General features: G+C 41.1%; 119 protein-coding genes, 2 pseudogenes and 1 CRISPR repeat array (1 of these 122 only partly in view). Of the genes and pseudogenes, 65 read left to right on the forward strand and 56 right to left on the reverse strand.

The window, feature by feature from the left end:
• Positions 1-1063: a CRISPR direct-repeat array (repeat unit 37 nt; unit sequence GTTGCAACACCACATAATCCCTATTAGGGATTGAAAC) (it extends 1441 nt beyond the left edge of the window).
• An 89-nt stretch (positions 1064-1152) separates the two neighbouring features.
• The gene (locus tag GSQ19_RS25265; RefSeq protein WP_041456325.1) at positions 1153-2064 is read right to left on the reverse strand and encodes an AraC family transcriptional regulator; all 912 of its coding nucleotides are present in this window, start codon (positions 2062-2064) and stop codon (positions 1153-1155) included.
• A 179-nt stretch (positions 2065-2243) separates the two neighbouring features.
• Between GSQ19_RS25265 and GSQ19_RS25270 the strand changes: the two genes are divergently transcribed.
• The gene (locus GSQ19_RS25270; RefSeq protein ID WP_011320565.1) at positions 2244-2657 is read left to right on the forward strand and encodes a thiol-disulfide oxidoreductase DCC family protein; all 414 of its coding nucleotides are present in this window, start codon (positions 2244-2246) and stop codon (positions 2655-2657) included.
• Between the two features lie 137 nt (positions 2658-2794).
• On the opposite strand, the gene GSQ19_RS25275 is transcribed toward GSQ19_RS25270, so the two are convergent.
• Both GSQ19_RS25275 and cobU read right to left on the reverse strand, forming a co-directional pair.
• A complete protein-coding gene (locus GSQ19_RS25275; protein ID WP_011320566.1) occupies positions 2795-3226 on the reverse strand; it encodes a hypothetical protein in 432 nt (143 codons plus the stop codon).
• A gap of 129 nt (positions 3227-3355) precedes the next feature.
• Entirely contained in the window at positions 3356-3910 is a 555-nt protein-coding gene (gene cobU, locus GSQ19_RS25280) for a bifunctional adenosylcobinamide kinase/adenosylcobinamide-phosphate guanylyltransferase (protein ID WP_011320567.1), read from the reverse strand.
• A gap of 210 nt (positions 3911-4120) precedes the next feature.
• On the opposite strand from cobU, the gene GSQ19_RS25285 reads away from it, so the two are divergent.
• From GSQ19_RS25285 to hpsU, 4 genes are all read left to right on the forward strand, one after another.
• Complete coding sequence (locus tag GSQ19_RS25285; RefSeq protein WP_011320568.1) at positions 4121-4918, forward strand: hypothetical protein; 798 nt, start codon at positions 4121-4123, stop codon at positions 4916-4918.
• A gap of 149 nt (positions 4919-5067) precedes the next feature.
• Complete coding sequence (locus GSQ19_RS25290) at positions 5068-6009, forward strand: glycosyltransferase family 2 protein (protein WP_011320569.1); 942 nt, start codon at positions 5068-5070, stop codon at positions 6007-6009.
• Between the two features lie 20 nt (positions 6010-6029).
• Positions 6030-6971 (forward strand): glycosyltransferase family 2 protein, encoded by a 942-nt coding sequence (locus tag GSQ19_RS25295; RefSeq protein ID WP_011320570.1) that lies wholly within the window; start codon positions 6030-6032, stop codon positions 6969-6971.
• 34 nt (positions 6972-7005) lie between these two features.
• Positions 7006-7569 (forward strand): hormogonium polysaccharide biosynthesis acetyltransferase HpsU, encoded by a 564-nt coding sequence (hpsU, locus tag GSQ19_RS25300; RefSeq protein WP_011320571.1) that lies wholly within the window; start codon positions 7006-7008, stop codon positions 7567-7569.
• Positions 7570-7733: 164 nt separating this feature from the next.
• Here hpsU and GSQ19_RS25305 read toward each other — a convergent pair whose 3' ends face one another.
• The 3 genes from GSQ19_RS25305 to GSQ19_RS25315 form a co-directional block, all read right to left on the reverse strand.
• Positions 7734-8537, reverse strand: a complete 804-nt coding sequence (locus GSQ19_RS25305; RefSeq protein ID WP_011320572.1) for a DUF928 domain-containing protein — start codon at positions 8535-8537, stop codon at positions 7734-7736.
• Positions 8538-8641: 104 nt separating this feature from the next.
• Positions 8642-10990 carry a CHASE2 domain-containing protein gene (locus GSQ19_RS25310; RefSeq protein WP_011320573.1) on the reverse strand — a complete coding sequence of 783 codons (2349 nt, stop codon included), beginning with the start codon at positions 10988-10990 and terminating at the stop codon, positions 8642-8644.
• A gap of 164 nt (positions 10991-11154) precedes the next feature.
• Positions 11155-12123: a DUF1822 family protein gene (locus tag GSQ19_RS25315; RefSeq protein ID WP_011320574.1), complete on the reverse strand. Its 969-nt coding sequence runs from the start codon at positions 12121-12123 to the stop codon at positions 11155-11157.
• A 242-nt stretch (positions 12124-12365) separates the two neighbouring features.
• Between GSQ19_RS25315 and rsmG the strand changes: the two genes are divergently transcribed.
• Both rsmG and GSQ19_RS25325 read left to right on the forward strand, forming a co-directional pair.
• Complete coding sequence (gene rsmG / locus GSQ19_RS25320; RefSeq protein ID WP_011320575.1) at positions 12366-13103, forward strand: 16S rRNA (guanine(527)-N(7))-methyltransferase RsmG; 738 nt, start codon at positions 12366-12368, stop codon at positions 13101-13103.
• A gap of 88 nt (positions 13104-13191) precedes the next feature.
• Complete coding sequence (locus tag GSQ19_RS25325) at positions 13192-13653, forward strand: peroxiredoxin (protein ID WP_011320576.1); 462 nt, start codon at positions 13192-13194, stop codon at positions 13651-13653.
• 109 nt (positions 13654-13762) lie between these two features.
• On the opposite strand, the gene hpf is transcribed toward GSQ19_RS25325, so the two are convergent.
• The gene (gene hpf / locus GSQ19_RS25330; RefSeq protein WP_011320577.1) at positions 13763-14404 is read right to left on the reverse strand and encodes a ribosome hibernation-promoting factor, HPF/YfiA family; all 642 of its coding nucleotides are present in this window, start codon (positions 14402-14404) and stop codon (positions 13763-13765) included.
• A gap of 586 nt (positions 14405-14990) precedes the next feature.
• Here hpf and lipB point away from each other — a divergent pair.
• The gene (gene lipB / locus GSQ19_RS25335) at positions 14991-15656 is read left to right on the forward strand and encodes a lipoyl(octanoyl) transferase LipB (RefSeq protein WP_041456326.1); all 666 of its coding nucleotides are present in this window, start codon (positions 14991-14993) and stop codon (positions 15654-15656) included.
• 147 nt (positions 15657-15803) lie between these two features.
• Positions 15804-16004, forward strand: coding sequence for a hypothetical protein (locus tag GSQ19_RS25340; RefSeq protein WP_041456940.1), 201 nt, complete (start codon positions 15804-15806; stop codon positions 16002-16004).
• On the opposite strand, the gene GSQ19_RS25345 is transcribed toward GSQ19_RS25340, so the two are convergent.
• Positions 16001-16480 carry a hypothetical protein gene (locus GSQ19_RS25345; RefSeq protein WP_224312109.1) on the reverse strand — a complete coding sequence of 160 codons (480 nt, stop codon included), beginning with the start codon at positions 16478-16480 and terminating at the stop codon, positions 16001-16003. The genes GSQ19_RS25340 and GSQ19_RS25345 overlap by 4 nt on opposite strands.
• Before the next feature lie 52 nt (positions 16481-16532).
• On the opposite strand from GSQ19_RS25345, the gene GSQ19_RS25350 reads away from it, so the two are divergent.
• The 3 genes from GSQ19_RS25350 to crtW all read left to right on the forward strand — a co-directional run bounded on the left by GSQ19_RS25350 (position 16533) and on the right by crtW (position 20276).
• Positions 16533-18038, forward strand: a complete 1506-nt coding sequence (locus tag GSQ19_RS25350) for an ABC transporter permease subunit (protein ID WP_011320581.1) — start codon at positions 16533-16535, stop codon at positions 18036-18038.
• A gap of 186 nt (positions 18039-18224) precedes the next feature.
• Positions 18225-19013 carry an ADP-ribosylglycohydrolase family protein gene (locus GSQ19_RS25355; RefSeq protein WP_011320582.1) on the forward strand — a complete coding sequence of 263 codons (789 nt, stop codon included), beginning with the start codon at positions 18225-18227 and terminating at the stop codon, positions 19011-19013.
• Positions 19014-19499: 486 nt separating this feature from the next.
• The gene (gene crtW, locus GSQ19_RS25360) at positions 19500-20276 is read left to right on the forward strand and encodes a beta-carotene ketolase CrtW (RefSeq protein WP_011320583.1); all 777 of its coding nucleotides are present in this window, start codon (positions 19500-19502) and stop codon (positions 20274-20276) included.
• 202 nt (positions 20277-20478) lie between these two features.
• On the opposite strand, the gene GSQ19_RS25365 is transcribed toward crtW, so the two are convergent.
• From GSQ19_RS25365 to GSQ19_RS25385, 5 genes are all read right to left on the reverse strand, one after another.
• The gene (locus tag GSQ19_RS25365) at positions 20479-20631 is read right to left on the reverse strand and encodes a PsaJ asl3190 (RefSeq protein WP_041456327.1); all 153 of its coding nucleotides are present in this window, start codon (positions 20629-20631) and stop codon (positions 20479-20481) included.
• A gap of 290 nt (positions 20632-20921) precedes the next feature.
• Entirely contained in the window at positions 20922-21446 is a 525-nt protein-coding gene (locus GSQ19_RS25370; RefSeq protein ID WP_011320584.1) for a DUF937 domain-containing protein, read from the reverse strand.
• A gap of 321 nt (positions 21447-21767) precedes the next feature.
• A complete protein-coding gene (gatC, locus tag GSQ19_RS25375; RefSeq protein ID WP_011320585.1) occupies positions 21768-22058 on the reverse strand; it encodes an Asp-tRNA(Asn)/Glu-tRNA(Gln) amidotransferase subunit GatC in 291 nt (96 codons plus the stop codon).
• Positions 22059-22275: 217 nt separating this feature from the next.
• Positions 22276-22797, reverse strand: a complete 522-nt coding sequence (locus GSQ19_RS25380) for a photosystem I assembly protein Ycf3 (protein ID WP_041456941.1) — start codon at positions 22795-22797, stop codon at positions 22276-22278.
• A gap of 83 nt (positions 22798-22880) precedes the next feature.
• Positions 22881-23582 carry an SOS response-associated peptidase gene (locus GSQ19_RS25385; protein ID WP_011320587.1) on the reverse strand — a complete coding sequence of 234 codons (702 nt, stop codon included), beginning with the start codon at positions 23580-23582 and terminating at the stop codon, positions 22881-22883.
• Positions 23583-23785: 203 nt separating this feature from the next.
• Here GSQ19_RS25385 and GSQ19_RS25390 point away from each other — a divergent pair, with 203 nt between their 5' ends.
• Positions 23786-24418 carry a glutathione S-transferase family protein gene (locus tag GSQ19_RS25390; RefSeq protein WP_011320588.1) on the forward strand — a complete coding sequence of 211 codons (633 nt, stop codon included), beginning with the start codon at positions 23786-23788 and terminating at the stop codon, positions 24416-24418.
• A gap of 135 nt (positions 24419-24553) precedes the next feature.
• Here the strand turns inward: GSQ19_RS25390 and GSQ19_RS25395 are convergent, their stop codons facing one another.
• The 3 genes from GSQ19_RS25395 to GSQ19_RS25405 form a co-directional block, all read right to left on the reverse strand.
• Complete coding sequence (locus GSQ19_RS25395) at positions 24554-24781, reverse strand: DUF167 domain-containing protein (RefSeq protein WP_011320589.1); 228 nt, start codon at positions 24779-24781, stop codon at positions 24554-24556.
• A gap of 264 nt (positions 24782-25045) precedes the next feature.
• Entirely contained in the window at positions 25046-25606 is a 561-nt protein-coding gene (locus GSQ19_RS25400) for a DUF2231 domain-containing protein (RefSeq protein ID WP_011320590.1), read from the reverse strand.
• Between the two features lie 11 nt (positions 25607-25617).
• The gene (locus tag GSQ19_RS25405; RefSeq protein ID WP_011320591.1) at positions 25618-26364 is read right to left on the reverse strand and encodes an LmeA family phospholipid-binding protein; all 747 of its coding nucleotides are present in this window, start codon (positions 26362-26364) and stop codon (positions 25618-25620) included.
• A 259-nt stretch (positions 26365-26623) separates the two neighbouring features.
• Here GSQ19_RS25405 and GSQ19_RS25410 point away from each other — a divergent pair, with 259 nt between their 5' ends.
• The 6 genes and pseudogenes from GSQ19_RS25410 to GSQ19_RS25435 all read left to right on the forward strand — a co-directional run bounded on the left by GSQ19_RS25410 (position 26624) and on the right by GSQ19_RS25435 (position 30973).
• Positions 26624-27679, forward strand: coding sequence for a hemerythrin domain-containing protein (locus tag GSQ19_RS25410; protein ID WP_011320592.1), 1056 nt, complete (start codon positions 26624-26626; stop codon positions 27677-27679).
• 154 nt (positions 27680-27833) lie between these two features.
• Positions 27834-27986: pseudogene (locus GSQ19_RS25415) on the forward strand (Uma2 family endonuclease); the annotation flags it as partial.
• Between the two features lie 159 nt (positions 27987-28145).
• Positions 28146-28832: a magnesium protoporphyrin IX methyltransferase gene (bchM, locus tag GSQ19_RS25420; RefSeq protein WP_011320594.1), complete on the forward strand. Its 687-nt coding sequence runs from the start codon at positions 28146-28148 to the stop codon at positions 28830-28832.
• A gap of 144 nt (positions 28833-28976) precedes the next feature.
• The gene (locus GSQ19_RS25425; protein WP_011320595.1) at positions 28977-29903 is read left to right on the forward strand and encodes a nucleoside hydrolase; all 927 of its coding nucleotides are present in this window, start codon (positions 28977-28979) and stop codon (positions 29901-29903) included.
• Positions 29904-30092: 189 nt separating this feature from the next.
• Positions 30093-30581: a hypothetical protein gene (locus tag GSQ19_RS25430; RefSeq protein WP_011320596.1), complete on the forward strand. Its 489-nt coding sequence runs from the start codon at positions 30093-30095 to the stop codon at positions 30579-30581.
• Positions 30582-30592: 11 nt separating this feature from the next.
• Positions 30593-30973, forward strand: coding sequence for a DUF423 domain-containing protein (locus GSQ19_RS25435; RefSeq protein ID WP_011320597.1), 381 nt, complete (start codon positions 30593-30595; stop codon positions 30971-30973).
• A gap of 221 nt (positions 30974-31194) precedes the next feature.
• On the opposite strand, the gene GSQ19_RS25440 is transcribed toward GSQ19_RS25435, so the two are convergent.
• From GSQ19_RS25440 to GSQ19_RS25465, 5 genes are all read right to left on the reverse strand, one after another.
• Positions 31195-32439, reverse strand: coding sequence for a RuBisCO small subunit-like domain-containing protein (locus tag GSQ19_RS25440; protein WP_011320598.1), 1245 nt, complete (start codon positions 32437-32439; stop codon positions 31195-31197).
• A 542-nt stretch (positions 32440-32981) separates the two neighbouring features.
• The gene (locus GSQ19_RS25450; protein WP_011320599.1) at positions 32982-33632 is read right to left on the reverse strand and encodes a GDSL-type esterase/lipase family protein; all 651 of its coding nucleotides are present in this window, start codon (positions 33630-33632) and stop codon (positions 32982-32984) included.
• 268 nt (positions 33633-33900) lie between these two features.
• Positions 33901-34230, reverse strand: a complete 330-nt coding sequence (locus GSQ19_RS25455; protein ID WP_011320600.1) for a ribulose bisphosphate carboxylase small subunit — start codon at positions 34228-34230, stop codon at positions 33901-33903.
• Positions 34231-34286: 56 nt separating this feature from the next.
• On the reverse strand, positions 34287-34685 hold the full coding sequence (gene rcbX / locus GSQ19_RS25460) for a RuBisCO chaperone RbcX (RefSeq protein ID WP_010995694.1): 399 nt from the start codon (positions 34683-34685) through the stop codon (positions 34287-34289).
• Between the two features lie 94 nt (positions 34686-34779).
• On the reverse strand, positions 34780-36210 hold the full coding sequence (locus GSQ19_RS25465; RefSeq protein WP_011320601.1) for a form I ribulose bisphosphate carboxylase large subunit: 1431 nt from the start codon (positions 36208-36210) through the stop codon (positions 34780-34782).
• Positions 36211-37043: 833 nt separating this feature from the next.
• Between GSQ19_RS25465 and GSQ19_RS25470 the strand changes: the two genes are divergently transcribed.
• Both GSQ19_RS25470 and panB read left to right on the forward strand, forming a co-directional pair.
• Positions 37044-38204 carry a ligand-binding sensor domain-containing protein gene (locus tag GSQ19_RS25470; RefSeq protein ID WP_011320602.1) on the forward strand — a complete coding sequence of 387 codons (1161 nt, stop codon included), beginning with the start codon at positions 37044-37046 and terminating at the stop codon, positions 38202-38204.
• A gap of 126 nt (positions 38205-38330) precedes the next feature.
• A complete protein-coding gene (gene panB, locus GSQ19_RS25475; protein ID WP_011320603.1) occupies positions 38331-39104 on the forward strand; it encodes a 3-methyl-2-oxobutanoate hydroxymethyltransferase in 774 nt (257 codons plus the stop codon).
• A gap of 276 nt (positions 39105-39380) precedes the next feature.
• Here the strand turns inward: panB and GSQ19_RS25480 are convergent, their stop codons facing one another.
• A complete protein-coding gene (locus tag GSQ19_RS25480; protein WP_011320604.1) occupies positions 39381-40040 on the reverse strand; it encodes a methyltransferase domain-containing protein in 660 nt (219 codons plus the stop codon).
• 26 nt (positions 40041-40066) lie between these two features.
• On the reverse strand, positions 40067-41425 hold the full coding sequence (locus GSQ19_RS25485; RefSeq protein ID WP_011320605.1) for an APC family permease: 1359 nt from the start codon (positions 41423-41425) through the stop codon (positions 40067-40069).
• A 1287-nt stretch (positions 41426-42712) separates the two neighbouring features.
• Here GSQ19_RS25485 and GSQ19_RS25490 point away from each other — a divergent pair.
• From GSQ19_RS25490 to nifD, 7 genes are all read left to right on the forward strand, one after another.
• Complete coding sequence (locus tag GSQ19_RS25490; RefSeq protein ID WP_041456328.1) at positions 42713-43006, forward strand: hypothetical protein; 294 nt, start codon at positions 42713-42715, stop codon at positions 43004-43006.
• Complete coding sequence (gene nifB, locus GSQ19_RS25495) at positions 42972-44399, forward strand: nitrogenase cofactor biosynthesis protein NifB (RefSeq protein ID WP_011320606.1); 1428 nt, start codon at positions 42972-42974, stop codon at positions 44397-44399. The genes GSQ19_RS25490 and nifB overlap by 35 nt, the downstream gene beginning before the upstream one ends.
• A 110-nt stretch (positions 44400-44509) precedes the next feature.
• Complete coding sequence (locus tag GSQ19_RS25500) at positions 44510-44860, forward strand: DUF362 domain-containing protein (RefSeq protein WP_011320607.1); 351 nt, start codon at positions 44510-44512, stop codon at positions 44858-44860.
• Positions 44861-44862: 2 nt separating this feature from the next.
• Positions 44863-46065 (forward strand): cysteine desulfurase NifS, encoded by a 1203-nt coding sequence (nifS, locus tag GSQ19_RS25505; protein WP_011320608.1) that lies wholly within the window; start codon positions 44863-44865, stop codon positions 46063-46065.
• Between the two features lie 119 nt (positions 46066-46184).
• On the forward strand, positions 46185-47087 hold the full coding sequence (gene nifU / locus GSQ19_RS25510) for a Fe-S cluster assembly protein NifU (protein ID WP_011320609.1): 903 nt from the start codon (positions 46185-46187) through the stop codon (positions 47085-47087).
• A gap of 262 nt (positions 47088-47349) precedes the next feature.
• Positions 47350-48237: a nitrogenase iron protein gene (gene nifH, locus GSQ19_RS25515; RefSeq protein ID WP_011320610.1), complete on the forward strand. Its 888-nt coding sequence runs from the start codon at positions 47350-47352 to the stop codon at positions 48235-48237.
• A gap of 138 nt (positions 48238-48375) precedes the next feature.
• Complete coding sequence (gene nifD, locus GSQ19_RS25520; RefSeq protein WP_011320611.1) at positions 48376-49818, forward strand: nitrogenase molybdenum-iron protein alpha chain; 1443 nt, start codon at positions 48376-48378, stop codon at positions 49816-49818.
• 221 nt (positions 49819-50039) lie between these two features.
• On the opposite strand, the gene GSQ19_RS25525 is transcribed toward nifD, so the two are convergent.
• Positions 50040-50687, reverse strand: coding sequence for an EcsC family protein (locus tag GSQ19_RS25525; RefSeq protein ID WP_011320612.1), 648 nt, complete (start codon positions 50685-50687; stop codon positions 50040-50042).
• A gap of 344 nt (positions 50688-51031) precedes the next feature.
• Positions 51032-51220, reverse strand: a complete 189-nt coding sequence (locus tag GSQ19_RS25530; protein WP_011320613.1) for a hypothetical protein — start codon at positions 51218-51220, stop codon at positions 51032-51034.
• A 127-nt stretch (positions 51221-51347) separates the two neighbouring features.
• Here GSQ19_RS25530 and GSQ19_RS25535 point away from each other — a divergent pair, with 127 nt between their 5' ends.
• Positions 51348-51731 carry a hypothetical protein gene (locus GSQ19_RS25535; RefSeq protein WP_011320614.1) on the forward strand — a complete coding sequence of 128 codons (384 nt, stop codon included), beginning with the start codon at positions 51348-51350 and terminating at the stop codon, positions 51729-51731.
• A gap of 97 nt (positions 51732-51828) precedes the next feature.
• Here GSQ19_RS25535 and GSQ19_RS25540 read toward each other — a convergent pair whose 3' ends face one another.
• The 5 genes from GSQ19_RS25540 to GSQ19_RS25560 form a co-directional block, all read right to left on the reverse strand.
• Complete coding sequence (locus tag GSQ19_RS25540; protein WP_041456329.1) at positions 51829-52041, reverse strand: hypothetical protein; 213 nt, start codon at positions 52039-52041, stop codon at positions 51829-51831.
• 111 nt (positions 52042-52152) lie between these two features.
• Positions 52153-53532 (reverse strand): cytochrome P450, encoded by a 1380-nt coding sequence (locus tag GSQ19_RS25545; protein ID WP_011320615.1) that lies wholly within the window; start codon positions 53530-53532, stop codon positions 52153-52155.
• A 28-nt stretch (positions 53533-53560) separates the two neighbouring features.
• On the reverse strand, positions 53561-54139 hold the full coding sequence (locus GSQ19_RS25550; protein ID WP_011320616.1) for a hypothetical protein: 579 nt from the start codon (positions 54137-54139) through the stop codon (positions 53561-53563).
• A 347-nt stretch (positions 54140-54486) separates the two neighbouring features.
• Positions 54487-55641 (reverse strand): alpha/beta hydrolase, encoded by a 1155-nt coding sequence (locus tag GSQ19_RS25555; RefSeq protein WP_011320617.1) that lies wholly within the window; start codon positions 55639-55641, stop codon positions 54487-54489.
• 255 nt (positions 55642-55896) lie between these two features.
• Entirely contained in the window at positions 55897-56562 is a 666-nt protein-coding gene (locus GSQ19_RS25560; protein WP_011320618.1) for a hypothetical protein, read from the reverse strand.
• Positions 56563-56795: 233 nt separating this feature from the next.
• Between GSQ19_RS25560 and GSQ19_RS25565 the strand changes: the two genes are divergently transcribed.
• Positions 56796-57362 (forward strand): Uma2 family endonuclease, encoded by a 567-nt coding sequence (locus GSQ19_RS25565; protein ID WP_011320619.1) that lies wholly within the window; start codon positions 56796-56798, stop codon positions 57360-57362.
• A gap of 20 nt (positions 57363-57382) precedes the next feature.
• Here the strand turns inward: GSQ19_RS25565 and GSQ19_RS25570 are convergent, their stop codons facing one another.
• From GSQ19_RS25570 to GSQ19_RS25580, 3 genes are all read right to left on the reverse strand, one after another.
• Entirely contained in the window at positions 57383-57943 is a 561-nt protein-coding gene (locus GSQ19_RS25570) for a Uma2 family endonuclease (protein ID WP_011320620.1), read from the reverse strand.
• 232 nt (positions 57944-58175) lie between these two features.
• Positions 58176-59198, reverse strand: coding sequence for a hypothetical protein (locus tag GSQ19_RS25575; protein ID WP_011320621.1), 1023 nt, complete (start codon positions 59196-59198; stop codon positions 58176-58178).
• A 66-nt stretch (positions 59199-59264) separates the two neighbouring features.
• Complete coding sequence (locus tag GSQ19_RS25580) at positions 59265-60683, reverse strand: site-specific integrase (RefSeq protein WP_011320622.1); 1419 nt, start codon at positions 60681-60683, stop codon at positions 59265-59267.
• A 110-nt stretch (positions 60684-60793) separates the two neighbouring features.
• Between GSQ19_RS25580 and GSQ19_RS30585 the strand changes: the two are divergent.
• The 13 genes and pseudogenes from GSQ19_RS30585 to GSQ19_RS25640 form a co-directional block, all read left to right on the forward strand.
• Positions 60794-60943, forward strand: a pseudogene (locus tag GSQ19_RS30585) (nitrogenase molybdenum-iron protein subunit alpha); the annotation flags it as partial.
• 199 nt (positions 60944-61142) lie between these two features.
• On the forward strand, positions 61143-62681 hold the full coding sequence (gene nifK, locus GSQ19_RS25585) for a nitrogenase molybdenum-iron protein subunit beta (RefSeq protein WP_011320624.1): 1539 nt from the start codon (positions 61143-61145) through the stop codon (positions 62679-62681).
• A 139-nt stretch (positions 62682-62820) separates the two neighbouring features.
• On the forward strand, positions 62821-63147 hold the full coding sequence (locus GSQ19_RS25590) for a Mo-dependent nitrogenase C-terminal domain-containing protein (RefSeq protein WP_011320625.1): 327 nt from the start codon (positions 62821-62823) through the stop codon (positions 63145-63147).
• A 317-nt stretch (positions 63148-63464) separates the two neighbouring features.
• The gene (gene nifE / locus GSQ19_RS25595) at positions 63465-64907 is read left to right on the forward strand and encodes a nitrogenase iron-molybdenum cofactor biosynthesis protein NifE (RefSeq protein ID WP_011320626.1); all 1443 of its coding nucleotides are present in this window, start codon (positions 63465-63467) and stop codon (positions 64905-64907) included.
• Positions 64907-66241: a nitrogenase iron-molybdenum cofactor biosynthesis protein NifN gene (gene nifN, locus GSQ19_RS25600; protein WP_011320627.1), complete on the forward strand. Its 1335-nt coding sequence runs from the start codon at positions 64907-64909 to the stop codon at positions 66239-66241. Before nifE ends, nifN begins: the two co-directional genes overlap by 1 nt.
• Before the next feature lie 105 nt (positions 66242-66346).
• The gene (gene nifX / locus GSQ19_RS25605) at positions 66347-66760 is read left to right on the forward strand and encodes a nitrogen fixation protein NifX (RefSeq protein ID WP_011320628.1); all 414 of its coding nucleotides are present in this window, start codon (positions 66347-66349) and stop codon (positions 66758-66760) included.
• Positions 66757-67233, forward strand: coding sequence for a NifX-associated nitrogen fixation protein (locus tag GSQ19_RS25610; RefSeq protein WP_011320629.1), 477 nt, complete (start codon positions 66757-66759; stop codon positions 67231-67233). Before nifX ends, GSQ19_RS25610 begins: the two co-directional genes overlap by 4 nt.
• A gap of 238 nt (positions 67234-67471) precedes the next feature.
• Positions 67472-67687, forward strand: coding sequence for a CCE_0567 family metalloprotein (locus tag GSQ19_RS25615; protein WP_011320630.1), 216 nt, complete (start codon positions 67472-67474; stop codon positions 67685-67687).
• Entirely contained in the window at positions 67684-68001 is a 318-nt protein-coding gene (gene nifW / locus GSQ19_RS25620) for a nitrogenase-stabilizing/protective protein NifW (RefSeq protein WP_010995605.1), read from the forward strand. The genes GSQ19_RS25615 and nifW overlap by 4 nt, the downstream gene beginning before the upstream one ends.
• Before the next feature lie 10 nt (positions 68002-68011).
• Positions 68012-68815, forward strand: a complete 804-nt coding sequence (locus tag GSQ19_RS25625) for a HesA/MoeB/ThiF family protein (RefSeq protein WP_011320631.1) — start codon at positions 68012-68014, stop codon at positions 68813-68815.
• Between the two features lie 79 nt (positions 68816-68894).
• The gene (locus tag GSQ19_RS25630; protein ID WP_011320632.1) at positions 68895-69266 is read left to right on the forward strand and encodes a HesB/IscA family protein; all 372 of its coding nucleotides are present in this window, start codon (positions 68895-68897) and stop codon (positions 69264-69266) included.
• Between the two features lie 191 nt (positions 69267-69457).
• A complete protein-coding gene (locus GSQ19_RS25635; protein WP_011320633.1) occupies positions 69458-69757 on the forward strand; it encodes a 2Fe-2S iron-sulfur cluster-binding protein in 300 nt (99 codons plus the stop codon).
• A gap of 115 nt (positions 69758-69872) precedes the next feature.
• Complete coding sequence (locus tag GSQ19_RS25640) at positions 69873-70124, forward strand: FeoA family protein (protein WP_041456952.1); 252 nt, start codon at positions 69873-69875, stop codon at positions 70122-70124.
• A 259-nt stretch (positions 70125-70383) separates the two neighbouring features.
• Here GSQ19_RS25640 and GSQ19_RS25645 read toward each other — a convergent pair whose 3' ends face one another.
• Positions 70384-70593: a TOBE domain-containing protein gene (locus GSQ19_RS25645; protein ID WP_011320635.1), complete on the reverse strand. Its 210-nt coding sequence runs from the start codon at positions 70591-70593 to the stop codon at positions 70384-70386.
• Between the two features lie 717 nt (positions 70594-71310).
• Here GSQ19_RS25645 and GSQ19_RS25650 point away from each other — a divergent pair.
• The 4 genes from GSQ19_RS25650 (at position 71311) to GSQ19_RS25665 (ending at position 74146) form a co-directional block, all read left to right on the forward strand.
• Entirely contained in the window at positions 71311-71904 is a 594-nt protein-coding gene (locus GSQ19_RS25650) for a CBS domain-containing protein (RefSeq protein ID WP_011320636.1), read from the forward strand.
• A 112-nt stretch (positions 71905-72016) separates the two neighbouring features.
• A complete protein-coding gene (locus tag GSQ19_RS25655; protein WP_041456331.1) occupies positions 72017-72481 on the forward strand; it encodes an ankyrin repeat domain-containing protein in 465 nt (154 codons plus the stop codon).
• Entirely contained in the window at positions 72468-73754 is a 1287-nt protein-coding gene (locus GSQ19_RS25660; protein ID WP_011320638.1) for a nitroreductase family protein, read from the forward strand. The genes GSQ19_RS25655 and GSQ19_RS25660 overlap by 14 nt, the downstream gene beginning before the upstream one ends.
• Positions 73755-73771: 17 nt before the next feature.
• Entirely contained in the window at positions 73772-74146 is a 375-nt protein-coding gene (locus GSQ19_RS25665; RefSeq protein ID WP_011320639.1) for a hypothetical protein, read from the forward strand.
• Positions 74147-74221: 75 nt separating this feature from the next.
• Here the strand turns inward: GSQ19_RS25665 and GSQ19_RS25670 are convergent, their stop codons facing one another.
• Positions 74222-74683: a hydrogenase maturation protease gene (locus GSQ19_RS25670; RefSeq protein ID WP_011320640.1), complete on the reverse strand. Its 462-nt coding sequence runs from the start codon at positions 74681-74683 to the stop codon at positions 74222-74224.
• A gap of 527 nt (positions 74684-75210) precedes the next feature.
• Complete coding sequence (locus GSQ19_RS25680) at positions 75211-75765, reverse strand: Uma2 family endonuclease (RefSeq protein WP_041456332.1); 555 nt, start codon at positions 75763-75765, stop codon at positions 75211-75213.
• Positions 75766-76086: 321 nt separating this feature from the next.
• On the opposite strand from GSQ19_RS25680, the gene GSQ19_RS25685 reads away from it, so the two are divergent.
• Positions 76087-77079 carry a metallophosphoesterase gene (locus GSQ19_RS25685; protein WP_011320642.1) on the forward strand — a complete coding sequence of 331 codons (993 nt, stop codon included), beginning with the start codon at positions 76087-76089 and terminating at the stop codon, positions 77077-77079.
• A 62-nt stretch (positions 77080-77141) separates the two neighbouring features.
• Here GSQ19_RS25685 and GSQ19_RS25690 read toward each other — a convergent pair whose 3' ends face one another.
• On the reverse strand, positions 77142-77564 hold the full coding sequence (locus tag GSQ19_RS25690) for a hypothetical protein (protein ID WP_011320643.1): 423 nt from the start codon (positions 77562-77564) through the stop codon (positions 77142-77144).
• Between the two features lie 256 nt (positions 77565-77820).
• Complete coding sequence (locus tag GSQ19_RS25695; protein WP_197992848.1) at positions 77821-78375, reverse strand: DNA topology modulation protein; 555 nt, start codon at positions 78373-78375, stop codon at positions 77821-77823.
• Positions 78376-78602: 227 nt separating this feature from the next.
• Between GSQ19_RS25695 and gatB the strand changes: the two genes are divergently transcribed.
• The 8 genes from gatB (at position 78603) to GSQ19_RS25735 (ending at position 85218) form a co-directional block, all read left to right on the forward strand.
• Positions 78603-80078: an Asp-tRNA(Asn)/Glu-tRNA(Gln) amidotransferase subunit GatB gene (gene gatB / locus GSQ19_RS25700; RefSeq protein ID WP_011320645.1), complete on the forward strand. Its 1476-nt coding sequence runs from the start codon at positions 78603-78605 to the stop codon at positions 80076-80078.
• A gap of 1069 nt (positions 80079-81147) precedes the next feature.
• Entirely contained in the window at positions 81148-81900 is a 753-nt protein-coding gene (gene cysE, locus GSQ19_RS25705) for a serine O-acetyltransferase (RefSeq protein WP_011320646.1), read from the forward strand.
• 2 nt (positions 81901-81902) lie between these two features.
• Positions 81903-82142 (forward strand): Asr1405/Asl0597 family protein, encoded by a 240-nt coding sequence (locus tag GSQ19_RS25710; protein WP_010995577.1) that lies wholly within the window; start codon positions 81903-81905, stop codon positions 82140-82142.
• Positions 82143-82338: 196 nt separating this feature from the next.
• Positions 82339-82542, forward strand: coding sequence for a DUF2949 domain-containing protein (locus tag GSQ19_RS25715; RefSeq protein WP_011320647.1), 204 nt, complete (start codon positions 82339-82341; stop codon positions 82540-82542).
• A 414-nt stretch (positions 82543-82956) separates the two neighbouring features.
• Complete coding sequence (nifV, locus tag GSQ19_RS25720; protein ID WP_011320648.1) at positions 82957-84090, forward strand: homocitrate synthase; 1134 nt, start codon at positions 82957-82959, stop codon at positions 84088-84090.
• On the forward strand, positions 84077-84364 hold the full coding sequence (locus GSQ19_RS25725) for a nitrogen fixation protein NifZ (protein WP_011320649.1): 288 nt from the start codon (positions 84077-84079) through the stop codon (positions 84362-84364). The genes nifV and GSQ19_RS25725 overlap by 14 nt, the downstream gene beginning before the upstream one ends.
• Positions 84339-84542 carry a putative nitrogen fixation protein NifT gene (gene nifT, locus GSQ19_RS25730; protein ID WP_011320650.1) on the forward strand — a complete coding sequence of 68 codons (204 nt, stop codon included), beginning with the start codon at positions 84339-84341 and terminating at the stop codon, positions 84540-84542. Before GSQ19_RS25725 ends, nifT begins: the two co-directional genes overlap by 26 nt.
• Before the next feature lie 109 nt (positions 84543-84651).
• Complete coding sequence (locus tag GSQ19_RS25735) at positions 84652-85218, forward strand: (2Fe-2S) ferredoxin domain-containing protein (protein WP_011320651.1); 567 nt, start codon at positions 84652-84654, stop codon at positions 85216-85218.
• A 38-nt stretch (positions 85219-85256) separates the two neighbouring features.
• Here the strand turns inward: GSQ19_RS25735 and GSQ19_RS25740 are convergent, their stop codons facing one another.
• From GSQ19_RS25740 to GSQ19_RS25750, 3 genes are all read right to left on the reverse strand, one after another.
• On the reverse strand, positions 85257-85628 hold the full coding sequence (locus GSQ19_RS25740) for a hypothetical protein (protein WP_011320652.1): 372 nt from the start codon (positions 85626-85628) through the stop codon (positions 85257-85259).
• A gap of 241 nt (positions 85629-85869) precedes the next feature.
• Entirely contained in the window at positions 85870-86133 is a 264-nt protein-coding gene (locus tag GSQ19_RS25745; protein WP_011320653.1) for a hypothetical protein, read from the reverse strand.
• Positions 86134-86274: 141 nt separating this feature from the next.
• Positions 86275-87891, reverse strand: coding sequence for a mechanosensitive ion channel family protein (locus GSQ19_RS25750; RefSeq protein WP_011320654.1), 1617 nt, complete (start codon positions 87889-87891; stop codon positions 86275-86277).
• Between the two features lie 399 nt (positions 87892-88290).
• Between GSQ19_RS25750 and ahcY the strand changes: the two genes are divergently transcribed.
• A complete protein-coding gene (gene ahcY / locus GSQ19_RS25755; RefSeq protein WP_011320655.1) occupies positions 88291-89568 on the forward strand; it encodes an adenosylhomocysteinase in 1278 nt (425 codons plus the stop codon).
• Positions 89569-89662: 94 nt separating this feature from the next.
• Here ahcY and GSQ19_RS25760 read toward each other — a convergent pair whose 3' ends face one another.
• From GSQ19_RS25760 to GSQ19_RS25780, 5 genes are all read right to left on the reverse strand, one after another.
• On the reverse strand, positions 89663-91825 hold the full coding sequence (locus GSQ19_RS25760) for a hypothetical protein (RefSeq protein ID WP_011320656.1): 2163 nt from the start codon (positions 91823-91825) through the stop codon (positions 89663-89665).
• Positions 91826-92121: 296 nt separating this feature from the next.
• Positions 92122-92367, reverse strand: coding sequence for a hypothetical protein (locus GSQ19_RS29835; RefSeq protein ID WP_488169112.1), 246 nt, complete (start codon positions 92365-92367; stop codon positions 92122-92124).
• A 344-nt stretch (positions 92368-92711) separates the two neighbouring features.
• A complete protein-coding gene (gene leuD / locus GSQ19_RS25770; RefSeq protein WP_011320658.1) occupies positions 92712-93320 on the reverse strand; it encodes a 3-isopropylmalate dehydratase small subunit in 609 nt (202 codons plus the stop codon).
• Positions 93321-93549: 229 nt separating this feature from the next.
• Positions 93550-94953, reverse strand: coding sequence for a 3-isopropylmalate dehydratase large subunit (leuC, locus tag GSQ19_RS25775; protein ID WP_011320659.1), 1404 nt, complete (start codon positions 94951-94953; stop codon positions 93550-93552).
• A 253-nt stretch (positions 94954-95206) separates the two neighbouring features.
• Positions 95207-96016, reverse strand: a complete 810-nt coding sequence (locus tag GSQ19_RS25780) for an SDR family oxidoreductase (RefSeq protein ID WP_011320660.1) — start codon at positions 96014-96016, stop codon at positions 95207-95209.
• Positions 96017-96171: 155 nt separating this feature from the next.
• On the opposite strand from GSQ19_RS25780, the gene GSQ19_RS25785 reads away from it, so the two are divergent.
• On the forward strand, positions 96172-97146 hold the full coding sequence (locus tag GSQ19_RS25785) for a 50S ribosomal protein L11 methyltransferase (RefSeq protein WP_011320661.1): 975 nt from the start codon (positions 96172-96174) through the stop codon (positions 97144-97146).
• Positions 97147-97935: 789 nt separating this feature from the next.
• Here GSQ19_RS25785 and GSQ19_RS25795 read toward each other — a convergent pair.
• Positions 97936-98706, reverse strand: coding sequence for an SDR family NAD(P)-dependent oxidoreductase (locus GSQ19_RS25795; protein ID WP_011320662.1), 771 nt, complete (start codon positions 98704-98706; stop codon positions 97936-97938).
• A gap of 40 nt (positions 98707-98746) precedes the next feature.
• Positions 98747-98959, reverse strand: coding sequence for a helix-turn-helix domain-containing protein (locus GSQ19_RS25800; RefSeq protein ID WP_010995593.1), 213 nt, complete (start codon positions 98957-98959; stop codon positions 98747-98749).
• Between the two features lie 198 nt (positions 98960-99157).
• Between GSQ19_RS25800 and GSQ19_RS25805 the strand changes: the two genes are divergently transcribed.
• A complete protein-coding gene (locus GSQ19_RS25805) occupies positions 99158-99643 on the forward strand; it encodes a hypothetical protein (protein WP_011320663.1) in 486 nt (161 codons plus the stop codon).
• Positions 99644-100130: 487 nt separating this feature from the next.
• On the forward strand, positions 100131-100391 hold the full coding sequence (locus tag GSQ19_RS25810; protein WP_041456333.1) for a CTB family bacteriocin: 261 nt from the start codon (positions 100131-100133) through the stop codon (positions 100389-100391).
• Between the two features lie 271 nt (positions 100392-100662).
• Here GSQ19_RS25810 and GSQ19_RS29840 read toward each other — a convergent pair whose 3' ends face one another.
• The 3 genes from GSQ19_RS29840 to GSQ19_RS25815 all read right to left on the reverse strand — a co-directional run bounded on the left by GSQ19_RS29840 (position 100663) and on the right by GSQ19_RS25815 (position 103839).
• Entirely contained in the window at positions 100663-100827 is a 165-nt protein-coding gene (locus GSQ19_RS29840; protein WP_011320664.1) for a hypothetical protein, read from the reverse strand.
• A gap of 68 nt (positions 100828-100895) precedes the next feature.
• Positions 100896-101027, reverse strand: a complete 132-nt coding sequence (locus GSQ19_RS30335; protein ID WP_255449131.1) for a hypothetical protein — start codon at positions 101025-101027, stop codon at positions 100896-100898.
• A 43-nt stretch (positions 101028-101070) separates the two neighbouring features.
• Positions 101071-103839: a TIGR02921 family PEP-CTERM protein gene (locus tag GSQ19_RS25815; protein ID WP_011320665.1), complete on the reverse strand. Its 2769-nt coding sequence runs from the start codon at positions 103837-103839 to the stop codon at positions 101071-101073.
• A gap of 390 nt (positions 103840-104229) precedes the next feature.
• On the opposite strand from GSQ19_RS25815, the gene GSQ19_RS25820 reads away from it, so the two are divergent.
• The 5 genes from GSQ19_RS25820 to GSQ19_RS25835 all read left to right on the forward strand — a co-directional run bounded on the left by GSQ19_RS25820 (position 104230) and on the right by GSQ19_RS25835 (position 109604).
• Positions 104230-106665: a hybrid sensor histidine kinase/response regulator gene (locus tag GSQ19_RS25820; protein ID WP_011320666.1), complete on the forward strand. Its 2436-nt coding sequence runs from the start codon at positions 104230-104232 to the stop codon at positions 106663-106665.
• Positions 106662-107957 carry a hybrid sensor histidine kinase/response regulator gene (locus GSQ19_RS25825; RefSeq protein ID WP_011320667.1) on the forward strand — a complete coding sequence of 432 codons (1296 nt, stop codon included), beginning with the start codon at positions 106662-106664 and terminating at the stop codon, positions 107955-107957. Before GSQ19_RS25820 ends, GSQ19_RS25825 begins: the two co-directional genes overlap by 4 nt.
• 205 nt (positions 107958-108162) lie before the next feature.
• A complete protein-coding gene (locus tag GSQ19_RS30340; RefSeq protein WP_255449134.1) occupies positions 108163-108297 on the forward strand; it encodes a hypothetical protein in 135 nt (44 codons plus the stop codon).
• A 64-nt stretch (positions 108298-108361) separates the two neighbouring features.
• Complete coding sequence (locus GSQ19_RS25830) at positions 108362-108844, forward strand: hypothetical protein (protein WP_011320668.1); 483 nt, start codon at positions 108362-108364, stop codon at positions 108842-108844.
• A gap of 91 nt (positions 108845-108935) precedes the next feature.
• Positions 108936-109604 carry a hypothetical protein gene (locus GSQ19_RS25835; RefSeq protein WP_011320669.1) on the forward strand — a complete coding sequence of 223 codons (669 nt, stop codon included), beginning with the start codon at positions 108936-108938 and terminating at the stop codon, positions 109602-109604.
• A 66-nt stretch (positions 109605-109670) separates the two neighbouring features.
• Here the strand turns inward: GSQ19_RS25835 and GSQ19_RS25840 are convergent, their stop codons facing one another.
• The 5 genes from GSQ19_RS25840 to GSQ19_RS25860 form a co-directional block, all read right to left on the reverse strand.
• On the reverse strand, positions 109671-110051 hold the full coding sequence (locus GSQ19_RS25840) for a hypothetical protein (RefSeq protein WP_011320670.1): 381 nt from the start codon (positions 110049-110051) through the stop codon (positions 109671-109673).
• Between the two features lie 417 nt (positions 110052-110468).
• Entirely contained in the window at positions 110469-111557 is a 1089-nt protein-coding gene (aroF, locus tag GSQ19_RS25845) for a 3-deoxy-7-phosphoheptulonate synthase (protein WP_104009967.1), read from the reverse strand.
• 509 nt (positions 111558-112066) lie between these two features.
• Positions 112067-113020 carry an SDR family oxidoreductase gene (locus tag GSQ19_RS25850; RefSeq protein WP_011320672.1) on the reverse strand — a complete coding sequence of 318 codons (954 nt, stop codon included), beginning with the start codon at positions 113018-113020 and terminating at the stop codon, positions 112067-112069.
• 61 nt (positions 113021-113081) lie between these two features.
• A complete protein-coding gene (locus GSQ19_RS25855; protein ID WP_041456334.1) occupies positions 113082-113780 on the reverse strand; it encodes a DUF4386 domain-containing protein in 699 nt (232 codons plus the stop codon).
• Positions 113781-113977: 197 nt separating this feature from the next.
• Positions 113978-114958 (reverse strand): hypothetical protein, encoded by a 981-nt coding sequence (locus GSQ19_RS25860; RefSeq protein WP_011320674.1) that lies wholly within the window; start codon positions 114956-114958, stop codon positions 113978-113980.
• Positions 114959-115046 lie beyond the last annotated feature (88 nt).

The following is a 115046-nucleotide window of genomic DNA, read 5'->3' on the forward strand; positions in this document are numbered from 1 at the left end:
TCCCTGGCAGTTGCAACACCACATAATCCCTATTAGGGATTGAAACATCTTGCTTGGTAAATCGATGCGGCGGAAATTTGCCTTGTTGCAACACCACATAATCCCTATTAGGGATTGAAACAGACGGATACATCGAGTGGGAGCTTAAAAATCCAAGTTGCAACACCACATAATCCCTATTAGGGATTGAAACTACCACGGTAACAAGTCAAGCGATCGCTGCTAAGTTGCAACACCACATAATCCCTATTAGGGATTGAAACCTCCAAGGTGTATACTATCAAGTATTTTTAGGTTGCAACACCACATAATCCCTATTAGGGATTGAAACTGTTCCTGGGTTGGTGGGGAATGCCTTAGTATTTTCGTTGCAACACCACATAATCCCTATTAGGGATTGAAACGCATCTTGGGTGGCATTTGCACCAAAAACTTGAGTTAGGTTGCAACACCACATAATCCCTATTAGGGATTGAAACCAGGTATAGAAACACCTGTAGTATAGGTTTTACTAGGTTGCAACACCACATAATCCCTATTAGGGATTGAAACGCCAACCAACTTGCCACACTCAGGGATCGTTCTGCTCAGTTGCAACACCACATAATCCCTATTAGGGATTGAAACACCTAAAGAAGCTTTAAACGAGATTGTGAAAAAATAGTTGCAACACCACATAATCCCTATTAGGGATTGAAACAAAAACTTGCAGAATGGAAAAACCGCCAGCGCGAGTTGCAACACCACATAATCCCTATTAGGGATTGAAACAAGTTTTCCATTTAAGTGCTAAAGCAATAACAAGTTGCAACACCACATAATCCCTATTAGGGATTGAAACTAGTTATACAGAGATTATCAAAAGCCCCTGCATAGTTGCAACACCACATAATCCCTATTAGGGATTGAAACTAACTACTCTAAATAGTGAAGCTGTAAAAACTTCAGGAGTTGCAACACCACATAATCCCTATTAGGGATTGAAACTTAACAAAGATGGAAAGAAAACAAATACTTTCCATGTAAGTTGCAACACCACATAATCCCTATTAGGGATTGAAACAACATGAAATTTCAAACTCTTTATCCTCTCTGCGTCTGTGCGTGATAGAAATCATGCCGCATTGCATTGATGCAACGCCCAAGCCCCGATTAAGTCTTGACTTGTTCCCTGTATACCCTGGGTGTAATACCCATGAGTTTACGAAATACATTTGTGAAGTGGCTTTGGCTTTGAAAGCCGACTTGGGTACATATTTGCTCTATGGTTTTGTTAGTGCTACCCAGTAACTTTTTTGCGCGTTCAATTCGGCAATTCATGACATATTGATGTGGTGCAAAACCAGTTGATTGCTTAAATTGGCGCGAAAAATAATACATACTCATTCCTACTGCTGTGGAAATATCAACCAAAGTCAAATCTTGATCAAGATTTTCATGAATGTAGGAAATTGCTTGTCTGAGTTTCCAATGTGAAAGTCCTTTATGATGATGGTCGTCAAGGATGGTTCCACCTGTTACACAATAGTGTTTGAGTAGGTGAATACAAAGCGTGGTCGTCAGAGATTCAATGTAAATGCTACTTCCTTTATGCTCAGATTCTAGTTCTGTTTGGAGTGCTAGCCCAATTTGTTGAATTAAAGGATCTGGTGCAGCAAAACGAGGTTTTATTTCAATTTTCTGTAAATCTCCAGCTTCTATTACCATACGTGTAAAAAAAGCTGGTTCCATGCTGAGGACGAGAAATTTTGCTTCTGATTGCCAGCGTGATATGTGACGAGTTTGGGCAGGAATGATTGCCACATCGCCCTTAGCTATATTCTCGTACTGCAAACGCCCATCAAGTATGCGCTCTGAACGGACTATTTGCTGCTCTAAACTAACAGTGAGAACGTGTTGCTGTGGGCTGTGTTCTGGAGTTTCATGACCGGGCTGTTGGTGAACATCTAACCGTAGACCTTGCCATTGGGCATGATAACTAGAAACCAGGGGCGATCGCGGTAGAATTTCTGTATAGGCATCTTCTTGAGTAAAATCAACACTTAAGATTTTCTCTTCCGACATCATTCTCACCCCAAGGTTTTTGGGTTTTGGTGTAACAGTATATTCAGTATTTCAGACTGACTAAATGCGCCAAAAATCAAGTTAGTAAAAGCAATTGGCAATTTAACTGAAATTTACTGAATAAATACTATATTAAAATACTTTGTGTACTTAATACTTAAATCAATACAGAAATAGTTATGAGTTCAATAAGTTACTACGTTGTCTATGATGGCAATTGTAATCTCTGCGTTACTTTAGTCAGATTGCTAGAAACCTTAGACCAAGGCAAGATTTTCCATTATATCCCCATGCAGGATGAGCAGGCGATCGCTCAATGGGAGATTACGCCCCAAGGTTGTGAACTAGGAGTAATTTTAATTGATGCTAAGGAGCCGCAACGACGTTGGCAAGGAAGTGATGCAGCCGAAGAAATTGGTCGTTTATTGCCCCTTGGTAGTATTTTTATCGATGCTTATCGAGCTTTACCGGGGGTGAAATGGGTGGGCGATCGCGTTTATGCCCAAGTCCGCGATCACCGTTATACTCTGTGTGGTCAGCGTTCTTGTACTTACCATTCACCATATAAAACTGCTCAAGGGACTTCCAGATAAAAAAATATCCCAAATGTAGGGTGCGTCAGTATGAATATTTTCTTGATACTGCTAGGTTTTCTCCTACTGACGCACCCTACTAACTACTTAAGGGGTAATAGGTAATTGCTTACCCATTACCCATTACCATAATTAATTCATTGCCTAGCAGTAGACAAATTCCCTAAAAGCCGATTCCGAATTACTTTTAATTGCTCTTGGTTACTGATGGGGGATCGTGGTGTGGGTAGTTCAGTATTTGGCCAGCCCGGTAAACTGCCACAGGGACAGGATAAGGGAGGCATACCGAGATTCCGCATCGGTACTGGCATGGCACAACGACCGCAAGCTATCATCTCCCATCCGGGGGTTAGCAGATCGGCAATAGTTTCTTCAGTTCCTTCTAGATAACAGTCACCAGATGAGGGTGAGAGAATCTTTTGCCAACAGTCTTCAAATTCTTGACTATAGCGATCGCCTTGGAATATAGGTTGAGGCAACAAGTGTGTCCCCTCATGACCGACCACTACTTTCTTACCCAACTGAAACCAGTAGGCAAGATATGTTTTTACTTCTTCTTTGGTTGCCATACCACGATCTTACAATCGGTATTAGGGAATTTTGCAGACTAACTACTTAATTTTCTATTAAGAAAGTGTCTGACTTTGCACAGCAAAATAATAATCAAGTTCTCTTAATATTTTTTAATTAATTCTTAATTATTCGTAATCTATTGAGTCTGGTAATCGTGTACCCAAAGCGGTGAGATTGAGTGCATAACCGCCAGTGACTAAGTAAACGCTATCGCACATCCCACCTAATTGGCGGACTAAAGCACCAAGGCGATCGCGGAATTTCCTGCCTAAAGGGTATGCTGGCACTATACCCCAACCAGTTTCTTCCGCCACAAACACCATATCAGCCGCAACTAGCTGTACTGTTACCAAAAATTCGGCTACGGTACTTGCCCAACTGACTTCATCTTGTTCTAAAAGATTCGCTACCCAAGTTCCCAGAGAATCCACCAAAACACAACTGTTAGCCTTGGTATTTGCCAGGGTCGCAGATAATGTAGTTGGAACTTCTAGGGTTACCCAATCTTGAGGACGACGGTTTTGATGCTGTTGAATACGTTCTTGCCATTCTGCATCATCTGGGTTCCTAGTTGCTGTAGCCACGTAAATCACCGTTTTCCCTGACTCTCTTGCCCAAGTCTCCGCCCATTCACTTTTTCCAGACCTAGCAGGCCCCGTAATTAAGATCACTTGTCCCAAAGTTGTTTCCTCAATTGATTTGTCGCCCTACACCCCTACACCCCCAAACCCCTGACATTGAGAAAATTTAGTGTAAATAAATAACTTTTAAGAGATAAAATTATCACCAGCATTATTTATGCCAAAATTGGCACAAGCTAAAAAATCTTAACACCCCCATTTTCAAATATTAAATAGCTTTGGGGAACGTAGATTTGAGGAATTAGGTATATGAAAGCAGGCATAAAACGCATTGAAGCAACTTTACATGATTTAGGGACAAAGGACACTACTGCAACAGAAGTAAGTGATTCTACAAAACGTCCACTATCTTTTAGGATTAGTGTTGCAGGTAAAGACACAGCCGAAAGTGAAGGTAACAGCCCAGAAAAAACACAAAATCTGGACATAGATACTCACGTTGAGTATTCTTCGCCTGAACAAAATTTATTTCCCCACCATAGTTCTGTGCAGACTTTTCCGGCACAGGAGGGGCTAGGCAAAACACCAAGCTTGCCAAAATTTAAGACACCTACCTTCAGTAGTCATCGCCACGGTGCAAACCCAGCGTTGGCGATGAATATGTTGCAAGAAATTCAAGAAATAGTTGCTGGTTGGCAGCAAGAATTACAAAATATACTACAACAAATTCAAGATATTTACTTAGAAGGGCCAATTGTTAATGGTTGGTTAGAATCCAATCCTAGCGAACCTGAAGCTGCTGGTACTGCTACGTTACGCCATGCAGAAGTCGATCGCCTGATGAATTACGTAGAAGAAATTTGTGCTAATGATGGGAAAGTACCTCATCAAGCACCTCGTACTGGTTATCATCTTTGTGGGTTGGATAATTCTGGTAGAGTTTGGTCGCGCCCATGTCCAGCAGATCAGTTGGCTAGCGTGAGTATGGCGATCGCTCGTTACCAAAAATTACGCCAATTTTTGGGACGTAAGCAATATCTGGAAACTCGTCTCAGTCAACTAGCGGAAACCCTCGTAGTTTTACATAGTCACATTCAACAGACATGAAATTCTCACATTATTTCCGCAAAAACGCGGTTGGTAAGGAGGAAAGCTAAGTATAGATTAAGTTTCAGTAGTTAAAGGCAAAACTGACTGACTTCGAGTTAAATTAATTACGAATGACGCAGCGAACGTAAAATCCACCATCAATAACCATGCCAGATCCGCAAATCTCTGCCATTATCTGTACACACAATCGAGATACCTATCTAGGTGCAGCGATTGATAGCTTGTTAGTGCAAGATTTTGCTGGTGAGTTTGAAGTTGTGGTGATAGACAACGGATCTAGCGATCGCACCCGTGAAGTAGTCGAGCAAAGAGCCTGTGATCCTCGTTTAAAATATGTCTTTGAACCCACCATTGGTTTATCTGTAGCCAGAAACACTGGTGCTAAATTTGCTAGTGCCGAAATTCTGGCTTACTTGGATGATGATGCAGTTGCTAGTACTCGCTGGTTACAGGTATTGTACTCTGCCTATCAAGACTATCCTCAACTAGCGATCGCTGGTGGTAAAGTCACTCTCCTATGGCCTCCAGATACCCAACCACCAAGGTGGCTATCTTCTGGGTTAGCAGGAAACTTGGGAGCCTATGACTTAGGAGATAAACTGATTTACATTCAACAACCAGGCTTAACACCAAGGGGATTGAATTACTCTATCCGCCGGACTTTTCTCGAAGAAATTGGAGGTTTTGACCCTCAACTTGGTCGCATCGGCAAAAACCTCCTATCCAATGAGGAACTACAAATGACAGAACTAGCGCTTACAGGGGGTTGGCAAGTTGCTTATCTTCCAGAAGCTTTGGTTGCTCACAACGTTGCCCCAGAACGCCTCAATCGCTCCTGGTTTTTAAATCGGGGTTGGTGGCAAGGAATTAGTGAGTGTTATCGAGAACAACTATCAGGGAAAGCCGGTGTTGGACAGTTATCAAGGGGTTGCGAACGGTTAGCGCGTGGCTTGTATAAAGCATTCCGCTATTTTTCTAATCCAGCAGAACGTTTTGATAACTTGGTATATGCTTATGGTCAAATAGGTTACTTAAATGCTGTCCTTCAAGGTTTGCTGTTTACAGCTAATAATAAAAGTAGTCCATAGTCCCTTAAACTAAATTATATATGTCTGCCAAAGTTCCCGTTTCTGTACTCATTCCCGCCAAAAATGAACAGGCAAATCTGCCAGCCTGTCTTGATAGCCTACAAAGAGCAGATGAGATATTTATTGTAGATTCTCAAAGTACTGATAAGAGCATTGAAATTGCCAAAAACTATGGTGCAAATCTAGTACAGTTCTACTTTAATGGACGCTGGCCGAAAAAGAAGAATTGGTCTTTAGATAACCTGCCATTTCGCAACGAGTGGGTATTAATTGTAGATTGCGATGAGCGTATTCCTAATGAATTGTGGGATGAAATTGCCCAAGTAATCAAAACAGAAGAATATACAGGTTACTATCTCAATCGTCGTGTATTTTTCTTAGGTAAGTGGATTCGCTATGGTGGCAAGTATCCTGATTGGAATCTGCGGTTATTTAAGCATAAATTAGGTCGTTACGAAAATCTGCATACCGAAGATGTAGCAAATACTGGTGATAACGAAGTTCATGAACACGTTGTTATGCAGGGTAAAGTTGGTTATCTCAAAGAAGATATGCTCCATGAAGATTTCCGCGATATTTACCACTGGTTAGAAAGACACAATCGTTATTCCAACTGGGAAGCTCGCGTTTATTACAACCTGATTACAGGTCAAGATGATAGGGATACTATTGGAGCCAATTTATTTGGTGAAGCCGTACAACGCAAGCGCTTTCTCAAGAGAGTCTGGGTACGTCTGCCATTTAAGCCACTCTTAAGGTTTATTTTGTTCTACGTTATTCGCTTAGGTTTTTTAGATGGTCGAGCCGGATATATTTATGGCAGGCTACTCAGTCAATATGAATATCAAATTGGCGTTAAACTCTACGAATTACGCAATTGTGGTGGTACATTAAATACGGCAAATACTTCTAATTCTATCCCGCCATCTCTCACCCAAGAAATCGAGAAATCTACAACTTAGAAGATTTGGAGAGATGACTAATGACTAATGACTAATGACTAACGACAAACCCTTTGTAGATTTACGCCTGTACGACCAATCTTGGTTTGATCGGGGGCGTTCAGCTTGGTATATTTTGTTATGGTGGTTGGTGCAGGCGATCGCCTTTCCTCTGACTCCCCATCCTTCTAGTAACATCCGTTGTTGGCTATTACGTCTGTTTGGTGCGCGGATTGGTAGAGGTGTGGTAGTTCGTCCCACTGCACGTTTTACCTTCCCCTGGAAAGTTACCATCGGGGATTACAGTTGGGTTGGCGATGATGTAGTTCTCTACAGTCTAGATGAAATTCACATCGGGCAACACTGCGTAATTTCACAGAAAAGTTACCTATGTACAGGTAGCCATGATATCCAAGACCCTACATTCAGATTAAAGGTAGCAGGGATTACCATTGGCAACGGCGCTTGGGTTGCTACAGATTGTTTCATCGCACCAGGGGTGGAAATAGGAGCTAACGCCGTGATTGGCGCTCGCAGCAGTGTTTTTACTAATATGCCGGCTGGGCAAGTTTGCTGGGGTAGCCCTTGCCGTCCTCAGCATCCCAGGTTGAAGGAGTGAGGGAGGAGGGGGCAGAGGGAGCAGGGGAGGCAGGAAGAGAAGTCGCAAGGAGGGTTTCCCTCCGGGCGAACTTCGGGGAGGCAGGGGAGGCAGGGGAGGAAGGGGGGAATTGTTGAATTTTGAATTTTGAATTTTGAATTTTGAATTGATTCCTCCCCAGTCCGCTACTGAAGTTTATGGGAAACCATAGGTTTGGTTACAATGTCACCCAAGCTAATGCTGGTGAGTAATCGCCGCCAATTTTCTTGGATGGCTGGGTCTTGAGGATTTGTTTGCAGCATCTGAAACAGTGTGTTGGCTGCCTCGAACCAAATGCCATTTTCCCCATAGATGGCTACTTGTTGTAATGGTGATGCTGTTTCCAGTTGCTTGGCAGTTGCGGGTGTAAGTTGGACTCTTTGAACGACTCCTTCAACATAAATTGGGGGTGCTGGCTTTTGTTGGTCGCACTCTACGGTGAAAAACCAACGATATTGCTTATCTACAGCTAAACCGGCAACATCCGCAGGCAGAGAAACACTAATAATTCCTGGTTTTTCAGGTAGAGCGATCGCCTTTTGGTAAATAATATTTGTATCCTGGTCTTGCAAAACAAATTCTGTCGGATAGCCAGAATCTTTGGCATACGGCACATAAAACAAAAATGTCGGATGCGCCTTTGTTGTCAATCCCCAAACATTGGTGATTGTGGGAGCATCTTGAGTGAATGGTACTAAAGCGGTGAGTTGAGGTTCAACCGATGGGCAAGTACCCCGTTTAGCACCACCACGAACACGCCCACCAGGACGACGTTCTGAATTAGGTAGAGGCGGTTGAACAAAGGTATTTTTTTTGTGAGCAGTACTTATATTGTTATTGTTACGTGGGTTAACAGGTGTCGTTGCTAATAACCCAGAATTTGCGCCTAATAAACTGGTGTAGCCAACAGTTAAGGCTAATAATAGTTGGATCGGTTTTAAAGTGGACATAGTAAGTAAAACCAAATTAGTCAATAGTCAATAGTCAATAGTCAGTTGTCTGTTGTCAGTTGTCTTCCCCTGCTCCCTCTGCTCCCCCTGCCCCCTCTGCCCCCCTACTCCCTACCCCCCTCTTCCTCTAGAAACTTGGAATTTTGAATTGTAACTACCGTAACAGTTGATACCAGAGATAAAGCTGATGGGACAAAGGGAACCCAAAAGCCCCAAACTAGCAGGCTCAGACATAATAAGTACAAAACGCTAGAACTAATACCAACTGCTAATGCTAAATGAGGGAGCAAACGCCATCTCCAAGCTAGGAATCCTCCTAATCCAGCCCAAATTCCAATCCAGATTATTTCTAACCCAGGCAACCAAACCCTCAACAGAGAGCGTCCATCTAAAACAGCACTAATAATCTGGCTAACCATGTGAGCTTGTACCATGACTCCGGGCATTTGCTCATCTAGAAGATGGCCGTATGGTGTAGCCCAATAGTCGGGAAAGTCGCCTTTGGCTACCACGCCAATGAGTATAATCCGGTCTTTAATGGCGTTGGGATTGATAGGACTAGATAAAAGTTGGGTAAGTGTCACCTGTTCGGCGATTTTCTTGGCGGCGCGATAGTTTAGTAAGATTTGACCACCATTGGCATCAATATTTTGATAGGCTCCCATGCGAGACGAAAGGCGATGCAGTACGGTATCACCCAACTTTAAATTTTTGGTGAATTGTCCAGAGGTAAATTTTGCTTGAATGCCTAAGGAGGATAGATAGCGGAATGCCAATTGAGAACTGAAAGCATAGGACGCAGAACATAATGAGGCTGTTTCCTGACTCATAAACAGGAGATGTCGCCGTACTACACCATCATCATCGTGAACAAAGTCACTAAATCCCAGGCGTTCTTGCGGAATTTCTGGTGGTGATTCAATGCCTTTGATATTTTCGCTGGTATCACTTCCTTTGCATATACCAATTAAATTCTCAGTTTGTCGTAGTCGAGAGATTAACTCTGGTTGTTCGGCATGGAAATCACGATAAATATCTAAGCCAATAGCTTTTGGTTGATACTGGGATATTTTTGCTAGGAGTAAATTAAGTGATTTCTCTGATATAGATGTACCTTTTAGGTACTCGTTGTTACGTCGCTGATGAGCTAAATCTTCATCGTCAATGGTGACGATTAATATCCTGGGATCGGGGCCTTCGTCGGGGCGCGATCGCATCATCTGATCAAATGCTTGCAGTTCCCCAGTTTGTAAAGCGCCCAAAAACCTTAATCCATAAACTGCGGCGGTCACTAGCAAACTCGAAAATACAGTCCTTTTTAATCCGCGTTTTTTAGAGACTGGTGGGACATCATTAAATATTGGTTGGGTTGGTGGTTCTGTGAGTTCCTCCCAAGTCAGTGGCTTTTGAGCAGGATTTTGACAAATTACTGGTAGCCAAGTTGCACAGGGAAATCTATCTTCTAATCCTTGCAATCGCTCCCGTGCGTGCCGGACTGCTTGGTATAAAGATTCACCATTAGCAAAGCTGAGGAGAAAATATTTTAAAAACTCTTGGGCTACCTGATCGGGAACAGGTTCGCGCATGACAATGATCTGGGGAATGTTTAAATCAGCTAGTTCTTTCGCCAGTCCCAATCCATCACGAGAGTTGAAAATTGCTAGTTGTAAACCCCTTGCTATCGCTTGTTTCAAGGCATATTTTAATTCACTAATGCTGAGGCTATCAGTCTGGTTGAGGTAGATTCGCCCAATCCCATCATCTCCTTGACTAGAACTGTGTCCAGCGAAAAATAAAATATCCCAGCTTTTTCCCCACAAATGATCTGTTAATTCTTTGCGTTGTGGTTCTACTAAAAAGCTAACGTCCGCATTGGGACAATTTTGCAGCATTGCTTGGTCTGCGTGGGTATCAATGCCCTGACTATTACCGACAATCGCCAAAATATTCACAGTTGGACTGGAAGTTCTGCGTTTATGAATTAGCTCATAGCTTGGTGAAGAGAGGGCGATTTCTGCCTTGGGATAGCGTTCCAGTAAATCCCAGATATGCCAAGGTAATCTTTGTAAGTAGCTATTTTCTGATTGTAAAATTACTCTGATTTCATCGGTGGGCTGTAATTTCTCCAGCCATTTTTCCCGTAAGGGTCGAAATTCTTGTGCTTGTAGCCAAGTATTAAAGCGAGCGCGGACAATTAAAGCTAACTCATGACAATCTTGAGTTACTGACACATTTGTAACTTGGATTTTGTCAGCATCTAGACGATAACCATTACCAAGCTGTAGATAGGTGGACTGCCAACGAGAGTAGTAAAGTAATATTTCGGGACATGGTGGGAGTTTACCTGTGATTTCCGTCGATGGGCGATCGCTTTCTTCACCAATCTGAAGAGTTACGGTAAACCCCTGCTCAAAACTACCATCTCCAAATTTCAGTACTACTAACTTTGCCATGACCGTCGCTTTGCTCCGATTCCCAACCACTGGAGTTCTGATTTACTCAATTTTTGACAAATCAGCAATTCCCGCCCAGTTTACCTGAAGTTCCTACATATCAATAATTTAGTTACTTATTGGTATTTACCTATTACCAACTACATAGTAAAAATCTGGTTGCTTTAAATTACAAAGCTCTCTGTAATACTCATATCATCTAATGCGACCTGAACGCTGAACTGTTCCTGAATTTCCCCACGAAATTGTAGTTGTAGGTAGTTGTCAGCACTCCTGGCTTGAGCTTCTAGAAATACTGCGCCGGAAGTGTCTATTACTGTCAGTTTTACTCCTGTGGGTAGATGTATTTGATTACCTGTGGAGTGTAGTTGCAAACGGACACCGATTTGTCCGTTTGCTTCAGGTGCAATTTCCACAATCAACATTACTGGTTGGTCAACTATTTTGATCCCCAAGTCAATGAGTTTTGCTCGTCTGGTAACGGCTTCTGCTTGACTCAAAGTTGTATCTGGAGTGCTTACAGGGCTACGAAAGCCATAAGCAGGTCTAGCTTCCAGGGAATTCCACAAAGTTTCTACTGTTTGCCAGCCAGATTCAAATTGCCCGACAAACCACTGACTCAAATTCACCAAAGCATCCACAGGAGAAGTTTTGAGTTGTTCTAGGCGATCGATCAATGCTTCTATAGGTTGTAGTTGATTTAGAGGTAATGTTTCTTGATTAACTTTTTTAGTAAAACCTATTAATTTAGCTTCTGTATTAGTTTCATCAACTTGTACAATTACATAACCAATTCTTTCTTCCCAAGTTTCTGGGGGAACAGAACATACTTGCTCATGCAGCTGAACAGGACGGCATTCTAAACGACCAACTGAAGGAACTTCTAGATCAGCTACATCTCCACATAGCTGCATTAATGGGTTCCAACTGTCACTAGCTGTCAAATTAGTTGCAACTTCCATCATTTGCAAATAATCATTCACCACTGACACAGCCAAAGTATTGAGCCTAACTTGCTCGGCTTTTCGGGAATTAGGCTGTCTGTTGGCGAACTGCTGGGCAGCAATACGAGCTGCTTGAGTAATTGGTAGTGTGATGGCGAAATCGTCTAGCTGGTTGGTAGTTTTAGTCATGGTTCAATCCCCACTGAATCAATGCTGCTGTATACATATCGCCCGCATTCACTAAATTTATGCCACAAAATGTAAAAAAATCAGCGAAATTTTCAGGACTGGTGATCAGTTAGTTGGTATTTATTTTCTTGCAGCAGTTGAGGGGACTGGGGACTGGGGACTGGGGACTGGGGGAAAAGAGAAGTGTTGACTATTGACCATTGACCATTGACCATTGACTATTGACCACTGACTAATGACTAATGACTAACTTATTGCCAGAAATGGCTGAAATTTGGCAGCAAACTCTTAATTGGCAACCAACAGACTCTCAACAGGCGCGATTTCAGCAGCTTTATGAGTTAATTCTGGAAGGTAATCGCCAGTTAAATTTAACTCGCATTACTGAACCGCAGGAATTTTGGGAAAAACATCTTTGGGATTCACTGCGAGGAGTTGCACCACAGCAACAATTAATCTCGTTTCTGCCAGTGGGTGCATCTGTCATTGATATTGGTACTGGTGCTGGGTTTCCTGGTGTTCCTGTGGCAATTATCGCCCCTAATTCTACAATGACGCTGGTGGATTCAACGCGCAAAAAGATTGCTTTTATCGAATCAATCTTGAAGGAACTTGGCCTGACTAATGCCAAAACGTTGGTTAGTAGGGCGGAAGAAATTGGTCAACAACCACAGCATCGAGAACAATATGATGTTGCTCTAATTCGTGCGGTTGGCACTGCTTCGGCTTGTGCAGAATATACTTTACCTTTACTAAAGTTAGGTGGTTTGGCTGTAATTTATCGTGGTACTTGGACTGAAGAAGAAACTACATCTTTGGAAAATGCAGTGCGGCAGTTAGGTGGCACAGTTGAATTAATAGACAACTTTACTACCCCCTTAACTAACAGCGTTCGGCACTGTCTTTACTTACGGAAGGTAGCTAAAACACCAGCTAATTTTCCTCGTGCTGTTGGTGTACCGACTCAAAAGCCTATTTAGGAAAGGCGAACTGACAAGTCGGCGCTGGCGCTATCGCTTTCGCAAATAGTCATACAATATAAAGAAATGTATAGTTTATTAATTTTATATGCCAGTTAAAGTTGGAGACTCTGCACCTGATTTTACTTTACCTGCACAAAATGGCTCATCGGTGAGCCTGAGTGATTTTCGCGGTAAAAAGGCTGTGGTGCTGTACTTTTATCCCAAAGATGATACACCAGGATGTACAGCAGAATCTTGTGCTTTCCGCGATCGCTATGAAGTTTTTCAAACTGCTGGGGCGGAAATTATTGGTGTCAGTGGTGACTCTAACGAATCTCACCAAAAATTTGCTTCTAAATACAATTTACCTTTTACTCTGTTGAGCGACAAAGGCGACCAAGTACGCAAACTATACGGCGCAACAGCCGCTTTTGGTTTGTTTCCCGGTCGCGTTACTTACGTCATCGACCAACAGGGAGTTATCAAATACGTTTTTGATTCCATGTTCAACTTCCAAGGACACGTCGAGGAAGCGTTGAAAACTCTGCAACAGTTGGCGAATAAATAGGGGATTGGGTATTGGGGATTGGGTATTGGGTATCGGTGATGAAATTTACCACCTGCTTCCCCTGCTCCCCCTGCTCCCCCTGCTCTCCCAGTCCCCAGTCCCCAGTCCCTTACCTACTATGAGACTTTTCCGCCATCACGACATGATGAGTTTTACCATTTTTTCCGTTGGTGTGTCCGTTATTATTTCGGGGTTGAATCACACCATAGCCGCCGTGGTTGCGTTCATAAATAACGTTAATTTCTCCTGTTTCGGCGTTATGGAACATATAAAAGTCATGCCCCACTAGTTGCAACTGCTCTAAGGCTTCGGTAACGGTCATGGGGGGCATGGAAAAGTATTTGGTGCGGACGACTTCTTCGGGGAGTTCGGGAGTGCGATCGCCTATTAAATCTGCAACTACTGTTTCTGGTACGATGGTTTCGGTAGTTGGTAGAGCTTGTGTTTTCTGGTCTTGTTTTCTTTCTTTATATTTACGCAGTTGTCGGGAAATCTTGTCTGCTACTAAATCAATGCTTGCGTATAAATTTTCGCTGCTTTCCTCCGCGCGGATGACGCTACCATTTGCATAGATGGTAACTTCAGCTGCTTGTCTGGTATTAATTCGGGGATTGCGAGCCACGCTTAAATGGACATCCACTTCATTGGTGATGTTCTGAAAGTGATTAACCGCCTTTTCAATTTTCTGATGCACATATTCTCGAATCGCATCGGTAATTTCTATATTTTTGCCGTGGATGACAAGCTTCATGTAAACTCTCCCGCTCAATAGCACAATATTTGATGTGATGGTGTTTTTGTATGAAAAGAGACTGCGGTAAGTTCTATTTATTGCACCAATACCAAATGTGAACTTTCTTATATACGGCTAGCTTGTTCTAAAGTTTTCTGCATCTTCCACCTGATTTCTGAGTTACCAATTGTTCGCTAGACAATGGCATAAGCAGATATTTTTCTCAAATAAGGTAATATGAGCAATGGCTGTTTTGACTTCCTGCTTCATGGAAACAAACTTTACATAACTTGATAGTAGTTACTTCTGGCTTGTTAAAAGAAGTTTGCTCACTTGATGATGGATTACACAACGACTGTAGATGCAAATAACTCATTTTAGATTCATCAGCCAGTGTATTTGTTCTTTATGAACTTGGCATGATGCTTATTGTAGAGAATTCCTCCCAACACCTGATGTGGTTATATATTCAAACTAGCACTTTGTATTTGCGATGGCTGATTCCCTTGATGTTCCTTTAAAATCCTTTGCAAAGCTTGACAATTGTTGACTCAAAAGCTGTGAGTTGAAATATATTTAGTTGTAAAACCTGTTGATTTTTGGCATGATCCGTAGTAATAAACCCCCAGAGAACAGTTGTTTGTTATATAACAAGGGATTGATGCCATACTTGGAAGCTCACGCATGGCAGCGATCGCTCTTGCACCAACGCATCGATTACCCTAATCTAGAGGATGTACTGATATTGCTGGAACATCCGCCGGTTTACACGTTGGGGCAAGGCAGTAGTCTAGAATTTCTCAAATTTGACCCTAATCAAAGTGAGTTTGAGATACATCGAATTGAACGGGGTGGAGAAGTTACTTACCACTGTCCAGGTCAATTAGTGGGGTATCCGATTTTAAATCTGCGCCGCCATCGCCAAGACTTGCACTGGTATTTGCGACAATTAGAAGAAGTTATCATCCGTGTACTAGCAGTTTACGGCTTAAAAGGCGATCGCCTGCCATCTTTGACTGGGGTTTGGTTAGAAGGGAGGAAAGTTGCAGCCATCGGGATTAAAGTTAGTCGTTGGATTACCATGCACGGTTTTGCTTTAAATGTCTGTCCTGATATGACAGGGTTTGGCCGAATAGTCCCTTGTGGCATTACTGATAAGCCTGTTGGCAGTTTAGCCCAATGGATACCAGGAATTACTTGTGAGGAAGTACGAGTTCATGTTGTCCAGGCTTTTGCAGAAGTGTTTGGTCTAGTATTAGTGGAAAGTTGACAGTTAACTGTTGACTGCTTCATGATGTAATAGGTGCAATCTACTACGAAAATTTGCATATATGAGAATATTCTGGTTCAAGCTAGAATATGAATGCTTACCAGTCTTCAAACCTATTTTTTGCACCCTTCAACTCCGATTTTGTTTGTGAATTATCCAATCAATCCGCAGATTGACGCTCCAGTATTTACTTCTCTGAAGGAACGTGACTGGAAGGCTTTATTAGAAATGTTTGATAGAGATGATATAGATGACGTGGAAGCTGATATCAATGTTAATTTGCAGTTGATGATACCCGAACCTTGCTGGGAAGATGATCCCTTTGATTTCTTGCGCGAATATCTTTAACCAATGATGTACTGCATGAGTTCCACAGAAGTTTTACCTGTTTTAACTGTGATGTAATCATAACCCATACCACCAGCGTATAGGTGCCATTGTGCGATCGCCATATTTGGGTTGTTACACAAATTCAGCAAAAAAGCTGTTTCAATACTGTGGTAAACACTGTCTGGGTAGCCGCCATATCCACATTCAATCTTGATGATATGACCATGAATTTCTATGGAGTGGTAAATCCAGATATTTACCGGGTTTTTCCCTTCTAAGTTCGCCTTAAATGCTTCGGCATGAGATTCATTTACAAACAGGTGATAACAGTCATGGTCATGCACCGGAATATATGTAAATGATGGTAGGGATAATTGAGAAATTACAGCCTCAAGTTGTGGTATGCTTTGCGGGGTCACTTCTACTACACACAGCCAATCAGGGCCGCGTCCTGATGCTGCTAATTCCCAACACCAATTTCTGTTAACTAACATATCTCATCAAAATATCTGATAATCACCATTGTTATAACAGGGGAGAAGTTGGATGAGTAAGCGGGTTTTTGGACGTTGGTGTCTGGTGTTGAGCTTAATTTGTTTGTTACTTACTGGTTGTAGTGGCAATTTAAGTCAAGAAAAAACTCTAAGGATAGCAACAGAACCAGCCTTTCCACCTTTTGAGTTTACAGGGCAAGGGGGAAATTTACAGGGTTTTTCTATAGATTTGATGAATGCCATCGCCTCTGCTGCTAACTTGAGAGTAAGTTTCCAAAGTCTGCCTTTTGACGGGATTATCCCCGCCTTGCAAAGCAGAACTGTAGACGCGGCGATTAGTTCCATCACCATCACCGCCGAACGGGCAAAAACCGTTGCGTTCTCTCGTCCTTATTTTAAAGCAGGGTTAGCGATCGCTATTCGCTCCAGCGATGAAGATATTACAGGTTTTGACAGTCTCAAAAATAAAAAAATCGCCGTGCAGATTGGCACAACCGGCGCAGAAAAAGCCAAAAGTATTCCAGGGGCGCAAATTCGTAGCTTTGATTCTGCACCCCTAGCCCTACAAGAATTACTGAATAGCAATGTAGATGCAGTCATCAATGATGCACCTGTGACTTTATATGCTATTAATACAGGCAATTTACAAGGAATTAAAGTTGTCGAAAAGTTGCTAACAGAAGAATATTATGGTATTGCTACAGCCCAAAACTCACCTTATTTGGCACTAATTAATGATGGATTAAATCGGGTGTTAACAAATGGTACCTATTCCCAAATTTACCAGAAATGGTTCAAAGCAGAACCACCATCTTTACCAGATAAATCACTCTATGAAAATCAAAATAATACTCGTAAATCTAGCTCAATTAAACTGATTTTACAGTTTCTCCCGACTTTATTACAAGGTGCATTAGTCACCATACAACTGACAATTTTGTCTACATTATTGGGGTTAATATGTGGTACTTTAATTGCGTTGATTCGTCTTTCCCAATTTACCCCTGCACGTTTATTAGCCAGAGCTTATGTAGATTTCTTCCGGGGAACACCTCTGCTAGTACAAATTTTTATGATTTACTTTGGAATACCAGCACTTGCTCAACAACTTGGTTTTACATTTAACTTTGACCGTTGGGTAGCGGGAGTTATTGCCTTAAGTGTAAATGCAGCCGCCTACATCGCTGAAATTGTCCGTGCTGGTATTCAATCAATAGAAATTGGACAAACAGAAGCGGCTAAATCATTAGGTTTAAATCCTTGGTTGACAATGCGTCTGGTAATTTTTCCCCAAGCCTTCCGGCGAATGTTACCACCTTTGGGTAATGAGTTCATCAGTTTGTTAAAGGATACGAGTTTAGTTGCCGTGATTGGATTTGAAGAGTTATTCCGCAAAGGGCAATTGATTGTTGCAGACAACTATCGTGCCTTTGAAATTTATGCGGCTGTCGCCATAGTATATTTATGTTTAACACTTTTAGCTTCTCAAGTTCTGAGCCGTTTAGAAATGTGGATGAATCCGACCATGAAAGCTCAACAACGAAAAGCCAAAAGATGAATCAATTCAAAATACCCTACGGGTAGGCTGCGCCAACAAAATTCAAATTCAGTAATTTGTAAGTACATTGGCCTCAAAGAAATGTACTATTTAGAGGAAAGCAAGCGATCGCTTGGAGGTGTACCTGAGCATAATGCAATACTACACCTAGAAAAACCAGCCTAAGATGACTAAGTGAAAGATAATATGTTGGGTGCGATCGCAGGTGACATAATTGGTTCAGTTTATGAGGGAAACAGTATCAAAACGAAAGATTTTCCCTTGTTTAGCAGGCAGAGTCGCTTCACTGATGATACAGTGCTAACTGTGGCAGTGGCAGATGTGATCCTCAACACTGATCAATTTCCGCAAAGCAGTAAATACATTGACCAATTCAAGTGGTACTATCGTCGCTACCTATATGCAGGCTATGGACGTAACTTTAGTAACTGGGCTAAATCTAACAGCACTCAACCATACAATAGTTTTGGTAATGGTGCAGCTATGCGCGTCAGTCCTATTGCCTTTGCCTTCCCAGATTTAAACACTGTCTTACAACAAGCTAAAGGTAGTGCAGAAGTTACTCATAACCACCCAGAAGGGATCAAAGGCGCACAAGCTACAGCATCCGCCATCTTCCTCGCTAGGACAGGCTGGGATAAAGCAGAGATTAAATCCTACATTCAAGATAACTTTGGTTACAACCTAGAGCAAACCCTAGAACAAATCAGACCGACTTACCAATATGATGCTACCTGTCCAGGTTCCGTCCCCCCAGCAATTATTGCCTTTTTAGAATCCTCGGACTTTGAAGATGCAATTCGCAATGCCGTTTCCCTTGGTGGTGATAGCGATACCATCGCCTGTATTACTGGTGCAATCGCTCAAGCATACTATGGAGGTGTACCCAGAGCGATCGCTGAACAAACTTTGTCTCATTTAAATGAACATTTATGTACCACTACGGAAAAATTTATGTATAAATACTGTCTTTAGTCCATCCCTACCCTACAGAACACTACATTTTCAGGTCGAATGGCACTAAGATAAGCGCAAATCTTTAAGATATAAGCCTTTCGGGGTGTAAGGGTGCAGGTGGGTAAGGGAAACATCTAAATAACAATTTGAATGCTTGTAATAGCTGTGGGATGAGTAATGGAAAAATAATTCTCTCTTAGCGATTACCCCCAACTAGAGTAAGCAGATGGAAAACAATTAGCCAAACTTTATATAAGACTCCAGATAGAGAATTTTCCCAGAAAAATTTTCCACCCCCAGAATGTAACAAATTGTTAATATTGTGTAATACTAGGAAATGCAAGATAAATAAATACTTTTTTGGTAACTGTTAATTTTGCCAAAAATTAGGTAAAAACTTGATTTTAAACTTTAAGCTAAACGAAGTTAAAAGTAAAATCATTACCTTTAGTACTTGCAAAATTTCACTGATTAATTCATTAAAAAGTATAACGGGGTAAGAGCATGGTTCAGTGTCAACCATCATCTCTACGTGCAGAAAAACTGGTTTTATTGTCATCGACAATTAGGGATGATAAAAATATTAATAAGGGTATATTTGTTGCCTGTTTTATCTTATTTTTATGGGCAATTAGTTTAATCTTATTACTCTCAATAGATACATCCATAATTAATCAGGGCTTATTAATCATAGCCATGCTTTGGCAGACATTCTTATATACAGGTTTATTTATTACTGCCCATGATGCCATGCACGGCGTAGTTTATCCCAAAAATCCCAAAATAAATAATTTTATAGGTAAGCTCACTCTCATCTTGTATGGACTATTTCCTTATAAAGATTTATTGAAAAAACATTGGTTACACCACGGACATCCTGGTACTGATTTAGACCCTGATTATTACAATGGTCATCCCCAAAACTTCTTTCTTTGGTATCTACATTTTATGAAGTCTTATTGGAGATGGACACAAATTTTCGGATTAGTGATGATTTTTCACGGACTTAAAAGTATTGTACATATACCAGAAAATAATTTAATTATATTTTGGATGATCCCTTCTATTTTAAGTTCAGTACAACTATTTTATTTTGGTACATTTTTACCGCATAAAAAGCTAGAAGGTGGTTATACTAACCCCCATTGTGCGCGCAGTATCCCATTACCTCTTTTTTGGTCTTTCGTCACTTGCTATCACTTCGGTTACCACAAAGAGCATCACGAATATCCTCAACTTCCTTGGTGGAAATTACCGGAAGCTTACAAAATATCTTTATAAGGTGAAGATTGAATGATTGAGAAATTAGGTTACAGGGACAAAAGTGAGAAAAACTAAAATTTATTTTCTCAGATAATAAAATCAATCTCTGCTGAAAGCTGTCATTTTTACGACTATGCAGATTTGAATGCTGATGAGCATCAGAAAACTTTCGGGAAGACATATAAAAGATGTATGAGGGAAGGTCTTTTCCTAAAACACCTTATGGTAGAGGATGGAAAAGAAGATCAGGAAAAATATAGTTAAAAATTGCCCACGTAGAAAAGGCAACCGATATTGCTATAACACCAATAACTGGTGCAAGAGAAAGATATTCGAGAAAATATTTTTTCTCTTTATCTTGTGATTTAGTCATATAATAGATTCTCAATTAACACTTAAAATAGTACTGACTAATTTTTAACGAAAACTCTATCAAAAGAATAGTCAATACTATCAAAAGTAGGAAAATTATATAAAAGACTTTTATTGGTCAGATATGTTTGCTAGGGGTTTTTCAGTTCTCATGAATCGAAAATTAGGTAGAGGGTAGAGAATATGGTTGTATCTTTCCACCCCAAAAACTTTAACAATTATCTCTACATAAAGATGAGCCGGGCTTATTAGTTATCAGGCTTTACTTATTACAAATCACCACTGATGTTACTATCTACCAACATATTGGCTCATTAACTGCATAGCATCAGCGATATCTACATCACCATCTTTGTCTGCATCCAAGAAAGAATTCAAAATAGAATTTCCAGCACCTTGAGGATTTTGAGCATTAGCGCCGGATTGCAAAAAATTCAATACTAAAGGTACGATAACTGGCAATAGTTGCTGAATTGTACCAGCATCTAAACCTGTGTGTTGGGATACTACCTGTGCAACCTGCTGTTGTATGTTAGGAGAAAATAGAGAATTAACTGCCTGAGGATTATAAGAAGTGCCGGCATATTCATTAACTAATGCTTGGGTTGCTTCATTACCCTCTGTGGCTTGCTTTTGTTGTAAAGCGGAACGTACATAGTTACCTACTACACCTATGACAGATTGCATTGTCGAAGGATTTGTGCCAGTTTGATTACTTAGTTGATTTACAGTGTTAATGATGTTTCCTAGTTGACCTAAACTGCCTTGTTGATTGGGATTGCTAACAGCACCGAGAATTTGGTCAAACAGCCCCATAATTATTTTCCTCCCTTACTTCTCATGCCATAAAGGCGAAAGTGTTGTTGTTATTATGAATAAATTAACTCCGCAATACTAGAAACTTAAGGATGAGAAATTTGTAATTCTTTTGGCGAGCAGGGTTATGAATTATTTTGCAGAGATTAAGTAAATTGGGAATCTCCCGAACTTGCAGCCAATAAGTCTGAAATTTCCAGATTATTACCTTGTAGTTTGAGAGTTCCCAAAAAGTGAATTACTACTACTGCTAGTAAGCAAAATAACCCTTACTAGATGCGCTGACTTCTAACTAAAGTAAGAACTTTTTTTAACTGTGGATTACTCGGCATTGAGGATTTTTGGTACTTTAAAAAATTCCCCTTCTTGTTCAGGCGCGCTGCTGAGGATAGCTTCTCTGTCAGCATAGGGTTGCAGGTTATCTTCTCTGGTGATGTTGCTGACATCAATTGCCCGCGCTGTGGGTGGTACATTACTCACATCTAGTTCATTTAGCTGCTCGACGTAATCTAAAATACTTCCTAGCTGAGTGGTAAATTGCTCTTCTTCTTGGGGTGTCAATTCTAAACGGGCAAGTAGAGCTACTTTGCGGACTTGTTCGCGGTCGATCATATTTTGTTAGTTGTTAGTGGTCAGTTGTGAGCCAGTGACGGGTACGTAGGGGGTTTCCCGCATGTTGGCGTAAGCCTTTCCTGCGGAACGCTACCGCGAACCCGCAAGGGTGCAACTGGCGTTAGCGCAGCGTTAGCGTTCGCGCAGCGTCTCGTAGAGAGGAACGAGCGTCACCCAAAGGGTCAGTTGTCAGTTGTCAAGAACTAATGACTAACGACTAAAAGAATACGTCTATTTGCATCCGTCCAGTGGTTTTTAGCCAGTTTTGGGCTTCTATATAGTTATTGGGAGCCATGCGAATGGCACGAATCCAGTAGTCTGCGGCTTGGTCAAACAGTGCTTCACCACCGTCGTGATCTCCATCTTCTTTGGCTTTTTCGCCTTTGTAATGGTAAATTACGGCGATGTTGTTCAAGGCTTGGGGTAGGCGGGGATTAAGTTCGATCGCCTGGTGATATAGTTCTAGAGCTTTATCATGGTCGCCGTTGCTGGCATAAATTAGCCCCATGTTGTAAAGAATATAACCGCGATCGTTGGTGTCTTCTTCCAATGTGAGAGCTTCTTCGTAATATTCTAGTGCTTCGGCATATTCGCCTTCTGCTTGGGCTGACATCCCATCTCGGTAATAAACAAAGGCTTCTTTCGCTTTTTTATTGGTTGGCAGTATCTTGAGAATTATATCCGCCATCACAGTAAAGGATTTGTCAACAAAGTTATCGTTTTTTTGTGTTCTTGGCATATTTTTTTCTATGGTTGTACCGCTATGTGGGGATTCCTGAGTCCGGACTTCTTCCTGTGGTTCCCCCAATTCCCTACCTAAAGCTAATTTAACTGATTTGGGGAACTATTCTGCCCTGGGATGGGGATAATACATTCTGGGTTGTTGTGTTTTGGGCTATTGACTAAGGTACTAACTGGGTAGGCGGTCATTTCTGAGGCTGGATAGGGAGATAATAAGTGTTGTAATGCTTGGGGCCTTTGCTCTTGGGGATCTAACCACAAATCGTAATCTTGGGGAGCGAGGATGACCGGCATTCGGTCATGAATTGGTTGCAGCAGTTCGTTGGCTGCTGTTGTGACGATTGTACAAGAGGTGATTTCTTCACCAGCCGGTGTTTGCCATTTTTCCCATAATCCTGCAAAGCCAAAGGGTTGACTGTCTTGGAGGCGGAAATAAAAGGGTTGTTTTTTACCTTGCTGTCTTTGCCATTCAAAAAAACCATCAGCTACTACTAAACAGCGTCGCTGCTTGAATGCTGAACGAAAAGAGGGTTTTTCGGCAACAGTTTCGGCTCTGGCGTTGATGAGCTTCGAGGCGATCGCTGGATCTTTAGCCCATGAAGGTATCAAACCCCAGCGTAACCGTTGAAATTCACGTTTATTACTTTCAGGGTTGTGTAAAACTGTCACCACGGTTTGCGTAGGTGCAATGTTATATTGAGCCTCTAAATCCAGGAGTGGCTGGATATGAAAAAACTCAGCTAATGCTTCTGCTGACTGGTTTAAAGTAAATCTTCCACACATATTTAAATTTTATCTCACTGCATCAAATAAAACATCTAAATTCAGAATTAATTAATACTATTATTTTTATTTTTTCAGATAATTAATAACTAAATATGTGAAAATTATAAATCAGAGAATCATCCTGTTCTTTGAAAATAATTTTGTAAGATATTGTATTTTAGACCCTGAATTTGCTATATATTCTGCATCCTAATCTCTACATGGAAAACTTACATTTGTACGATTTTTTACCCTCAGGCAACGGCTATAAAGTCAGGCTTCTATTAACACAAATGGGCATACCATTTGAACGAATAGAAGTCAATATTTTAAAGGGAGAGAGTCGCACACCAGAATTTTTAAGTAAAAATCCTAACGGGAGAATACCAGTTTTAGAAGTTGCACCAGGGAAGTATTTAGCAGAATCAAATGCTATATTGCTTTACCTGAGCGAATACACAGAATTTTTACCGTACGATCGCTATTTAAAAGCCCAGGTAATGCAGTGGTTATTTTTTGAACAATATAGCCATGAACCATATATTGCTACATCACGTTTTTGGGTTTCTATTTTAGGTAAAGCGGAAGAATATCGTACAGCTTTAGAAGAAAAACGTGAACCTGGTTATGCAGCTCTCAAGGTGATGGAAAATCATTTGAAATACCATAATTTTTTCGTAGATGAGCGTTACACAATTGCTGATATTTCTTTATTTGCTTATACCCATGTGGCGGATGAAGGTGGTTTTGATTTAACACAATTTCCAGCTATTCAAGCTTGGATAGAAAGAGTCAAAGCCCAGCCTGGATATATTAGTATTACTCATGAGCCGATGTTATGCTACGATTGGTGACCGGCTAAAGTAATTCGTAATTAAGAACACTAGATGTATTTTGGATTGCTGAGTTAGTATTCGTTATCTTATTGGGGAAAATCGATACTAACTCATAACTAAATTCTATATATCTTTTATCTAGACCTATTTACACTAAATATCTGTGTCAATCTCAATCAGTTTTTGTCTGGAAGATAAACCAGATTTAATTGTGATGTGAGATTTCGGCACAGCAAATTTTTCAGCTAGAAGTTTGATTAACTCTTCATTAGCTTTACCATCTACTGGTGGAGATTTTAAGTGTACAGTTAGACTCCCATCATCTTGCTCGGCAATTTTTTGTTGTTTGGAATTAGGTTTAACCTTAACCTTTTTTTGCATAACCTATGTTTTTTAGTACCAATTGTGTCAGTTGTCAGTTGTTTTGGATCTAGTTTAATACCCCATCTTAAGAGTAGGTGTTTTTTAGGTATCTTCTTGAAAAGTTCTTCCTTTTAGGTAGAACCCAAGACGCACTTTTCGCTTTGCTACTGACTATTAACTACTGACCACTGACAAAACTCCATCCCTTTATGGGTGGAGTTTTTATTTTGAATTTTGAATTTTGTACTCCTGCGGAGAACCCGAAGGATATTTTGAATTGATTTACGGATATCTTCTGCTACCTGCACCAACTACGCCAATTTTGTGGCGATAGGAGAGTTCTGCACCAAACCAACCGGAAATGCTTGTTAGAGTACCGACAATTAGGGAAATTAATAAACCCCAAGGAAGGATTCTAGCTTCAGCGTCGCCTAAGCGGAGGATGAAGTTTACTAGTGACAGAACAAGAAGAGAGACGTTGAGGATCAGGTGCGCCCAACCTGCATTGCGTTTGCGAACACGTTCAATTTTCAAGAAATCACTTAAGCCTATGGCGGCGGCGATCGCACCTCCACCTAAACCCAGTCCAATTAACCACACAGAAGCCCTCGCCCAGAAGTAATCGCGGGTTAACCAATAGCCGAAATCGCTACCCAAGGCGGCTGCTAGGAAAGCTATGGGGAAAATCACACTAAGGGGATGTAGGGGGTGTCCGGCGATCGCTACTGTGCTGGGGACACCCGTATCACGATATTCGCGATCGTCCGTTTCAATCACTGGGGGAATATTTGGAAATGGTGAAGAAGCGGAGGAAGCAGAGGAGGTTGTTTCTGTTGTTTCCATAGATAAGTATCCTAGTTTTCAACTGTGGGTATTTGTTCTACATAAGCTTCTGCTTGCAATGTGAGTTTGCCTGTTTCTGCTGCTAATTGCTGCACTCGCAAGCTCATTCCTTCTAAATCGAAGTTGCTTAAGTTTAAAATTTCGCTCGTTTGTTTTACTAAAGCTTGTGTCAACTCTGGTGATATTTCTTCACTGTCACCATAAGTGACATTCTCCAGCGTTACTGTTGTGCCATTAGCGCTAATATGGGGTTCGGCTGTAAAGGCAACTTGCTGCGGTTCGCTATTTTCTTCTAACAATATACTGGCATTTAGTGAAACTTTTCCCTCACCGGGTAGGCGAAAGTCTATTTGTTGAGGTGTGACTGTTTTTAGTTGCCCATTAATATGGATTTTCTGACTTTGAATTTTGGAGATAATAAACTCAGAATTGAAGGCACGGTTGATATCTGATTCTGTTAAAACAACCCGCGCACTACCAACTGTAGGTTTAGTAAGTTCAATCTTACCAAATGCGGCACTTAAAGGATTAATAGCAACACTATTGACCTGCATTTTCATTTCCTCCACGCGGAGGTCTTTCTGCATAACCAAACCTTCACCATTAATCTCGACTGCATCCACCTGTCCTTGAACTAATTTCAGTGGATCAGTTTTGATGCTCACATCTAAGTTATCTACTTCATCTAATTGGCTAGATAACCCAATTTCTGCCGCTTTATTCAGCGCTTGTTCTCCTAATCCGGGGGAATCCGGCATTATTATTTGATCTCCCAAAATTTAAATATCCTTGAGTCAATTTAGACAACTAAAATAAATTTTTTATCTATCTAGAGATGGAATGAATATTGAATTGTTGTCCGCCTAAAAGTAGAAGTGTATTTTTCTGTAAAAAAATATTTGTTTTCTATCTTGAGTTACGTAGCTAATCGTTCAAAAGAAGGAGGAAAGTCTACAAAGAACTATGTCACTCTGAAAGAAGTTAAGAATCCGACTATTTTTCTGAGGAGAACCTAGAATGGTATCAACTTTAGATGATACGAAGCGTAATGCCATTGCTGAGAAATTAGCAGATGCCAAGCTTCTTCAAGAGTTACTAATTGAAAATGAGGAAAGATTTTTAAGAGAATCAACTGATAATGAAATCTCTAATCGCATTCGTGATTTCCTAGAAGATGACCGGAAAAACTTAGGCATTATAGAGACTGTCATTGTTCAATATGGTATACAAAAAGAACCAAGACAAACAGTCCGCGAAATGGTTGACCAAGTTCGCCAATTAATGCAGGGTTCCCAACTAAATTTCTTTGAAAAAGTAGCTCAACATGAGTTGCTGAAACACAAACAAGTTATGAGCGGTTTGCTGGTTCACAAAGCAGCCCAAAGAGTTGGTGCTGATGTGCTGGCTGCTATTGGCCCCTTAAATACAGTTAACTTTGAGAACCGCGCTCACCAAGAACAACTCAAAGGTATTTTAGAAATTTTGGGGGTTCGTGAACTCACCGGACAAGATGCAGATCAAGGTATTTGGGGACGAGTTCAAGATGCGATCGCTGCTTTTAGTGGTGCAGTCGGTAGCGCAGTTACCCAAGGTTCTGATAAGCAAGATATGAATATCCAAGATGTGATCCGTATGGATCACAATAAGGTAAATATCTTGTTCACAGAACTACAACAAAGCAACGATCCTCAAAAAATCCAAGAGTATTTTGGTCAAATCTACAAGGATTTAACTGCTCACGCTGAAGCGGAAGAAGAAGTAGTTTATCCCAGAGTCCGTTCTTTCTACGGTGAAGGTGACACCCAAGAACTGTACGATGAACAAGCCGAAATGAAGCGCCTGTTAGAGCAAATCAAGGCTATCAGCCCCTCTGCTCCTGAATTCAAAGATAGAGTCAGACAGTTGGCTGATATCGTCATGGATCACGTCCGCCAAGAAGAAAGCACCTTGTTTGCTGCTATTCGCAACAACCTCAGTTCTGAACAAACTGAGCAATGGGCTACCGAATTCAAAGCCGCTAAGAGCAAAATTCAACAAAGATTAGGCGGTCAAGCTACCGGCGCAGGTGTTTAGAACTCAGCACTAGCTACCGCTAACATAATTGTTTTTGTTGCCCGCCCACTCCTTGCTTTATGGAGTGGGCGGGCTGTTTTGTTGATCATTGGGGCAGTCGATAGTTGCTTCTAAACTTATAATCAAAACAACATGGTCTCAGGAAATTGACATCATGACTTATATCTCCCCAAAAACACTTACTTGTGAAGATTTTCTCTGTCAATACCGAGACAATTCTCGTTATGAGTTAGCAGATGGAGAATTAATTGATATGGAACCCAATGGCCCCCACGAAACGGTGAGTGGCAAGTTGGCAACTCATGTCTGGACTGCAACTTCGTTTAGATGACATTTTGCCTCGTTAAATGCAATTTTTCCAGTGCGATTCTCGTCAACATTGCAAAAAATCTGTGAAGGCGATCGCTCTTGGCGGTTCCTATGAATGATAATTTTAAGCATTGGGAACCCTTAACAATCGAAGTTTATGAACGCAGCCGACGATAAAACCATTGTTCGTGAGTATTTCAATTCCACGGGGTTTGACCGATGGAAACGCATTTATGGCGATGGCGAAGTCAACAAAGTCCAACTCGACATCCGCAACGGTCATCAGCAAACGGTGGATAGTGTCATCGGCTGGCTAAAAAATGACGGCAATTTAGCGGAGTTATCAATTTGTGACGCTGGCTGTGGCGTGGGTAGTCTCAGCATTCCCCTAGCGACAGAGGGCGCTAAAGTCTACGCCAGCGACATTTCCGAGAAAATGGTAGAAGAAGGCAAGCAACGAGCCTTAGAAACCTTGGGAAATGCTGAAAATCCGACCTTTGCTGTGCAGGATCTAGAATCCTTGAGTGGTAGTTATCACACTGTGATTTGCTTGGATGTACTAATTCACTACCCCCAAGAAAAAGCTGATGAAATGATTTCTCACCTCTGTTCTTTGGCACAGTCTAGAATCATTCTCAGTTTTGCACCCAAAACCTGCGCCTTGACTTTACTTAAGAAAATTGGCAGTTTCTTTCCTGGCCCAAGTAAAACCACCCGCGCCTATCTACACCGTGAAGCCGATGTCATCAAAATTTTAGAAAGCAACGGCTTTGCTATTCAAAGAAAAGAGTTTACTAAAACTCGCTTCTACTTCTCCCGCATATTAGAAGCAACACGCCCTTGAATTAGAGATTGGGGGCAGGGAGCAGGGGAGCAGGGGGCAGGGGAGGCAGGGGAGGCAGGGGGAGAACTTACTCCAAGATTTTCGCCCAAGCCCCAATCCCCAATTCCCAGTCCCCAATCCCCATTACCCAATTCCCAATCCCCAATGCGTAAATTTATCATCGATACAGATACCGCCTCAGATGATGCTGTCGCGCTGATTATGGCGCATCACTGGCCGGATGTGGAAATTGTGGCGGTAACAATTGTCAATGGTAACGTCCCTGTTGAGCAGGGAGTCAAGAACGCTTTATACACAATTGAAGTATGCAGCGCCTCCACACCTGTATATGTCGGCTGTGCCAAGCCGATGCTACGGGAATCTCGTTATGCTGATTGGTTTCACGGCAAAGATGGTATGGGTAATATGTACTACCCAGAAGCAAAAAGCAAGCCAGAATTAGCACACGCTACTGATGCAATTATTGAGATTATCAAACAATACCCTGGTGAAATTACTTTGGTGACGCTGGGGCCGTTGACAAATATTGCTACCGCATTGCTAAAAGCGCCGGATATTGCCCAACTAGTTCAGCGTTGCGTGATTATGGGTGGTGCAGCGAATACAGTGGGTAATGTGACACCTGCGGCCGAATACAACATTTGGGTAGACCCGGAAGCCGCCAAGATTGTCTTTCATAGTGGAATGCCGATGGAGATGGTCGGTTGGGAGTTGAGCCGTCACGATGCGGCGTTGACTTTTGCAGAAGTAGAAACCGTGATGAATTTCGGCACAGACAGGGCGCGTTTAGCGATGGAGTGTAACAAGACAGCTTTGGATGTTGCCATGAAAAGGCAAGGTGCTGTTGGTCTTACCTTAGCTGATCCTGTAGCGATCGCAGTTGCGCTTGATCCAGATATTGTTACACGTCAAGGAAAATACTTTGTAGATGTGGAAATTACGAGCGAACTAACTAGAGGTGCTACAGTCGTTGATGAGCTAGGAGTGCTAAATAAAAAGCCAAATATGAATGTAATTTGGGCAATAAATGTGATGCGATGGAAAGAAATTTTGTATTTTTGTTTACACTAGTCTGAATTGGAGTAGGGAAAGATTACACCAACTCCCTTTAATTTTGTAGTGCTTGCGCTTCCCGTAGGATATTTTGAATTTTGAATTTTGTACTCCTGCGGAGAACCCGAAGGGAATTTTGAATTGTTACTGGAACCTTTGGCAAAGTGAGGTTAAAATCACAAGCAAGGTGTAAATCTGGAGTGGAACATGAAGACTGCTGAAAAGTTAGCTACAGGTTGGCTATTAACACTCGGATTCATGTTTTTGACGGTATCTGTCTCTGCGATAATTCAAAGAAATACGATGCTCAAGCCCATCGCCACGGGTGAAAATGAAGAGTTGGTACAGGAGTACGTGAACAGAGATGCTCTTAATGCCCTGGATAATACTGCTACCCAAGGTGTAATTTTCGGCGTACCCACGATGATTTTGGGGGTATGGTTGGGTGTGGGAATGTATTTACAAAACAAAAACTCTAAAAAGGCTCTTCAACAACAATTAAGCGATCGCCTACAATCGGTTTTTTATCAGATGATTCAAGAAAATCAAGGACGCATCACAGTTTTAGGTTTTGCGATGCAGTCACAACTACCTGCAACCGTTGCTAGAGAATATTTAGACTATAAAGCTAAAGAATTCAACGCTAATTTTAAAGTCAATGAGGAAGGCTCGGTATCATATCATTTTGATGTCTAATTCCCCATCTAATGACGCAGATTTTTGTTAGCATAGCTGCCATTTTAGGCGGTTTGTCCGTTGCCGCCGGGGCTTTCGCTTCCCATGCCCTGCGAGAAAGAATTAGTGAGCGATCGCTAGAAATCTTCGACACTGGCGCTCGCTACCAAATGTATCATGCCCTTGCGCTTTTGTTCGTAGCTGTCCTCATCAGTCGCACCCCAAACCCACCCACCACCTTGTTAGCTAGTGGATGGTTATTCATCATCGGTGTGGCAATTTTTTCTGGCAGCCTGTATGCCCTCAGTTTAACTGGAGTTAAAATCTTAGGGGCAATCACTCCCCTCGGCGGTGTCGCCTTTTTGCTTGGCTGGGGCGCGTTAGCTGTTGCCGCTTTTAGTTTAAAGTTTTAACTGTGCAGTCTCTCAAATTTGAATAGTGCTGAGTAGTTTTAGGGAACAACAAAAAATAAATTATCCGAAATTCATGGTTTAGTAGGGTGCGTCAGTGCCATAGAATCTAACTATACTCAGAAATTATTCATACTGACGCACACTACATTTTGGATATTTTTTTATCTGGAAGTCCCTTACCTCACTCAGGGCTGAGTGAGGTAAGATACCACTTCTACAGCTTAGTTTTTGTCATTTGGTCGTTGAATAATTGTCTCCACAACCCGCCGCTTACCTTTCGGGTCTATCCCTACCAAGCGCACATACTCACCCTCATAATCAACTAAGCAAGCCTCTAGTGTTGAAATAGCATCTGACTCTGCATCAATATGCAGAGTACCGCAACTTTGCCAAGAACCCGTGCGGAAGCGGCGTGCATCTACGTGTTCAAAAGTAATTTTGTGACCTTGAGACAAGATTTGCCGGATTTGTTCTTGGGTTTCTAAACTCAAATGAGTATTAGATGTCTCTCGCTTGTGAGAACTATTATTGACTGGCTGAATCATGGGCGCTTCAGGCGGTGGCGCTGCTTGATAACCCCTCCCGCGATTCAATCGATTATACTCATCCACTAGCTGAGAATTGTCTACCCGTTGTTGTTCACCCAACACCAAGTTACCAGACTCGATCAAATGAGCAAGGCTGAAATCTGGCTTTTTAAATTCTGGCGGCGCTTCTACGCTGTTCACAACACGTAGAGATATACGTTCAAACCCAACTTGATGGATAAAGTCGCGGATTTGTTCGTCGTAAATTCGAGAACGTAAAGCGCTAAAAAAGTCAATCGATTGCTTGGGGAAAGTATCAACTAATTGTTCAATTTCTCGTTTTGAGAGTCCATCCTCAGCAAAAATCCCCCCGACAATTCCCACCTTATCATCGCGGTTGGGTTCCCAATAGAATTTCTCCATCCGTCCATCCCGAATCAATGGTGCGTAGAGAGTAGAAAAATCATTACCTGTCACGATAATGGGGACACGCCGTATCGGGTTGGAATCATAACTACCGGGTAACTGTACATCTGTGGGATTATCGGCAATATTCATCAGTGTGGCATTTACCAACTGAGTATTTACAGTATATTGCGTACCTTCATCAAAGCGTCCTGCACCTGCATCTAAATCGTTAATCATCAGCACGCACATTTTACCCCGCACTTTAATCAGTTCTGCCGTTTCCCGATAGCGCAGCCGAATCAACCGGGCTGGGTCTCCCGCATCGGGACTTTCCAATTCACCGCCGGAGATGAGTGTGACTTCAATACCCATCTTCTCAAAAGCTAACTCACACTGAAAGGTTTTCCCTTCTCCTTTACGTCCATGAATCCCTAAAATTAAGGGAACTCGCACACCAGGAATATTTAAAAAGTTTTTGGTGATGTGAACAGCAAGTTTATCCAGAAAGCGCGGAGCGATATAATAACTCATAAAATTTATGACTGGTGATGCTTCAATAATTAATGCTAAGTTTTTTTGGTATCTATTGTTGATTAATCTTTTGGTAGATATCCATACTCACTACCACAAACGCTGTATAGCTTCAATTACATCAGGTAAGTGTTGAGATGCTTCGGACAAAGTAATTTGTGTCATGATTTTTACCTGTTATCTCTACATAGATGTTAACAAAAACGCTTTGACAGTTGTTGTACAAATATCTCATGTTCTGGAAAGTTTAAGCCTTGTCGTAGCACAGCTAAAACTTGTGTTATTTGGCGTTGCTGAATTGAGGTATGAAAATTAAAAATTCCATTTCTCAAACTCTTACTCTTTGCGCCTCTGCGCCTCTGCGTGAGACAAAAATCATCCCACTAATCAGCAACGCCTGTTATTTCTCCAGTTAATAATGCAGCAGTATCTAACCATAACCCAGGAAAAACAAAACTTTTGATGATACCGTTTGTATCTGAAGCTGTCATGGACACAAGCATCAAAGGAGTGTTACTGCATTTAGTATATATCAAGGATTTTTATCTAAACCAATTTAACCAAGCGTCCCAATTCTCTACAATTCTGGCAAATTCTCCATAACCTCCAGCTTGGGGATGCACACCATCATTAGCCTTAGCTTCATGTAGCCAAACACTTGGTTTTTCTAATAATGGAAAAACATCTAAATAAGGCACATCCAAATCTTGACAAACTAAAGCTAGCTGTTGAGATAAATCAATAGTTCTTCGTCTTCTTCCTGGGTCTTGCTGTTCTATATATGGTGCTGGACTAATCATTAAAACAGGATATAACTTTTTCGCTTGAGTTAAAATTTCTCGTGTATTTTTGATAGATTCAGCAATACTCACACGAGGTTTACCATTTTCTAGAGTTGTATCGTTTAATCCAAAAGAGAATACAACTCTTCCATCATATTCCTTCGGTAATCGTAGCGATACTTCTTGTAACCAACGCTTGGCTATATCACTGCTGGTATCTCGCCTAATACCTAAATTATAGTAGGTAATATCGTAACCTTTTTTATTAGCATTAACGCATACTCTACCTGTCCAACCAAGATACTCAGGGTCACCAGTACCATTAACGAAAGAGTCGCCAACAAAACAAATTCTGATTTGAGGTTTAGATTGTTTCGTCACTATATCTCCTGTGGGTAAACTGTGGTGCATCTGACTTGCACATTCTTTCCTGTTAGCCGTTAACTACTGATACCAATTCTCTATGAAGTTGCGCCGAATAAATGATGTAGAGACGTTGTATGCAACGTCTCTACAGTACAGAATAAAGAGCATCTATGGCTACGCCAGACAAGCTACATCAAGAAACGGTATTACACCCTCACACCCCTATACCCTCACACTAAACCTGTTATAAAAAAAGAGAGGTAAACTCATCTACCTCTCCTTAACGGATAAATTATTTAAACCAAATCAGCTTTTAGTATCTGCTGGGTTTGTGAACGATGAAGCTGAGGACTTGGCACTGCTTGATGTTGTCAAATCCTACAACACGGATGTAGTGACCAGGATATTGAGAACGGCAAGCTTGAACTTCACCCAAAACTTCACGAGATGTTTTAGCGCCGAACAAAGGTAGCTTCCACAGTGTCCAGTAAAATTCGGTAGGTTCAGAAGCTTCGTTGAACTCAACGGCTGGAATGTAGCCTTGGCTCAAAATGTACTGGACTTGCTTTTCGATTTGAACGTCGGTGAGGGGGGGTAAGTAAGAAAGGGTTTCGTAACGACGCTCTTTTGGTAAGGTTTGCATAGCTGGTGATAATTGGTTGCTATTGGAAAATAAGTACTTATGCTGGCCTAACTGGATTAATGATCCCAGTCAGTATCGGAAATTGTCTGCTGTTCTGATTCAGGACTGGGGTTGGATAAACTCAGATGCGTCATGCGTTCTAGATGCTGGCGGCGTTGTTCCATATTTGCTTGCTGAATACCGCTACGAACCATTTCGGGTAAGAATTCGGCTACTTCTTCAGCTATATGTTCTCTCACAGTCATAATCCGCAAGGCTAAATCTGGCTGTTCTCGGAAAAGTTCTTTAACATAAGCTTCTCCGTCCTGAACTTTGCCGACAGAAAAAGTATGCAGCCATAATGCTAACGGTGGATTCGTTTCGCCTAGCTGTGCCAACACAGTCATTAGCGCCTGATAAGTCAGGTAGCTTTGGAGAGTTTTGGCTGTATCTTTCGCTATTTGCTTGAGATTCATGCTTGACCCAGCCCTTTAAAAGGATGAAGTTTAAAGAATGTAAGGATGAAAGGTATTTTTCATTTAACCTTCATCCTTGCACCTTCAGCCTTTATCAGACGGTATCCATTGCCTCAAACTCGAACTTGATTTCTTTCCACAGTTCGCAAGCGACAGCCAATTCAGGAGACCACTTAGCAGCTTCACGGATAACGTCGTTACCTTCACGAGCCAAGTTACGACCTTCGTTACGCGCTTGGACGCAAGCTTCCAAAGCTACACGGTTAGCGGTTGCACCAGGAGCGTTACCCCAGGGGTGTCCGAGTGTACCACCACCAAATTGCAGTACGGAGTCATCACCGAAGATTTCTACCAATGCGGGCATATGCCATACGTGGATACCACCGGAAGCAACTGCCATTACACCAGGTAAAGAAGCCCAGTCTTGGGTAAAGTAGATACCGCGAGACTTGTCTTGTTCAACGTAGTTTTCACGCAATAGGTCAACGAAGCCCATTGTGATACCGCGTTCACCTTCCAATTTACCTACTACGGTACCGGTGTGGATGTGGTCACCACCAGATAGACGTAGGGCTTTAGCTAATACACGGAAGTGGATACCGTGGTTCTTTTGACGGTCGATTACTGCGTGCATCGCGCGGTGGATGTGCAGTAGAACGCCGTTGTCACGACACCAACGAGCCAAGGTGGTGTTAGCGGTGAAACCTGCTGTTAGGTAGTCGTGCATGATGATGGGCTGATTGAGTTCTTTAGCGTACTCAGCCCGCTTCAACATTTCTTCACAGGTAGGAGCTGTCACGTTGAGGTAGTGACCTTTGATTTCGCCTGTTTCTGCTTGTGCTTTGCTGATAGCATCAGACACAAACAGGAAGCGATCGCGCCATCTTTGGAATGGTGCAGAGTTGATGTTTTCGTCGTCTTTGGTGAAGTCCAAACCACCGCGCAAACACTCGTATACAGCGCGTCCGTAGTTCTTAGCAGACAGACCTAATTTTGGTTTGATGGTACAACCCAACAAAGGACGACCATATTTGTTTAATTTGTCACGCTCAACTTGGATACCGTGAGGAGGGCCTTGGAAAGTTTTGATGTAAGCAACAGGAAAGCGAATGTCTTCCAAACGCAATGCGCGTAATGCTTTAAAACCAAATACGTTACCTACAATTGAGGTTAAAACGTTGGTGATGGAGCCTTCTTCAAACAGATCCAAAGGATAAGCGATGTAGGCAATGAATTGGTTGTCTTCGCCAGGTACTGGTTCGATATCGTAGCAACGACCTTTGTAACGATCTAGATCGGTTAACAGGTCTGTCCATACGGTCGTCCAAGTACCAGTAGAAGACTCAGCCGCTACAGCCGCAGCCGCTTCCTCAAAGGGAACTCCGGGCTGGGGTGTAACACGGAACGCCGCCAGAATATCTGTATCTTTAGGTGTGTAATCAGGTGTGTAATAAGTTAGTCTGTAATCTTGAACCCCGGCTTTATACCCAGATTTTGTCTGAGTCTTCGTTTGAGCGTAAGACATATCTATCCTTCCAAGATGTCACTCTTTTTACTTATCAAATCACGTTTTGGTACAATTTAATCTCACAATTGCTCTACCTCCCCATCAGCTAGGAGAAAAACAGGAACAATCTTTTGGTAGAGGTTAGCGATTTTTCTGCAATTAACACTTAGCTTTAGTGGTAATCCTCTTCACCAGTGTCTTACTCATCTAGGAGTGCATAAATTAACGCTTTTATTTTTTCCTCTTGCCATAGTTAAAAAATTCTTTTTTTATCTGTTCTTCTCACCCACTAAATTGCTTTTATCCCTTCACGACCTTCGCGGTTTACGGAAAGTATGAGATGATTCCCCTATATTTCGGGGTATTTAACGAATTGGGTTAGTTTTCACACATTCCCGCTTCTGCGCTCTTGCAGACCTCCTTTATTGACAGGAGACGAGCTAAGAGCCAATTTACTTTAGGGATATTTAGTAGAGTAATCAGCGCAAGATGAAAAAATCGCACACCACGTAATTTGTAACTTGTCTCACAATATATCAAGAAATGGCATAAGTTATTCTTTGAAACTTCTTAACTTACATATTTAAATTTGTTATTACATAAAGTTTTAAACGTTTTGTTAACAATGGGTTACAAAATGTATCAATGACTGTATATGAGTCATTGGTCATTAGTCATTAGTATTCTTCTTTGCTTCCCCTGCTTCTTTGCTTCCCCTGCTCCCCTGCTCCCCTGCTTCTTTGCTTCCCCTGCTCCTCTGCTCCTCTGCCTTTTCCCAATCCCCAGTCCCTATCTGTTTAAAAAATGCTAACTAAGGGAAGACTGAGATTAACCTTTGGTCAGTTTCGCTAATGACTGGAGGTGCTGTCTCTAAAGGAAATGTCATCGTGGGATTATTTCGCAAGCGTATTAGTTTACTGATTACTTCTATATTGTTGGGGTCGATAAGTCTGCCGAGTATGAACGTTGTTGGTATTGGTAGTTTGGCGAGGGCAGAAAAAGCTGCGACTAATGCACCATCACCAACAACTCCTGATATTAAACCATCCGAATTAAAGCCGGCTTATCCTCCATCTGCACCACCCCCACGGGTAGACCCCTTGCCTGATGAACGGGATATACAGGAACGCGCAGTAGAAATTGATTATCGCGTGAGTAACTTATTAGGAGATTTCGCTGGTAATCTCTGGGTGGGTTCTTGGCGGGGATTATCGCGGATTGACCCGAAAACAGGTAAGATTTTAGCCCGTGTTAGTTTACCCAATGTTGCCATTGGTGCTTTAGCACAAGATAAAGTCGGTCGTTTGTGGGTGGGAACTTATGAAGGACTGATGAGAGTAGAACCCCGCACTAATGAAATTTCAGCGCAGAATTTGTTTTTGCCTTCCAAGCGGGTGTTATCACTGTTAACTGATAAGCGGGGTTATCTGTGGGTGGGAACTGACAATGGTTTAGCCTTAGTTAGTCCTGACCAAGGTTTAATTATGACGACCGTCAAAAATTTGCCTGGTGTGAGTGGCAACACCTTAACTTTAGATGCTGATGGTCAACTCTGGGCGGGAACTCTAGATGGAGTTGTGAGGATTAATACAGCCAGTGCTTTGATTATGAAGCGAATCAACGATTTACCTGGTACTACAGTGCAAGCCTTAGCTATTAGTCCAGAAGGTTTAATTTGGGCAGGAATGCCGAATAATTTGCTGGTAATTAACCCGAAAACTGGCATAGTACTGAGGTCTGTGGCTCGCTTGCGGGGTAAAAACGTGACAGCCGTGCGCTTTGCTAAAGATGGTAGTGTTTGGGTAGGTACTCACAATGGTTTGCTACGGTTAAATCCCAATACAGGTGCTGTACTAGATGAAGTTGCCGGACTTCCTTCTAGTCGAGTTTTGTCCCTTGTGCCTGATGTCGCCAACAAATTATGGATTGGTACTAGTGAAGGTCTGGCTTGGTTAATGCCCAAAATGGACAAAGCAACAGCTCATTTGGCTTTTAGTCGCCTTGTGAAATGAGGGATTGGGGAAGGTGGGGTCCCCTCTGGGGATAAGGGGTAATGGGGATTGAGAACCAGAAATTGGTAATGTTAATGTAGCCTCTAAGCTTTAAATTTAGCTTCTACTCCCCACTCCCTAGAAAAAATGCCAGTCACTACCCAGCAATTAATCCAGTGGAAACAACAAGGACGCTCAATTGTGGCGTTGACGGCTTGGGATTATACGATCGCCCAAATTCTCGATGCTGCTGGTGTAGACTTAATTCTCGTGGGTGACTCGATGGCGGTAATGTTGGGTTATAAAACCACGCTGCCAATTACATTAGAGGAGATGTTACACCACGCTAAAGCAGTTTGTCGTGGTGTGCAGCGGGCTTTAGTTGTGGTTGATTTACCATTTTTGACTTATCAAGAAAGTATTCCACAGGCAATCAACTCGGCTGGGCGCATATTAAAGGAAACAGGCGCTCAGGCAGTTAAATTAGAAGGTGGCTATCCGGCAATGGTAGAAACTATTACCCGTTTGGTACAAGCGGGGATACCAGTGATGGGTCATGTAGGTTTGACACCCCAATCAGTTCATCAATTGGGGTTGCGTCAACAAGGTAAGACCCAGGAAACAGCTCAGAGAATTTTAAACGAAGCGATCGCACTTGAACAAGCGGGTGTATTTTCTATAGTGTTAGAGCATATCCCCGCAGATTTGGCAATGCAGATTACACAAAAACTTAGTATTCCCACCATCGGTATCGGTGCGGGTTCCCATTGCGACGGTCAAGTTTTAGTGACTTCTGATGTATTGGGTTTATCGGAAAGACAACCACCCTTTGCTAAGGTTTATACGAATTTGCGCGCAACAATTACTAAAGCTGTACAAGATTACGCTGCGGAAGTACGCGATCGCCAGTTCCCAGAATAGAGAACAGCGATCGCTTCAAGGGTAAGTTCTATAGCTGTCACCAGTAGTATTAGGACATCAATAGATGATACAACCTAGTAGTTCACCAACCCAAAATTGCTGGGCTAGGGGAAGCAGGGGGAGCAGGGGAAGCAGGGGGAGAAAGAGATTTTTTTTGCTGCTATTAACCTTGCAAAGTTCTCTTGGCAGACTACTAGACACAAAAAGAATTTTCACCCAGTCCCCAATCCCCAGTCCCCAATCCCCAGTCCCCAGTCCCCAGTCCCCAGCTATATCTTACTGGCGTAAATTAGCTGGGACTTGTTCTGGAACAACCCAATAGTAGATAGTTCTGCCATCTACTTGTAATGTCTTCTCTGGCTTCCATTCACCCATATCAAAAGCGTGGGAGACAATGCGAGTACCGGGTTTAAGTTGTTTAAGAAGGATAGGACGCAATTTGAGATTGATATCGGGTAGAAGGTAGAGGGTAACTACAGTAGCGTCACTAAAATCAGTCTTGAATAAGTCTTGCTGAACAAATTTTACGCGATCGCTGACTCCTGCTTTCTGAGCATTTTCGTTAGCTTCTTGAATCCGTTCGGGATTAATATCTATACCAGTACCCCGTGTGCCAAATTTTTGGGCGGCTGTATTGACAATGCGTCCATCACCACTACCTAAGTCGTAAAGTACGTCATTTTTACCTACCTGTGCCACTTGCAACATGGCATCTACCACAACCTGTGGTGTCGGCACATAAGGCACATCCGCAGGACGTTCTTGCGGTTGGGTTGTTGGAGCTTGTGCTTGAGTTTCTGTTTGACCTGTTAAAGTAGGTGCATTAGTTTCTGTCTGTGCTTCCAAATCGGTTTGTTGTGGCGTACAGCCAGCTAATCCCAGGCTCACAACACTAACACCTGTAACAACCGATAGTAAAATCTTTTGCAACTTCATAATTTCTCCTAGTTAATTGTGAATTTCTAAGCCTTACCTTGGCGGTAGCGATTCCAGAACAATATGGGGATACCTGCTATCACCACCAAAACACCGACTACAGCACCCACGTTTGTATAAACCACACTGGAATATAGTAGGTAGCCACAAACAGCACAAAAGAGTAGTGGGGTAACAGGATAAAAAGGCACACGGAATGGGCGCAGTATATGTGGTTCCTTCCGGCGCAATATTAGTAGTGATATGCCAGAAAGTAGAAAGAAAAACCAAAACACGGGTGCGGTATAGTCCACCATTGTTTCAAACCCTTTACGGGTGAATGTACCTAATAGCACTAAGGCGAGAGCGATCGCCCCTTGGACTAATAAGGCAGTCCCAGGAGTACTGGGGAGTTGTCGCCAGCTACCCATGAAGCCAAACAGAGTGAAATCTTGTCCTAAGGCATAGTTAGTACGTGCGCCAGTAAAAATAGTGGCGTTGATTGCCCCTAGAGTACAAATGGCAATCAAGACGCTAATAAATAAAGCTCCTGGTGTACCCCAAATAGTACGCATTAAATCTGCCGCGACTGCCGATGAGTCCGCCATGTTAGCTAATCCCAAACCTCGTAGGTAAGCTAGATTGATTAGCAAGTAAATTGCGGTGATAATGCCAATACTCCACACTAGCGATCGCACTATATTCCGTTGTCTATTTTGTATCTCTGCGGAAATATACGCCGCCTCATTCCAACCACCATAGGAAAGTAGCACAAACACCATTGCTAGTCCCCAACTCCCTGGAGGAGTAGATTCTATCGGAGCTACAGAATTGGCAGTGGCACCCAATCCGAATACTACCACTAGCAGCAAACCCAGGACTTTGGCTACCGTTAGTAAGTTTTGCGTCCACTTTCCCTGTTGCAAACCCACTATATTCAAGATTGTTAACAGCACAATCACCACTGTGGCATACACAGATGATGAAAATGTGCCGAGCCGCAAAATTTCCGAGGCGTAATCGCCAAAGACAAATGCAAGCAGGGCAATAGAACCAGTTTGAATCACTGTCAGTCTTGCCCAGGCAAATAGAAAGGCAATTTTTTGTCCAAATGCTCGCTTTAAGTAATAGTAGACTCCACCAACATTAGGGTAAGTCGTCGCCAACTCTGCGTAACACAATGCACCGACGATAGATACTAGGCCACCAGCTAGCCACAATAACAGTACAGCAATATCACTGCCTGCTTGGCTAGCTACCAGCGCAGGGGTTTGAAAAATACCTGCACCAATGACAATCCCGACAATGAGAGCAACCGCGTCTGATAGTGTTAATAATGGCTTGGGTGCAGCTGCACCAGTCGTCTGTATTTGCTCTAGCGAACTGTAATCTGTATGTCTACTCACATTGCTTCCTCATAGTTGTTTGCACTGAATCAAAAGGAAAGTCAGGAGGCAGATGGGTATTAAACTCTTTAATTGGCCATGAATGATATTGGGTAGTTATTTATATGGGCATAATATGGGCATAAAAAAATGACTGCTTTTGAGTCACAGATTCAGATTGTCATCAATAAATGTGAAGAAAAAGTGACAAATATGACGCTAACTCTGATTAATCACATTAAGCGATACCAAATGCTTGATAATTTTTATGTGTTAGCACTATATAAAAACTCCACAAAGCGATGGATATGCAGTTAGGTTTGAGGACTATAAACTGACTAAATTAATATGATTTACTAGTTATTTATTGAAGTAATCTATAGGAATATAATTTGACTATTAAAAATCTCTAAGTATCCGTAGAGCGATGCCCACCTACTTGTATTTCCAAAATCAAATCAAATTCTTATAGTCATATAGGAATCCGAATTGATTTCTCAACAATTCTCAGGATTTGTAGGGTGGGCATTGCCCATCGGCTCATGGTCATGGTAGTCCTATAGATCATGGGTAAGTACTTATTCTCCATAACCAATGACCAATTACCCATTACCACATCCGCAGAATATATTCCCAGAATTAACAATTTTGATGATGAGAGTATTTTAACCTAGAAAAAAAGATAATAAATATTAAATTTATTGAAAACAATCTGCATTAATGATGCCTAAGATAAGAGCTTATATAGCTTATCTGTTAAGCCTTACAACCTTAATTGAATATCATTTCAAATAAAACATTAAAAAAATATGAATTACATTTTTACCTGAAAAAAAATGATATGTTGGATACAGAATTGAATTTCGCACGTATCTGGAGTAGTACAACGTAATCTACTCCAGTTTTTCCCTCCCAAATCCCTTGCAAATAATGACTTTCAGCAAGATTTCAGGAGAGAATGAGTACAAAATTGTATAGTTAACAATTAGCCCAAACAGCCCTTGAATACTTGCTGTAGTTGGGTTACAAATGAGTACAATCAGCTCCTGAACCCCTTTCCATAAATACTCGTACCCCAACTAGAAAATACTAGAACCCCTACCTGGAAAAAATTTTAAAAATTCTCAAAACGTCCTTGAAATCATCATTTGAGATTTTGAGTATAACTGTAATAAATCCAATAAATTCTATTCCAGAGATACAAACTGTAATAGTCGAAGACGACTGCTATAAATCTTATATCGCCAATCACTTAACGCTTCTACATAAAACGCAAGCAAAAAGTGAGTGGAGGGATGAGATAGCACCATGCCATCTGGAATAGAAGTCGCGCGCCAGTTGCTACAAGTCGGGGAACCCGCCCAACGCCCTGGCTTGGCTGTAAACACATTCTACCAAGACACCAAGTTGACACACACCAGCCAAAACCAAGGACTTTATAGCCTGCCCTACTCAGCGAAGCCGCTACAGGCAATGTGGCAGACGCGACTTCAATTCTTCGGGCAAACACAATCAGCAACGGCATCTCCCACAGTGGCAGCTAGTCCACCGACATTTGCGAAATTCAATGACACCACCAGTTACAGGCTCTTCCGTTACTGAATCGACACCTACCAAAGCAAAATCAGGTGGTTGCGGATGCGACACCAGCACCACCGTGGAAATGGACGAAAAGCTCCAAGAACGTATTGCTAAACATCCCTGCTACAGCGAAGAAGCTCACCACCATTACGCGAGAATGCACGTTGCTGTTGCACCTGCTTGCAACATTCAATGCAACTACTGCAACCGAAAATATGACTGCGCTAACGAAAGCCGTCCTGGCGTAGTTAGTGAATTACTCACACCAGAAGAAGCAGCACACAAAGTCTTAGTAATTGCAGGCAAAATTCCCCAAATGACAGTTCTGGGAATTGCTGGCCCTGGCGATCCTCTGGCGAACCCAGAAAAGACTTTCCGCACCTTTGAATTGATTGCAGACAAAGCCCCAGATATTAAGCTGTGTCTATCAACCAATGGTTTGATGCTGCCGGAATATGTCGATCGCATTAAACAACTAAATATCGACCACGTTACTATTACCCTAAATACTATTGATCCAGAAATCGGCGCACAGATTTATTCTTGGGTTCACTACAAACGCAGACGTTATAGAGGTGCGGAAGGCGCGAGAATTCTCTTGGAAAAACAGATGGAAGGCTTACAAGCTCTCAGAGAAGCTGATATCTTGTGTAAAGTCAATTCTGTGATGATTCCCGGCATTAACGACCAACATCTAGTTGAAGTCAACAAGATGATTCGGGAACAAGGTGCATTCTTGCACAACATTATGCCTTTGATTTCTGCACCAGAACACGGTACACACTTTGGCTTAACTGGTCAACGGGGACCTTCACAAAAAGAACTGAAGTCAGTGCAAGACCAATGTTCTGGCAACATGAAAATGATGCGCCATTGCCGCCAGTGTCGTGCTGATGCTGTAGGCTTGTTAGGAGAAGACCGCAGCCAGGAATTTACCAAAGATAAATTCCTCGAAATGGCTCCAGAATATGACTTTGACAAACGTCAAGAAGTCCACGAAGGTATTGAGAAATTTAGAGTAGAACTAAAAGTAGCCAAAGAAAAAGTACTAGCTGGCAAAGAAAAAACAGCTAGCAATCCTAAAATCTTAGTTGCAATAGCCACCAAAGGCGGCGGATTAGTTAACCAACACTTCGGCCATGCCAAGGAATTTCAGGTTTACGAAGTAGACGGTAGTGAAGTTCGCTTCGTCAGTCACCGCAAGGTTGATCATTATTGTCAAGGTGGATACGGCGAAGAAGCCACATTTGACAATATTGTTAAAACTATCGCAGATTGTAAAGCAGTTTTGGTTTCCAAGATTGGCGAATCTCCCAAAGAAAAACTGCTCCAAGCCGGTATACAGACTGTTGAAGCTTACGACGTGATTGAGAAGGTTGCTTTAGAGTTTTACGAGCAATGGAATAAGGGCTAATGAGTAATAGGTAATGGGTAATAGGTAATGGAGAGAAAACAATCATCAATTACCAATTACCAATTACCAATTACCAATCCCCACTCATCCAATCAACAAGGAGAATAATCATGGCTTACACAATTACTAGCCAATGTATTTCCTGCAAGCTCTGTTCGTCTGTATGCCCCACTGGTGCAATTAAGGTCGCCGAAGACGGACAGCACTGGATTGACCAAGCACTGTGTACAAATTGCGTTGATAGCGTTCACACCGTACCTCAATGTAAAGCTGGCTGTCCCACTTGCGATGGTTGCGTTAAAGTACCTAGCGATTATTGGGAAGGCTGGTTTGCTAACTACAACCGAGTTATAGCGAAATTGACAAAAAAACAAGACTATTGGGAACGTTGGTTTAATTGTTATTCTCAGAAATTTTCCGAACAAATTCAAAAGCATCAGGGTGAAATCTTAGGGGTATAAAGATGAGTGTTATTTATCTCGATAATAATGCTACCACTAAGGTAGATCCAGAGGTTGTAGAGGCAATCATGCCTTACCTGACCGATTATTACGGCAATCCTTCCAGTATGCACACCTTTGGTGGACAACTGGGAAAGGCAGTGAGAACAGCGAGAGAACAAGTTGCTGCCCTGTTGGGAGCCGATGAATCAGAAATTGTTTTTACGAGTTGCGGAACCGAGGGTGATAATGCTGCCATTCGTGCCGCATTGTTAGCCCAACCGGAAAAACGCCACATCATTACAACCCAGGTTGAACACCCCGCAGTCTTAAATGTCTGCAAACAATTAGAAACCCAAGGCTACACTGTTACCTATCTTTCGGTAAATGGTCACGGGCAATTGGATCTAGATGAACTAGAAGCCTCGCTGACAGGTAACACCGCCCTGGTGACAATTATGTATGCGAACAACGAAACCGGGACTGTATTCCCAATCGAAGAGATTGGGAAACGAGTTAAGGAACGTGGCGCAATTTTCCATGTGGATGCGGTGCAAGCAGTAGGTAAGATACCTCTGAATATGAAGACCAGCACCATCGATATGTTAACCATATCTGGTCACAAAATCCACGCACCCAAGGGTATTGGCGCTTTGTATGTGCGTCGCGGTGTGAGATTCCGTCCCTTGCTGATTGGTGGACACCAAGAACGTGGTCGCCGTGCAGGGACAGAGAATGTACCCGGAATTGTCGGCTTAGGTAAAGCCGCAGAGTTAGAATTAATTCATATCGAAACAGCGATTAAGAAAGAAACAAGGCTGCGCGATCGCCTAGAACAAACCTTACTCGCTAAAATCCCTGACTGCGAAGTTAACGGTGACGTTACGCAGAGATTGCCCAACACCACCAACATCGGCTTCAAATACATTGAAGGCGAAGCGATTCTGCTCTCCTTAAACAAATATGGCATCTGTGCGTCGTCTGGTTCGGCTTGTACCTCTGGGTCGCTGGAACCATCCCACGTCCTCCGGGCAATGGGTTTACCATACACCACCCTCCACGGTTCGATTCGCTTCAGTCTTTGTCGCTACACTACAGAAGCTCAAATCGATCGCGTCATCGAAGTCATGCCCGAAATTGTCGAACGCCTCCGCGCCCTTTCCCCCTTCAAAAATGATGAAGCGGGTTGGTTGCAAGCCCAAGAACAAACATTGGCGCATCGTTAATTAGGGGCTGGGGACTAGGGACTGGGGACTGGGGACTAGGTAAGAGTTTTCCCAGTACCCAATCCCCAATTCCCAATCCCACGAATCTAAAATCCAAAATCTAAAATCCAAAATAGGCCATGTGGGACTACACAGATAAAGTATTAGAACTGTTTTACGATCCCAAGAATCAGGGAGTCATTGAAGATAACGGCGAACCTGGCGTGAAGGTTGCCACCGGTGAAGTTGGGAGTATTGCTTGCGGTGATGCGCTGAGACTGCACATCAAGGTGGAAGTAGAATCTGATAAGATTGTTGACTCCCGCTTCCAGACCTTTGGCTGCACAAGTGCGATCGCTTCTTCTAGCGCATTAACAGAAATGATTAAGGGTCTGACTTTAGATGAAGCCCTGAAAGTTTCTAATAAAGACATTGCTGATTACCTCGGTGGCTTGCCAGAAGCCAAAATGCACTGCTCTGTGATGGGGCAAGAAGCTCTGGAAGCTGCTATCTATAACTATCGTGGCATTCCTCTCGCTACTCACGATGACGAAGATGAAGGTGCATTAGTTTGTACTTGCTTCGGTGTGAGTGAAAATAAGGTACGTCGCATAGTTATCGAAAATGACCTTACTAGTGCGGAACAGGTAACAAATTACATTAAAGCTGGTGGCGGTTGCGGTTCCTGTTTAGCTAAAATTGATGATATCATTAAAGATGTAAAGGAAAACAAAGCCGCAACAAACCTCAACAATAAAGGCGGAAGTAAACCTACAAATATTCCTAATTCTGGGCAAAAACGACCCCTCACCAACGTGCAGAAGATTGCCCTCATTCAAAAAGTATTAGACGAAGAAGTAAGACCCGTATTGATTGCCGACGGCGGAGATGTAGAACTCTACGATGTAGACGGCGATATTGTCAAAGTAGTACTGCAAGGCGCGTGTGGCTCCTGTTCTAGTAGTACAGCCACCTTGAAAATAGCGATTGAATCCAGATTACGCGATCGCATTAATCCCAGCCTAGTAGTAGAAGCAGTTTAGTCATTAGTCATTAGTCATTAGTCAATGGTCATTAGTCAACAGTGAAAAATCAATGCTATGGACTATGGACTATGGACTCAGCACTCATCACTTAATTACATAACGAACCCATCATGAACAATAATTCTACCGGTTTTTCTGTAGAGCGATCGCCCCCTCTTCGGCGACGTTCTACAAACCCCTCACAGCCATAGCTCAACAGGCGTGAGATCCAAACACAAAGACCGACCAACTAACCAACCAATTGCAGGAAAAGAGAACAATGACTGACGAAAACATTAGACAGATAGCTTTCTACGGTAAAGGCGGTATCGGTAAATCTACCACCTCCCAAAACACCCTTGCAGCTATGGCAGAAATGGGTCAACGCATCATGATCGTAGGTTGCGACCCTAAAGCTGACTCCACCCGTTTGATGCTCCACGCTAAAGCGCAAACCACTGTACTTCACTTGGCTGCTGAACGCGGTGCAGTAGAAGACTTAGAACTACACGAAGTAATGTTGACCGGTTTCCGTGGCGTTCGTTGCGTAGAATCTGGTGGTCCAGAACCCGGTGTAGGTTGCGCCGGTCGTGGTATCATCACCGCCATTAACTTCTTAGAAGAAAACGGTGCTTACCAAGACCTAGACTTCGTATCCTACGACGTATTGGGTGACGTTGTATGTGGTGGTTTCGCTATGCCTATCCGTGAAGGTAAAGCACAAGAAATCTACATCGTTACCTCTGGTGAAATGATGGCGATGTATGCTGCTAACAACATCGCTCGCGGTATTTTGAAATATGCTCACTCCGGTGGTGTACGCTTGGGTGGTTTGATTTGTAACAGCCGTAAAACTGACCGGGAAGCCGAATTGATCGAAAACTTGGCTGAACGTTTGAACACTCAAATGATTCACTTCGTACCTCGTGACAACATCGTTCAACACGCTGAATTGCGTCGGATGACTGTTAACGAGTACGCACCAGACAGCAACCAAGGTCAAGAGTACCGTGCATTAGCCAAGAAAATCATCAACAACGACAAGCTCACCATTCCTACACCAATTGAAATGGATGAACTCGAAGCCCTGTTGATCGAATACGGTATTCTTGATGATGATTCTAAGCACGCAGAAATCATCGGTAAGCCCGCAGAAGCTACCAAATAGATAATGCCGTAATTAGGAGACACGGAGAAAGGAAGATGCGGAAGTAATTTTCCTTCCCACTCTCCCTTCCCCACTTCTCCCTCTCTCCTCCCCCTAATCCTTCTATTTCCCCATTCGTAAGAGTCATCGAGGCAGACTATGACACCTCCAGAAAACAAGAATCTTGTAGATGAAAATAAAGAACTTATTAAAGAAGTTCTGAAAGCTTATCCCGAAAAATCTCGCAAAAAACGCGAAAAGCACCTCAACGTCCACGAAGAAAACAAGTCTGATTGCGGCGTAAAGTCTAACATCAAATCCGTTCCTGGTGTAATGACCGCTCGTGGTTGTGCTTATGCAGGTTCTAAGGGTGTGGTTTGGGGTCCTATTAAGGACATGATTCACATCAGCCACGGGCCTGTAGGTTGCGGTTACTGGTCTTGGTCTGGTCGTCGTAACTACTACGTTGGTGTAACTGGTATCAACTCTTTCGGTACCATGCACTTTACATCAGACTTCCAAGAACGTGACATCGTGTTCGGTGGTGACAAAAAACTCGTTAAACTCATTGAAGAACTTGACGTTCTGTTCCCTCTAAACCGTGGTGTTTCCATTCAATCTGAATGTCCCATCGGTCTAATTGGGGATGACATCGAAGCTGTAGCTAAGAAAACTTCTAAGCAAATTGGTAAGCCTGTTGTACCCTTACGTTGCGAAGGTTTCCGTGGTGTATCTCAGTCTTTAGGACACCACATCGCTAACGACGCTATCCGTGACTGGATTTTCCCAGAATACGACAAGCTGAAGAAAGAAAACAGACTCGACTTCGAGCCAAGCCCCTATGATGTAGCCCTAATCGGTGACTACAACATCGGTGGTGACGCTTGGGCTAGCCGTATGTTGTTGGAAGAAATGGGCTTACGTGTTGTAGCTCAGTGGTCTGGTGATGGTACTCTTAACGAGTTGATCCAAGGCCCTGCTGCTAAGTTAGTCCTCATCCACTGCTACCGTTCTATGAACTACATCTGCCGTAGTTTGGAAGAACAATATGGTATGCCTTGGATGGAGTTCAACTTCTTCGGCCCCACCAAGATTGCTGCTTCCTTACGTGAAATCGCAGCTAAGTTTGATTCCAAGATTCAAGAAAACGCTGAGAAGGTAATTGCTAAGTACACACCAGTAATGAATGCTGTACTTGATAAGTACCGTCCTCGTTTGGAAGGTAACACCGTAATGTTGTACGTAGGTGGTCTACGTCCTCGTCACGTTGTTCCTGCTTTTGAAGATTTGGGTATCAAAGTTATCGGTACAGGTTACGAGTTCGCCCACAACGACGACTACAAACGTACCACCCACTACATCGATAACGCCACCATCATTTATGATGACGTTACCGCCTACGAATTTGAAGAGTTCGTAAAAGCTAAGAAGCCTGATTTAATCGCTTCTGGTATTAAAGAGAAGTATGTCTTCCAAAAGATGGCTCTTCCCTTCCGTCAAATGCACTCTTGGGATTACTCCGAACCTAGCGATGGGGTGCAAATGTCAGATCAGATAAGGTTTTTTGGTGAGGGGAGAAAAATAAGTCTATTTTTAGCCTAAATGCAGGTTGTAGAGTTATCGGAGAACAATATATTTTTGCAGCTTTAGATAATATAACTCTTATCGGGTCTGGTTTTTGGGTTTTGCTTAGATTTTGCTTAAATAAAAACTGTAAAATGAAAGACTATTTTGATTTATATTATTTTAGATTAATTTGGGACGGTTGGGCGATCACACTCGCTTAATGAGATGATGAGGGTGCGATCGCTTTGAATTTTATTTCATTTACCTCCAGCTTTGACAAATACTTTTTTTGCCGTTTTTCCACAACTATTCACAAACACGCCATCAAACGTGCCACCAACAACACCACCCACTAGAGGCAACATTTTCATAATATTAATTACACCTTTTTCCCCAGCTTTTGTGATTAGTCGGAATCCAACTTTTTTATTGATTTCAATGAGAACTTTACCAGGTATCTGTTTGATTAGATTTTGACAAACCTTCGTGCCGATTGTAATGCCTGCGGTTTTCAGAATTTCTTCGCCTGCTTCGCCTATGAGACATAAAAGAACCATTGTTCTAACTTGTTCCGAGTGGATATCATATCCTCTCAGGTGAGCTATTGCAGCAGCAGTGTTTGCTCCAATAGCATAGGATGCGGCTAAACCTGCCGGAATAGTAATAGGCATTGCTGCAATACCCCCTAATCCAGTGATAAAACCTGTACCAGCAGCATAAGTAGTTCTCCATGCAATTATTGATTTAATAGCATCTTCAACACTAGTCGCTTTGCTCAGGTAGTCGGCTGCAACTTTTTTTGCTGGTGGCAAAACTCCTAACCCGTTAATCCCAGCATTAGCTATCCACTCAAGAGTTGCTTTTATGGGATTTTTGTTATCATCACCCGCGTTAGCTAGAACCATAAAATTTAAGTTTTGCAAATAACTTAATCTTTTCTATCTCAAGCTGTTGTAATAGAACTACCGCAATATCTCTATAGCTCTGTAAATTTACAAATAAGTTGTCATAGCAGCAATGCTAAACACTTTGCATACAATTCATGGCGATACCTACGGTAAGCTGCGCTAACGCACTCATGGCTAAAGTTAGCGATCGCCACGGTAAGCTACACTAACGCATAAAAGACACAGAGTAAGCGATCGCCTGATTAATTAACCCTCATACAGTTCTGTAGTTCTGTAGGGTGCGTCAGCATTAACTAATTTTCATGATGAAATAGTTGACCCAAGCTGACGCACCCTACTTGTTATTGTTGGCTAGTTTCGTCTAAAGCTTTCTGTATTGCATCTCTGCAAAACTGTGCGGGGTCATCTTGTGCTTGTACAGCTTGTTTCATTGATTCGGTGACGCGAAAACTGAGATTAGCTGTCATGGGTTCTTCACCTTTCCGTATTCCTGGTTCTAAATTTTCAGGTGTTCCTTTGGGGTTAGGCATTTATATATAAATATTAATATCGGTTGAATTGATTGTATGCAATCGATTAGACTTTTAAATCGGTGGTCTATGTGTCTGGAAAACTGTAAACCACCGATACCACTTTTAAAAAGGGCAATACTATTTTATGGTGTTTTCACGTCAAGAGTTGGAATTGTTAACGATTCCAGAATTAAGCTTGTTGGTTAAACGGTACGGATTACGACCTACGGGAACAGGTGGACAAAAGACAAGTTACCTCACTACCCTGATGGCGTTTCCAGCTTTAGCCCTGCAACAGTTAGAGGAAAGAAGAGGGTTAATCCGTCCTACTTTTGACCAATTACAGATCATGACTGAGATTCTAGATCAAATGGGAACACTCACACCGGAACAGTCAGCCTTGTTAAGGGTGACTTTTGAGGGTAGACGCATGGAATACCCAAAAAGATATGACCAAGAAAAATTACTAAACTTGTACAAGGCTAGAAATCATTTATCTGAAGTGATTGAACTATTGGGGATTATTTAATCTCTCTGAAATGTCTTTTGTTGTCTATTTTTCTTGGTTATCCAAAGAGTGATAGCACAAAAGACACACTATCCGCGATCGCTAATCACATATGCCATTAATGATCTACCTTGGATTGCTTGAGTGCATCCATCAAAATTGCACCAGCCCCAAAGCTATTATATGGAGTTGCCAGGTCATAAGTTTTGAAAGGTTCTAATGGTGAGATATCCTCAGCTACCTCCAAATCTTCTGCTAGAATCCGAATCAATTTGATTTTTTCTGTTGTGGAAAGTCTCCGAACAGCAGGGAGTATCTCAGATAGAGTCATAAGTTGCTTTACCTCTATGCTCAATAATTTAGTATTCTAAGGCTTAATCAATACTAACTTAATTCGCGTCGAAGCTTCTGAATACGCTCAATATTAAATACTGTCAAATCTTCAATTAAAAATCTTGTTACTTTGCTCAAATCTCAATGATTTTTTACCAGTCATTATCATCCTAACTCCACCCTCTGGGGCAAGGGTAAATCCACGTCGTTGCACTTTAATAGGTTTATCTTCGGCTAGAGCAAGTTGATAATTTGATAAAACTGTTGCAATAACCAATTTTATTTCTAATAGAGCTAGAGCATATCCCAAACACCGACGACTTCCACCACCAAAAGGAATATATTCTGAAGGGGAATATTGCCGTTCTATAAAACGTTCTGGTCGAAATTGTTGAGGATGAGGATACAAGTCTTCTCGGTAATGTATGAGGTAGATACTCGCCATTAAGGTTGTGTTGGGTTCTAACTGGTATCCGGCAATATTTATAGATGATTTGGTAATGCGTGGGAAAAGCGTTGGTAAGACTGGATACATCCGCAGGGTTTCTTGACAAACTGCTGTTAAGTAAGGAAGCTGGGCAATTTCCATTGGGTTAGGATTTTCTCCCAAGCTGTCGAGTTCTTGCTGTAATTTTTCCCGCACGTTTACATTGCGGAAAATTTGATAGAAAGCCCAGGCTATTGTTGTTGCAGTAGTTTCATGTCCAGCGAATAAAATGGTTAGCAATTCATCTTTTAGTTCTTCGTCAGTCATGGCTTGCCCATTTTCATCTCGTGCTGCCATCATCAAACTCAGAACATCACCCCGCCTCTCGTTTTCCTTTGTTCTTTTCTCTTCTATTTCTGCTTGGAGTAAATCATAAATACAACGTTGTTGGTATTTCATTTGTCCCCAAGGACTCCTGTTTCCCCAATCTTGTTGGAGGGATTTTAAAAATAGCATACTGGAGCGTAAGGGAGAATCAGTCATATTCAGCCAATCTGTGAATAGAGGCTTGATTTGTTGATAGCGTTCTCCGTTAGCTAAACCAAAGACGATTTGTATAATTACCTCTAGACTCAGTTTCTGCATGGCAGACCTAGCCACAAAAGGTTGCCCAATTTGCCATTGGCTGGCGATTTGGTGGGTAATTAAGCAGATTTGTTGAGCATAAGCTTGTAGCTTTTCTCCATGAAAGGGGGGCATTAATAATTTTCGTTCTCGTCGGTGGCGATCGCCATCCATTAACATAAGAGAGGTTCTTCCAATGAGAGGCTCTGCAAGTTTATTTCCCCGACCGATATCAAATCTAGAATCTTGGGTGAAGATTTCTTGAATAGCTTGAGGCTCGCCTAAAATTACGAAAGAGCCGATTCCAGCCAGCTGCATGGAAAAAATGTCGCCATACTTTTGACTATATTTTTTTTGAAATCCAATCGGATCAGCAATCCAATTGATCAGTTGCCACCATGAAGGGACACTAATAGGATTTGGTAATTGAGTCAACATAATATTTACCCTGATTATTAACTGTGGCTCAGTCGGGGAAAGCCAAGCCAGTGCTTGGGTCACGGATATACAGACCTAGTGTAAGACTACGCATGACTTCATCCCACACAGGTGTTAGTTGCTCTGCTTGATCTGCCCAAAACTCGAATGTAATCAAGCATTGCACATTTGACCCCAAACCAATACAAATCCGTGAAAAAGCTTCCCGTGGTTCTTCTTGGGTGTCGATGAATTTGAGTTCCGTCCAGACAATTTTGGCAGTTTGGCGCTTGAGGCTAATGATTTCGCCTTTCTCAATCACATCACGGCTGTCGTCTTCTACTACTTTTCTCAAGGTGGATTTGAGGGGAAACAGGCTCCAGTCGTTGGGAGGAAGTTGATTAAAAGACACTTCTAACGCGCAATCATCTTTGGGTGGTTTTTTATCACTGAACTTGAAGGATTTTTCTTGTGGCTCAAAAAACCAGTCTTGGGGGACGTTGAAGCGAACAGCACCCCGACCACCAACAAATATTTTGTAGCCATCTGGCGCTTCCCAGCGATGGTCTGGTTTTAATTCGAGAGTTTCTTTAATCCACTGGAGATTGCTTTTCTTGCGCTTTGCCATAGTATTTTTGCAAATCTGCTATTCTGGCGATGGTCTCCGATCAGAGTTTATTGCCTAGTTTGGATTGTAGGCAATTCTCGATTTTTTTAATAGTAGCAAATTGAATCTTTAGGGTTAGCTAAGTTTCTTGACGTGTCTGAAATAGCCAGTAGATGAAGGCGATCGCATAGAATAAATTCAATAAATGATACAACCTAGACACAAAAAGACTTTTCACCCAGTCCCCAGTCCCCAGATATAATTTATGTACGCAGACATGATTAATGATCTCTGATGCGATAGTCCCCAACGACTGAAGGTCATTGCCATGAGCTATTGATCTGACATTAATTTTGTCCTCTCAAATTTTATTCTACTAGAGGGCGATCGCCTGACTCAGAAAAACGCCAGGGAAGCTCAGGAATGCGACTAGTATTTGCTTCAGCGATGATACTGGCAATTTGGTCTATGATGGCGGGAGCATCGAAATAGTCTCCGTGGTCGATTTGTCGATTAGTCAATACAGTTGCATTATGACTGTAGACATTATTAGGGGCTAAAGCTGGTAAGGGGTTGAGGCCAAGGCTACTCTCCCAACGTTTTTGCAAGTCGGGGCCTGCAAATAACTCGAATCCTTTCTGCAATGACTCACGGATTGCGTCTTTTTCAACTACTGAGGCCTTGAGTGCATTATCGTAGCGGGAATAGAATACATGACTTTCTTGAACTAAATGTTCTAGACCAGAGTAAAACGGGCCTGTATATTCAGATCCTCCTAAATCACACTTGGTTACTTCCCGACGTTCCACATCAGGAGCTAACATAAAATAGCGATCGACAAAGAAGGCATTTTCTCCACCTCTATCTTTTCGTTTTAATCTGTTTTTAATCTCCTCATTCAATTCAGTCGGCTCGAAGGCTTGGTTAACTAGCTGTTCCAACATATGGCAAACAAGGTAATTGCCCATGCTATGAGCGATGATATAAATTTTAATTTCCGGTTTTTGGGTGCGAATATAACTGATCAGGTTAGCTAAAGCCGGTGCAGATTGTACACACTCAGTACGATCAGAATTGTAATCTAAAACCTTGCCATTGGAAGGCCAGGAAAATCCGACAAAAGCAATCAGGTTTTGCTTAGCATCATCCAGGTTTACCTTTTCTTCTGGATCAGCAATCAAAGTTAAATTGTGTTTTTTTAAGGCTCCCTTAAGTGTATCTGCCAAAATCGAAAAAGAAGTTAATGCCCCATGAAAAGGAACATTGTAACCATGAGTGCCAATGATAATGTGTTTTACTGCTTCTTTTTTGAGAAACTTGTTAAATACAGTCTCCTCAGAATCTTCGATGATGACTCCCGGTGGCATAGTTGAAGGATCAGTAGTCGCCAAATAGTGAGCCATATATTTTTTCATATCAACCCAGTGATAACCAAGTTTGAGTAATTTAATGCGTGTATCACGATCAACATTGAGACCTAGATTTTGGCGATCGCGGTTGGTAGCAAAGAAGCGTATTTGCATATTGTTAAATAAAAGACGTTTTTATCAGTATAAATGCTTGGTGTGTAGCAAATAATAAATTTTGCAAGTAATTATTACGGTAATTACATAATAATAGCGGTTTGTCTGATACTTATGTAAGAATAAAGATTACCAAAATTCCTAAAGACACGAGTTAGGTAATGACATCTGGTTGGTTGTAGGCGATCGCGCTATGAACCGTACCACTGACAAAACTCCACCCACAAGGAAATAGAGTTTTTACTTTGAATTGATTCATTTCTTAAGTTCTCCAAATTTAATATTCTTAAGATACTCATACCGATTCTGCAATTCCCGAAAGTTACTTTCAATCATGGGAAAAAGCTTGTCAGGAAAAGGCTCATTTAAATCAACTGGATTAATTGTTTGTAGTTCTTTGACAGAACGAATTGTTTTGTATACCGCGACGTGCTTGATATATTTCAATAGTTCATTAATCAAGTCTTTGCTGTTATTGGCATTTTCCGCTAAATGAATTTTCGACTCTATAATTTCCACCATTTCTTGATGATTTTTCAGGATAAATTCTTTTTCTATAGCATCACTCGCCGCTTCTGGTAAAACATTGTGTTCAGGACTTAAAGATTTGATGCGCTTCCACATGACATTATCTTTTTCTAGCCTCAAGAATATAGGCCAGTAAAATTCAGATATTTGTCTTTCTATAAACTCAATCTCTGCGTTATACCGAGCAATAGCAATCTGATTTTCTAGCTCAGAAACTTGTTGCTTCTGTTGATTTTCTAGTTCAGCAATTAGCTGTCTTTGGTAATACTTTTCATTAGTTTCATTTTTAAATATCTCAAACCTTTTATTAAGCCAGTGGCCTGCTACTAAAACAATGCCACCAAGTAAAATTTTATCAAGGACTAATTCAATAATTTTTTCCGTAAGCGCCATTTAATGGTTTTCTCCCTTGTCCAATATGAAAAGATAAATAATCTCACAATTGTAATCAGGAGGACGGAAAACGCACCTACGTAATATCACAGTATTCTTAATATTGAGAGGAATGTAATGGCTATAGCTACTTTCTTTTGTACTGCCACATTTTATTCTCAGCGTAAAATTACAACTCAATTTGTGACAAAATGTTATTGTTGTCCTAAAACCGACGTGATGGGATACGAGCTATGGTTTCTACTAAGCGCCGCTACAGTTTGGATGAATATCGCGCTCTTGAGGAAAAAGCAGAAGGACGCAGCGAATATCGAGATGGAGAAATTGTACCTATGCCTGGAGGAACTCTCAAACATAGCCGTATTGGTCGAAATATTTTGACCTATTTTACCTCTGTGCTGCGTGATACTCAATTCGAGCCAATTAACAGCGATTTGCGACTGTGGATTCCTGAATATAGACGGGGAGTATATCCCGATGTGATGGTTTTTGCAGGCGAACCACAACTGAATGAGGCTCGCCTAGATGAAGTGTTAAATCCTATTTTAATTGTTGAAGTCTTATCTCCATCTACCGCAGATTACGATCGCCAAAGCAAGTTTCGGATGTATCGTACAATTCAGAGTTTTAGGGAATATTTATTAATCGAGCAGGATGAGCCGTTTGTTGAACGTTACAGCAAGCAAACTCAAGGCTGGTTACTGAGTGAATTTGACGGGTTGGAGGGTTCTATTTTTTTAGAATCAGTTGGGAAGGAGTTGGCGATCGCCGAAATTTATCGCGGTGTAGTTTTTGAGTAAAATAGCTTTGGAGAGCGCAGCTAAAGCAACCAACTAAACAAATCTTTAATACTCAGATGAAGTTCACTCGCAAAGGATGGTACAGGTACGAGTGCATCTGGCTCATCAAATACTTCAGTTTCTTGTTGAGGACGGTAAACAAATACAGTTTGCTCATCGGGGTCAATTAACCAACCCATTTGAGTACCATGTTTCAAACAATGAAGGATATTTTTAGTTACTTTCGTCTGACTTTGATCAGGTGATAAAATTTCAATTGTCCAATCGGGAGCAATAAGAAAAATATTAGCAATTTCCCCATTCTCTTCGCGGGGAATCCGACTCCAAATAAAGACGGAAATATCAGGTACAGTTGAATGATCGCCAAATGTACAACGCAGTTCAAGAAAAGCACGAGCGATACGTTGAGGTTTAACTACACTATTAATAACAGATACACATTCACTTTGTATTGCACTGTGCTTTCCTTGCGGCATAGGTTTTTGGATAATTTTACCTTCTATGTATTCACTGGCGGGTTCAGTTTCTGGTAATTTCAGGAACTCGTCCAATGTGATGGGTTTGGATGGGGTCTGTACCATGAAGACTGCCTCACAAAAGGGAATACAGGCTTTGTGTATATTATGTTTTATTGTACTTTATGTTGTTGCGATCGCCTGTACATATATCTGCAATTTTACCCTTATCATGTATAACTATGACAAGCTATTCTAACGCTCTTTTCCCAAAAACTATCCCGTAGGGTGCGTCAGCATTAATTGATATTCATGATGAAATAGCATACCCAAGATGACACGCCCTAATGGCTAATTACTACCTGTAGGGAACTTGATATTCAGAGGAAACACCATCTAATTGTATCTCACAGTAAATCATGACTTCCCCATCCCAAGTCATACAACGAGATCCGGGAGTCTCCAGCGTCAGGGTTGCACTGCTGCTACCACGGTAAAACTTAATATCTGGAGTTGTCTTAGAAAACTCGTTTTGAAAGAACAGAAGTGGCAGCTTACTAATTTGTTCAGCAATTGACTCTATGTCATATTGACCAGTGGGAGAAGTAACAGCGACTGGGCGAGGCAATTTTATTCCGTGAAAATGACGGACAGTTCTAGCAATCGCATTCCTCAAATGATGGCCAACCCTATACATATTTGCAAAGTGATAACGTAAGTCACAATTAAAGGAAATAGCACTTTTACCATCAGGATGAATTTCATAATCAGGCCCTATGCGCCCATTAGGTTGCATTCCTTCAAGAAAATATCCAACGATACGAGCATTGTGAGGAAATAATTGAATATTTTCCTCTACAGTACGTGCAACCACACCACGTCCTCTTGAATACATCATTATAGAACGTAATTGACCACCATTGTGTTTGATTTTATTAACTATCGGAGCAAATGATTCCCTGTAACCGTTAACTGCATTCCGAAATTCCTTATATGCAGGGTGATTGGCCTTTTCTAGCCAACTTTCTACATATTTTTCCTGAACTTGAATAGATGGATGAATAACTTTCAGAATTCGGTAGCAATCATCAATATGAGATTGTAGGGCGTGTAGTAATTCTTTTTGTAGATCGGGTAACTTATTCAATTGATAGTCTAGATGCCCAGTAGCCTTAAACAAGGCTGTATAAGCCAGTTCAACTTCATCTAAGATTGCCTTGAAAGCCAGCATTACTCTCTGTATTGAAAGACTATAGATTGAGAACGGATGCCGCTCTGTATAATATTTGTGATAGGTAACGCTGTCAGGAAGAAGTTTTAAACAATTAAATGCTTCAGGGTGTAAGTTACCATCTTTGTAGGTTTTACGTTCCAGTTTCATAAAAATGTAAGTTAGCAAAATTCATACTACAATGTAGTTTAACAAACACAAATTTGATTTGCAAATTTAGCTATACTTATAAACCAACTCCATCTTTAACTTCTCAATCTCCAGCTTCAGTTTCTCATTCTCCATCCTCAACTTTACATTCTCCTCTCTAATCACCTCAATATCATTTCTCTTAGTCAAAGCCTGATTAATGGCTAACTTCCGCATATCTAGCGAAAACCAGCGCTGATAGGTTTGGGTGTGAACCTGCATACTATGCCCTAAATTATCCGCCGCCGCTTTGATTGGTATGCCTAAAATATGCGCTCGAATTGCCCAGGCGTGACGTAAATCATAGGGTTTAAAATCTAATTCAATTTTCCGAAACCACCAACTAATTCTTTGTGTTAAAGCTGTTATTTCTGCATGATTAGTTTTATCTTTTTTACTAATTGCTGTTGCCAGCATTTCTAAATATTTTGGGTTTCTTAAATCAAACTCATCAATCCATTCTTTATGTAAAGGCAATGCTTGCCTTTCACCAGTTTTACACTCTTTATCTACCTTCCAAGTTAAATCTATATTCTCTGAACTTAACCACCAATCGATATCAGGGTTAATAAAAATTTCTCTAGGACGTAAACCAAAAACTGCTAACATTCCATACGTCCAGCGCCACAGTTGCCAGCTATCTTTGACATCTTGATTAACTTGATTACCTCTAGTAGTTAAATAATCTTCAAATTTGGTAATTCCTGATAGTATTTCTGCATCTGTGGGGATGTTGCGCGAATTGCGATCGGGCATTTTAGAATATTGAGATAAATCAATTTCTATATTGAAGGTTTGGCAAAATGCAGATATGGCTCTGGCTGCATTATATCTTGCCCATTCTTTATCAATTTGCTCAATTGAATTGATGAGATTTTCCGCAGTTGCTAAATCTTTGGGATTTGTGTATCGTTGGGTGCGGGAAAAATAGTAAAAAAAGGTATGTTCGCTTTTTGTGGTGCGTTTATGGGTTTTAAAATACTCTTCGGCAAATTTTTCCAGTAAATCACCTATTGTTTGTGAATCTTTTTTAGTGGCTTCTTTGCCTAAATATTTATCGTTCCATTCAAAGGTTTTCCGCGCGATTAATTTACCTAGTTCGTAAGCTTCTTCCTCAGCCGTCTTCAGTCCGTCTAAGTTTGCAGGGATATTCAAACTGAGATTGTATTGTTTTCTCCCAGTACCGTTGGTGTCCTTGTCTCCGGGTTTAATTGGTAACGTCGCTCTTAATTGCAGACTTCCGTTGGATTCCCGAATTGATACTTTGGTCTTTGCAGACTTCAAACGCAGATTTACCTTGTCTAAGTCTTGTAGTACTTTTGTTCTCATGTGTTCTCTTTGCTGCTGTGCTTGCAGACTTGAGCCGAGAAAACTGCCGTCGGTAGATGAAAGTGGCTCCAAGTCTGCAAAGGCTTGTTGATATTTGTCTTGACCCTGATTTTGCATCGCTGTGGTATTAGCCTATATTTAGCCTAAAAATTAATGTGTTATCAGCAAACAATGTTCATCACTAACACTGCTCAGTGCAAACATTAAGCTGTTGAAAGCTATTAAACCACAAAAAGGATTACTCCGGCCCTTATCACGGTTACGACGGATTTGCTATCTTCGCCCGTGACATGGATTTAGCGCTCAACAGCCCCACTTGGGACTTGATTGGCGCTCCTTGGAAGAAAGCTGCTACAAAAGCTAAGGCTGCTGCCTAATTCCAGATAAATAGAGGGATAGCCTGGGGTTGTTGCCCCAGGAACCCAGGGAAGAATGGTGGATGCTGAATGCTGGATGAAGATTTTTATTCATTATTCATGATTCATCACTCGTTACTACCTTGAGGAGGAGTGAACCCCCCAGGCTGTCCTCACTCATCACTTACAAACCAACCAGCAAGCTTAGAGAGATACAACAATGCCTCAGAATCCTGAAAGAATTGTAGACCACGTTGATCTATTCAAACAGCCAGAATACACCGAGCTATTTGAAAACAAGAGAAAGAACTTTGAAGGCGCTCATCCTCCTGAAGAAGTTGAAAGAGTGTCTGAATGGACAAAATCTTGGGACTACCGCGAAAAGAACTTCGCTCGTGAAGCTTTAACCGTTAACCCTGCTAAAGGTTGCCAACCTGTAGGCGCGATGTTCGCTGCTTTGGGTTTTGAAGGTACTCTACCTTTCGTACAAGGTTCTCAAGGTTGCGTTGCTTACTTCCGTACACACCTCAGCCGTCACTACAAAGAGCCTTGCTCCGCAGTATCTTCTTCCATGACAGAAGACGCAGCAGTATTCGGTGGCTTGAACAACATGGTTGAAGGTATGCAGGTTGCTTACCAACTGTACAAGCCTAAGATGATTGCTGTTTGCACCACCTGTATGGCTGAGGTTATCGGTGATGACTTAGGTGCGTTCATCACCAACTCCAAGAATGCTGGTTCTATTCCTCAAGATTTCCCTGTACCCTTTGCTCACACCCCCAGTTTCGTTGGTTCTCACGTAACTGGTTACGACAACATGATGAAGGGTATTCTGTCTAACTTGACAGAAGGTAAGAAGAAAGCTACCAGCAACGGTAAAATCAACATCATCCCTGGTTTTGATACCTATGTAGGTAACAACCGCGAAGTTAAGCGGATGTTGGGTGTAATGGGTGTTGATTACACAATCCTGTCTGACAGCAGCGACTACTTTGATTCACCAAACACTGGTGAGTACGAAATGTACCCAGGTGGTACCAAGTTGGAAGATGCGGCTGATTCTATCAACGCTAAAGCTACTGTTGCTCTCCAAGCTTACACCACACCCAAGACCCGTGAGTATATCAAAACCCAGTGGAAGCAAGAAACACAAGTATTGCGCCCCTTTGGTGTTAAGGGTACTGACGAGTTCTTAACAGCTATCTCTGAATTGACCGGTAAGGCTATTCCTGAAGAGTTGGAAATCGAACGCGGTCGTTTAGTTGATGCTATCACCGACTCTTACGCTTGGATTCATGGTAAGAAGTTCGCTATTTACGGCGATCCAGATTTGATCATCTCCATCACCAGCTTCTTGTTAGAGATGGGTGCTGAACCAGTACACATCCTCTGCAACAACGGTGATGACACCTTCAAAAAAGAAATGGAAGCTATCCTCGCTGCTAGCCCATTTGGTAAAGAAGCTAAAGTCTGGATTCAAAAAGACTTGTGGCACTTCCGTTCCTTGTTGTTCACCGAGCCTGTAGACTTCTTCATCGGTAACTCCTACGGTAAGTACCTGTGGCGCGATACCAAGATCCCAATGGTGCGGATTGGTTATCCTCTCTTCGATCGCCACCACTTACACCGTTATTCTACTCTCGGCTACCAAGGTGGTCTAAATATCCTCAACTGGGTTGTTAACACCCTGTTGGATGAAATGGATCGCAGCACCAACATCACTGGTAAGACCGATATCTCCTTCGACTTGATTCGCTAGAAATTAATGCAGCGTGCCATTGAAAGGTAGAACTTAGGGACTGGGGATTGGGTATTGGGTACTAGGAATATTTTTTCCCAGTCCCTTCCAGTCCCCAGTAACCAATATCTAATACTCTATTCACCTCAAGTTCCTTAGTATGTCATCAACTCACACTCATCAGCATCATCCTAATTTCCATCCACCAAACTATAAGAAACCAGGCGCTTTTGATGTGCTTCGTCCTTTGCGTGGTTTGGTTGATAATTTTCCGGTTAAAAATGCTCGTTTCGCTCATCTTGTTTGCCAGGTAATTCCTTGCTGTTGTCCTTTTGAGCGAGACATTAATTTATTTGGGCGGACTATCCATATTCCAGCATTGTGTAAACTCAATCCTTTGTATGACGAATTTGTCGGGTTGCGTTTTCGCGCTTTATCTTATCTAGCTGATGAATGTGGAGAGGATGTAACGAAGTACATTTGCTAGAGGTTAGAAGTTAGAGACTAGGGGCTAGGGAAAGGATTTTCTCTTGCTTTTTGTGTTATCTAATTAGCCGTATTTCTTGCAAAGGTCTGTTTATGAAAATGCTCCCGTTGATGATTTTGTCAGTTTTTTTAAACGCAAAGTATCGCGGAGTTTAACGCGGAGTAGGCGGAGGATTTTTTGTGTATTTCGCGTGATGAAAGAAGATTTTTGCAAGAAGTTTATTATGAATGGTTATCGGTGAATTGGGTGATTATTTCACTATTTATTGATGACTGATAACTGACAATTAACAACGTCGATCGCGTGCGAGAAGAGAGATGAAGAACACCCAAGGCAAAATCAACGAGCTACTGAATGAGTCGGGATGCGAACATAATCAGCATAAGCATGGTGAGAAGAAGAATAAGTCTTGTTCACAACAAGCGCAACCTGGGGCGGCTCAAGGGGGCTGTGCATTTGATGGGGCGATGATTTCCCTAGTTCCAATTGTGGATGCGGCTCATTTGGTGCATGGCCCGATCGCCTGTGCTGGTAATTCTTGGGGTAGTCGGGGTAGTCTCTCTTCCGGTCCCCAGCTTTACAAAATGGGCTTTACTACCGATATGTCAGAAAATGATGTAATTTTCGGTGGTGAGAAGAAACTCTATAAGGCAATTCTAGAAATTCACAAACGTTACAATCCATCGGCGGTATTTGTCTACGCTACTTGCGTGACGGCGTTGATTGGTGATGATATTGATGCTGTCTGCAAAACTGCGTCCGAGAAAATTGGCACTCCTGTTATCCCCGTAATTGCTCCTGGGTTTATTGGGAGTAAGAACTTGGGGAACCGTTTTGGTGGTGAATCTTTATTAGATTATGTTGTCGGCACAGCAGAACCGGAGTACACCACACCCTATGATATAAACTTAATCGGCGAATATAACATCGCCGGGGAAATGTGGGGAGTCCTGCCGTTACTAGAAAAATTGGGTATTCGCGTCCTATCGAAAATCACAGGCGATGCTCGGTTTGAAGAAATCCGCTATGCACACCGCGCCAAGCTGAATGTGATGATTTGTTCACGGGCGCTGCTCAATATGGCGAGAAAGATGGAGGAAAAATACGGCATCCCCTACATTGAAGAGTCTTTCTATGGCATCGATGATATGAATCGGTGTTTGCGGAATATTGCCGCCAAATTGGGCGACCCTGATTTGCAAACGCGGACAGAAAAGCTGATTGCAGAGGAAACGGCGGCGCTGGATTTGGCACTGGCTCCCTATCGCGCTCGTCTCAAGGGTAAGCGAGTCGTACTCTATACCGGTGGTGTCAAGAGTTGGTCGATTATCTCGGCGGCGAAGGACTTGGGTATTGAAGTTGTGGCTACCAGTACCAGAAAAAGTACAGAAGAAGATAAAGCTAAAATCAAACGGTTGTTGGGTGCTGATGGCATCATGCTAGAAAAAGGCAACGCCAAAGAACTCCTGCAACTGGTAAAAGATACGCAAGCTGATATGTTAATTGCTGGTGGTCGTAACCAATACACCGCCCTCAAAGCCCGGATTCCCTTCCTTGATATCAACCAAGAACGCCATCATCCTTATGCTGGTTATGTGGGCATGATTGAAATGGCGCGGGAATTGTACGAAGCCCTCTACAGCCCGATTTGGGAACAAATTCGTAAGCCTGCGCCTTGGGATGAAGATATGGGAATACTGGCTCACGAATATACAAGTAATCACGATCATATCTTGGCATCTATAGAGGAGTTAATCTGATGGCGATCGTTACGCTCCCCAATAAATCAGTTGCGGTCAATCCTCTCAAGCAAAGTCAAGCCCTGGGCGCTTCTTTAGCCTTCTTGGGATTGAAAGGGATGATTCCTCTGTTTCATGGTTCCCAAGGTTGTACAGCTTTTGCCAAAGTGGTGTTAGTCCGGCATTTTCGGGAAGCCATACCCCTGGCGACAACGGCGATGACGGAAGTAACTACCATTTTGGGTGGTGAAGATAATATTGAGCAAGCAATTCTCACTTTGGTGGAGAAGTCCAGCCCAGAAATTATTGGTCTGTGTAGCACTGGATTAACAGAAACCAGAGGCGATGATATTGAACGCTTTCTTAAGGATATCCGCGATCGCCATCCGGAAATATCTCACCTACCAATTGTATTCGCGCCTACACCAGATTTTAAAGGGGCGTTGCAAGATGGATTTGCGGCGGCTGTGGAAAGCATCGTCCAAGAAATTCCCCAACCCGGTACAACCAGAAGCGAACAAGTCACAATTTTGGCTGGTTCTGCCTTCACCCCCGGAGATTTGCAAGAAATCAAAGAGATTGTCACCGCTTTTGGTTTAGTACCTATCTTTGTTCCTGATATTGGTGCTTCCTTGGATGGACACTTAGATGAGGAATATAGTTCGGTAACAACCAGTGGAACAACCGTCACACAACTAAAAGAAGTCGGTCGTTCCGCCTTCACCATCGCCTTGGGTGAAAGTATGCGGGGTGCGGCGAGGATTTTGGAAGACAGATTTAACATTCCCTACGAAGTCTTTAGCGAACTCACTGGCTTAGAACCCGTAGACGAATTTATCCAAGCCTTAGCAATTCTCAGCAGCAACCCAGTACCAGAAAAGTATTGTCGTCAACGTCGCCAACTACAAGATGCAATGTTAGACACACACTTTTACTTTGGTGCAAAACGCATCTCCTTGGCGCTAGAACCAGACCTGCTGTGGTCAATGGTCAAGTTTCTGCAATCAATGGGGACACAAATTCACGCCGCCGTTACTACCACACGCTCACCCTTATTAGAACAACTCCCCATCAAGAGCGTAACCATCGGTGATTTAGAAGACTTTGAAGAACTGGCAGTAGAATCTGACTTGCTAATTGGTAATTCTAACTTAGCAGCGATCGCCAAACGTCTTTCCATCCCTCACTATCGTCTTGGTATTCCCATTTATGACCGCTTAGGTAATGGTCATTTCACGAAAGTCGGCTATCGCGGCTCAATGGAAGTCTTGTTTGGCATCGGTAACCTATTTATAGATGCAGAAGAAGCAAGAGTTAAGAACTTTGATGAGAATTTTGTCATGGGTAATAGGTAATGGGTAATGGGTAATAGGTAATAAAAGAGAATTTAATTTGTCCCTAATCCCTAATCCCCAGTCCCCAATCCCCAATGCCCAATCCCCAATTCAGGAGCAATCAGAATGAAAATTGCCTTTACCACTAGTGACCGAATTCATATTAATTCGCACTTCGGTTCTGCTAAAGAAATTGATGTCTACGAAATTAACGCGGAAGGATATCAATTTTTAGAAACATTGAACTTTGAAGGCGAACTCAAAGAAGATGGCAACGAAGATAAAGTTGCACCAAAATTAGCCGCATTAGCTGACTGTGCCATTGTGTATGTCGTCGCTATTGGTGGGACTGCGGCTGCCAAATTAATCAAAAAAGGTGTCACTCCTGTAAAGGCGCGATCGGAAGAAGAAAAAATCAGCGAACTCCTGAATAAGTTAGTCGAAACCCTTAAAGGTAATCCTCCACCTTGGTTGCGGAAAGCATTGCAACCAAAAACCAGAAATTTTGCTGATGAAATTGAAGACGAAGCAACAGTATGACCCCAGAAAATAACGTCAACGGCACTGCTACTAGTGTCGTCTCTACCTCCCCATTTTTGAAAGCATTAGTCTTACAAATTCGCGGACAAGATGCTTATGGAGTATATCGTAGCTGGTCTGATGATTTACTCCTCAAAGGCTTTGTTGTTACCAAACAAAAGAAACGGGAAATTTCCGTGCAAGGAGAAGTTGACCCCGTAACCATATCACGGATTATGTCCTTCTTTAAGGCGATCGCCGCCAGAATTGAACAAGAAACAGGCTTAATCTCCCAAGTTGTACTTGACTTAAGCCATGAAGGTTTTGGCTGGGCGTTAGTTTTTTCTGGTCGTCTAATACTCACAGTTAAAACCTTAAGAGATGCTCATCGTTTTGGTTTTGACTCTTTGGAGAAACTGGCGGAAGAAGGAGATAGATATGTTGCAAAAGGAGTTGATTTAGCTAATCGCTATAAAGAAGTAAGTAAGTTGTAAGAGGAGTTTTAAACGCAGCGAAAAGTTCCTCGAAGCCGGGTTTCCCGGCGTAGGAAACTTTTCAAGACAGAGGGGCGCGGAGGTTTACGCGGAGGAACGCAAAGTTTTCTGCGCCTCTATGTGATACCAATTCACTAAAATGCTGAAACAGATCCAACTTCGTAAATCCTTGTCAATCTGGGATTTATCAATTGCGAATTGCGAATTGGTATGAGACATTCAAAAACTATTCAAGACTATGCAAATAGAAGAAACAACGATTGAGGAAATACAAAGCAAAATCAAACGCCTTAATAGTAAAGCTGGGCAAATGAAAATGGATCTGCACGATTTAGCAGAAGGTTTGCCAACAGATTACACCCAACTGATGGACGTTGCGGCGGCAACTTATGAAATTTATCGTCAGCTAGATGAACTCAAGCAAGAGTTGAAGAAATTGGAGAACACTAAATGACTAAGAGCCTAGAAGAATTTAAGAAGCTCGTAGATGCAGAAGAATATTTTAAATTCTTTGAGCTAGATTACGATGCAAAAATTGTCAATGTTAATCGTTTGCATATTTTGAAAAAATTCTCGCAACTCATCAGCGAAATTGATACTAATTATCCCGACATAAGTGCAGAAGAAAAGTTAAATCAATATTCATTAGCTTTGCAATCAGCTTATCAAGTATTCCTCGGCTCATCCCCACAAGAACAAAAGTTGTTCAAGGTGTTTAAGGATAAGCCAAAAAATGTAATCACGCTGACAGAACTATCGTCTGATTAGGAGGTATAAAGTGATCAACCTAACGCCTACCGAGTTAGAACGTTATAGCCGCCAAATGATGCTCCCTAATTTTGGCGAAGCGGCTCAAAAACGCCTGAAGTCAGCGACAGTTTTAGTCACAGGTGTGGGGGGATTAGGCGGTACGGCGGCGCTTTACCTAGCAGTAGCGGGCGTTGGGCGACTAATCCTCGTCCGGGGCGGTGATTTGCGACTGGATGATATGAATCGTCAGGTTCTGATGACGGATGATTGGGTTGGTAAACCAAGGGTATTCAAAGCCAAAGAAACCCTACAAGCAATTAATCCTGATATCCAGATAGAAACAATTCACGACTATGTTACCTCGGACAACGTAGATTCATTGGTACAGTCTGCTGATATGGCGCTGGACTGCGCGCACAATTTTACTGAGCGTGATTTGTTGAACTCAGCTTGTGTGCGCTGGCGTAAGCCAATGGTGGAAGCAGCGATGGACGGGATGGAAGCTTATCTGACAACAATTATTCCTGGTGTGACTCCTTGTTTGTCCTGCATCTTCCCCGAAAAACCAGAGTGGGATCGGCGCGGCTTTTCTGTTTTAGGCGCTGTCTCTGGGACACTAGCTTGTCTAACAGCGTTGGAAGCAATTAAGTTGATCACTGGTTTTAGTCAGCCGCTATTGTCGCAATTACTCACCATAGACTTGAATCGGATGGAATTTGCCAAGCGTCGTTTGTACCGCGATCGCTCTTGTCCAGTGTGCGGTAATGATGCGCCTTGGAGATATGCACAATCCAATTCAATGGAAACCAGCAGCAATTGCACACATAGTTGACATAAATGCAATCTCACACATCACTACAAATACCACACCTGAAAGCACAACAACTATTCGCTACTAATCAGGAGATTTGATGACCGTTACTTTAACAGAAAAGGCCGAATTTCGTCTACGAGCATTCCTACGAGGTTCTGCGAAAGACGCTAACGAAACCACAAAAGGTATTCGCATCTCTGTCAAAGATGGTGGTTGCAGTGGCTATGAGTATCTGATGGATGTCACCAGTCAGCCGCAACCAGATGATTTAGTCAGTCAACAAGGTAGTGTGTTGGTTTACGTCGATGCTAAAAGCGCACCTTTATTAGAAGGAATTGTCATCGATTTTGTTGAAGGTCTTGTCGAAAGTGGCTTTAAGTTCACCAACCCCAACGCTACTAGTACTTGCGGTTGTGGAAAGTCTTTCAAAGCAGGTGACTGCTCCCCCGAAGGTGTACCTTGCAGCTAAATAATTCGTAATTATTACCTAGTACATCAGTTAACAGTTAACTGTTAATCGCATCAAGTCTTCCTGTAAACAAAATGGCTCATTGCTTCCCATCAAATGCAGTGTCCAACTCCGGCTTAATTCTCGAAGAATTCAGGGAGATTTAACTTCGAGAAATCTATCGATCCTATAAATTTGAGGAGAATCAGAAAATGGCTACCTATCAAGTTAGATTGATTAGCAAGAAAGAAAATATCGATACCACCATCGAAATTGATGAAGAAACTACAATTTTAGATGGTGCAGAAGAAAATGGTATTGAGTTACCTTTCTCTTGTCATTCTGGTTCTTGTTCTAGCTGTGTAGGCAAAGTTGTTGAAGGTGAAGTTGACCAATCTGATCAAATCTTTTTAGATGACGAACAAGTTGGTAAAGGCTTTGCTTTACTTTGTGTTACTTACCCTCGCTCCAACTGCACAATTAAGACCCACCAAGAACCATACCTTGCTTAATTTATTGCTGTAATCGCTACTATTTACAGCTTGTGCAAGTGTAGCTTAAATCAGGATGAACTATATCCTTCATCCTGATTTCTTATATAAATCTATTCTGAATTTATTAACACCAATGTTTTCACCATTTACAGTAAATGGCAGTTCTTTACAATTGCTAAAAGTTGGCGATCGCGGAATAGTCAAGTTCTGCAATATTCCAGATAAAAATATTCTCAAAAAACTCAAGTCTCTGGGCTTAAATACCGGGGTCACTATCACCATAGAGCAAGAATTCCCTTCTTTAATGATTCAAGTAGGAAGCATTCTTTTAGAGATAGATAAAAAACTTGCCCGTAATATCTACGTTCGTGTAATTAATAATTGATTGAATTGAGAAAAATTTTTACTGATAAGTAACTTATCTTATACCGTTTCTTAATGAAGATGTACTTTATTCTGGACTGTAGAGACTTTGCACACAAGGTCTCTACATCATTTCTTGGGTACAACTTCATAGAGAATTGGCATTACAGTATGAGAGTACTTGAAATTATTAAAATATTAGGGAAATAAAATAAATAGAGACTTTAATATATAACGTCTCTATTTAGGGAATAAAGGTAAGCCACCTAATTAGTTTTGGTTTAGTCAACAGCAACTATCACATCTGAGGATTTAATTAAAGCGTATGCTTGCTTACCCTCAGTTAGTTGGAGTTTGTCTGCTGATGATTTGGTGATAATCGAAACTATCTCTACCCCAGGCGCTAGTTCTAATGTCACCTCGGTGTTGACAGTACCAGGCACAACTTTTTTAACAGTTGTTTTCAAGAAATTACGTGCGCTAACTTCCATATATTATAATCTTACCTGCTTACAGGAAACAGAATACCAACATTTTCAGTAAAACAAATCACCCCTTTAGAATTTTTTAATTATTTCTATAGATATAAATTTAAACATTGAAAGGTGATTATCCCTCTTTTATTAAATAAATATAGAATCTATTTAGACGTTATATTATAATAATTTTATTGATTCTCTGCCCAGGCAATGTTATTTACTGAAATCCTTGATTTATCAATAAAAAAATAGCTGACATCATACAAGATAACTGTCAAAATAGCTGCTGTTGTAGTATTTTTTAAGCGGATTTAATCAATGTACACGGCAATTGTTAGAAACATTCATAATCTAAGCTTATCAGAGTGATAATATATAAGTAAGCTAAATTGTTGCTAGTGAACCTAGACCTCAGCAAAAAGCGATTACAGGGTTATCTCAGACATTCCTACCTTAATACTGGTCAATCTTAGAAATTGGGTAGATAGTCATATATCTTCAAGATGATACTCTCGGAACGCTGCGGAAATCTTTAAACAAAAACAACCAGATTTATTAGGGTTTGTCATAAGTCTCATACTTATCATGAGGTGTGTCTAATTACCTTAAACGCTTTTCAGCCGGCATATTTAATTACTCTAATTATGCAGGCTTTGCCAAAGCAGTTTGGGCGAAATTACGGCAGTTTAGAAATAATTTCCTTCCTTGCAAACATAAGGAGCAGTAATTATGAGAGCTAAACAAATTATGACTCAAGATGTAGCTACTATTCGCGGTTCTGCGAGTGTAGCAGAAGCAGTGAGACTCATGAGGCTCAAAGGACTGCGTGCTTTGATTGTCGAACCTCGTCATAGTGCTGATGCTTACGGTATTGTTACTGTGGCTGATATTGCAGGTAAGGTGATTGCTTATGGAAAAGACTCCGAAAATGTGCGTATCTATGAAATTATGAGCAAACCCTGCATCACTGTCGATCCTGATCTTGATGTAGAGTATGTAGCTCGTTTATTGTCAACTACAAATCTGTGGTGTGCGCCTGTAATTAAAGGTGAATTACTAGGCGTAATTTCCATTACAGATATTGTCAGCAAAGGCGACTGTATTCCTAAACCAAAATTAACTTTCTTACGCAAAGAATTACACAAAGCTATCTCCGATGCGCGAGGAATTTCTGCTAACTATGGCTCAGATTCTAAACGAGCTATTGAGGCTTGGGATTTAGTGGATGAACTGGAAGTAGAAGCCTGCTTTTATGGCTTACCAAAACCAGACAAATCTGCTAGAGAACTATTTGCTGATAAACCAGAGCTAGTTACAGTTTAGAGTATGGTTTTACAACTCTAATAACTAGGATTCTATAGCATTGTGTTTAGTAATGGTGGGCAATGTCCACCATTATCTTTTCCATGCAAATTCTTCCGAGTTACAACAAATGATGAACCGTAAAAGTCCTTTCAATTTGAGTGCAGCCACTAAAGAATGGTTGATAGGAAAAGGCTACAATCCTGAAGATTTAGAACAACCTGGGGAAAATGGCGATACTGCTTTGATGAAAGCTACACGAGAAGGGATTAATTCCGTCGTCAAGGAATTAATTGATTTAGGTGTGGATATCAATGCTAGAAACAACGACAATAATAATGCTTTGTGGTTTGCTTGTTTTGGTAATCATTATGATTTAATTCATCTGCTACTGGCAGCTAGAATTAACATCGATAACCAAAATGATAACGGTGCTACTGTTTTAATGTATGCCGCATCAGCAGGTAAGACAGCAGTAGTGAAGTTGCTCCTACAATATCATCCTAACTTATATTTAAAAAATTTGGATGATTTTCAGGCAATAGATTTTGCCAGCAATGTAGAAGTTCTAAGGTTACTGAAAAATGCCACAAAGTGATATTTTCGGTAAAGCCTATCATGAGGCTACTAAGCATTCTTACTTGTCGGTGCAGCTTGATCCAAATTATTTAGATGCCTCAACTCAACCATCGGCATTTAAATTTTATCCAAAGTTTTATCGCCGAGTGAAATTAAATCTCGATAATCCAATTCACTCTTTTATCTGGTTAACTAGTGCTGTCACCTTTGAGAAGGTATATAACAATGTAGCTTACAAACTTCGGGTCAATCCTTCAGCAGGCGCACTGTATCCCACTGAGATGTACGTACAGATTCGGGGAATGCCGAAAATAGTAGATGGGATATATCATTTAGAAGTTGAGAATAATTGTCTAACACTCATCTACGAATTAATTGATGATGGCTTAGAGAGTTATGTTATACCGACTAAATGTATCACTGGATTCATTTTTTTAATTAGTTCTGTTTATTATAGGTCTAGCTGGAAATATAAACAAAGGAGCTTGAGATATTGCTTATTAGATAGCGGACACCATTTAGGTGCTGTTGCTGCTTCAGCGTATCTCCATAGCCGTGATATTCAGCTAATTTTTGATTTTGATAAACTCGCTCTCAATACAGATTTAGGGTTTGAGAATAAGGAGTTTATTACTGGTTGTGCGATATCTGGCGAAATACACGAGAAACAGATTAGAAAATTAAGGCTGAAAGTTCCTTTTGTTTGCGGCACAGATTACTTTGAAGCTAATCAATTTATTGAGGATAGCTATCAAGCAACATCTGTGCAACCAAGTCACCAGCAACAATTACAACAGCCTTGCTTTGATTTTGAGCAGGATAAATTCTACCAAACTGTCTGGAATAGACGTTCGATTAGACGTTTCCGGAAAGAGTTCATTTCGCAAGAACATTACTTATATGTCTTGCAACTACTACAGCAGCCAATCCCGACAGAAAGCGGTGAGGAGATAGAAATCTACTCGGTAATACATCGAGTTGAGGGGATGAAATCAGGGTTATATAAAGGCGCGAATTTGGTTAAAGCAGGTGACTTTAGTGAACACACTGGTTACTTGTGTGTGAATCAAGCTCTTGCCAGAGATTGTGCTGTGGTTTTGTTTTTTGTGTCCAAATACACCAGTTATCAAACTGCTATGCAAATAGCTGGTTTTTTAGGACAGAGAATTTATTTGGGTAGTAATTATGTAGGCATTCAATGTAGTGGTATTGGTGCTTTTTATGATGATGAAACCCAGGAATTCTTAGAAACACATAAAGATGTGCTTTATGCAACGGCAATTGGAACCTGAATAGGATTGTAACAAAGATGAATCGGCACAGATTTGATTTTAGCGGAGATGATTCCCATCCCATGCAGCCAACTTCGGCTGACATTATCTTGAGACAGCAATTAGAGTATTCCTTAAGTAAATACTTTTATGAAGGATGCGATCGCACCTTACAGAATCTCCTCTCTAATTGCAGATGGTACGTCACAACTCAAGCCAATGCAATGACGTTGGTAATCGAATGTCCCGATCAAGTTACCAACTGGCGGGTTTTGCAAAAACTCGTCCCAATGGGTAAATTAATCAATCAAATGGTCAGCAGCGCCAAAATTCGCGTCTGTCCCCCAGAAGGCGAAGGCGTACCTTTTGAAATGAGGGTAGATGAACTCTCTGTATATCGAGACATGGCATGATGGACAGTAGGGAGCAGGGGGAGCAGGGGAGAAAAAATACCTAGTTCCCCAATCCCCAATCCCCAGTCCCCAATCCTAATTACGAATTATTTCCACAATTTTTTCAAAAACCACATCAGCAGATTTTTCAACAACAGGACTTAACTCTAGTCCAAAATCAAGATTCGCCGCCTCAATTAAATAAACTGTTACGTCTTGAGGAAAATCATCTGGAAAGATTTTCTTCCCGGCGGCTAAAGCATGATCCCAGCGAAAATCGTGTAAGTTATAACTAGGTTCGGGTAAGGCCGCTAATTCTTCACCAGGGACTTTGAATACTGCGCCGGGTTCCGAACCAGTGGAACTTGCATCAATAATTACTAATTGTTTACTACCTCTAGCTTGAAACATAACTTCCATCCCTGCGGTTCCACAGTCATACACCTGCACATGGGGACGGGGATTTTCGGCTAGATATTTTTGTAAGCGTTGAGCGATGATTACGCCTACAGCATCGTCACTGCGATTGAGATTTCCGCAACCAATAATAGTGAGCATAGATATTATATTTGAGTAGGTAGCCAATTTAATAGAAATATAGGACTACTATTTGATTTGTGAATTATACGTAGGGTGGGCATTGCCCACCGTATCCGGGTTTTGGTGGGCAATACCTACAGATACTTACTTCATTCTGTACTGTAGAGACGTTGCATGCAACGTCTCTACATCATTTATTTGGCGCAACTTCATGGAGAATTGGTATTATGTCCAATTTAGTGAATAAATACATTATAAAATTTACAATAAACATAGTTAACCATTTCATTCTTAACAGGTATTACTAAATATGGTCTTTAGTGATGTAGTTGAAGCAATCAAAGCGCTTTCTTTTGAGGAGGAACAAGAAATTCAATTGTTATTACAGCAGTATCTAAAGGAGGAACGTAGATAGGAAATGTATGATAACTACAAAAAAGCAAAGCTAGAAGAAAAGAATGGTGAGTTAAAGTTCACTGCTAATATTGACCAACTGAAACAAATGCTAGAAGAGTAAAGTTAAAAACCTAAATAATTCTTGCTTGTTAAAAGATTTGCTGTGGTGTAATTTGTAGCCCAACAAATAGGGAATCTTCTAAACTATCATTACCCCGTTTAGTTTGAGGAGGAGCATCAGCATAGAAAATAGTCACAGTTTTTGCTCTAGGGTCAATAATCCAAACTCGCTTCACTTTGGCATTCAGATAATCTGTTGCTTTTTCGATCATTTCTCCGAAGGTTTGACCAGGAGAGATAATTTCAATCACTAATTCCGGTGCAACAGGACAAGCTTCATCTTGCAACCAATCAGCAGCAAGACTGTTATAAGAAACATAGACCAAATCTGTTACAGGAACCCAGTCTTGTTGATTTCTTGTTAGTTTAATAGCCCTTTCAATGACAACTCGCCCCTTTCCTTGCGCCCATGCAGATAAGAGTATAAATAATGCACCTGTTATGGAACTATGAAAAAATTTTGGCGACATTTCACCATTTTTAAGTTTGGGGACAGCTTCTCCGTCAATTAATTCATAGATAATATCTGTTTCGGGGAGTGCAAGAAATTCTTCTAGGGTGAGTTTGTTTTTGAGTTGAGTCATGGTTAATATGAGGTTAGTGATGACTCTATGTTGATGGAATTGTATATATTTAGCATACACGCAAGTTTAGATACCCGAATTTTGTTATAGCGTTTCTTAATGAAGATGTGCTTTATTCTGGACTGTAGAGATGTTGTATGCAACGTCTCTACATGATTTTTTGATGCAACTTCAGAGAGAATTGCTATCAGTAGTATTATGTGCGATCGCTTGATACTACTATAGGATTTAATTTACCAGTTATCATACTTTCTCTTAATTTACTCTTAATATTAAAATCTTAAGCTCCTAGCGATTTGTCATCACAACAAACTGCACAATATGAAATTCACAAAATTGCTGGGAGTCTTAGCTCCATTTTGCTTACTTGGTATTTCTGCAACTTTTATCTCTTCCAGCACTGCACAGCCATCATTTAATGGTCGTGGCCCCAAAAGTTTCGACTTTGCACTCATTGGTGATATTCCCTATGATGCTAGACAAGAAACAGAGACTCAAAAGTTAATCCAAGATATAAATAATTCCTGGGTTCGCTTTGTTATTCATGATGGCGATTTTAAGAGTGGTTCTAGTCCATGTTCTAATGAGCTATTCTTGCAAAGATTCCAGTTATTACAGCAATTTAGACATCCCCTCGTCTATGTATTTGGTGATAACGAATGGACAGATTGTCATCGTCCCGCAGCTGGTGGATATGATTCCCTTGAGCGTTTAGCAAAATTACGTGAAATTTTTACTCAAGGAGATAGAAGTTTAGGACAAAGAACAATTGAGCTAAATCGTCAAAGTGATAAGTCTCAATACAGTAAGTTTCGGGAGAATGTTTACTGGACGGAAGGGGATGTTTTATTTACTGGTATTCACGTTGTTGGTAGTAACAATAACCTTGGCAGAAATGCAGTAAATGATGCTGAATATGCTGAACGTAATGCTGCTAATATTGTCTGGCTAAAAGAAGCCTTTGCTCGTGCTAAAGCTAAAAGAAGCCTTGGTCTGGTAATTGTTATTCACGGCAATCCAGATGATTTTAATATTCCAGCCAATGCACAACAAAATGGCTTTCGTGATTTTGTGAATGTGCTGAAAAGTGAATTGAAAAATTATAGTAAGCCAGTAATGCTGGTTCATGGAGATAGCCATTACTTCCGCATTGACAAACCTTTAAATATAGATGAAGCACCCGGCACAGCGATTACAAATTTCACACGGGTTGAAACCTTTGGTTCTCCCAATGTGCATTGGTTACGAGTCACAGTGAATCCCAGAAATCCCAATCTCTTTGAGATAAATCAAGAGATTATACCTGCAAAATAGTAAGAGAAATGAGGAGATAGGAAGATAGGAAAAACACTTCCTTCTCTCCCTTGTTTTGGATATCAGAACTGGACATTATATTTATCGGCAAGCTCAGAAAGCTTTTCGTACTGCTGAATAGCAGCTTCCAAAATTAATTGTTTTGCTTCTTCTGGTGTATTGCCATTCTCTGGAATTAGATACTTAACATAAAGCGATATGAAATCAACCATAATTGCTGAACCTACCAAACCATGACTATCGGCTTCTTGTCCAGCGATCGCCGATACTAAACCTGCTTTAATTGGGTCTGGTTTTGATTTCATGAACTGGTCAATAATTTGCCAGATATACTCATTGGGTATTAATTTTTCTAACTTAGTTTTGTCGGGTATAAATTCTATACCTGCCGCTCTCGACTGCTCTACAACACACCATTCTGTAAATTCTTGTAGTGCTGTTTCGGGAAGTTTGGGGAGATATTTGTGCAGTTCTAAATCAGACACAAGCTTACCTATAAATTTCAGTTTTGTTGAAGTGCATTAAGGCAAGCCTAACTTACTGTTTCTATTAGTTTTAGTGTGTTACGCTACGAGTTTCAGATAAATATTGCAAGTGCTAAAATCTGGGGTTCAAAGTTATACCAATTTGAAAAATGAATGCGACAGATATATAGCGCCAAACGCTTTTCCTGTCTTGATTCTTAATTTTGAATTTTGTAGCTTTAGCTTCCCGTAGGGTATTTTGAATTTTGAATTGGTATTACCCTTTTGCCTGAGAAATTTTTTGTAAAAACTCTCTGACTTCTCTGGGGTTACGAAGGATAAATACTTGCTGATTTGATGTCAGATTGCTGAGTCTTTGTAAAATATTAGGACGACGGGCAATGGGATATGACCAGATATATTTGCAAAATTCCCAGTTCAGTCTTTCTGGACAACCTGATGACATATCTGGTCTAGATTTACCCGCATATTGCCAACGTCGCTGCATAACTCGTAGCAAGCATAACAGGCGAGTAAAATCGAGAAAAATGACCATATCTGCTACAGGTAAACGTAAATCTAAGGTATTACCATAGTTGCCATCCATAATCCAAGAATCACGCTTAATTAGGTCTTGAATGATTATTTGCCATTCATCTTTGGCAGTTTCCACCCATCCAGGATTCCAGTAAAAAGCATCCAAGTGAATTACGTCTAAATCTAAAATTCTTCCCAGTTCACGGGCTAGGGTAGATTTACCAGCACCTCCAGAACCGATGATCATAATTTTCTGCATTTGCCAACAAGGGTAGAGGCGATGATTGTAAGTCAAATCAAATACAACCAGCAGCAGTGGCCACTACATTATGGCAAACATTCAGAAAGCGATCGCTGATCAATCAATTCAAAATTCAACACAACTACCCCTTGTGGATGGGGCTTGAACCGAACCAGCATTTTTCTTTCCTTCTGCCCTCTGCCCTCAGCATAGCTGCCTTTCTTCGTCAAGGCAGGGCTAAAATAGTAATCTACGTGTAAATTGCTTGAACTATTGATTTTATGACTTCTGCTACGACTGTAAAAACTGAGTATGAAGCGATTATTGGTCTAGAAACCCATTGTCAGCTGAGTACTAATACCAAAATTTTCTCTAGTAGCTCAACAGCGTTTGGGGCTGACCCTAATACTAACATTGACCCGGTGTGTATGGGCTTACCTGGTGTTTTGCCTGTACTTAACGAAAAAGTCTTAGAATACGCTGTTAAGGCGGGTTTGGCGTTGAATTGCCAAATTGCTAAATATAGTAAATTTGACCGTAAACAGTACTTTTATCCTGATTTACCGAAAAATTACCAAATTTCTCAATATGACTTACCTATAGCTGAACATGGTTGGTTAGAAATTGAGTTATTAGATGCTGAGGGTAACCCGAAACGTAAACGAATTGGGATTACCCGTCTGCACATGGAAGAAGACGCAGGGAAACTGGTACACGCAGGGAGCGATCGCATCTCTGGTTCTACCTATTCTCTGGTAGACTACAATCGTGCGGGTGTGCCATTGGTAGAAATTGTCTCAGAACCAGATATCCGTACTGGGCAAGAAGCTGCCGAATATGCCCAAGAATTACGCCGGGTGATGCGTTATCTCGGTGTTAGTGATGGCAATATGCAGGAAGGTTCTCTGCGCTGTGATGTGAATATATCTGTGCGTCCTGTCGGACAAGAAAAGTTCGGCACGAAGGTAGAAATTAAAAACATGAACTCCTTCAGTGCCATTCAAAAAGCCATTGAACACGAAATTGAACGGCAAATAGAAGCGATAGAGTCAGGGGAAAAGATTATTCAAGAAACGCGGCTGTGGGAAGAAGGTTCACAACGCACAATTAGTATGCGGACTAAAGAAGGTTCTAGCGATTACCGCTACTTCCCCGAACCGGATTTAGCACCCATTGAGGTGTCGGAAGCACAACTGAGTCAATGGCGTGGCGAATTACCAGAACTACCAGCTCAAAAACGCCATCGTTACGAAAGTGAGTTGGGACTGTCGGCTTATGATACCCGCGTGCTGACAGAAGATGTCACTGTATCTCAATATTTTGAAGCAGCGATCGCATCTGGCGCAAATCCCAAAGCAGCCGCTAACTGGATTACCCAAGATATCGCCGCCTATCTCAACAAACAAAAACTCAGCATCGCAGAAATCGGCTTAACTCCCGCTAACTTAGCCGATGTGATTACCCGGATTGAAACTGGCAAAATTAGCAACGCCCAAGCTAAACAAAAATTACCAGAGTTACTCACAGGATTATCCCCTGAAAAAGCCTTTGCAGGTCAAGAACTCATCAGCGACCTCAGCGTTTTGGAACCCATCGTTGATGAAGTCATAGCCGCTAACCCCAAAGAATTGGAAAAGTACCGCAACGGTAACATCAATCTTAAGGGTTTCTTCGTCGGTCAAGTGCTGAAAAAGACCAACAAACGTGCTGACCCCAAACTAACAAACGAATTGGTAGAAAAGAAACTGAACGGCTAACACCAGTATTTTGTCAGTCATCTTTTCACAATAGTTTTACATAAAGTACAAGAAAGTGGGTGTCGATAATCACAATCAAGCGGTTATTATGAATGTATTATACGCACCCTAATAAACAGGAGAGTTACGCAAGTTGCTCTCCTTATTTCTTTTTAACGTGAGTCTCCAACGGAGGCGCACCTGCGGGAAGGGCGAAAGAAAACTTTCTGTTTTCTTAGGAGTTCGATAAGTTCGGAAGAACCTCTCTCCAAACCTCTCCCCGCGTCGGGGAGAGGCTTAAAACCCTGATTCTTTGGTACTCAGTTATAGGTTTTTAGCCCCTTCCCTTGTAGGGAAGGGGTTGGGGTTAGGTTCCGTCGAACTCACTCACGTCTTTTTAGATAGATACCCCAGGTTTAGATAAGCAGGGGAGGCAATGGGAGGAAAGAGAATTATTTTCAGAATTTTTCTCCTCCCCTGAACTGTATTGCTAGATACAGCTAAGTAATTTTTGTTTATTCTTTAACGCGCAGCAGTTTGCTACTTTTGAGAACAAACTTACTGTTTTCAGTACAAGTTTTAACATCGAAATTTTAGATCCCAGACTTCTTTAAGAAGTTGGGGATCTAGCTATGCTAAAAAGTATATATACATACAGACAAGAAAGACTAAAATAAAATGAAGAATTTGGTTTTTTCAGTGCCAAAATTATAAGATAGTTATAGTGACTGGGGATACAGAAAATTTATTTATAGTCCTGTCTACTGTATATTCCAGGGTACCTGAGTACAGCTTAATATATTGCAAAATATCTGGCTCAGATCGTATCAAAGTCTTACATATTAAGTTATTTGTAGCGAGTACAAAAATTCTGAACCCCTCGTCTAAAAATACTAGTACCCTGCACACAAAATACTAGTACCTATATCCCAAGAGAATTTTTAAGTTTATTTAAATTCCGGTTTGTAGCGGTTGAGTACAAGCTTAATTAATCCAATAAATCCAATCGGCATTTAATGTACTGTCTGCTTTGGAGCAATCTGATATAAGCAGAAAAATAGCACACGGCTCTTTTAACCAGATAGTACTGATGCAACAATCCTTAGACGGTATCGAGAATCCACCTGATTCGACACATACATCCTTGGTGAAAAATCTACTCTCTGGCGTTTTTCTAGAGCCATTGTTGAGTGATTTTCTGATTATTTTTGAACGCGACCCGGCGGCGCGTAATTGGCTGGAGGTAATATTCTGTTACCCCGGACTGCACGCGATTTGTTTGCACCGTTTTGCTCATTGGTTGCACCGTCGTGGGGTGGTTTTCTTCCCACGCTTAATTTCTCACTTGGCTAGGTTTCTCACAGGAATTGAGATTCACCCAGGTGCAGTGATTGGTAAAGGTGTGTTTATCGACCACGGGATGGGCGTTGTCATTGGTGAAACGGCGATTGTGGGAGATTATGCCCTAATTTATCAAGGGGTGACTCTGGGCGGTACTGGGAAGGAAAGTGGTAAGCGTCATCCCACGGTTGGGGATCATGTGGTTGTGGGTTCGGGGGCGAAGGTGTTGGGGAATATTCAAATTGGCGATCGCGTGCGGATTGGCGCTGGTTCGGTTGTGTTGCGTGATGTTCCTCATGATTGCACAGTTGTGGGCATTCCTGGGCGGATTATCACCCACAAGCCCAAGACTGATCTCTCTCCCCTGGAACATGGGAAGTTACCTGATGTGGAAGCAGATGTGATTCGTTCTTTGCTATCGCGCATCGAACAATTGGAGCAAAAACTGCAAACCCTGACAAATCAGCCGAAGGAACCAGAACTGTTGACGAAAGATAAGTAATTATGTTACCACCTTGTAGTTCTCAAGTGTTGCAGATACCGTTGTGCGATCGCTGGCAGATTTATCACCGATTGCAAGAGTTGATGATCCCCTGTTCCTGTCATGCCGATGGTTCGTTACGGGTGCAAATAAATAGTTGGCTGACTGCAATTTTAGTCCGCAGTACTGTGATGCAATTTCTAGCTCCTCGTCAAGAATTAATAGACTGGCTAGAGCGTTGCTGGCATTGCAACCATGATTAGCAAAAGTCATATATTTTTTCATCTATTCTCGAATATTTAATCAATCGAGTCTCAGGACTAAATTATGATGCAACGATGATTTTCATGAATATACATCAATTAATTGTCCTGAAACCATTGATTATAAAAAAATGCAGTTCACCAAAAACTACAGCTTCATGATTTCCATAATTTCCTTCATTAGCTATTTGAATATATGATGCTCACCACTGACAGTAAAGATATAGAATTACTCAATTTTTTATATAATGAACTTGAGCTTTCTGAGAAAGATATGGCTTTGGCGTTGAAACACCGGGAGTTTGATAATGGGCCTCTACCCATGCTCCTCTGGCAATATGGGCTAGTCAACTTAGAGCAGCTAGAGCAAATTTTAGATTGGTTATATAACGAAATTTAGATATATTTTCTTCTAGAAAGTAATATAGTTATCAACTTTAAATGATATTTAATAGTATTTATCTATAAATATAAAGTGCCGAAAATATTTTCCATACTTTAGGAAATATTTTAGGTTATTTTGCATATTTGCTAACATCCATGAAACTTGATTATTGATTATGAAGATTCGCGTATTTTTTCCAAAATTATTCTTAAATGATACATAAATTTAGTTCTCTGTCATACAGATATATTGTTATTGTTTAGCTAATATTTAGAAATCATGAAGATGAATTATTAAAGACGAGAGTTCATAGCATTTGCCATTCTTCCTGCAAGGTGAAAAACAGGGATTTATCACTACTAGTGATTACAGAAAGAAACTCTCAACCTAAAAAGAATATTAAGAAAATTCCTAAGAGGGACGCTTGAGATGAATAAAGTTCTCATTAATGACACTACATTACGTGATGGCGAACAAGCCGCAGGTGTTGTTTTTACCTTAGAAGAGAAAGTGGCGATCGCTAAATTTCTCGATACCATCGGCGTACCCGAATTAGAAGTGGGGATTCCGGCGATGGGTGAGGAAGAAATGCGGGCGATCTGCGCCATTTCTAACTTAGGTTTAAAAGCTAACCTCCTGGCGTGGAACCGCGCCGTAATTTCAGATATCAAAGCTTCTGTTGCTTGCGGGATGGAGCGAGTGCATATTGCGATCCCTGTTTCCGGGATTCAAATCGCCGCAAAATTCCACGGACAATGGCGGGTAAGTCTGCAAAGACTCAAAGATTGTATCAGCTTCGCAGTTGATCAAGGTCTTTGGGTAGCAGTCGGGGGGGAAGATTCCTCTAGAGCTGATGAAAACTTCCTCTTGGATGTAGCACTATACGCTCAAGAATGGGGTGCATCTCGATTCCGCTTCTGTGACACAGTAGGAGTCCTCGATCCTTTCACCACCTACGGAAAAGTTAAGCTACTCGTCTCAGCTTTAACAATTCCTGTAGAAGTCCATACTCACAATGATTTTGGTATGGCGACAGCTAACGCCCTAGCAGGAATTAAAGCTGGAGCCGCATCTGTCAATACTACCGTGATTGGCTTGGGTGAAAGAGCAGGTAACGCCGCCTTAGAAGAAGTCGTTATGGCTATCAAACGCATCTATGGCGTAGATATGGGGATTGACACACCCCGTTTGTTGGAATTGTCCCAACTGGTAGCAGCCGCCTCTGGTGCTAACGTACCACCTTGGAAGGCGATCGTTGGTGAAAATACCTTTGCTCACGAATCAGGTATTCATGCACATGGTGTACTGCAAAATCCTGATACCTATGAACCATTCGCACCTGAAGAAGTCGGTTGGGAACGCCGCTTAGTTGTAGGTAAGCATTCTGGCAGACATTCAGTCTCCAACTTGCTAGAACAGCACGGGATATTTTTGAACCCAGAAGAAACCCAGTCTGTTTTAGATGCAGTGCGCCAACAGTCAGTTAAGAAAAAACGCAGTTTGACTACAGAAGAACTGTTGAACTTGGTCAAAGAACAGAGGTATTCTCATGCAGCGCGATGAAAACGAGTTAGAGTCAGAACCCGTTTATGAGATTGGCGAAAAAGTCAGACTTCGTAAACAAATTAAAAATGATGGCACATTTCCAGGCAGAGACCTTGGGGAAATCTTAGCGAAAAAAGGAGAAATTGGTTACGTATCTAGTATAGGTACTTTCTTACAACGTTCCTATATTTATGCCGTGCATTTCTTGGAAAAAGGAATCATTGTTGGTTGTCGAGAAAAAGAACTAGAATCTGCCGAGGAAAACCATGAAAGTGATGTTACGAGTGGATGATGCCGGTAACTTAACGGTCTACGTTCCTAAAAAAGATTTGGAAGAAATAGTAGTCAAACAAACAGATGGTGCTGGAGGTAAAATTCTGACTCTAGCTAATGGTTGGGAATTAGAATTTCGGGAAATACCAGATGTAGCTAATTTACCCAAAACCTTGGAAGCTAAAAAACTGGAATAAATAATTCGTGATTTTTTCAGCCACATGAAAATCTAGATTCCCGACTTTTCCAAGAAATCGGGAATCTATAACTCAACCATGCTCGTAATTTTATTGTGAGTAACTAATAATGGGTGACAAATTTCTGACGTTATCAGAGTTTAATCTTGAGGGTAATTTTTTGGGCTTTGCTGGTAAGAAGCCGAGAAAAGTTAAATATTTAAGTTTGGCAGTTCCCTCCGGTGATGTGTTAGTTAAACTACCGAAAAAATTACGTGGTTGTTTGAGTTCATCTTTAGAAATAGGTGAACCAATTAATATTTATGGAACCTGTAAGTTAAACAGATATACAGGCACAATTAAACTGAAAGCTTATCAAGTAATACCATTTACTTCTAACCCAGATCAATGTTTACCATCACCACCACCAGCTAAAATTATGGTGTGCCAAAAATCTGGTTGTGTTAAACGCGGTGGTGAAGGGTTATTGTCGGAATTAGAAAAAACTTTGTGCGATCGCGGTTTACTCGACAAGGTGACAATAGAACACACTGGTTGTCAAAAACGCTGTAGCAGCGCCCCTAACTGTGTTCTGATGTTGGGTAAGAAAAAATACAAGAAAATCCATCCAGAGGCGATCGCTTCTCTGCTAGAAAATTATTTAACTGCTGATCACCCCTGTCACACAGAGGATTAGTAGTCTACAACTGTTGACTACTGACCATTGACCATTGACTACAAACCCACCAATTCTCGTGATTCAAAATCTGTGAGTTGTTGGGCAATTTTCAGTCTGGCTTCTAGTTTAGCTACACTGAATTGGTTACGCAGATATTCTAAATGGGCGATCGCATTGGCTTTCTCTCCAGTTAGCTGGATGAGTGTGTCCATCGCCTTTTGATATTCCTGATTCACCAGTAGCACTTCAAAACGACGCGCCCGGCGTTGAGCATCATTTTTTAAGTCCATCTCAAAGGCGGCGACTCGATCTGCGTTACCTTCAAAGCGGTTAATTTGTTGCTGTACAGCCATCAACTGTGAGTCTACTTCATTCACTCGTTGGGCTGCTTGAGCGATCGCCGATGGATAATGATTTAATGGCATCATCGAAACAATCTTCCTCAAAAAATACTTTTCCCTAGATACCCGACTTCTTAAAGAAGTCGGGTATCTGTGTACGTCAAGCTAACTTTGCAAGGTTAATTAGAAACAAAAAAATCTCCTTCTCCCCCGAAGTTCGCCCGGAGGGAAACCCTCCTTGCGACTTCTCCCCATGCTCCCCATGCTTCCCCTGCTCCCCCTGCTCCCTCTGCTTACCTTAGCCTAGCAATTTTGGGTTGGTGAACTACTAAGCCGCCTCTCTCATGGGTGTTGAAATAGTTACCTCTGGAAACGGTAGCGAGAGTTGTTCAGCTTGAGGTACAGCAGCTTCTTCTAAAACCTGAATTTCAATATTTACACTCACCAAATAACTACCTGTATCAGCACCAACTGCTTCGGCGATTAACTTGGCAAATTCTGGACGTTTCGCAGTCAGTGGATCACGTAAAATGCAACGATCCCATTCGTGCTTGGCAGTTGGATTTAAGTTAAGAATGTAGTGCTTGATCATATTACACTGCACTAGGCTTTTTGGACGCTACATATCTATTATAGTACGGAAGTACTATAATGACAAGTTTCAGGATTGGGGATTGGGGACTGGGGACTGGGGACTGGGGATTGGGGATTGGGGATTGGGGACTGGGGACTATTAGCTAGCCTTACCGTTCTCCTGAGGAGGCGGTAGCTGATTTTCGTTCACCCAGATGGCTTGTTGAGGTACGGGAATAAAAATGCCGGCTTTGTCGAAGGCGATTTTCAGACGGCGGCGGTATTCTCTGGCTACATCCCATTGTTTGAGGGGTTGTGTTTTAATCCAGACGCGAATAATTAAACCGCGATCGCCAAAGTTATCGATTCCCAATACTTGCGGTGTTTCGATAATTTGTCTTTGCCAAAGGGGGTCTTGATCCATTTTTAAAGCTACATCCCTAATCAACTTTAAAGCTTGGTCAATATCAGCCTGATAATCTACAGGAATGGTTAAATCGGCTCTTGACCAGCGACTAGAGAGATTGGCGACGATTTTAATTTCACTGTTGGGAATTGTAATTAAGCGTCCTTCGGAGTCGCGTACCTGAGTCATTCGCAAATTGAGATTTTCGACTAAGCCGCCAACATTGCCGACATTAATCACGTCACCCAAAGCGTACTGGTCTTCTAGGATAATCAAAAAGCCATTAATCGCATCCTTAATTAAGTTCTGGGAAGCCAAGGACACGGCCACACCGACTAAACTTGCACCAGCTAGCAAAGGAACGATATCTATACCCAAGGCTACCAGCGCCAGCAAAATCCCGACTCCTATACAGACGATAGTGGCAATACTTTTGGTCACACCGGAAAATGTAGAAACACGCAGTTGCATCCGTTCTGAGGCTTCAGGCGTTAGTAAAGCACCACTGCTGATGAGAGTGGTAGTAAAGCGGTCAATTAACGCATAGGTCAAACGAATCGCTACATAAGTTCCCACGCCGACCACAGCTAATCGTAAAGGAATTTGGGCTGCGGTGAAAATAGCTACTTGAAAGGTGCGGGTGTAGGGAAATAAACCCAAGATGATCAAATTTCCACTTCCCCAAATTCCCACCTGGGTGAATTGAAACAACCGTCTTTTGACTTCTTGCAGATGTTGATGCTGCTGTTGATTTAATTGAGTTGTAATCTGTTTGGCAACTGGTGGTGAGGAAACATTAGATTTTACACCATGCCTCAAGGCGCGACGTTGCCAGTGTGTTGTACCCCAACTGGCGATCATCATAGCCAAGGCGATCGCTCCCGCAATTTTCGCCTGGTCGATAATAAATTGAGTTTGCCGTTCTCGTCTGGCTCGTTGTAAGTCTTGCTTTAACGACTCTTTAATACTTTCCGCTAATGTGAACGCATCTCCTTCTCCCAAGCTAGCATCCTGGGAAGTAATGGTCATTAAGTAGCGATTATTGACGTAAATTACTGGTAATCCGTTGAGTGTGCGGACTTGGATATCTGCTTCTGTGGCAGACGAACGCACATAATTTTGAGTGATTTCTTGCAAATTCTGCTCAATATTTTCTCTACGTTCTGCAAGATTGGTTTTGGTTGCTGCTATCTGAAATAAACGGCGACCATCCAAATACACCCAGTCCGATACAACTCTACTATCTGATTCGTTGCTGATACTACTTGGTAATTGTAGTTGTGGTAAAAACGGTATCTGGGCTGTAGCTTTTGGCATAGAGACAACGGTGATAGCCATTGACCCAGCGATCGCCAAAATGTGAAATAGCACTCCAACACCTCCTTATAATTCGTAATTTTGACAGTTTCCTTAGCTATCCTCCACAATGAGTATCAGTAATTGTACCTATCTAAAGTTGAGTTTCTGCTTTTCAGTGTTGTAAAAATGTGAGATTTTTTGTTATTTCTCTATCTTTAGATAGATGACAAATGAGTTCATCTACTCAATGGGATAGTTAAACAAAGCATTGATAATACTTTTAGCAAAAATAAAGGTAAAAGGAAAAAGCTGGACATAACGTTGACATTAAGCATGGTAAACGTCAAGCTAGTCCAGAGAACCATTGACTAGGTTTTTGGTAATTACCCCCAAAAATTATTAGTCGTGGAATAATTGAATAAAGTGCGTAAAGTATCTACGTAGCTTTTTTTACTTTTTGAGGAACTTTTGATGACCGCAACTTCTCCCCGATTAAAGCACGAGGTTAAAGACCTCGCCCTCGCTCCCTTGGGAAGACAGCGTATTGAATGGGCTGGACGGGAAATGCCGGTATTGCGGCAAATCCGCGATCGCTTTGCCCAAGAAAAACCCTTTGCTGGACTTCGCCTTGTGGCTTGCGCCCACATCACCACAGAAACAGCACATTTGGCGATCGCCTTAAAAGCTGGTGGTGCAGACGCTGTATTGATTGCTAGTAACCCCCTATCAACTCAAGATGACGTAGCTGCTAGCCTCGTCTTAGATCACGAAATCCCCGTATTTGCTCAAAAAGGCGAAGATAACGCCACCTACAATCGCCACGTCCAAATAGCTTTAGATCATCGCCCCAATATCATCATTGATGATGGTAGTGATGTAGTGGCAACTTTGGTACAAGAACGCCAACATCAAATCAGCGATTTGATTGGTACCACTGAAGAAACCACCACAGGTATTGTCCGTTTACGCGCCATGTTCAAAGATGGCGTTCTTACCTTCCCCGCCGTCAATGTTAACGACGCAGACACCAAGCACTTCTTTGATAACCGCTATGGTACTGGTCAATCTACCCTAGACGGGATTATCCGCGCTACAAATATTTTGTTAGCTGGTAAGAACGTCGTCGTTGTCGGTTACGGCTGGTGTGGTAAAGGTACAGCCCTGCGCGCCCGTGGTATGGGTGCAAACGTCATCGTTACCGAAATCGACCCCATCAAAGCAATTGAAGCCGTGATGGATGGTTTCCGCGTCCTGCCAATGGCGGAAGCTGCACCCCAAGGTGATATCTTTATCACTGTGACTGGTAACAAGCACGTCGTTCGGGGTGAACACTTTGATGTCATGAAAGACGGTGCGATCGTTTGTAACTCTGGTCACTTTGATTTGGAACTTGATTTAAAATACTTGGCTGCTAACGCCAAAGAAATCAAGGAAGTCCGTCCTTTCACCGAAGAATATAAATTGACAAACGGTAAATCCGTCGTCGTTCTCGGACAAGGACGTTTGATTAATCTAGCTGCGGCTGAAGGACACCCAAGCGCAGTTATGGATATGAGTTTTGCTAACCAAGCTTTAGCTTGTGAATACCTAGTGAAGAATAAGGGTAAGTTAGCTCCTGGTTTACACTCTATTCCTGTTGAGGTTGATCAAGAAATTGCTCGCTTGAAGTTGCAAGCAATGGGTATTTACATCGATACTTTGACTCCTGAGCAAATTGAGTACATCAACTCTTGGACTAGTGGAACTTGATGTTAGTTAATTAAGTTACTTATGTTTTGGGGATAAGCCCGAAAGCTTATCCCTTTTTTGTTTCTCGCGCAGAGATGCAAAGATGGTAATAAATTTATTCTGATTCTTCTTCAATTAAATCTTCGTTAGTTAAACCACCTTCACTAACTTTTATAAGGTTTGCTGAGACTTCAGTTGTTTTTGAATCTAAATTGTTTTCTTTTCTCATCTTTTCAACAAAAGTAGAAATTAGAGCCTCTAACTGAGTATCATCATTTAATAAAGTATTATCAATAGATTCTGGTGTTATAAACTCGACCCTAACTTTGACTATATCCTGCTCAATTTTGACTATATCCTGCTCATATATTCTCTGAATACGATTCTTAATAAGCTTTTCTAAATGGTCTTTATCTTGAGTAGATAAATTGATTAAAGGCAGAATTAGTATTAATTTGTTTTTAACATTATCATTTAATATCAAGTCTTTTAGACGAATTGTAGGTATCAGCAAAGCATTCTGTCTTGATATTTGCGATTTGGATTTGATCCAGATTGGATAAATTATAAGCTCATCTTGAGAAAGTCCTTTAGACTCAAATATTTTCTTGATGAATTTTAATAAATCGGAACTCAAATAATAAGATTCTATTAAATTAAATAGCATAAAAGCATAGCCTTTGCTCTCATCTAACTGGTTTAATTCCGATGTTGTACGATAAATAATACTGCTTGGTTTTAGAGTAGACAAAAAATCGATTTTGAGAAAATATTCATCTATTAATTGATCTAAATAGTAGGCATTAACAGGAATTCTTCTGGAAAAGCTCATGCTTCTTTCAAAAGCATCATCTACAACTTCAAACCAGAATAATCCGTTTTTGTTCAAATTCATAAAGCATACTAACCTCTCTATTCCAGGTATAGTCTTCCAAACCACAACAGATTCGGAGTTTAGATTGACATTTTCAGTCCTTCCATCAGACTGGATAAGATTATAACCATGCTCTCTATGAAGTTTTCTAACTATATCTACTATATTGAATTCCTGAGCTTGTATTGCGCCACCAAAAGAAGAGATTAAATTTGGTTTTGTGAGACTATCTGCAACGTCTAATAAACGGTGATCAAAATTAGTGGGTATATATTTTATACAATTTCCTAAAATATCAGGTTTTTGTTCTATAAAATTTCTAATTGTGCTAACAAAACGCGCAGTCAGCAATATCCAATCAACTATATCTTTTAATTGAAATTTAACTTCAAATGAAGAGTCATAATCACCAGAAAGCCGCAAAATTTGACTAAACATCAGAAAATCAGTAAATATTAAAATATTTTTATAGAATTCTGTTTTCTCTAGAGTTGATTCAGGTTTGATAATTAAATCATTGTTCATTTGAATAATCGTTTGATGAATTTGTTTAAAGTCCTTTTCTATCACGTCATTTTTTCCGCCAATTCCAAGAGAACTCATCTCTAAGGTCTTAATTTTCTTATATATTTGTTTTACTAAGTCACAAATATGTTTATGTTGGGGGGTAGATTTCTCTTCTTCACTATTTAATTTTGTGACTTCTCGTAGCATCAAGGATAACCATATAAATGGGCTACGATGAGGCTCTTTATCTCGTGCATTTGATGATGCTTTTAGATCGGTACTAGTTAAAATATCTTCTACATCTTTTTCCCAGAGGATATCAAGATTTTTTGTGTTTACTAAAGGTTTAGCAATCGCTGGAGAACAATGACCTAATCTACTCTCCTCTTCTGCTGTTTCACGTGATAGTTCAGATGGAATCCTACTTTCATCTAGATTTTCTTGAAATAAATAGTGTTCTTGTAGAGCAGCAATCGAGTTATGTAGGGCGTAATATGAATCACTTACGCACGCTCTTCTTTGATTTTGCATCAAATTGATAAGAGCAGAAGAAGAATTTTGTTCTGCTGCATTTATCAAAATACTTACCCTGCTTACAAGTAAAGAATATAAATTAGTCTTTATTTGTTCTATTTCTTGATCTTGTATATTATCTGAAAATGCAACTTCAACTGAACTGACTTGGCAGTGTAAGTATCCCCGATTTAGTTTTACAAAAAATGCTCTTGATGATCTACTAGAAAATGAAAATTTAGATGACGAATCTTTAAAACCAATTTTTTCAAGTATTTCTACAACTTTTGGTACAGAAAATTTCCATTCTATATTCTTGTCAATAACAAGCTTAACTGGATATATCAGATCATTACGATCAATATAAATAATATCTCTTGGCATATTTAAAACCTAGATACTAATTAAATAATTTGTGCATTTTGTGTAAACCTTATCTATTCTCATATCAATCATCTTCAAACGTCAATAATCAAACTCAGTAAATTTAATTTGCATCTGCACAGACAAAATTAGCCTACGCTGGGTTAAGAATATTGTTTTTAGTCCACTTATATAGACTAAACTTCGGTTGGGGAAGGTTGTGCAAAAAAAACTCATAGCTGCCAAAAGAAGTGAAGAGTAAATAGCAGTTACGTAGAGATTGAATATCTCTACTGGGAAACCCCTCAGGTTGAATCCTATTTTTCAGATATATGAATTTTTAGATTAATAGTTTCTTGCAAACTGCCTAAGTAAGTTAGCAACCCATAGATAAAAGTTACAATTCCTGTCATTTCCAGCAATTCCTCAATCACTATGCCAATTATGGTTATTGTCCCAAGCCGACCAAAATATTCTCTTAAAAGCCCTCCTACCATTTCCATACCCAAGGTTCCGCTTATATAAAAAGTTGCGGCAAGGAGAAATAAATATTGGGCTGAAATTGAATGCTTCTCGTAGTGATGGGATAATTAATATTTCGTGGAAGCTAAATGCTTCATCTAGACTGAGAAAGAGAAATCAATTGTCAAATCGACATCATGGGAAGATAGCTGTGACATATAAATCTTTTAGCGATATTCTGAAAATTGACTAAAAATTTACACCAGAATAATTTTATTAAATGAGGAATACTAACTGTATAAAGCAGCCTTCATTCTATTTTTCAGACTTGCTTTATTAAATTAAGATTTGTTGTAATGGTGCGATCGCACCTGATAATATGGCGTAAATACAGCCATGATTCTAAGGACAATTATTTACGCCGATTTACCAAAATTTCTGGAATCTAACCAGCAGCCAGTTTACCCCAACTCACATAAGGTAACTTAGCAGATGTTACCCGCACTTGCTCGGTGTTCGCTACCAACTGACCGCAAGCATCCCAAGCCCCAGTAATAAAGGTGCTTCTGGTTCCTTCACCAATGGAGATTGGCGCGGTGAAATCACCAACTTGTACTTGCAGAGTTTCTAAGTTGATGCTGACATTAGCTTGAGGATTAGCGGCTACTAACTCTTGCAATTGTTTAACGATCGCCTCATCAGCAGTGACACAAGGTACACCGATGGCTACGCAATTACCGAAGAAAATTTCTGCAAAACTTTCACCAATCACGGATTGAATCCCCCATTTAGAAAGGGCTTGGGGTGCGTGTTCCCGTGAAGAACCACAGCCAAAGTTGCGGTTAACTATGAGGATATTTGCGCCTTGATACTGCGGTTGGTCAAAAGGATGCTCCCCTTTTAGGGCTGTGCGGTCATCAATAAACGCGCCTTCACGTAACCCATCAAAGGTAATGGCTTTGAGATAACGAGCAGGAATAATGCGATCGGTATCAATATCATTACCCACTAAGGGTATGCCACGCCCTGTAACTTCTTTAACTTCACTGACCATAATTGTAATTTTTAACTAAGGGACTTCCAGATCAAAAAATATTCAAAATATAGGGTGCGTCAGTATGAACAATTTCTGAGTATAGTTAGGTTCTATGGCACTGACGCACCCTACCAAGCTAAATAATTGCCTTTAAGTAAGGAGTGCTGAGTAATGAGTAAGGAGTAATTAGCTTTTTCCATCACCCCTAAACCCCTACACCCTTACACCCCTATACTCCTATCTTCCCCTACAACAACTCCCGCACATCCGCAACTTCACCCTGAATCGCCGCAGTAGCGACCATCGCCGGACTCATTAACAAAGTGCGACCGGAAGCTGATCCTTGTCGTCCTTTAAAGTTGCGGTTGGAGGAGGAAGCACTAATTTGTCTACCTTCCAGCTTGTCGGGGTTCATGGCTAGACACATAGAACATCCAGGTTCGCGCCATTCAAAGCCTGCTGCTTCAAAGATTTTATCTAAACCTTCAGCTTCGGCAGCTTTTTTCACTCGTTCGGAACCGGGAACCACAAAAGCCTTGACTCCTTCCGCTACGTGGCGACCTTTGGCAATTTTCGCGGCTTCTTGCAGGTCACTAAGTCTACCGTTAGTGCAGCTACCGATAAAGCAAACGTCAATTTTCGTTCCCTTAATCGGTTGACCAGGATATAAATCCATGTAACGGTAAGCTTCTTCAGCTACAAAGCGGTCTTCTTCTAGGAGTTCTTCTGGCTGGGGAATCAACTGATTCACACCAATACCTTGACCGGGGGTAATTCCCCAGGTAACAGTGGGGGGAATATCCGCAGCGTTGAATACTATTACATCATCGTATTCAGCATCAGCATCACTCTTGATTGATTCCCACCAAGCCACGGCTTTTTCCCAATCAGCGCCTTGGGGGGCAAAGTCTCTACCTTGGAGATAATCATAGGTAACTTGATCAGGATTGACATAACCGCATCTAGCGCCACCCTCAATGGCCATGTTGCAGACAGTCATCCGTTCTTCCATATTCATTTGCTCAAAAGTCGTACCCGCGTATTCGTAGGCGTAACCTACACCACCTTTCACTCCCAGGGTACGGATGATATGCAGGATGACATCTTTGGCATAAACCCCAGGGTTGAGTGTGCCGTTAACTTCAATTTTACGGACTTTGAGTTTGGATAGGGATAAGGTTTGGGAGGCGAGAACGTCCCGCACTTGGCTAGTACCAATACCAAAAGCGATCGCCCCAAACGCCCCATGACTTGAAGTGTGGCTATCACCACAGGCGATCGTCATTCCCGGCTGTGTCAGTCCCAGTTCTGGCGCAATCACATGAACTATACCTTGATTGCCGGAACCAATGTTATAAAAAGTAATGTTATTTTCTTGACAATTCTGCTCTAGGGCTTGGATCATTTCCTCAGCCAAGCGATCGACAAAAGGACGCGCCTGATTCTCTGTAGGCACGATGTGATCCACAGTAGCCACAGTCCGCTCAGGAAATAGTACCTTTAAACCTCGTTCCCGTAACATAGCAAAGGCTTGTGGACTAGTAACTTCATGGACTAGGTGCAGGCCAATAAATAGCTGTGTTAGCCCTGAAGGAAGTGTACCAACAGTGTGTAAGTCCCAAACTTTATCAAACAGGGTGCCTTTGCTCATACGTCTATCGTTAAGTAACGAGTCAGAGTTTTTATAGTATCAAAAAAAGTCTACTATTAATATTTTCGTGAATAAACACAAAAACTCCGCGTTACTCTCTCTTGAAAAGTTTCCTACGGAGGGAAACCCTCCTTCTCCTGACGGAGACGCTACGCGAACAGAACTTTTGGCTGCGCCTTCCTTCGCGCCCCTCAGCGTTCAAAAACACTACAAAGAGCATGGGAAGCAGTGGAGTTTAGTTTGATACTATCTATCAGGTGGAAGTTGTCTTGCGAATGGTGGCAGCAACAATACGATCAACAAATCCTGGTGCAATCAGCTTTGCCCAAGGGATTGCCTTTCCCTTCAATGTCATAATGTGTTCTCGTTTACGTCGCTCCATTGCCCAGATAATTTGACGCACACACTCGTCTACTGACATATTGCCTTGAGTTTCATCACGGGGACTTTTGCCTAGTGGTTTTCCATCCGCTCCCAACGCTCGTTGTCGGATATCAGTTGCCACAAACCCTGGTGAGACAACCAATACATCTACTCCTGTTGAGTGCAATTCAATTCGCAATGTATCAAAAAAGCCTTGCATAGCGTGTTTACTGGCAACGTAACCTGTACGAGTGGGTACACCTGTTTTGCCACAAATTGAAGAAATAGCCACTAATTGTCCTTGGCTTGCTTTCAGGTAAGGTAGGGCATAATGAGTACAATAAACCGCACCCAGATAGTTAACTTGCATTACCTGCTCAAAAATAGAAATGTCTGTCACTTCATCAAAGCGGGTTAGCATTCCAATTCCGGCATTATTGATTAAGATATCAATTTGCCCAAACGTGGCGATCGCTATTTCTATCAACTGTTGGCAAGCTTCTGCTTGAGTTACATCTGTAGGTACTGCAATCACTTTCCCCGGATAGTTTGTGCAAGCAGTCATTGTCTGTTCTAATGCTTCCGAATTGCGAGCAGCCAAGACTAAATTTGCATCCTGTTGGGACAACGAAATTGCCAGCGTTCGGCCAATTCCAGCCGATGCACCAGTGAGAACAATGGTTTTATTTCTAAAGCTCATGCTCAGTATTTCAAGTCAGAACATCGCTTATTTTAGATTTTTATGAGTCAATCTGCTCTTAATAGAATGTGACAAAGAAAAAGTAAAATGGCTAAGTTGGGGATAGTCCCTCTCTCTGGTGCAGAGGTTTAACATTTACGCTAAAGGAAGACAGTATGTCGTGGATGGAATTGAGCCTAGATACAACACACGAAGGAGTTGACTGGGTTTGTACCCTCGTGGCTCAAACTATTGATATTAATGATGTTTACATCACAGAATATACTGCAATTAACCAAGCGCAATCAGTCACAGAAAACGCTAGCCATCCCAGTTGGGCATTTACGATTAACTTATACTTAGCTTGTGATGCCTATTTACGGACACGTATAGACAAAATTTTGCATCTGCTTTCCCCTTTAGAGCGTACTGGAATCGCCACAGCAATTCAAACCAATATAGTTGAAGATAAACTCACTAACGGAAATATACTCAAACCCGTTATTCATCGCATTGGCAAACGCTTTGTTGTGTTGCCTCCTGATATACCTTACCAATTAGAAACACCAGACCAAGTAAGTTTGAGACTGAATAAAAGCTTCTCTTTTGGTAGTGGATTTCATCCAGCCACGATTCTCAGTCTCAAATTGATTGAGCGATATGTCCTCCCCGGAATGAATACCCTGGATTTGGGTTCAGGTTCAGGTATTCTGAGTGTGGCAATGGCGAAATTAGGTGCAACTGTTTTAGCGCTAGATAACGATAGTCTTGCTGTGCAAGCAACTCAGGATGCTGTCCTGTGTAATGGCGTTGAGCAGCAAGTAACAGTCATGGCCGGGAGTCTAGGATCTGGTAGTGATTTGGGACATTGGATGAACCAGGAAACCATAGATCATGTACCAACAATTAAACCGGCAAAAAGCTTTGACCTCATAGTTGCAAATATCCTGGCGCGAGTTCATGTTGCTCTCGCTAATGATTTCCAGAATGCTTTACGTCAAACAGATGCACATCAGGGACTATTGATTGCATCTGGCTTTACCGTTGACCATGAAGAAAATGTGACTACAGCTTTTACCCAGGCAGGCTTAGAGTTAGTTGATTGTGAGCGATTAAATGAGTGGGTTGCATTTGCCTATCGCTTGGTGTAGCTAGTAGTTTAAGAAGGTTCTGAGTCTCCATCCGTTCAACTTTGGATTTGCAATTTTGCAGTTTAGATTATTTATTTCAAAATCTAAAATTCCCAGTCCCCAATTTCCTCGCACACTATCGAACGTAAGTAACCTTAGGTGTATCAATTAATCTCGATGACAATTCTGGATGATATTTCTGTTTTAGAATAGGCATTTCTTGCCAACATTTCCGACAAAAAAAGTAAACTTCACGACTGCGAATATGTCGTAAAAGCTGATGAGAGCAGCAAGGACAATTATTCATGATTTTTTAAATTTATAAAAAAGAAATTTCAAAAAATGTATAGTTATGTAACTAATAATTTATTTGCATAACTATGATCAAATGATTATGTTTTGACTCAAGAATATCTTCAGTACAATCACTTAAATAAATATAAAGTTTCCTAACGAATAGAATTTGATTGAGTATAGCTACTTATGCTCATGAAAAATTCACAAAAACCTTGAATAAGCAGTGATACGGCGAACGGGAAGTACAAGCACTATGAAATTAAAAATTTTTACGTAGCATCTCGTTCATGTCAGCTTCCCACGGGGAATATGAGAACGCTAAGTGTCACAAGAGTTACTGAAAAAAGGATCTGTTTCTCAACTTTGGCGAATCCGTATTACTGAAATTAATTATTAAATTACCAAGTAGGGTGGGCAATGCCCACCAAAACCGGGATACGGTGGGCATTGCCCACCCTACGTATATTTTAGAAATTAAGTATGAATCCTACATTACTTAAATTAATTATTAAATTACCAAGGCAGCTGAGTACCATCCCAAGAGAAAAACTTTCCACTATCACCTTTCTGGAGTTGTGCAATCACGGCTAATAATTGGTCAACAGTGCGTTCAATAGAAAATAGTTTTTCGGCGGCTACATTTTTCTGAAAGGGTCGAGAAAGACGTGTATCGGTTGTCCCAGGATGTAAAGTTACTACTGTAGTTTTAGGGCAACTTCTACCATACTCAACGGCTACAGTTCGCATAAACATATTGAGTGCCGCTTTGGAGGCGCGATAGCCGTACCAGCCACCAAGTTGATTATCGCCGATGCTGCCCAATTTAGCGGAAATACTAGCAAAAACACTTGGCTCATTATGTTGGAAGCAAGGTAAAAGATGTTTTGCTAGGAGAACAGCACCTATGCTGTTAATGTGAAAGTAACGGAGTAAATTTTCTGAATTAAGTTGTCTCAAACTTTTTTCAGGTTGTAAATTTCCTTCATGTAGTATTCCTACACAGTTAATTACCAAATGCAATCTATTAGTTTCAGTATTTATTTGTTGCAAGATTTCCGCTATCTGTAACTCATCAGTAATATCTAGTGATAGACAAGTTAATCTTGGGGAATATTCTTTTTCTAGTGTAATTAACTCAGACGCGGAATCTTTTTGGCGATAGGTGGCATAAATTTTGGCGATTCTGTCATCTTGCAGCAATTTTTTGACAAAGCCTAAGCCAATGCCTTGGCTAGCTCCTACAATCAGGACATTGGCGCGATTAATTTCATCAATAAAAGACATACAAAATAATAACGATCGCCTACTTCAGTGCAACTATAAACTATTCCTGCACTACCTCAACCAACTCTTCAATCATCACCTCGAAAGTACGAGCTAATTTCTGAATAGCGGTAAAATCTACAGTCGCCAATCCAGGCGATCGCGCATAGGTTCTCAGAGTGCTGTAAACTACACCAGAACGGTCAGAGACTTCTTTCAATGTCCAACCTCTCTGGGCTGCATACTCTCGAATCTTGAGGCGAATCATTCCCATAATTTGCTGCTTCAATGACTTGTATCAGTCGCAGAATAATTGTATCATATAAAACGATCGCCCCCCAGCCTAGAAAACAGAGAGAGCGATCGTAGTACTCAAATGTAAAACCGATAGGTTATCTGTGTCTATCCATCGACAGGAAAAATACCTACGGGACTCAACAGTTAAACATCTACCGAATTTACTGGTATTTTTATGGTATCATCACTCAACCCAAAAGCAATTGTCATCCGTCCATCAAAAATTGTTCACAAATCTTTAACTCCTCATCCTCTATCACGATTTGTCACCGAAGAAGCAATTTGTCTGATGTTTCGCATCGGGTTTGATGATATCTACACAGTGGAATGTTGGCACTATGTAGTTTACGTCCACGCCAGAGGGGTGAGTACATTTGTCAGTTATGCCGATTTTCCCCCGACTTTAGGAGTGCAACCACCAACCAGATCAGACTTTATTAAATGGCGCAGGCGGTGGCGCAAGCAACACGATTATGCTCATCGCAAACAAGCACCAGAATGGTGGGAAGAATTTTTTATTAGAGAGTTTTGGCAAGCACCTTCCGAGTCTGTGTTACACAGTTGGGGTGAGTTAGTCGGGATAATTAAATTTGTGTTTAGCGAAGATACTTTGGCAGAACTCCGCAGAAACTATCGTCTAGAAAAATCATCCTTAAATTAATTACCTATTACCTACATCGGCGGGGCGGCTATCGTTCTTTTCCTAAGAGGGGATGGAGTTTCCCGCCGCTTTCATAAACACTTAACGCTTTCGCTCATCTCTTGTCTGGTGTACCTCACTTACTTGCAAAATGCTGTATCAATCTAATACACAAAGTAACTGTCTTAAGTTAGAGGTATCAGACATATAGGAATCTGATTTGATTAATGAAAATATCTAAGTATCTGTATGCTGGGCAAGGGTATTGCCCACCATACTAGTATATTTCAGAAATCAAATACTAGCCCTGTAGGTATTTTTCTGAACGTATCATTACCTGATTATACAAATCTTGTTTCTTAATTATGAGAATAACTTTGCATAAACCGGAAGTGATTTATGTATGAAAAATAGATATTCTTGTCATTAACAGCAAAGTTGATTAGCTCAAAAAATCATAAATAAGTAATCAACTTTGTAGCCAAATCACACAATGAGACTTTTCACTATGACTCACAAATTCCTTACTGATGTGTCTGAAGCACAACAACAAATTACCTCTGGGGGGAGTGATTACACATTTAATAGCAGCTACTCTTCTAAGAGACAAGTAGATTTCCAAGGATCATCAAATTCCAATCATCAAGGCAGTAATAGTCAATCTCAGGGAAAAGTAAGTGAGGTTACTAGCTATTCAAAAGAATGGTCAGGAGTGGGTGCGCCATTACTACCTACGATTGGTTTATGGAATGTACCGTATATCTTCTAGAGATTCTTTGATATGAGAATCCGGTTTGATTGGTAAACATATTTAGGTATTTGTAGGGTGGGCAATGCCCATCCTATATCTAATTCAAATACTGATAAGTAAGCAGGCGGATGTGAATATTTATTATTGGGGTGAGGAAGGAGTAAATAGGGTTTTAGCCTAGATTATCGGAATAAAGAGCTAGAAAAATGCGCCTATGTCATCCTTAATAGCTCGAACAAGAGCGATCGCTAAAATTACACTATAAGATGGTTATGAACGCAGAAAAATACTAGTGGTTTTCTGTTTGGATAATACAACACTCACATTCTGGCAAATTATGTACCCAAAGGATTTGAACACCGTCAAATAGGGGAACTTCGACTTGCCACCATGTTCCACCCCGTAGACGACGATACCAACGGTGTTTAGATAGGGTTAAATCTACAATTTCCATAGGATAATTAGTGTTTTAGGAACGAGAGGGGAGTTTTTGACGGGTTAATTATCCATTCTTACCAATATTTATTGAGGATTGCCATTACAGGATACTGCTATTTTTCGCAGATTTTCTTCCGTCGCTTCATCTGCTGGAAATTGGAAAAAAAGTGCAAGAATAAATGGTAATAATATCAGTGGTAATTGGTAATAGCCCATAAGTATATGTGCTATTACCAATTACTCACCCACATTTGATGATTTAGCGCCGACGCTTCACAAATATGAATAGAGCGATCGCACTCGCACCTAAAAGCCATCCCCCTGATGGTTCAGGTACGCTGACTTTCAAGGGGTTATTGGGTTTAGAGAGGTTTTCCTTACCATTTTCAACTTTACGGTCAAAGCGATCGCTTGCGGCTTCTGCTTCTTTGAGTAACCGTCTTTGTTCATCGTTGACTAATACCAACATCGAAGAATAAGGGCTGACAATCTTATACTTTTTGGCTACAGCGTGAATTGCATCCAAACTTTTGAGATTGTCTAACTTAATTTGTTTACTCAAGCCTAAAATTAATTGTCTGGCGGCTAATGGCAATAAATCATCTTGCTGGTTATTAGTTGTAATTGCTGTGTCTAATGTTTGCAAATACCAAGCATAACCATTGACAACGGTAACAACAGAATCACCTAAAACTGATTTAGTGGCAATTCGTTGCAACACCTCGGCAATATCAACAGCAACTCCACCACCGCTATCTTGTAACGATTTAATAATGCCATCGTTATAAGCTCCAGGCAATCCACCTAAATGCACCATCCACAAAGGTGCAGGAGTAGCAGTGACGGTTTTATTGTTCTTCGACAACTCATAACTACCTTCATCACTCAACAATAAAACAGCATCATAAGCTGTATCGCCACGCAAATTATTAAACTGTGCCAACATTTCCTGGGGTTGAATTGTGCCGTAAAAAGCTACTTTTTCGGGTTGGAATTGTTGGAGGTTATCTAATCGTTTGGGTGTAGCACCTGGAGAAACACTGATATATAAATCAGCATCGTTGTTTGTCAAATCATTATCTGCAAAACCATATTGTTTCAACCAAGATAATGTTTGTGTCAATTCTTTGATATGTTCTCCCATACTGCGGGAAGTGTCGAGAACTAAGGCGACACGCTGATTTTTAGGTAAAGTGTAATCTTTGTTAGATAGGGGTTTGGCTAATATTTTGTAGCCTTCATCTAAACTCACTTCATGCAATACAGGCTGAATTTTCTGGCTGCTGGGGATGAATTCTTCTAACCAAGCATCTTCTTTAAAACCTATTTCTTTACCGTTGCGGATACGCTTGGTTTGATTAGTCCAGAATATATTACGTCTTTCCCCTAAATCTGGCATTGCCCAACCTTTATCTTGTCCCAACACCTTGTAAGTTAACCATAGGTGCATTTCTGTGGGGAGTGGTGGTTGTCCTTCTATTTGTTGTACGTTGTTGGGAGGAATAGGAAAAGCCCTTAAACGATAATGTCTTGGCCCTACTTGTTCTAATAAAGCTGGATCTACCGGACGCTCACGCCTAACTTGAGAATTATAAACTTTTTGGGCAGCACCACGAGGAGAGACAACAAAATTAAAGCGTTGGTTTAAGTTATTGGTATCTCCCAACCATAAGCCAGTAATTACCGCGCTTTCTGGCAAAGAGAAGGAGTAGAAAACTTCCTGAACTTCTCGTGTTTGGTTTTTATAAACTTCGTACAATTCCACATCAGCCCAATCACCATGTTCTTTAACGGTGACTTGTTGCGATGCCAACAAAACTTTTTTCTCGTTGATATTTAATAAACCTGCTTTAACTTCCTGCTCGTTAAAAGTAGATTGTACTGCATGACTAACGGCTGTTTTTTCGGCTTTTTGTAGAGGTGTGTCGAAAAATTCCGCGTAGAGTTTTTCTGCCTTAGCAACATCTTTGTCGGAACCATTATATAAAAATGGTGACATCAGAAAATTATATGTTTCTTGCAACCCATCAGCCGCCGTCTTTTCCAAACCTAATACATGACGATACATAGCACTTATATGATTATTTTCTTGCCTGCTGCTGAGGTAGCGGTAAGAAGATAAATAAGCATTAACTAATCCTGTGCGAATTTGTTCTGATTTAGTTATGAGGGTTTGGCGATCGCTATCATTTTTCGGGGCATTTGCTAACAGTGAAAAAGCCATTACTTGGGGCTGTTGTTGCAAAGATAAGAAAGTCACAAAAAACGCCACAATAACTGCACTAGCACCAGCAAATGTCTTTTGCTTCCCATGATCTACAGCAAAATCTTTTAAAATTTTCGCTCCTGAGTGTACATACATTGCTGCTAATGCCGATGGCATAACAATAAACAACGTAGCGCTAAAAGCAAGAACAATAAACCACGTAGAAACTATTAACAAACCACCGACAAAAGCTGTGTGGTATAATATATTCCATAATGGCATTACCCATTCAAATTTTACAAATTCCTGCAACAAAAATACTGCTAAAGGCAAGGCGTAAAACAACAATACTGCACCTGCATACACACCAAATACCAGCATTAATGTATGGGCTAACATTTGTACCCATTGCAACCCAATTTTGCGCCGGGAAGCATAGCCCCAAAATAGTTCTCCTGCAAAAGCGGCGATACAAACACCCATTGTTAGTAAAACTTGGCTACTAGCAGGGGTGAGTTCCCGAATCACGAACAAGCGCAATAAACATAAGACAAATAGCGGGGCTTCTACACCATAAAATAGGCGGATTAGTTTTACTGGTTGTTGAAGAAAAAGCCAGCCACCGATAATGCTACAAATTGTGGGAATGGCAATTAAAGCAACTAGAGATAAGGAAAATTCAATCGGTATATCACCCCTCGCGGTTGCCAAAACTAATGGCACACCTACAAATGGTAATATTCCTAGATAAACGAATCCTAAAAACGTCAGGTTCCAGAGCCAGAAAATTCCTTCAAAAATTATATTCCAAAATAATTTCACAGCTTTACTCCTCCTACCGTCTATATAGATACAGCACTATATTGATAATTCCCTGAATTCAAAGCTATCTTTTGTAGTGGTGGGGAATAAGGGACTTTCAGAAAATAAATTATCCAATGTTGATGGTAAAGACGATGAAAAGATTTTTTCTCACCCTGCCGCCAATACGGTTCGGATAAGCAGGGGAAGCAGAGGAGGAAAGGAGGTTATTTTCATAATTTTTCTCTTCCCCTGCTTCTCTTCTCCCCTGACTTCCCCTGCCTGCCTTAACCAAGAAATCCCTTAACCGAACCGTATTGCCCCTGCTCCCTTCCTCCTGTCACCTGTGATTATCAAAGGCTAATTGGGCAATCTGAGTATAGTTGTCTACTTATCCTGATTTTCACAGGTATGAAACCTTTGGTAAGCAATGACTCAATTTCCATAAAATCTCACCCTAGACAGCAATCATCACGGAATTTTCTCATTCGATTTATTCTTGGCGGTACAACTCTGATTGTCAGTATTTCTGCTTATTTTAGCTATTTAGCTGCCCACAATATGGCACTAGCAGATATACAAAAAAATGCTTTTCTGGAAGTACAAACAGGAGTTGATCAAATAGAGGCGTGGTTAAGTGTTCGCAAAGTCGAGGTAAAAACTTTAGCAAATACTCCAGCCGTACGTTCTTTAGATTGGGCTGTAGCAGAACCTTATTTAAAGACTGAAGTTAAGAGAATCAAAGAATTTTTCTTATTCCAAATGTCAATTGCGGATGGTTCTTACTACACGACAAAGTCAGGACGCGCAAACAACAATGTTAAGGATAGAGAATACTTTCAACAGGGAATAGCCGGAAAAAGCAGTGTTTCTGATCCTTTTATTAGCCGTTCTACAGGAATACCCTTGATTGCGATCGCTACTCCGATTCTATCAACTTCCAATTCACCCATAGGAGTGTTTCACGGTAGCGTCAAAGTTGACCATATTACAAAGGTGATCAATTCTCTCACCTACGGTAAAAATAGCTACGCTTTTGCCCTCAATTCCCAAGGGGAGGCGATTGTTCATCCTGACGCGACTTTAATGTCCACTACGGAAAAACCTGCCCCCAGTCTGCTGAAAATTAATAACCATAGTTTACAAGCGATCGCCCAGCGCATGGTTAACAAACAGCAGGGAATTGAGTTGATGGCAATTGACGGTAAACAAAAATATATTGCTTATGTACCATTAAAGGCTACAAATTGGTCTGTAGCTTTGGTAATTCCCCGTGAAAATATTGAGTCTCGGCTGCAATTTCTAGATTTAATTGCGTTGATTGTTGGCGGATTAACTATCACCATGATTACTGTTTTGTGGCGAGTACAAGCTTTTGAACAGGCACAACTAAAAAAGTCTAAAGAGGCGGCTGATTTAGCTAACCATGCCAAAAGCGAATTTTTAGCTAACATGAGTCATGAACTAAGAACGCCTTTAAATGGGATTTTGGGTTGCGCGCAAATTTTGCAACGTTCCTCAAAGTTACCTGAGCAAGAACAACATCACATCAATATTATTGAACAATGTGGTTCACACCTGTTGACATTAATTAATGACATCTTGGATCTTGCTAAAATTGAAGCCAAGAAACTAGAACTGCATGGCGAAGATGTACATTTTCCATCTTTTATACAAGGTATTGCCGAAATTTGCCAAATTCGTGCTGCACAAAAAGATATTTTATTTATCTATGAACCTGCCAGTAATTTACCTACATGGGTGCATATTGATGCCAAAAGATTACGTCAAGTACTGTTAAATCTGCTGGGTAATGCGATTAAATTCACTGATCACGGTCAAGTTAAGCTAAAAGTTGAGACAATTGAAGAATCCTCTAATCAAAAACCAGTCAACCACCGTATTCGTTACTGTATAGAAGATACAGGTATTGGCATTACTGACGCAGAATTAAGCAAAATCTTCTTACCTTTTGAACAGGTAGGTGAAAAAAAGCGTCAGACGGAAGGAACGGGACTGGGTTTAGCTATTACTCGTCAGTTAGTGCAGATGATGGGGAGTGATATCCATGTCACAAGTCAGGTAGGAAAGGGTAGCACTTTTTGGTTTGAATTGGAGATAGTAGCTACCAATGAATGGTTACAGTCAATCATGACTACCTCCGTCAGAAAAATCATTGGTTTTGAGGGAAATCCCCGCAGAATTTTGATAGTAGACGATCGCTGGGAAAATCGTATAGTCTTGAATGATTTATTGCAACCATTGGGTTTTGAAATAGTGGAGGCTGTCAATGGTCAAGATGGTTTAGAACAAGCGATCGCTATTTCACCAGACCTAATTATCACAGATTTACTCATGCCAGAAATGGATGGGTTTACATTAATTCAAAATCTGCGACAGATGCCCCAGTTTGAGAATATTAAAATTATTGTTTCTTCCGCTAGTGTTTTTGAATCTGATCAACATCGCAGCTTGGCAGTAGGCGGTGATGACTTCCTCAGTAAACCCATACAAGCAGATGAATTATTGCGTCAATTAGAACGTCATTTAAATTTAGTCTGGATTTATCAACCTTCTGAGTCTGAAAATCAAGCAATCTCAGATGTAGTAACTCAAAACAATAGTCCATCAGCACAATTAATTACTCCCCAAGCAGAAGTATTACAAGAACTGATGGCATTAGCGAAAAAGGGTAACTTTAACGCCATTATCAAGTGTGCAGATCAACTAGAGGCAGAAGATACAAACTTTGCTACTTTCGCTCATCAACTTAGACAACTAGCCAGACAATTTGACGAGGATGCAATCCTTGATTTTTTGACACAATATGAGGTAGAAATGGCATGAGAGCGACTGTACCCAACCAAAATTATTTTAGCGATCGCACACCAATCAAAGGCATAATTTTAGCTGTTGATGATAATCCCAACAATTTACAAGTTTTATCGAGTTTTTTAGATAACTCTAGTTTTGAAGTTTGGGCGGCGCGCAGTGGTGAAAAAGCCTTACAAAGGTTAGAAAATGATTTATTACCCGATTTGATTTTACTAGATGTCATGATGCCGGGTATGGACGGTTTTGAAACTTGTCAACGTCTTAAAAGTGACCAGCGTTTTTGTGATATTCCCGTGGTATTCATGACTGCACTGTCAGAAACTGAGGATAAAGTCAAAGGATTTCAACTAGGAGCAGTAGATTATATTACCAAACCTTTTCAACATGAAGAAGTGTTGGTGAGAATAGAACACCAGCTAAAATTGCGCCATTTAACAGCAAGTTTAATCGCCAAAAATGCTGAACTGCAAAAAACTCAAACTCAACTAATTCAAACCGAGAAAATTGCTAGTTTAGGTCAAATGGCAGCCGGGATTGCCCATGAAGTTAATAACCCCATTAACTTTATTGCGGGTAACTTAACCTTTGTGCAAAAGTATGTACAAGAAGTAGTTGACTTACTTTATCTGTATCAACAGCATTTTCCCAATCTACCTGCTGAAATTGAAAATGCAATTAATCGAACTGATTTAACCTATTTATTAGATGATTTATCTAATGTGATCAAATCTATGCGCGTAGGTACAGATCGCGTTCAAGAAATTGTCTCCTCATTAAACAAATTTTCTCGACACAGAGAAACAGGTAAGAAACTAGCTAACCTCCACGAAGCAATAGAAAATACACTACTAATTCTCGGACATCGACTAAAAGCCAATTCTGAACGTCCTGCCATTGAAATTGTCAAAAAATATGGTAATTTACCCTTGATTGAATGCTATCCCGGTGAAATTAGCCAGGTATTTATGAATTTAATCGCCAATGCCATTGATGCTATTGAAGAAACACAAAAAAATCAAAACTACTGTGAAATTGCTGAAAATCCTGGGGTCATCCACATCACAACTGAGCTAATTGGTGAGCAAGTTATTTGCAAAATTGCTGACAATGGTGCAGGAATTAGTGAAGAAATCCAAAGTCAAATATTTAATGCTTTCTACACAACTAAACCCATCGGTAAAGGAACTGGTTTAGGTCTATCGATAGCTTACCAAATTGTTACCGTTAATCATCACGGCAAAATATCATGTCATTCCCAACCAGGAGCAGGTCTAGAGTTTATAATTGAATTACCCATAAATTAATATATCTGCTATAAATAAAAGTTTTAGTGAGAACTTTAGTTATAACAATAGGACTAAAGTCCTTACTACGATTTTTCTCTATAAAGTTTGGGAAGTATCCCTACCCTACATAGAACATCAGCATGATGAGGAAAATCTTTGGCAAAGTGATATTGCTTTTCTCAATGACCAAACCCTAGTATTAGGGGCAGGAAAAACCCTGGCTTTGCTAAATATTCAAGATGGAGTCGTGAAAGCAGAGTACCAAACAGATGCAATTATACAGGCGATCGCAATAGATTCCACACATCAGCGAGTAATCACTGCTACCCGTAATGGAATGTTCTGCTTTCATCTGTAGCACTTCGTGAACAAACTTTATCTATCAGCAACACAAAGTTAAAACAGCATTATCCCTGTAGCCAATGAAAAAACTTATTCAAATCTCAATTATTACAATTCTATCACTAGGTTTGACATATCATTTATTACGTATTGCTTTTCCTGTCAACTATATAGTTGACTGTACTCAAGCTAATAAAATCACCAAAATCTCCGATAATTTTATCAGTGCAATTGGCGATCCATCTGCAAAAGAAGCAGAAATTATCGCACAAAGGTATATCACAAAAGCCTTTTGTTTAAATGATTTAAAAGGTGATTCTAGCTTCAGCCCTAAACCATATTTCTTTAATGTCTCAAACTTAAGTTCTAAGTATCAAATTATTGGTTATAGTGGTGCTGGCTTTCGTAGTCCAGGCAATTTACAAGTAAAATTTGATAATGGGACTCTCCTGAATTTTTGCTTTAGTATGATGGTAATTAACTGCAACCAAGCTCAAGAATGCAATTGTCCTCATGATTTTAACTGGGAACCCGAACCAAAGCGATCGCATCATGACAATTGAGCTAGTTTTGAGCTATGGAATAAAATTATCAATTATTCATATAAAAGTAGGATATAACTATTAATTGTAAATTAGTTTCTATTTTATTATTATGAAATCTCTGAAAGATATTCTCAAAATATTAGTTACAGTTACGCTAATTAACTATATTCAATTACCTGTTGCTTGGGCAGATGTTTTATCTCCGGGAGAATCTCCAGTTAGTTACTGTTTTAAAATTGCCAATCTTGACAAATATCCTAATTATTTATTAATTGCACATATTAAGTCACAAAATCCCAACCTGCCAACATATAACAGAATTCTTCAGTCAGGTAAATGTTTGGGTTTAAATGGATATCGAGAATATAGTGATGTCTATGCTATCAAAAAATCTTTGCTTAAATTTCAAGATATTGTCAAGAGTGAAGAAGGTGAATCTATTAAAGATTTGAATAGCAAAAAAGCCCTGTTAATTCCAGCAAAGAATAGTATTAAATCTCTGAGATTGCTACCAGATAGATATGGTATAAAAGAAGTTGCTGATGTTTTAGAAATTGTCGCGATCGCACCCAAATCTCTCGATTTAAAATATAAGGAAGTTGTTTACACTTCTAAGCAAGGAAATTCAGAAACAAAAGCTTATCAAGTGCAAGATACACGACCATTACCTTCTTGGAGTAAGACACTGAATTGGTTCAACTTGATAATTCCCGGAATATCCCTAGTTGGTATCATGATGGCTTATAAAAAACTAAAATTTGACAAAAAACAAAACTAATTATTAGAAAATGTCAATTTTTGCTAATATTATTCTATTAGACCTAAATCTTTACGAAATGATAAACTATAAGTTTTGAGATGAAACTCTAATTGCCGGCTTGCCATCTAGCAAAGTTAGGGTCAGACAACACTTTCCGATTAAGTCAGAATTCCAACAGTAGATTGGAACTCCTCCGTAACAGCAAGAAAACTCTTTAACCGTTTGTGGTAAGTCTTGAAAAGTAATATTTGTTTGAACTGAATTTACTGCCGAAAGAGCTTCCGCTAGTATAAATATTGAACCGATTTCACCTAATCTTCTGTTTTCTAGCGAAATAGTATTGCCAAATGCAAGTTGATCTAGTTCTAATTGTGTAACCTGTAATCCTATAAGTTTCATCCCTTTCTGAACTTCGCTTGTTTCTAGACCTTTTTTTAATTGTGTTAAGTTAGATACAGTAGACATAGTTTTTAAAGCTGTAATAATAAAAAATTAGGTTTATCAAAGCGACAGGAAACTCCATCAAGCGCGTGGGTGGAGAGGAATAGTCGCCCCGTCGCTTCGGTAATGGGTAATGGGTAATAGCTACTCTTACCAATTACCAATTACCAATTACCGAATTCCTCAGAAGCATAATTTTTCTCTTCGGTCTGAAGTCCCTGTTTATTAGTGCGAAAAGTAGCCATTTTGACAACTCATTGTCTTACTATCTTTGCTCCCCAACTTTATGTCTAGTGCTTTCTTTTTGCTAAGTTGACATCAATGAAAGCTACTAAGGATTTTACTAGGGCTTGAGCTTTCAAATTTTTTATTAGCAACATGATAGCTAAAGATTTAAGGAAGTCCTAAACCACTACTAACTTTAGATGGAGATGAATATGTTTAATAGCTCACCAATGAGATAGCTTTTGGCTTTAGATTTGTACTATTGTTGTGAGGCGAACGACCAAAGAATTTACTTAGGGCAGTTATTTCGTGCATTAATTCCTTAAATCCTTCCAATGTGAGTGATTGAGGCCCATCTGAAAGTGCTTTAGCTGGATTGGGGTGAACTTCAATCATCAAGGAATCTGCACCAGCAGCTATAGATGCCATTGTCATAGTTGGCACAAATTCGGATTTACCGGTGGCATGACTAGGATCAATCATAATAGGTAAGTGTGTCAGGGTTCGCAAAACTGGAATTGCAGATATATCCAGCGTATTTCTTGTAAACTGTCGGTCAAAAGTGCGAATTCCTCGCTCACATAGTATGACGTTTGGATTACCTCCGGCTAAAATATACTCTGCTGACATCAACCAATCTTCGATAGTGGCTGACAGTCCCCGCTTCAGTAGCACTGGCTTAGTAGTAGCTCCTATTTTTTTGAGAAGTGAAAAATTCTGCATATTTCGGGCCCCAATTTGCAACACATCTGCTACTTCGATGAGCTTATCTAAGTCATCTGCGTCCATGATTTCTGTAATGATTCCTAAACCTGTAGCTTCTTTAGCTTTTGCTAACAAAGCTAGAGCGCTCTCACCATGACCTTGGAAAGCATAAGGTGATGTACGGGGTTTATATGCGCCACCACGTAAAAATTGTGCGCCGTATTCTTTCACCGCTTGGGCTGTCTCGACGATCATTTCTTCGTTTTCTACCGAACAAGGGCCGGCAACTACAACTACAGGATGGTTTTGCCCAAAAGTTATAGGCCCATTAGGTGTTGGTACTACAACCTCACTATGTTCTCCGTAACGAAATTCTAAAGAAGCTCTTTTGAAAGGCTTTTTAATCCTAATCACTTGTTCTATAAAAGGGTTCAAATTTTGAATTTGGCGTGGATCAAGTTCTGAGGTATCTCCCACCAAACCGATTACTACTTTGTGATGACCTACACAGATTTCTGGTGTAAGTTCATGGCGACGAATTTCTTCATTTACTTGTTCTATTTCCGCAGATGGAGTGAAGGGTTTCATTACAATAATCACTAGTTTTTCTACTCCTTAAATAGTGCAAAGATTGATAATTTTTAGCGAAAAGCTTGATTCGGGTTCGCTGATTTATTGTTAAATATTAATCAGTTAAATATTGTGGATTTATGCAAATAGAGAAAAATTATTTTTAGCTTATACCAACTCTATATGAAGTTGTGTCCAATAAATGATGTAGAGACGTTGCATGCAACGTCTCTACCGTACAGAATAAAGTGCATCTATGGCTACGCCAGACAAGCTACATCAAGAAACGGTATTAGGTTCTAAGTCTGGTGTACGCAAAAGCTCCAAAGAAGGGAAGGATTTCCATCCTTGATGCAAACATCTCTTGGCCCATTGCTGTACAGCAACGCCTTTATTTGTTGCTGTGCCAAATTAATGTTATTGGGGGTGTAAAGCTTGCACTCTCTAGCCTTAAGCTGAGAAGTAGCACAATTCCCTCCCCTCATGGTCATAAAGATTGCCATAAGGGAAAAGGAATTAGATAGTCGAACCTTGACCTTTTACGTTTTTAAGGTTTTGAGATGTTCGCTATACCATTTCAAGGTGTGCCGTATAGCTTCACGTAAAGGGGTAGCATGATTGCCAAATGCTTGGACGTATTTATCATGATTGACAACAAATGGCTCATCAAACTCATACATCATCTCGACGGTTTCACGAGCTTCTGGGATAAAAATCCCGCCTAATCGCATCATGAATTTACCCATTTTACTGATTTTTGGTGGGTATCCAGCTTCCTCAAAAGCTATGGTGATAAATTGTCGAGTAGTGATAGTCTCAGCATTAGGTACGTGCCAAATTTGACCCAACGCTTTATCTTCTTCCCCTAAGACCACCAAGGCCTTGCCAAAGTCATCGATAAAGGTATACGTATGAGGGAGGTCAATTTCACCGATCGCCGATGCAGGTTTTCCAGTCAGTACAGAAGGAAAAATGCGATCGCCCATGACAGAATCAAGCACTAGTGGCCCATAGAAGTCGGATGCTCTACCAATAGCAACTCGTACAATACCTCTACGGTGTGCATCCAAAAGCGCCTCTGTCATTTGTCCACGGACACGCCCTTTGCGGGTAGTTGCAGCATTGGGCATATCTTCCCGCAACACACCATTGACAGGGCCATACATATAAAGATTATCTCCCACAACTAGCTTTGCGCCATTGGCAGCTACCCCTTCAACAATGCTAGCTTGCAAGGAGGGAAACAACTCTGGCCATTGGGTGTAGGCTGGTTGCGCACATTGGTAAACTACTGTCGCTCCAGTAGTAACTGCTCGTGTATTTTCGGAATTATAAGCATCGCTGGCGATGATTTCCACACTAGAGGGTATGTCTGCTTTGCCACTGCGGTTAATCATCCGCACCCTTTTGTTCCGAGCTAGCAGTTCACGCATGACAGCCTGTGCTAGGGGGCCAGTACCAAAAATTACATGGAGTTCTTGTGTTGTGTTCATAGGATGGTTGTGATGTCAAAAAATTATTTTTTTGGAGAAAAATGTCAGATTTTATTTAAACTTAGACATTTTTGTGTCTTAATAAGGTCACCCCGGCGGCTAAAAACCAGAGTTGGAGCATAGTTACTGACACACTAATAAATGCCCCCAAATCCACCCCAAATAGTTCTATTAATTGAGTTGCCAGAAACAGAGCAGCGACAATCCCAAATATTCCTAACCAACGTGGTAGTATTCTTGAACGTAATAAGTAAATTGAGATAATTAATAACCACAATACGGTAAATAGGCTAACACCTAATACTTCACCGACTGAGCCAGCGTAGTCATTGAGGGTTTTATAGACAACAGCGATCGCCTCACGAGTTTGTGCAGAGATTGTAGGATCAGCATAAACTTGCGCTAAGGCTGGCATTGGTACTAACCAGCGAATAATGCCCAGACAACGAGTGACAGTAGATGCAATGCCAAAACCAGTTGCCACTTGGAGCCATACAGGGTTGGTTTCCCCATTACTAATGACACGAGCAGTTAATAAAGCTACTACCCAAAAAAGTATTGAATAAAGAAGATAGATCAGATAACCAATTCTGACTGGTTCAGCTTTTTCAATTAATAGTGGCAACATGATACTAGCCGGTTCACCAAGACTAGCTGGCCAATTAATTGCTGCACCAAGAATAAAAACCGGCACAAACAGCAACAGAGCTTCAACAATCAATACCAGACCAGCAGTTCGGTAAAGTGCTTTTATAGACATAAAGGAATTTATTTTTGACATGATTACATGAGATGAGGAACACATGATTAGGTGGTAGAGACGTTGCAATACAATGTCTCTACTTGGGGAAAATGGGGATGAAGTTGATGACAGGAAGAGGCAGGGGGGAAGGGAGCAGGGAGCAGGGGGAGCAAGCCCTTTCCCCCTTGCTGACTAAAACTAGTTATAGAGAATTGTCAGTTTTGTAGTTTCTTGCGCTGGGAAACCGCCACCAAAACTCCAAACAGAAATATTCCCCATGAAAAAGAAGCTTCTGGAACTGCTTTCAGTGCCACTGCGCGAATTTGCATCGGGTATGGCAGAAGTATCATATCGTATCCATTGCCGCTTGCAAAATTAATGTCCAGTTCTCCAAAGTTCTCGTTAACTATCTGCACTCCTCCACCAGCAGCATTAACATCCTTTAAAAAAGCTGTGGCTAAACCTGCTAACAATGGATCTAAGCCAGATACTTTTTTGGCTCTAATTGGGTCGGTAAAACTACTTTCAAAATCATCATCAAATGATGGTGTATCACCGTAATCAACAATTGAATAAAAATCAGAATATCCAAAGTCAATTATTTTCGTAGTACCACTATAAAGAGCTATTTCCACATCATCTGGATTAGCTTTATAAATTCTTTCTTCAAGGGGTGTAAGGGGATCAGCGTACCAATCTTGACCGAAGACATCTGCACCTAAATTCCAAGTTGTGTTAAAAGCGCGATCGCTCTTTTGACCAAATACAAAGCCAATATCATTGAGTGGAATACCATAATTTGTCAGGTATTGAGCAAAAGTAGGGAAGCTATTAATGCTAATCAAACTTGTCATTCTGGTAGCACCGCTAGCAGGTTCTTCCGGGCTTGCTTGGCGACCAGTCCCGTAATATGGGGCATTGTTAAAACCTGGGAAATCGCGGCGCGAATTTAAACCGATTTCCCTATGACCGTGATCTGGAGCCGAAGGATCTGGATTATAGAAAGGTACAAAACCTTGGTTTTCAGTCGGTGATCCATTTAACCCCAAAAAATTATTAGATGCTATTGGTCGTGATTTAATAAATTGCAGTTGATTGTAGTCAAAGCTTAAGTTTGCCGCTTGAGCTGGTGCAATTGCAGATAAGGTGACAGAGGTAGTAAGACCAATCAGTGTAGACAGTTGATAAGTACGCATATTTAAGGTTTTAAGGAAGCTTTAGGAGATTTTCAGCATCATATTATCACTGGTATGATGTGTACTACACAAGGCTTGATTTTGTATA

The sequence above is a fragment of the Trichormus variabilis 0441 genome, from assembly GCF_009856605.1.
Taxonomy (GTDB): Bacteria; Cyanobacteriota; Cyanobacteriia; order Cyanobacteriales; family Nostocaceae; genus Trichormus; species Trichormus variabilis.

Coding starts and splice junctions, on each gene's coding strand:
- GSQ19_RS25265 (WP_041456325.1), bottom strand. CDS start 2,064: ATGTCGGAAGAGAAAATCTTAAGTGTTGATTTTACTCAAGAAGATGCC.
- GSQ19_RS25270 (WP_011320565.1), top strand. CDS start 2,244: ATGAGTTCAATAAGTTACTACGTTGTCTATGATGGCAATTGTAATCTC.
- GSQ19_RS25275 (WP_011320566.1), bottom strand. CDS start 3,226: ATGGCAACCAAAGAAGAAGTAAAAACATATCTTGCCTACTGGTTTCAG.
- GSQ19_RS25285 (WP_011320568.1), top strand. CDS start 4,121: ATGAAAGCAGGCATAAAACGCATTGAAGCAACTTTACATGATTTAGGG.
- GSQ19_RS25290 (WP_011320569.1), top strand. CDS start 5,068: ATGCCAGATCCGCAAATCTCTGCCATTATCTGTACACACAATCGAGAT.
- GSQ19_RS25295 (WP_011320570.1), top strand. CDS start 6,030: ATGTCTGCCAAAGTTCCCGTTTCTGTACTCATTCCCGCCAAAAATGAA.
- hpsU (WP_011320571.1), top strand. CDS start 7,006: ATGACTAACGACAAACCCTTTGTAGATTTACGCCTGTACGACCAATCT.
- GSQ19_RS25305 (WP_011320572.1), bottom strand. CDS start 8,537: ATGTCCACTTTAAAACCGATCCAACTATTATTAGCCTTAACTGTTGGC.
- GSQ19_RS25310 (WP_011320573.1), bottom strand. CDS start 10,990: ATGGCAAAGTTAGTAGTACTGAAATTTGGAGATGGTAGTTTTGAGCAG.
- GSQ19_RS25315 (WP_011320574.1), bottom strand. CDS start 12,123: ATGACTAAAACTACCAACCAGCTAGACGATTTCGCCATCACACTACCA.
- rsmG (WP_011320575.1), top strand. CDS start 12,366: ATGACTAACTTATTGCCAGAAATGGCTGAAATTTGGCAGCAAACTCTT.
- GSQ19_RS25325 (WP_011320576.1), top strand. CDS start 13,192: ATGCCAGTTAAAGTTGGAGACTCTGCACCTGATTTTACTTTACCTGCA.
- hpf (WP_011320577.1), bottom strand. CDS start 14,404: ATGAAGCTTGTCATCCACGGCAAAAATATAGAAATTACCGATGCGATT.
- lipB (WP_041456326.1), top strand. CDS start 14,991: ATGATCCGTAGTAATAAACCCCCAGAGAACAGTTGTTTGTTATATAAC.
- GSQ19_RS25345 (WP_224312109.1), bottom strand. CDS start 16,480: ATGTTAGTTAACAGAAATTGGTGTTGGGAATTAGCAGCATCAGGACGC.
- GSQ19_RS25350 (WP_011320581.1), top strand. CDS start 16,533: ATGAGTAAGCGGGTTTTTGGACGTTGGTGTCTGGTGTTGAGCTTAATT.
- GSQ19_RS25355 (WP_011320582.1), top strand. CDS start 18,225: ATGTTGGGTGCGATCGCAGGTGACATAATTGGTTCAGTTTATGAGGGA.
- crtW (WP_011320583.1), top strand. CDS start 19,500: ATGGTTCAGTGTCAACCATCATCTCTACGTGCAGAAAAACTGGTTTTA.
- GSQ19_RS25365 (WP_041456327.1), bottom strand. CDS start 20,631: ATGACTAAATCACAAGATAAAGAGAAAAAATATTTTCTCGAATATCTT.
- GSQ19_RS25370 (WP_011320584.1), bottom strand. CDS start 21,446: ATGGGGCTGTTTGACCAAATTCTCGGTGCTGTTAGCAATCCCAATCAA.
- gatC (WP_011320585.1), bottom strand. CDS start 22,058: ATGATCGACCGCGAACAAGTCCGCAAAGTAGCTCTACTTGCCCGTTTA.
- GSQ19_RS25380 (WP_041456941.1), bottom strand. CDS start 22,797: ATGCCAAGAACACAAAAAAACGATAACTTTGTTGACAAATCCTTTACT.
- GSQ19_RS25385 (WP_011320587.1), bottom strand. CDS start 23,582: ATGTGTGGAAGATTTACTTTAAACCAGTCAGCAGAAGCATTAGCTGAG.
- GSQ19_RS25390 (WP_011320588.1), top strand. CDS start 23,786: ATGGAAAACTTACATTTGTACGATTTTTTACCCTCAGGCAACGGCTAT.
- GSQ19_RS25395 (WP_011320589.1), bottom strand. CDS start 24,781: ATGCAAAAAAAGGTTAAGGTTAAACCTAATTCCAAACAACAAAAAATT.
- GSQ19_RS25400 (WP_011320590.1), bottom strand. CDS start 25,606: ATGGAAACAACAGAAACAACCTCCTCTGCTTCCTCCGCTTCTTCACCA.
- GSQ19_RS25405 (WP_011320591.1), bottom strand. CDS start 26,364: ATGCCGGATTCCCCCGGATTAGGAGAACAAGCGCTGAATAAAGCGGCA.
- GSQ19_RS25410 (WP_011320592.1), top strand. CDS start 26,624: ATGGTATCAACTTTAGATGATACGAAGCGTAATGCCATTGCTGAGAAA.
- bchM (WP_011320594.1), top strand. CDS start 28,146: ATGAACGCAGCCGACGATAAAACCATTGTTCGTGAGTATTTCAATTCC.
- GSQ19_RS25425 (WP_011320595.1), top strand. CDS start 28,977: ATGCGTAAATTTATCATCGATACAGATACCGCCTCAGATGATGCTGTC.
- GSQ19_RS25430 (WP_011320596.1), top strand. CDS start 30,093: ATGAAGACTGCTGAAAAGTTAGCTACAGGTTGGCTATTAACACTCGGA.
- GSQ19_RS25435 (WP_011320597.1), top strand. CDS start 30,593: ATGACGCAGATTTTTGTTAGCATAGCTGCCATTTTAGGCGGTTTGTCC.
- GSQ19_RS25440 (WP_011320598.1), bottom strand. CDS start 32,439: ATGAGTTATTATATCGCTCCGCGCTTTCTGGATAAACTTGCTGTTCAC.
- GSQ19_RS25450 (WP_011320599.1), bottom strand. CDS start 33,632: ATGCACCACAGTTTACCCACAGGAGATATAGTGACGAAACAATCTAAA.
- GSQ19_RS25455 (WP_011320600.1), bottom strand. CDS start 34,230: ATGCAAACCTTACCAAAAGAGCGTCGTTACGAAACCCTTTCTTACTTA.
- rcbX (WP_010995694.1), bottom strand. CDS start 34,685: ATGAATCTCAAGCAAATAGCGAAAGATACAGCCAAAACTCTCCAAAGC.
- GSQ19_RS25465 (WP_011320601.1), bottom strand. CDS start 36,210: ATGTCTTACGCTCAAACGAAGACTCAGACAAAATCTGGGTATAAAGCC.
- GSQ19_RS25470 (WP_011320602.1), top strand. CDS start 37,044: ATGACTGGAGGTGCTGTCTCTAAAGGAAATGTCATCGTGGGATTATTT.
- panB (WP_011320603.1), top strand. CDS start 38,331: ATGCCAGTCACTACCCAGCAATTAATCCAGTGGAAACAACAAGGACGC.
- GSQ19_RS25480 (WP_011320604.1), bottom strand. CDS start 40,040: ATGAAGTTGCAAAAGATTTTACTATCGGTTGTTACAGGTGTTAGTGTT.
- GSQ19_RS25490 (WP_041456328.1), top strand. CDS start 42,713: ATGCCATCTGGAATAGAAGTCGCGCGCCAGTTGCTACAAGTCGGGGAA.
- nifB (WP_011320606.1), top strand. CDS start 42,972: ATGACACCACCAGTTACAGGCTCTTCCGTTACTGAATCGACACCTACC.
- GSQ19_RS25500 (WP_011320607.1), top strand. CDS start 44,510: ATGGCTTACACAATTACTAGCCAATGTATTTCCTGCAAGCTCTGTTCG.
- nifS (WP_011320608.1), top strand. CDS start 44,863: ATGAGTGTTATTTATCTCGATAATAATGCTACCACTAAGGTAGATCCA.
- nifU (WP_011320609.1), top strand. CDS start 46,185: ATGTGGGACTACACAGATAAAGTATTAGAACTGTTTTACGATCCCAAG.
- nifH (WP_011320610.1), top strand. CDS start 47,350: ATGACTGACGAAAACATTAGACAGATAGCTTTCTACGGTAAAGGCGGT.
- nifD (WP_011320611.1), top strand. CDS start 48,376: ATGACACCTCCAGAAAACAAGAATCTTGTAGATGAAAATAAAGAACTT.
- GSQ19_RS25525 (WP_011320612.1), bottom strand. CDS start 50,687: ATGGTTCTAGCTAACGCGGGTGATGATAACAAAAATCCCATAAAAGCA.
- GSQ19_RS25530 (WP_011320613.1), bottom strand. CDS start 51,220: ATGCCTAACCCCAAAGGAACACCTGAAAATTTAGAACCAGGAATACGG.
- GSQ19_RS25535 (WP_011320614.1), top strand. CDS start 51,348: ATGGTGTTTTCACGTCAAGAGTTGGAATTGTTAACGATTCCAGAATTA.
- GSQ19_RS25540 (WP_041456329.1), bottom strand. CDS start 52,041: ATGACTCTATCTGAGATACTCCCTGCTGTTCGGAGACTTTCCACAACA.
- GSQ19_RS25545 (WP_011320615.1), bottom strand. CDS start 53,532: ATGTTGACTCAATTACCAAATCCTATTAGTGTCCCTTCATGGTGGCAA.
- GSQ19_RS25550 (WP_011320616.1), bottom strand. CDS start 54,139: ATGGCAAAGCGCAAGAAAAGCAATCTCCAGTGGATTAAAGAAACTCTC.
- GSQ19_RS25555 (WP_011320617.1), bottom strand. CDS start 55,641: ATGCAAATACGCTTCTTTGCTACCAACCGCGATCGCCAAAATCTAGGT.
- GSQ19_RS25560 (WP_011320618.1), bottom strand. CDS start 56,562: ATGGCGCTTACGGAAAAAATTATTGAATTAGTCCTTGATAAAATTTTA.
- GSQ19_RS25565 (WP_011320619.1), top strand. CDS start 56,796: ATGGTTTCTACTAAGCGCCGCTACAGTTTGGATGAATATCGCGCTCTT.
- GSQ19_RS25570 (WP_011320620.1), bottom strand. CDS start 57,943: ATGGTACAGACCCCATCCAAACCCATCACATTGGACGAGTTCCTGAAA.
- GSQ19_RS25575 (WP_011320621.1), bottom strand. CDS start 59,198: ATGAAACTGGAACGTAAAACCTACAAAGATGGTAACTTACACCCTGAA.
- GSQ19_RS25580 (WP_011320622.1), bottom strand. CDS start 60,683: ATGCAAAATCAGGGTCAAGACAAATATCAACAAGCCTTTGCAGACTTG.
- nifK (WP_011320624.1), top strand. CDS start 61,143: ATGCCTCAGAATCCTGAAAGAATTGTAGACCACGTTGATCTATTCAAA.
- GSQ19_RS25590 (WP_011320625.1), top strand. CDS start 62,821: ATGTCATCAACTCACACTCATCAGCATCATCCTAATTTCCATCCACCA.
- nifE (WP_011320626.1), top strand. CDS start 63,465: ATGAAGAACACCCAAGGCAAAATCAACGAGCTACTGAATGAGTCGGGA.
- nifN (WP_011320627.1), top strand. CDS start 64,907: ATGGCGATCGTTACGCTCCCCAATAAATCAGTTGCGGTCAATCCTCTC.
- nifX (WP_011320628.1), top strand. CDS start 66,347: ATGAAAATTGCCTTTACCACTAGTGACCGAATTCATATTAATTCGCAC.
- GSQ19_RS25610 (WP_011320629.1), top strand. CDS start 66,757: ATGACCCCAGAAAATAACGTCAACGGCACTGCTACTAGTGTCGTCTCT.
- GSQ19_RS25615 (WP_011320630.1), top strand. CDS start 67,472: ATGCAAATAGAAGAAACAACGATTGAGGAAATACAAAGCAAAATCAAA.
- nifW (WP_010995605.1), top strand. CDS start 67,684: ATGACTAAGAGCCTAGAAGAATTTAAGAAGCTCGTAGATGCAGAAGAA.
- GSQ19_RS25630 (WP_011320632.1), top strand. CDS start 68,895: ATGACCGTTACTTTAACAGAAAAGGCCGAATTTCGTCTACGAGCATTC.
- GSQ19_RS25635 (WP_011320633.1), top strand. CDS start 69,458: ATGGCTACCTATCAAGTTAGATTGATTAGCAAGAAAGAAAATATCGAT.
- GSQ19_RS25640 (WP_041456952.1), top strand. CDS start 69,873: ATGTTTTCACCATTTACAGTAAATGGCAGTTCTTTACAATTGCTAAAA.
- GSQ19_RS25645 (WP_011320635.1), bottom strand. CDS start 70,593: ATGGAAGTTAGCGCACGTAATTTCTTGAAAACAACTGTTAAAAAAGTT.
- GSQ19_RS25650 (WP_011320636.1), top strand. CDS start 71,311: ATGAGAGCTAAACAAATTATGACTCAAGATGTAGCTACTATTCGCGGT.
- GSQ19_RS25655 (WP_041456331.1), top strand. CDS start 72,017: ATGAACCGTAAAAGTCCTTTCAATTTGAGTGCAGCCACTAAAGAATGG.
- GSQ19_RS25660 (WP_011320638.1), top strand. CDS start 72,468: ATGCCACAAAGTGATATTTTCGGTAAAGCCTATCATGAGGCTACTAAG.
- GSQ19_RS25665 (WP_011320639.1), top strand. CDS start 73,772: ATGAATCGGCACAGATTTGATTTTAGCGGAGATGATTCCCATCCCATG.
- GSQ19_RS25670 (WP_011320640.1), bottom strand. CDS start 74,683: ATGCTCACTATTATTGGTTGCGGAAATCTCAATCGCAGTGACGATGCT.
- GSQ19_RS25680 (WP_041456332.1), bottom strand. CDS start 75,765: ATGACTCAACTCAAAAACAAACTCACCCTAGAAGAATTTCTTGCACTC.
- GSQ19_RS25685 (WP_011320642.1), top strand. CDS start 76,087: ATGAAATTCACAAAATTGCTGGGAGTCTTAGCTCCATTTTGCTTACTT.
- gatB (WP_011320645.1), top strand. CDS start 78,603: ATGACTTCTGCTACGACTGTAAAAACTGAGTATGAAGCGATTATTGGT.
- cysE (WP_011320646.1), top strand. CDS start 81,148: ATGCAACAATCCTTAGACGGTATCGAGAATCCACCTGATTCGACACAT.
- GSQ19_RS25710 (WP_010995577.1), top strand. CDS start 81,903: ATGTTACCACCTTGTAGTTCTCAAGTGTTGCAGATACCGTTGTGCGAT.
- GSQ19_RS25715 (WP_011320647.1), top strand. CDS start 82,339: ATGATGCTCACCACTGACAGTAAAGATATAGAATTACTCAATTTTTTA.
- nifV (WP_011320648.1), top strand. CDS start 82,957: ATGAATAAAGTTCTCATTAATGACACTACATTACGTGATGGCGAACAA.
- GSQ19_RS25725 (WP_011320649.1), top strand. CDS start 84,077: ATGCAGCGCGATGAAAACGAGTTAGAGTCAGAACCCGTTTATGAGATT.
- nifT (WP_011320650.1), top strand. CDS start 84,339: ATGAAAGTGATGTTACGAGTGGATGATGCCGGTAACTTAACGGTCTAC.
- GSQ19_RS25735 (WP_011320651.1), top strand. CDS start 84,652: ATGGGTGACAAATTTCTGACGTTATCAGAGTTTAATCTTGAGGGTAAT.
- GSQ19_RS25740 (WP_011320652.1), bottom strand. CDS start 85,628: ATGATGCCATTAAATCATTATCCATCGGCGATCGCTCAAGCAGCCCAA.
- GSQ19_RS25745 (WP_011320653.1), bottom strand. CDS start 86,133: ATGATCAAGCACTACATTCTTAACTTAAATCCAACTGCCAAGCACGAA.
- ahcY (WP_011320655.1), top strand. CDS start 88,291: ATGACCGCAACTTCTCCCCGATTAAAGCACGAGGTTAAAGACCTCGCC.
- GSQ19_RS25760 (WP_011320656.1), bottom strand. CDS start 91,825: ATGCCAAGAGATATTATTTATATTGATCGTAATGATCTGATATATCCA.
- leuD (WP_011320658.1), bottom strand. CDS start 93,320: ATGGTCAGTGAAGTTAAAGAAGTTACAGGGCGTGGCATACCCTTAGTG.
- leuC (WP_011320659.1), bottom strand. CDS start 94,953: ATGAGCAAAGGCACCCTGTTTGATAAAGTTTGGGACTTACACACTGTT.
- GSQ19_RS25780 (WP_011320660.1), bottom strand. CDS start 96,016: ATGAGCTTTAGAAATAAAACCATTGTTCTCACTGGTGCATCGGCTGGA.
- GSQ19_RS25785 (WP_011320661.1), top strand. CDS start 96,172: ATGTCGTGGATGGAATTGAGCCTAGATACAACACACGAAGGAGTTGAC.
- GSQ19_RS25795 (WP_011320662.1), bottom strand. CDS start 98,706: ATGTCTTTTATTGATGAAATTAATCGCGCCAATGTCCTGATTGTAGGA.
- GSQ19_RS25800 (WP_010995593.1), bottom strand. CDS start 98,959: ATGGGAATGATTCGCCTCAAGATTCGAGAGTATGCAGCCCAGAGAGGT.
- GSQ19_RS25805 (WP_011320663.1), top strand. CDS start 99,158: ATGGTATCATCACTCAACCCAAAAGCAATTGTCATCCGTCCATCAAAA.
- GSQ19_RS25810 (WP_041456333.1), top strand. CDS start 100,131: ATGACTCACAAATTCCTTACTGATGTGTCTGAAGCACAACAACAAATT.
- GSQ19_RS29840 (WP_011320664.1), bottom strand. CDS start 100,827: ATGGAAATTGTAGATTTAACCCTATCTAAACACCGTTGGTATCGTCGT.
- GSQ19_RS30335 (WP_255449131.1), bottom strand. CDS start 101,027: ATGGGCTATTACCAATTACCACTGATATTATTACCATTTATTCTTGCA.
- GSQ19_RS25820 (WP_011320666.1), top strand. CDS start 104,230: ATGAAACCTTTGGTAAGCAATGACTCAATTTCCATAAAATCTCACCCT.
- GSQ19_RS25825 (WP_011320667.1), top strand. CDS start 106,662: ATGAGAGCGACTGTACCCAACCAAAATTATTTTAGCGATCGCACACCA.
- GSQ19_RS25830 (WP_011320668.1), top strand. CDS start 108,362: ATGAAAAAACTTATTCAAATCTCAATTATTACAATTCTATCACTAGGT.
- GSQ19_RS25835 (WP_011320669.1), top strand. CDS start 108,936: ATGAAATCTCTGAAAGATATTCTCAAAATATTAGTTACAGTTACGCTA.
- GSQ19_RS25840 (WP_011320670.1), bottom strand. CDS start 110,051: ATGTCTACTGTATCTAACTTAACACAATTAAAAAAAGGTCTAGAAACA.
- GSQ19_RS25850 (WP_011320672.1), bottom strand. CDS start 113,020: ATGAACACAACACAAGAACTCCATGTAATTTTTGGTACTGGCCCCCTA.
- GSQ19_RS25855 (WP_041456334.1), bottom strand. CDS start 113,780: ATGTCTATAAAAGCACTTTACCGAACTGCTGGTCTGGTATTGATTGTT.
- GSQ19_RS25860 (WP_011320674.1), bottom strand. CDS start 114,958: ATGCGTACTTATCAACTGTCTACACTGATTGGTCTTACTACCTCTGTC.